Source organism: Rhodococcus sp. SGAir0479 (assembly GCF_005484805.1).
Classification (GTDB): Bacteria; Actinomycetota; Actinomycetes; order Mycobacteriales; family Mycobacteriaceae; genus Prescottella.
This window is the reverse complement of record NZ_CP039432.1, coordinates 2,689,675-2,804,080: the sequence shown is the minus strand read 5'-3', so window position 1 is coordinate 2,804,080 and position 114,406 is coordinate 2,689,675. Positions and strand designations below refer to the sequence as shown.

Annotated in this window: 111 protein-coding genes (2 of these 111 running past the window's edge); 66 read left to right on the top strand and 45 right to left on the bottom strand. The window is 70.5% G+C overall.

Going from position 1 to position 114,406, the window contains the following annotated elements; all coding sequences use genetic code 11:
• Together E7742_RS13125 and E7742_RS13120 are read left to right on the top strand one after the other, a co-directional pair.
• On the top strand, positions 1-54 hold the end of the coding sequence (locus E7742_RS13125) for a M20 family metallopeptidase (protein WP_137799344.1). It extends 1,095 nt beyond the left edge of the window; the window shows 54 of its 1,149 coding nt (coding positions 1,096-1,149); its start codon lies off the left edge, out of view; the stop codon is at positions 52-54.
• Entirely contained in the window at positions 51-1,202 is a 1,152-nt protein-coding gene (locus E7742_RS13120; RefSeq protein ID WP_137799343.1) for a M20 family metallopeptidase, read from the top strand. Before E7742_RS13125 ends, E7742_RS13120 begins: the two co-directional genes overlap by 4 nt.
• A 40-nt stretch (positions 1,203-1,242) precedes the next feature.
• Here E7742_RS13120 and E7742_RS13115 read toward each other — a convergent pair whose 3' ends face one another.
• Complete coding sequence (locus tag E7742_RS13115) at positions 1,243-1,713, bottom strand: gamma-glutamylcyclotransferase (protein ID WP_137799342.1); 471 nt, start codon at positions 1,711-1,713, stop codon at positions 1,243-1,245.
• Positions 1,714-1,858: 145 nt separating this feature from the next.
• On the opposite strand from E7742_RS13115, the gene E7742_RS13110 reads away from it, so the two are divergent.
• The 3 genes from E7742_RS13110 (at position 1,859) to E7742_RS13100 (ending at position 5,382) form a co-directional block, all read left to right on the top strand.
• Positions 1,859-3,265 carry an NAD(P)H-quinone dehydrogenase gene (locus E7742_RS13110; RefSeq protein ID WP_137799341.1) on the top strand — a complete coding sequence of 469 codons (1,407 nt, stop codon included), beginning with the start codon at positions 1,859-1,861 and terminating at the stop codon, positions 3,263-3,265.
• A 191-nt stretch (positions 3,266-3,456) separates the two neighbouring features.
• A complete protein-coding gene (locus E7742_RS13105) occupies positions 3,457-4,665 on the top strand; it encodes an aminotransferase-like domain-containing protein (protein WP_137799340.1) in 1,209 nt (402 codons plus the stop codon).
• A gap of 126 nt (positions 4,666-4,791) precedes the next feature.
• On the top strand, positions 4,792-5,382 hold the full coding sequence (locus E7742_RS13100; RefSeq protein ID WP_137799339.1) for a type II toxin-antitoxin system prevent-host-death family antitoxin: 591 nt from the start codon (positions 4,792-4,794) through the stop codon (positions 5,380-5,382).
• Here E7742_RS13100 and glpK read toward each other — a convergent pair.
• Positions 5,343-6,854, bottom strand: a complete 1,512-nt coding sequence (gene glpK, locus E7742_RS13095; protein ID WP_137799338.1) for a glycerol kinase GlpK — start codon at positions 6,852-6,854, stop codon at positions 5,343-5,345. The genes E7742_RS13100 and glpK overlap by 40 nt on opposite strands.
• Positions 6,855-6,935: 81 nt before the next feature.
• On the opposite strand from glpK, the gene E7742_RS13090 reads away from it, so the two are divergent.
• The gene (locus tag E7742_RS13090; protein ID WP_137799337.1) at positions 6,936-8,690 is read left to right on the top strand and encodes a glycerol-3-phosphate dehydrogenase/oxidase; all 1,755 of its coding nucleotides are present in this window, start codon (positions 6,936-6,938) and stop codon (positions 8,688-8,690) included.
• Here E7742_RS13090 and E7742_RS13085 read toward each other — a convergent pair.
• Positions 8,668-9,207 carry a hypothetical protein gene (locus E7742_RS13085; protein ID WP_137799336.1) on the bottom strand — a complete coding sequence of 180 codons (540 nt, stop codon included), beginning with the start codon at positions 9,205-9,207 and terminating at the stop codon, positions 8,668-8,670. The two genes, E7742_RS13090 and E7742_RS13085, sit on opposite strands and share 23 nt — an antisense overlap.
• A 94-nt stretch (positions 9,208-9,301) precedes the next feature.
• Between E7742_RS13085 and E7742_RS13080 the strand changes: the two genes are divergently transcribed.
• Entirely contained in the window at positions 9,302-9,907 is a 606-nt protein-coding gene (locus tag E7742_RS13080; protein ID WP_137799335.1) for a TetR/AcrR family transcriptional regulator, read from the top strand.
• Here the strand turns inward: E7742_RS13080 and E7742_RS13075 are convergent.
• Positions 9,892-10,677: a DNA-formamidopyrimidine glycosylase family protein gene (locus E7742_RS13075; protein ID WP_137799334.1), complete on the bottom strand. Its 786-nt coding sequence runs from the start codon at positions 10,675-10,677 to the stop codon at positions 9,892-9,894. The genes E7742_RS13080 and E7742_RS13075 overlap by 16 nt on opposite strands.
• A gap of 3 nt (positions 10,678-10,680) precedes the next feature.
• On the bottom strand, positions 10,681-15,252 hold the full coding sequence (locus E7742_RS13070) for an ATP-dependent helicase (protein WP_137799333.1): 4,572 nt from the start codon (positions 15,250-15,252) through the stop codon (positions 10,681-10,683).
• Between the two features lie 193 nt (positions 15,253-15,445).
• On the opposite strand from E7742_RS13070, the gene E7742_RS13065 reads away from it, so the two are divergent.
• Complete coding sequence (locus E7742_RS13065; protein ID WP_254698998.1) at positions 15,446-15,811, top strand: hypothetical protein; 366 nt, start codon at positions 15,446-15,448, stop codon at positions 15,809-15,811.
• Here the strand turns inward: E7742_RS13065 and E7742_RS13060 are convergent.
• Positions 15,805-16,440 (bottom strand): TetR/AcrR family transcriptional regulator, encoded by a 636-nt coding sequence (locus tag E7742_RS13060; RefSeq protein WP_137799332.1) that lies wholly within the window; start codon positions 16,438-16,440, stop codon positions 15,805-15,807. The two genes, E7742_RS13065 and E7742_RS13060, sit on opposite strands and share 7 nt — an antisense overlap.
• 61 nt (positions 16,441-16,501) lie before the next feature.
• Here E7742_RS13060 and E7742_RS13055 point away from each other — a divergent pair, with 61 nt between their 5' ends.
• Genes E7742_RS13055 through E7742_RS13045 form a run of 3 tightly spaced genes read left to right on the top strand, consistent with a single transcriptional unit; the run spans position 16,502 to position 19,739 of the window.
• Positions 16,502-17,452: a patatin-like phospholipase family protein gene (locus E7742_RS13055; RefSeq protein ID WP_137799331.1), complete on the top strand. Its 951-nt coding sequence runs from the start codon at positions 16,502-16,504 to the stop codon at positions 17,450-17,452.
• On the top strand, positions 17,449-18,915 hold the full coding sequence (locus tag E7742_RS13050) for a flavin-containing monooxygenase (RefSeq protein WP_137799330.1): 1,467 nt from the start codon (positions 17,449-17,451) through the stop codon (positions 18,913-18,915). Before E7742_RS13055 ends, E7742_RS13050 begins: the two co-directional genes overlap by 4 nt.
• Entirely contained in the window at positions 18,912-19,739 is an 828-nt protein-coding gene (locus E7742_RS13045; protein ID WP_137799329.1) for an SDR family oxidoreductase, read from the top strand. The genes E7742_RS13050 and E7742_RS13045 overlap by 4 nt, the downstream gene beginning before the upstream one ends.
• 19 nt (positions 19,740-19,758) lie before the next feature.
• Here the strand turns inward: E7742_RS13045 and amaB are convergent, their stop codons facing one another.
• Together amaB and hglS are read right to left on the bottom strand one after the other, a co-directional pair.
• The gene (gene amaB, locus E7742_RS13040) at positions 19,759-21,288 is read right to left on the bottom strand and encodes an L-piperidine-6-carboxylate dehydrogenase (RefSeq protein WP_137799328.1); all 1,530 of its coding nucleotides are present in this window, start codon (positions 21,286-21,288) and stop codon (positions 19,759-19,761) included.
• Positions 21,285-22,535, bottom strand: coding sequence for a 2-oxoadipate dioxygenase/decarboxylase (gene hglS, locus E7742_RS13035; protein ID WP_137799327.1), 1,251 nt, complete (start codon positions 22,533-22,535; stop codon positions 21,285-21,287). The genes amaB and hglS overlap by 4 nt, the downstream gene beginning before the upstream one ends.
• A gap of 65 nt (positions 22,536-22,600) precedes the next feature.
• Here hglS and lat point away from each other — a divergent pair, with 65 nt between their 5' ends.
• The 3 genes from lat to E7742_RS13020 all read left to right on the top strand — a co-directional run bounded on the left by lat (position 22,601) and on the right by E7742_RS13020 (position 26,496).
• Positions 22,601-23,941 (top strand): L-lysine 6-transaminase, encoded by a 1,341-nt coding sequence (gene lat / locus E7742_RS13030; protein ID WP_137799326.1) that lies wholly within the window; start codon positions 22,601-22,603, stop codon positions 23,939-23,941.
• Between the two features lie 109 nt (positions 23,942-24,050).
• Positions 24,051-25,601, top strand: coding sequence for an MBL fold metallo-hydrolase (locus E7742_RS13025; RefSeq protein WP_137799325.1), 1,551 nt, complete (start codon positions 24,051-24,053; stop codon positions 25,599-25,601).
• Between the two features lie 79 nt (positions 25,602-25,680).
• Positions 25,681-26,496 (top strand): tyrosine-protein phosphatase, encoded by an 816-nt coding sequence (locus tag E7742_RS13020; protein ID WP_137799324.1) that lies wholly within the window; start codon positions 25,681-25,683, stop codon positions 26,494-26,496.
• A 10-nt stretch (positions 26,497-26,506) separates the two neighbouring features.
• On the opposite strand, the gene E7742_RS13015 is transcribed toward E7742_RS13020, so the two are convergent.
• The 7 genes from E7742_RS13015 to E7742_RS12985 form a co-directional block, all read right to left on the bottom strand.
• Positions 26,507-26,860, bottom strand: coding sequence for a VanZ family protein (locus E7742_RS13015; protein ID WP_137799323.1), 354 nt, complete (start codon positions 26,858-26,860; stop codon positions 26,507-26,509).
• 5 nt (positions 26,861-26,865) lie between these two features.
• Positions 26,866-27,207 (bottom strand): hypothetical protein, encoded by a 342-nt coding sequence (locus E7742_RS13010; protein WP_137799322.1) that lies wholly within the window; start codon positions 27,205-27,207, stop codon positions 26,866-26,868.
• On the bottom strand, positions 27,207-27,608 hold the full coding sequence (locus E7742_RS13005; protein WP_137799321.1) for a DUF1707 SHOCT-like domain-containing protein: 402 nt from the start codon (positions 27,606-27,608) through the stop codon (positions 27,207-27,209). Before E7742_RS13005 ends, E7742_RS13010 begins: the two co-directional genes overlap by 1 nt.
• 88 nt (positions 27,609-27,696) lie before the next feature.
• On the bottom strand, positions 27,697-29,487 hold the full coding sequence (locus tag E7742_RS13000; protein ID WP_137799320.1) for an acetyl/propionyl/methylcrotonyl-CoA carboxylase subunit alpha: 1,791 nt from the start codon (positions 29,485-29,487) through the stop codon (positions 27,697-27,699).
• A 159-nt stretch (positions 29,488-29,646) separates the two neighbouring features.
• Complete coding sequence (locus E7742_RS12995) at positions 29,647-31,074, bottom strand: condensation domain-containing protein (protein ID WP_137799319.1); 1,428 nt, start codon at positions 31,072-31,074, stop codon at positions 29,647-29,649.
• Positions 31,075-31,186: 112 nt separating this feature from the next.
• The gene (locus tag E7742_RS12990; RefSeq protein ID WP_137799318.1) at positions 31,187-31,600 is read right to left on the bottom strand and encodes a SufE family protein; all 414 of its coding nucleotides are present in this window, start codon (positions 31,598-31,600) and stop codon (positions 31,187-31,189) included.
• Positions 31,597-32,520: a sulfurtransferase gene (locus E7742_RS12985; RefSeq protein ID WP_137799317.1), complete on the bottom strand. Its 924-nt coding sequence runs from the start codon at positions 32,518-32,520 to the stop codon at positions 31,597-31,599. Before E7742_RS12985 ends, E7742_RS12990 begins: the two co-directional genes overlap by 4 nt.
• A gap of 130 nt (positions 32,521-32,650) precedes the next feature.
• On the opposite strand from E7742_RS12985, the gene E7742_RS12980 reads away from it, so the two are divergent.
• A complete protein-coding gene (locus E7742_RS12980) occupies positions 32,651-33,046 on the top strand; it encodes a group III truncated hemoglobin (protein WP_137799316.1) in 396 nt (131 codons plus the stop codon).
• Here the strand turns inward: E7742_RS12980 and E7742_RS12975 are convergent.
• The 3 genes from E7742_RS12975 to E7742_RS12965 are packed head-to-tail and all read right to left on the bottom strand — an operon-like array spanning position 33,043 to position 35,703.
• Entirely contained in the window at positions 33,043-33,687 is a 645-nt protein-coding gene (locus tag E7742_RS12975; protein WP_137799315.1) for a Maf family protein, read from the bottom strand. The genes E7742_RS12980 and E7742_RS12975 overlap by 4 nt on opposite strands.
• Before the next feature lie 16 nt (positions 33,688-33,703).
• On the bottom strand, positions 33,704-34,066 hold the full coding sequence (locus E7742_RS12970) for an acyl-CoA carboxylase subunit epsilon (RefSeq protein ID WP_137799314.1): 363 nt from the start codon (positions 34,064-34,066) through the stop codon (positions 33,704-33,706).
• Positions 34,063-35,703 carry an acyl-CoA carboxylase subunit beta gene (locus E7742_RS12965; RefSeq protein ID WP_137799313.1) on the bottom strand — a complete coding sequence of 547 codons (1,641 nt, stop codon included), beginning with the start codon at positions 35,701-35,703 and terminating at the stop codon, positions 34,063-34,065. Before E7742_RS12965 ends, E7742_RS12970 begins: the two co-directional genes overlap by 4 nt.
• A gap of 116 nt (positions 35,704-35,819) precedes the next feature.
• Here E7742_RS12965 and E7742_RS12960 point away from each other — a divergent pair, with 116 nt between their 5' ends.
• On the top strand, positions 35,820-36,653 hold the full coding sequence (locus E7742_RS12960; protein WP_137799312.1) for a biotin--[acetyl-CoA-carboxylase] ligase: 834 nt from the start codon (positions 35,820-35,822) through the stop codon (positions 36,651-36,653).
• Positions 36,654-36,659: 6 nt separating this feature from the next.
• Here E7742_RS12960 and E7742_RS12955 read toward each other — a convergent pair whose 3' ends face one another.
• Complete coding sequence (locus E7742_RS12955; RefSeq protein ID WP_137799311.1) at positions 36,660-37,091, bottom strand: DUF7144 family membrane protein; 432 nt, start codon at positions 37,089-37,091, stop codon at positions 36,660-36,662.
• A 258-nt stretch (positions 37,092-37,349) separates the two neighbouring features.
• On the opposite strand from E7742_RS12955, the gene E7742_RS12950 reads away from it, so the two are divergent.
• The 4 genes from E7742_RS12950 (at position 37,350) to E7742_RS12935 (ending at position 40,634) form a co-directional block, all read left to right on the top strand.
• Entirely contained in the window at positions 37,350-37,907 is a 558-nt protein-coding gene (locus tag E7742_RS12950) for an HdeD family acid-resistance protein (RefSeq protein WP_175420616.1), read from the top strand.
• A 79-nt stretch (positions 37,908-37,986) separates the two neighbouring features.
• On the top strand, positions 37,987-38,568 hold the full coding sequence (locus tag E7742_RS12945) for a PH domain-containing protein (protein ID WP_137799310.1): 582 nt from the start codon (positions 37,987-37,989) through the stop codon (positions 38,566-38,568).
• 38 nt (positions 38,569-38,606) lie between these two features.
• Entirely contained in the window at positions 38,607-39,287 is a 681-nt protein-coding gene (locus E7742_RS12940; protein ID WP_137799309.1) for a response regulator transcription factor, read from the top strand.
• A 12-nt stretch (positions 39,288-39,299) separates the two neighbouring features.
• Positions 39,300-40,634, top strand: a complete 1,335-nt coding sequence (locus E7742_RS12935) for a sensor histidine kinase (RefSeq protein ID WP_137799308.1) — start codon at positions 39,300-39,302, stop codon at positions 40,632-40,634.
• A 9-nt stretch (positions 40,635-40,643) separates the two neighbouring features.
• Here E7742_RS12935 and E7742_RS12930 read toward each other — a convergent pair whose 3' ends face one another.
• The gene (locus E7742_RS12930) at positions 40,644-41,192 is read right to left on the bottom strand and encodes a GtrA family protein (RefSeq protein ID WP_254698996.1); all 549 of its coding nucleotides are present in this window, start codon (positions 41,190-41,192) and stop codon (positions 40,644-40,646) included.
• A 191-nt stretch (positions 41,193-41,383) separates the two neighbouring features.
• Here E7742_RS12930 and E7742_RS12925 point away from each other — a divergent pair, with 191 nt between their 5' ends.
• The 6 genes from E7742_RS12925 to E7742_RS12900 all read left to right on the top strand — a co-directional run bounded on the left by E7742_RS12925 (position 41,384) and on the right by E7742_RS12900 (position 48,375).
• Complete coding sequence (locus E7742_RS12925; protein WP_441346922.1) at positions 41,384-42,589, top strand: 5-(carboxyamino)imidazole ribonucleotide synthase; 1,206 nt, start codon at positions 41,384-41,386, stop codon at positions 42,587-42,589.
• 84 nt (positions 42,590-42,673) lie between these two features.
• Complete coding sequence (gene purE / locus E7742_RS12920) at positions 42,674-43,147, top strand: 5-(carboxyamino)imidazole ribonucleotide mutase (protein ID WP_137801197.1); 474 nt, start codon at positions 42,674-42,676, stop codon at positions 43,145-43,147.
• Between the two features lie 30 nt (positions 43,148-43,177).
• Complete coding sequence (locus E7742_RS12915; RefSeq protein ID WP_137799306.1) at positions 43,178-44,371, top strand: sensor histidine kinase; 1,194 nt, start codon at positions 43,178-43,180, stop codon at positions 44,369-44,371.
• A gap of 10 nt (positions 44,372-44,381) precedes the next feature.
• Complete coding sequence (locus E7742_RS12910; RefSeq protein ID WP_137799305.1) at positions 44,382-45,050, top strand: response regulator transcription factor; 669 nt, start codon at positions 44,382-44,384, stop codon at positions 45,048-45,050.
• A 128-nt stretch (positions 45,051-45,178) separates the two neighbouring features.
• Entirely contained in the window at positions 45,179-45,934 is a 756-nt protein-coding gene (locus tag E7742_RS12905; protein WP_137799304.1) for an ABC transporter ATP-binding protein, read from the top strand.
• A complete protein-coding gene (locus tag E7742_RS12900; protein WP_137799303.1) occupies positions 45,934-48,375 on the top strand; it encodes an ABC transporter permease in 2,442 nt (813 codons plus the stop codon). Before E7742_RS12905 ends, E7742_RS12900 begins: the two co-directional genes overlap by 1 nt.
• Positions 48,376-48,390: 15 nt before the next feature.
• Here the strand turns inward: E7742_RS12900 and E7742_RS12895 are convergent, their stop codons facing one another.
• Entirely contained in the window at positions 48,391-49,101 is a 711-nt protein-coding gene (locus E7742_RS12895; protein ID WP_137799302.1) for a TIGR03089 family protein, read from the bottom strand.
• A gap of 53 nt (positions 49,102-49,154) precedes the next feature.
• Positions 49,155-50,705 (bottom strand): LCP family protein, encoded by a 1,551-nt coding sequence (locus E7742_RS12890; RefSeq protein WP_137799301.1) that lies wholly within the window; start codon positions 50,703-50,705, stop codon positions 49,155-49,157.
• A gap of 73 nt (positions 50,706-50,778) precedes the next feature.
• Between E7742_RS12890 and rfbD the strand changes: the two genes are divergently transcribed.
• The 4 genes from rfbD to E7742_RS12870 are packed head-to-tail and all read left to right on the top strand — an operon-like array spanning position 50,779 to position 54,466.
• Positions 50,779-51,627: a dTDP-4-dehydrorhamnose reductase gene (rfbD, locus tag E7742_RS12885; RefSeq protein ID WP_137799300.1), complete on the top strand. Its 849-nt coding sequence runs from the start codon at positions 50,779-50,781 to the stop codon at positions 51,625-51,627.
• A gap of 34 nt (positions 51,628-51,661) precedes the next feature.
• Complete coding sequence (locus E7742_RS12880; RefSeq protein WP_137799299.1) at positions 51,662-52,564, top strand: glycosyltransferase family 2 protein; 903 nt, start codon at positions 51,662-51,664, stop codon at positions 52,562-52,564.
• Complete coding sequence (locus tag E7742_RS12875; protein ID WP_137799298.1) at positions 52,561-53,640, top strand: sugar phosphate nucleotidyltransferase; 1,080 nt, start codon at positions 52,561-52,563, stop codon at positions 53,638-53,640. The genes E7742_RS12880 and E7742_RS12875 overlap by 4 nt, the downstream gene beginning before the upstream one ends.
• A gap of 49 nt (positions 53,641-53,689) precedes the next feature.
• Positions 53,690-54,466 carry an SGNH/GDSL hydrolase family protein gene (locus E7742_RS12870; RefSeq protein ID WP_137799297.1) on the top strand — a complete coding sequence of 259 codons (777 nt, stop codon included), beginning with the start codon at positions 53,690-53,692 and terminating at the stop codon, positions 54,464-54,466.
• Positions 54,467-54,553: 87 nt separating this feature from the next.
• Here E7742_RS12870 and E7742_RS12865 read toward each other — a convergent pair whose 3' ends face one another.
• Positions 54,554-55,840 (bottom strand): MFS transporter, encoded by a 1,287-nt coding sequence (locus E7742_RS12865; RefSeq protein ID WP_137799296.1) that lies wholly within the window; start codon positions 55,838-55,840, stop codon positions 54,554-54,556.
• 191 nt (positions 55,841-56,031) lie between these two features.
• Between E7742_RS12865 and E7742_RS12860 the strand changes: the two genes are divergently transcribed.
• From E7742_RS12860 to E7742_RS12850, 3 genes are all read left to right on the top strand, one after another.
• Positions 56,032-56,748, top strand: coding sequence for an IclR family transcriptional regulator (locus E7742_RS12860; RefSeq protein ID WP_137801196.1), 717 nt, complete (start codon positions 56,032-56,034; stop codon positions 56,746-56,748).
• A gap of 116 nt (positions 56,749-56,864) precedes the next feature.
• A complete protein-coding gene (locus E7742_RS12855; RefSeq protein WP_137799295.1) occupies positions 56,865-58,052 on the top strand; it encodes a 4-hydroxybenzoate 3-monooxygenase in 1,188 nt (395 codons plus the stop codon).
• Between the two features lie 203 nt (positions 58,053-58,255).
• Positions 58,256-59,173, top strand: a complete 918-nt coding sequence (locus tag E7742_RS12850; protein WP_137799294.1) for an NAD-dependent epimerase/dehydratase family protein — start codon at positions 58,256-58,258, stop codon at positions 59,171-59,173.
• Between the two features lie 54 nt (positions 59,174-59,227).
• On the opposite strand, the gene E7742_RS12845 is transcribed toward E7742_RS12850, so the two are convergent.
• Genes E7742_RS12845 through pcaH form a run of 6 tightly spaced genes read right to left on the bottom strand, consistent with a single transcriptional unit; the run spans position 59,228 to position 65,171 of the window.
• Complete coding sequence (locus E7742_RS12845) at positions 59,228-60,439, bottom strand: acetyl-CoA C-acetyltransferase (protein ID WP_137799293.1); 1,212 nt, start codon at positions 60,437-60,439, stop codon at positions 59,228-59,230.
• Positions 60,432-61,277, bottom strand: coding sequence for an IclR family transcriptional regulator (locus tag E7742_RS12840; protein WP_137799292.1), 846 nt, complete (start codon positions 61,275-61,277; stop codon positions 60,432-60,434). Before E7742_RS12840 ends, E7742_RS12845 begins: the two co-directional genes overlap by 8 nt.
• A 2-nt stretch (positions 61,278-61,279) precedes the next feature.
• Positions 61,280-62,455, bottom strand: a complete 1,176-nt coding sequence (gene pcaDC / locus E7742_RS12835) for a bifunctional 3-oxoadipate enol-lactonase/4-carboxymuconolactone decarboxylase PcaDC (protein ID WP_137799291.1) — start codon at positions 62,453-62,455, stop codon at positions 61,280-61,282.
• Positions 62,452-63,801: a 3-carboxy-cis,cis-muconate cycloisomerase gene (pcaB, locus tag E7742_RS12830; protein WP_137799290.1), complete on the bottom strand. Its 1,350-nt coding sequence runs from the start codon at positions 63,799-63,801 to the stop codon at positions 62,452-62,454. Before pcaB ends, pcaDC begins: the two co-directional genes overlap by 4 nt.
• Positions 63,802-63,814: 13 nt before the next feature.
• A complete protein-coding gene (gene pcaG / locus E7742_RS12825; RefSeq protein WP_137799289.1) occupies positions 63,815-64,459 on the bottom strand; it encodes a protocatechuate 3,4-dioxygenase subunit alpha in 645 nt (214 codons plus the stop codon).
• Positions 64,452-65,171, bottom strand: a complete 720-nt coding sequence (pcaH, locus tag E7742_RS12820) for a protocatechuate 3,4-dioxygenase subunit beta (RefSeq protein ID WP_137801195.1) — start codon at positions 65,169-65,171, stop codon at positions 64,452-64,454. The genes pcaG and pcaH overlap by 8 nt, the downstream gene beginning before the upstream one ends.
• 202 nt (positions 65,172-65,373) lie before the next feature.
• Here pcaH and E7742_RS12815 point away from each other — a divergent pair, with 202 nt between their 5' ends.
• Together E7742_RS12815 and E7742_RS12810 are read left to right on the top strand one after the other, a co-directional pair.
• Positions 65,374-66,120 (top strand): CoA transferase subunit A, encoded by a 747-nt coding sequence (locus tag E7742_RS12815; protein WP_137801194.1) that lies wholly within the window; start codon positions 65,374-65,376, stop codon positions 66,118-66,120.
• A complete protein-coding gene (locus E7742_RS12810; protein WP_137799288.1) occupies positions 66,117-66,764 on the top strand; it encodes a CoA transferase subunit B in 648 nt (215 codons plus the stop codon). The genes E7742_RS12815 and E7742_RS12810 overlap by 4 nt, the downstream gene beginning before the upstream one ends.
• Positions 66,765-66,802: 38 nt before the next feature.
• Here E7742_RS12810 and E7742_RS12805 read toward each other — a convergent pair whose 3' ends face one another.
• The 3 genes from E7742_RS12805 to cofD are packed head-to-tail and all read right to left on the bottom strand — an operon-like array spanning position 66,803 to position 69,723.
• Positions 66,803-67,366, bottom strand: coding sequence for an NUDIX hydrolase (locus E7742_RS12805; RefSeq protein WP_137799287.1), 564 nt, complete (start codon positions 67,364-67,366; stop codon positions 66,803-66,805).
• The gene (locus E7742_RS12800; protein ID WP_137799286.1) at positions 67,367-68,713 is read right to left on the bottom strand and encodes a coenzyme F420-0:L-glutamate ligase; all 1,347 of its coding nucleotides are present in this window, start codon (positions 68,711-68,713) and stop codon (positions 67,367-67,369) included. It abuts the gene before it with no gap.
• Positions 68,710-69,723: a 2-phospho-L-lactate transferase gene (cofD, locus tag E7742_RS12795; protein WP_137799285.1), complete on the bottom strand. Its 1,014-nt coding sequence runs from the start codon at positions 69,721-69,723 to the stop codon at positions 68,710-68,712. Before cofD ends, E7742_RS12800 begins: the two co-directional genes overlap by 4 nt.
• Before the next feature lie 467 nt (positions 69,724-70,190).
• Here cofD and E7742_RS23235 point away from each other — a divergent pair, with 467 nt between their 5' ends.
• Positions 70,191-70,424 carry a WhiB family transcriptional regulator gene (locus E7742_RS23235; RefSeq protein ID WP_175420615.1) on the top strand — a complete coding sequence of 78 codons (234 nt, stop codon included), beginning with the start codon at positions 70,191-70,193 and terminating at the stop codon, positions 70,422-70,424.
• Positions 70,425-70,512: 88 nt separating this feature from the next.
• Here E7742_RS23235 and E7742_RS12785 read toward each other — a convergent pair whose 3' ends face one another.
• Complete coding sequence (locus E7742_RS12785; RefSeq protein WP_137799283.1) at positions 70,513-71,004, bottom strand: metallopeptidase family protein; 492 nt, start codon at positions 71,002-71,004, stop codon at positions 70,513-70,515.
• Between the two features lie 151 nt (positions 71,005-71,155).
• On the opposite strand from E7742_RS12785, the gene E7742_RS12780 reads away from it, so the two are divergent.
• The 14 genes from E7742_RS12780 to secA all read left to right on the top strand — a co-directional run bounded on the left by E7742_RS12780 (position 71,156) and on the right by secA (position 90,165).
• Positions 71,156-71,551, top strand: coding sequence for a DUF3499 domain-containing protein (locus tag E7742_RS12780; RefSeq protein ID WP_137799282.1), 396 nt, complete (start codon positions 71,156-71,158; stop codon positions 71,549-71,551).
• A gap of 236 nt (positions 71,552-71,787) precedes the next feature.
• The gene (locus E7742_RS12775) at positions 71,788-73,170 is read left to right on the top strand and encodes a phosphomannomutase/phosphoglucomutase (protein ID WP_137799281.1); all 1,383 of its coding nucleotides are present in this window, start codon (positions 71,788-71,790) and stop codon (positions 73,168-73,170) included.
• A gap of 74 nt (positions 73,171-73,244) precedes the next feature.
• Entirely contained in the window at positions 73,245-74,375 is a 1,131-nt protein-coding gene (locus E7742_RS12770; RefSeq protein ID WP_137799280.1) for a tobH protein, read from the top strand.
• Entirely contained in the window at positions 74,375-75,622 is a 1,248-nt protein-coding gene (gene manA / locus E7742_RS12765) for a mannose-6-phosphate isomerase, class I (protein ID WP_137799279.1), read from the top strand. The genes E7742_RS12770 and manA overlap by 1 nt, the downstream gene beginning before the upstream one ends.
• A gap of 147 nt (positions 75,623-75,769) precedes the next feature.
• Complete coding sequence (locus E7742_RS12760; protein WP_137799278.1) at positions 75,770-77,305, top strand: amino acid permease; 1,536 nt, start codon at positions 75,770-75,772, stop codon at positions 77,303-77,305.
• Positions 77,306-77,408: 103 nt separating this feature from the next.
• Entirely contained in the window at positions 77,409-78,887 is a 1,479-nt protein-coding gene (gene ahcY, locus E7742_RS12755) for an adenosylhomocysteinase (protein ID WP_137799277.1), read from the top strand.
• A gap of 110 nt (positions 78,888-78,997) precedes the next feature.
• Positions 78,998-80,278, top strand: a complete 1,281-nt coding sequence (locus E7742_RS12750) for a metal-dependent hydrolase family protein (RefSeq protein ID WP_137799276.1) — start codon at positions 78,998-79,000, stop codon at positions 80,276-80,278.
• A 58-nt stretch (positions 80,279-80,336) separates the two neighbouring features.
• Positions 80,337-81,005 carry a dTMP kinase gene (locus E7742_RS12745; RefSeq protein WP_137799275.1) on the top strand — a complete coding sequence of 223 codons (669 nt, stop codon included), beginning with the start codon at positions 80,337-80,339 and terminating at the stop codon, positions 81,003-81,005.
• 157 nt (positions 81,006-81,162) lie between these two features.
• A complete protein-coding gene (mtrA, locus tag E7742_RS12740; protein WP_005518730.1) occupies positions 81,163-81,840 on the top strand; it encodes an MtrAB system response regulator MtrA in 678 nt (225 codons plus the stop codon).
• Positions 81,837-83,723: an MtrAB system histidine kinase MtrB gene (gene mtrB / locus E7742_RS12735; RefSeq protein ID WP_137799274.1), complete on the top strand. Its 1,887-nt coding sequence runs from the start codon at positions 81,837-81,839 to the stop codon at positions 83,721-83,723. The genes mtrA and mtrB overlap by 4 nt, the downstream gene beginning before the upstream one ends.
• A 26-nt stretch (positions 83,724-83,749) precedes the next feature.
• Positions 83,750-85,513 (top strand): MtrAB system accessory lipoprotein LpqB, encoded by a 1,764-nt coding sequence (lpqB, locus tag E7742_RS12730; protein WP_137801193.1) that lies wholly within the window; start codon positions 83,750-83,752, stop codon positions 85,511-85,513.
• A gap of 26 nt (positions 85,514-85,539) precedes the next feature.
• Positions 85,540-86,226: a ComF family protein gene (locus E7742_RS12725; RefSeq protein ID WP_137799273.1), complete on the top strand. Its 687-nt coding sequence runs from the start codon at positions 85,540-85,542 to the stop codon at positions 86,224-86,226.
• A 261-nt stretch (positions 86,227-86,487) separates the two neighbouring features.
• Entirely contained in the window at positions 86,488-87,177 is a 690-nt protein-coding gene (gene hpf / locus E7742_RS12720) for a ribosome hibernation-promoting factor, HPF/YfiA family (RefSeq protein ID WP_137799272.1), read from the top strand.
• A 189-nt stretch (positions 87,178-87,366) separates the two neighbouring features.
• The gene (secA, locus tag E7742_RS12715) at positions 87,367-90,165 is read left to right on the top strand and encodes a preprotein translocase subunit SecA (RefSeq protein ID WP_254698995.1); all 2,799 of its coding nucleotides are present in this window, start codon (positions 87,367-87,369) and stop codon (positions 90,163-90,165) included.
• Positions 90,166-90,185: 20 nt separating this feature from the next.
• On the opposite strand, the gene E7742_RS12710 is transcribed toward secA, so the two are convergent.
• The gene (locus tag E7742_RS12710; RefSeq protein WP_137799270.1) at positions 90,186-90,677 is read right to left on the bottom strand and encodes an Rv3235 family protein; all 492 of its coding nucleotides are present in this window, start codon (positions 90,675-90,677) and stop codon (positions 90,186-90,188) included.
• Between the two features lie 207 nt (positions 90,678-90,884).
• On the opposite strand from E7742_RS12710, the gene E7742_RS12705 reads away from it, so the two are divergent.
• The 9 genes from E7742_RS12705 to E7742_RS12665 all read left to right on the top strand — a co-directional run bounded on the left by E7742_RS12705 (position 90,885) and on the right by E7742_RS12665 (position 99,733).
• Positions 90,885-91,328, top strand: coding sequence for an HAD-IA family hydrolase (locus E7742_RS12705; protein WP_137799269.1), 444 nt, complete (start codon positions 90,885-90,887; stop codon positions 91,326-91,328).
• Positions 91,328-92,770 (top strand): WS/DGAT/MGAT family O-acyltransferase, encoded by a 1,443-nt coding sequence (locus E7742_RS12700; protein ID WP_137799268.1) that lies wholly within the window; start codon positions 91,328-91,330, stop codon positions 92,768-92,770. Before E7742_RS12705 ends, E7742_RS12700 begins: the two co-directional genes overlap by 1 nt.
• A 45-nt stretch (positions 92,771-92,815) precedes the next feature.
• On the top strand, positions 92,816-93,340 hold the full coding sequence (locus tag E7742_RS12695) for a DUF6912 family protein (RefSeq protein ID WP_137799267.1): 525 nt from the start codon (positions 92,816-92,818) through the stop codon (positions 93,338-93,340).
• Positions 93,341-93,444: 104 nt separating this feature from the next.
• Positions 93,445-94,560: a ferredoxin reductase gene (locus E7742_RS12690; RefSeq protein ID WP_137799266.1), complete on the top strand. Its 1,116-nt coding sequence runs from the start codon at positions 93,445-93,447 to the stop codon at positions 94,558-94,560.
• Between the two features lie 122 nt (positions 94,561-94,682).
• Positions 94,683-95,954, top strand: a complete 1,272-nt coding sequence (locus E7742_RS12685) for a fatty acid desaturase family protein (RefSeq protein ID WP_137799265.1) — start codon at positions 94,683-94,685, stop codon at positions 95,952-95,954.
• A 56-nt stretch (positions 95,955-96,010) separates the two neighbouring features.
• Complete coding sequence (locus E7742_RS12680) at positions 96,011-97,249, top strand: fatty acid desaturase family protein (protein ID WP_137799264.1); 1,239 nt, start codon at positions 96,011-96,013, stop codon at positions 97,247-97,249.
• Between the two features lie 221 nt (positions 97,250-97,470).
• A complete protein-coding gene (locus E7742_RS12675; RefSeq protein WP_137799263.1) occupies positions 97,471-97,839 on the top strand; it encodes a hypothetical protein in 369 nt (122 codons plus the stop codon).
• A gap of 110 nt (positions 97,840-97,949) precedes the next feature.
• Entirely contained in the window at positions 97,950-98,333 is a 384-nt protein-coding gene (locus E7742_RS12670; RefSeq protein WP_137799262.1) for a PLD nuclease N-terminal domain-containing protein, read from the top strand.
• A 113-nt stretch (positions 98,334-98,446) separates the two neighbouring features.
• Positions 98,447-99,733 (top strand): NADH:flavin oxidoreductase, encoded by a 1,287-nt coding sequence (locus E7742_RS12665; RefSeq protein WP_137799261.1) that lies wholly within the window; start codon positions 98,447-98,449, stop codon positions 99,731-99,733.
• A 96-nt stretch (positions 99,734-99,829) separates the two neighbouring features.
• Here the strand turns inward: E7742_RS12665 and E7742_RS12660 are convergent, their stop codons facing one another.
• From E7742_RS12660 to aroA, 3 genes are all read right to left on the bottom strand, one after another.
• Positions 99,830-101,860, bottom strand: a complete 2,031-nt coding sequence (locus E7742_RS12660; RefSeq protein WP_254698994.1) for a CocE/NonD family hydrolase — start codon at positions 101,858-101,860, stop codon at positions 99,830-99,832.
• A 100-nt stretch (positions 101,861-101,960) separates the two neighbouring features.
• On the bottom strand, positions 101,961-103,004 hold the full coding sequence (rsgA, locus tag E7742_RS12655) for a ribosome small subunit-dependent GTPase A (RefSeq protein ID WP_441346921.1): 1,044 nt from the start codon (positions 103,002-103,004) through the stop codon (positions 101,961-101,963).
• A complete protein-coding gene (gene aroA, locus E7742_RS12650) occupies positions 102,950-104,287 on the bottom strand; it encodes a 3-phosphoshikimate 1-carboxyvinyltransferase (RefSeq protein WP_254699319.1) in 1,338 nt (445 codons plus the stop codon). The genes rsgA and aroA overlap by 55 nt, the downstream gene beginning before the upstream one ends.
• A gap of 94 nt (positions 104,288-104,381) precedes the next feature.
• Between aroA and E7742_RS12645 the strand changes: the two genes are divergently transcribed.
• Entirely contained in the window at positions 104,382-105,143 is a 762-nt protein-coding gene (locus tag E7742_RS12645; protein ID WP_137801191.1) for an SOS response-associated peptidase, read from the top strand.
• Here the strand turns inward: E7742_RS12645 and E7742_RS12640 are convergent.
• Both E7742_RS12640 and ybaK read right to left on the bottom strand, forming a co-directional pair.
• Positions 105,130-106,137: an LLM class flavin-dependent oxidoreductase gene (locus E7742_RS12640; protein ID WP_137801190.1), complete on the bottom strand. Its 1,008-nt coding sequence runs from the start codon at positions 106,135-106,137 to the stop codon at positions 105,130-105,132. The genes E7742_RS12645 and E7742_RS12640 overlap by 14 nt on opposite strands.
• Before the next feature lie 100 nt (positions 106,138-106,237).
• Positions 106,238-106,732, bottom strand: coding sequence for a Cys-tRNA(Pro) deacylase (gene ybaK / locus E7742_RS12635; RefSeq protein ID WP_137799259.1), 495 nt, complete (start codon positions 106,730-106,732; stop codon positions 106,238-106,240).
• Between the two features lie 278 nt (positions 106,733-107,010).
• On the opposite strand from ybaK, the gene E7742_RS12630 reads away from it, so the two are divergent.
• Positions 107,011-107,679, top strand: coding sequence for a sigma-70 family RNA polymerase sigma factor (locus E7742_RS12630; RefSeq protein ID WP_175420477.1), 669 nt, complete (start codon positions 107,011-107,013; stop codon positions 107,677-107,679).
• On the top strand, positions 107,676-107,975 hold the full coding sequence (gene rsrA / locus E7742_RS12625; protein ID WP_137799258.1) for a mycothiol system anti-sigma-R factor: 300 nt from the start codon (positions 107,676-107,678) through the stop codon (positions 107,973-107,975). The genes E7742_RS12630 and rsrA overlap by 4 nt, the downstream gene beginning before the upstream one ends.
• A gap of 84 nt (positions 107,976-108,059) precedes the next feature.
• Here rsrA and E7742_RS23880 read toward each other — a convergent pair whose 3' ends face one another.
• The gene (locus E7742_RS23880; RefSeq protein WP_022597109.1) at positions 108,060-108,134 is read right to left on the bottom strand and encodes a 50S ribosomal protein bL37; all 75 of its coding nucleotides are present in this window, start codon (positions 108,132-108,134) and stop codon (positions 108,060-108,062) included.
• 108 nt (positions 108,135-108,242) lie between these two features.
• On the opposite strand from E7742_RS23880, the gene E7742_RS12620 reads away from it, so the two are divergent.
• Together E7742_RS12620 and E7742_RS12615 are read left to right on the top strand one after the other, a co-directional pair.
• Positions 108,243-108,458, top strand: a complete 216-nt coding sequence (locus E7742_RS12620) for a biotin/lipoyl-binding carrier protein (RefSeq protein ID WP_137799257.1) — start codon at positions 108,243-108,245, stop codon at positions 108,456-108,458.
• A 28-nt stretch (positions 108,459-108,486) separates the two neighbouring features.
• A complete protein-coding gene (locus tag E7742_RS12615; protein ID WP_137799256.1) occupies positions 108,487-110,001 on the top strand; it encodes a sensor histidine kinase in 1,515 nt (504 codons plus the stop codon).
• Between the two features lie 109 nt (positions 110,002-110,110).
• Here the strand turns inward: E7742_RS12615 and E7742_RS12610 are convergent, their stop codons facing one another.
• Positions 110,111-110,365 (bottom strand): WhiB family transcriptional regulator, encoded by a 255-nt coding sequence (locus E7742_RS12610; RefSeq protein WP_127914467.1) that lies wholly within the window; start codon positions 110,363-110,365, stop codon positions 110,111-110,113.
• A 321-nt stretch (positions 110,366-110,686) separates the two neighbouring features.
• Complete coding sequence (locus E7742_RS12605) at positions 110,687-111,643, bottom strand: diacylglycerol/lipid kinase family protein (RefSeq protein ID WP_137799255.1); 957 nt, start codon at positions 111,641-111,643, stop codon at positions 110,687-110,689.
• Between the two features lie 45 nt (positions 111,644-111,688).
• Between E7742_RS12605 and E7742_RS12600 the strand changes: the two genes are divergently transcribed.
• Entirely contained in the window at positions 111,689-112,117 is a 429-nt protein-coding gene (locus E7742_RS12600) for a hypothetical protein (RefSeq protein WP_137799254.1), read from the top strand.
• On the opposite strand, the gene E7742_RS12595 is transcribed toward E7742_RS12600, so the two are convergent.
• Together E7742_RS12595 and E7742_RS12590 are read right to left on the bottom strand one after the other, a co-directional pair.
• On the bottom strand, positions 112,081-112,614 hold the full coding sequence (locus E7742_RS12595; RefSeq protein WP_137799253.1) for a GNAT family N-acetyltransferase: 534 nt from the start codon (positions 112,612-112,614) through the stop codon (positions 112,081-112,083). The genes E7742_RS12600 and E7742_RS12595 overlap by 37 nt on opposite strands.
• Positions 112,611-113,213: an acid phosphatase gene (locus E7742_RS12590; RefSeq protein WP_137799252.1), complete on the bottom strand. Its 603-nt coding sequence runs from the start codon at positions 113,211-113,213 to the stop codon at positions 112,611-112,613. The genes E7742_RS12595 and E7742_RS12590 overlap by 4 nt, the downstream gene beginning before the upstream one ends.
• A gap of 66 nt (positions 113,214-113,279) precedes the next feature.
• Here E7742_RS12590 and E7742_RS12585 point away from each other — a divergent pair, with 66 nt between their 5' ends.
• Positions 113,280-114,083: a ParA family protein gene (locus E7742_RS12585; protein ID WP_137799251.1), complete on the top strand. Its 804-nt coding sequence runs from the start codon at positions 113,280-113,282 to the stop codon at positions 114,081-114,083.
• Between the two features lie 12 nt (positions 114,084-114,095).
• Here the strand turns inward: E7742_RS12585 and E7742_RS12580 are convergent, their stop codons facing one another.
• Positions 114,096-114,406, bottom strand: partial view of an amidohydrolase gene (locus E7742_RS12580; RefSeq protein WP_137799250.1) — the 3' end only. 925 nt of this gene lie beyond the right edge of the window; the window shows 311 of its 1,236 coding nt (coding positions 926-1,236); its start codon lies off the right edge, out of view — the gene reads right to left on this strand; the stop codon is at positions 114,096-114,098.

Below are 114,406 nucleotides of genomic sequence, written 5' to 3'. Positions count from 1 at the left end.
GCGCTCGACACCGACCACAGAACCCGGCTACTCGAAGGGGTGGAACGACGGTGAACGAGGGAATCGAGAAGTGGCTGGACGAGCACAGGATCGACCTGTCTCGTTGGCGTCGCCACTTCCACGCCAACCCGGAGTTGGCCCGGCACGAGTTCGGGACCACCACGTTCGTCGCGAGTCACCTGTCGGCCGCCGGGATGTCGCCGTTGCTGCTGCCCGGCGGGACCGGGGTCGTCTGTGACATCGGGCCCGGCGGCATGCGGATCGCGCTGCGCGCCGACATGGACGCGCTGCCGCTGCAGGAGGCGACGGGCGCGCCGTACGCGTCCACGGTGCCCGGCGTCGCGCACGCGTGCGGCCACGACGCGCACACCGCCATCATGCTCGGTACCGCGCTGGCGTTGAACTCGTTGCCGGAGTTGCCGATCGGCGTGCGGTTCATCTTCCAGCCCGCGGAGGAAGTGATGCCGGGAGGTGCGCTGGACGTCGTCGCGGCCGGCGGCATGCAGGGCGTGTCGCGAGTTTTCGCGCTGCACTGCGATCCGCGACTCGAAGCCGGACGCATCGGAGTCCGGGTGGGCGCGATCACGTCCGCCGCGGACACCGTCGAACTCGTGCTGGACTCGCCGGGCGGACATACGTCCCGGCCGCACCTGACCACCGACCTGGTCTACGCGATCGGCACGGTGATCACCGGACTGCCCGGGATGCTCAGCCGCCGGATCGACCCGCGCAGCGGCACCGTCATGGTCTGGGGCGCGGTGAGCGCCGGGCAGGCGCCCAACGCCATCCCGCGCAGCGGCATCCTCACCGGAACGGTCCGCACCGGCGACCACGACACGTGGGCGCTGCTCGAACCGACGGTCCGCGAGATCGTGCACGGACTGCTCGCACCCACCGGCGTGCGATACGAACTCAACTACCGGCGCGGGGTGCCGCCCGTCGTCAACGACGAGGTGTCCGCTCGGATGCTCGAGGACGCCGTCCGCGCGATCGGGCCGGACGCGCTCGCGGACACTCCGCAGTCGGGCGGCGGCGAGGACTTCTCGTGGTACCTCGAGGAGGCTCCGGGTGCGATGGCGCGGCTGGGTGTCTGGTCGGGTCACGGTCCGCAACTGGACATTCACCAGCCGACGTTCGACCTGGACGAGCGGGCGCTCGCGACCGGCGTGCGGGTGCTGACGAATCTGGTGCTGCAGTCCTGACCGGCCGCGGCGCGGGGCCGGTGGCTCCGCGCCGTCGGGGCTAGGACGTGCCGGGTCCGACGTTGCGGCTGTTGCGGGTGCGGAGGTTGCGGACGTAGTCGGCCGGGGCGCCGGCGATCTCCGCCGCCTCGGCCATCACCCCGAGGTAGCGGGCCGAGGGCAGCCCGCCCTCGTACGCGTCGAGGACGTACAACCAGGCCAGCACGGGGCCGTCGGCGGTGTCGACGCGCAGCCGGATCTTGCGGTGGATACCGAGTTCCGAGCCCTCCCAACGGTCGAGTCGTTCCTCGTCCTCGCTCGGGACGTCGTAGAGGACGACGAACACCTTGGCGTCCGGATCGTCCTGATCCTCGACGACGGTCGCGAGTGCGCCCTCCCAGCCGATGTCGCCACCGCTGAACGTCAGCCGCCACCCGTGCAGCCAGCCCGTGCCCGCCATCGGGGAGTGCGGGCAGCGCTCGAGCATCTGATCGGGATGCATGTTGGACCCGTAGGCGGCATAGATCGGCACGGCGGCAAGCCTAATCCGTGTCCGTCGTGCACGGGTAGCCGGAGAGTCACCAGGGGGCCCTAGCCTGCGTGTTCCCGGTCACTGGAATAGCGTTGTACGCGGGTGTGCCGGAGATCCCGGCGGACGCGGTGAGCTTGGAGGACGAATGACCCGGATCGTGATCATCGGTGGCGGACCAGCCGGATACGAGGCAGCTCTGGTTGCTGCCCAGCACGGCGCCTCCGTGTCACTGATCGACTCGGACGGCATCGGTGGAGCATGTGTGCTGTACGACTGCGTGCCGTCCAAGACCTTCATCGCGTCGACCGGCATCCGTACCGACATGCGCCGCGCCACCGACCTCGGGATCGCGCTCGATCCGTCGAGCGCCACCATCTCCCTCCCGCAGATCAACACCCGCGTCAAGAACCTCGCCCAGGCTCAGTCCTCCGACATTCGCGCCCGGCTGCAGAGCGTCGGTGTCCAGCTCCTCTCGGGCAAGGGCGAGGTGATCGATCGGCAGATCGGCATGGCCGCCCACCAGATCCGCGCGACGCTGTCGACGGGCGAGGAGAAGATCCTCGACGCCGACGTCGTCCTCATCGCCACCGGCGCCAGCCCCCGGGAGCTGCCCGGCGCGCTCCCGGACGGCGAACGCATCCTCACCTGGCGCCACCTCTACGACCTCGAGGACCTGCCGGAGCACCTCGTCGTCGTCGGCTCGGGTGTCACGGGCGCCGAGTTCGTGTCGGCGTACACCGAGATGGGCGTCAAGGTGACGATGGTGTCGAGCCGCGACCGCGTCATGCCGCACGAGGACGCCGACGCCGCCCTGGTGCTCGAGGACGTGCTGGCCGAGCGCGGCGTGACGCTCGTCAAGCACGCGCGCGCCGACGCCGTCGAACGCACCGAGGACGGCGGCGTGGTGGTCAAGCTGTCGGACGGGCGCACCGTGTTCGGCAGCCACGCCCTCATGGCCGTCGGTTCCGTCCCGAACACCACCGGGCTGGGGCTCGAGAAGGTCGGTATCGAACTCGACCGGGGCGGTTACCTGCGGGTGGACCGGGTTTCGCGGACGTCGGTGTCCGGCATCTACGCGGCCGGCGACTGCACCGGCCTGCTGCCGCTGGCCTCCGTCGCGGCGATGCAGGGCCGCATCGCGATGTACCACGCGCTCGGCGAGGGTGTCAGCCCGATCAAGCTCAAGACCGTGGCCTCGGCGGTGTTCACGCGTCCCGAGATCGCCAACGTCGGCGTCAGCCAGGCGGCGATCGACAACGGTGACGTGCCGGCGCGCACCGTCATGCTGCCGCTCAACACCAACCCACGCGCCAAGATGTCCGGGCTGCGCCGCGGCTTCGTGAAGATCTTCTGCCGTCCGGCCACCGGTGTGGTCATCGGCGGTGTGGTCGTCGCGGCGACCGCATCCGAGTTGATCCTGCCGATCGCGATCGCGGTGCAGAACAACCTCACGGTGAACGACCTCGCGCAGACCTTCTCGGTGTACCCCTCGCTGTCGGGCTCGATCACCGAGGCCTCACGCCAGCTCATGCGCCACGACGATCTGGACTGACGCGAGAGATTGCCCACGATGTGAGAACCACAGTTCACATCGTGGTGACGTCGTGACATGATGCGAGGGGGCCGAGAACCATCGGCCCCCTCGCATCGCTCTCCGCCCCGTGGATCCGGGACGACCTGGGTGTTCCTGCCTTCGTCCTGTGCCGTCGTGTGTGACGGCCCCTCGACCACGGAAGTCGCCGTATGTCACTCGATTCGACGCCCCTGCAGCTGTCCGCGCGGATGGCCGACCTGCGCAGCTCCGCCATCCGCGACCTGCTCACCCTCACCGCTCGACCTTCGGTGATCAGTCTCGCCGGAGGGCTTCCCGCAACGAAACTCGTTCCCCGCGAACGGATCTCGCAGGCCGCGCTTCGTGCGCTCGACGACCCGCGGACGGTGCAGTACGGCGAGACGTCGGGGTGGGCGCCGCTGCGCGAGACCGTCGCGGTCCGGGAGAGCGGCAAGGTCGGACGCGTGGTCGATCCGGCCGAGGTGGTCGTCACGCACGGCTCGCAGCAGGCGCTGAGCCTGCTCGCGCAGGTGCTGATCGACCCGGGCGACACCGTCGTCGTGGAGGAGCCCGGCTACACCGGTGCGCTGCAGGTGTTCCGGACCGCGCAGGCTGCGCTGGCACCCGTCGCGCTCGACGAGGACGGGATGGACACCGCCGCTCTCGAACATGCGTTGCGGGAAGGTCTGCGGCCCAAGGTGGTTCACACCGTCTCCAATTTCCACAACCCGCGCGGTGTGGTGTTGTCCGCGCGGCGGCGCCGGCATCTGGCGGCTCTCGCCGACCGGTACGGGTTCTGGGTCATCGAGGACGACCCGTACGGCGAACTGTGGTTCGACACTCCGGCGCCCGCGCCGGTCGCCGCCCACTCGGACCGGGTGCTGCGACTGTCGAGCGGCTCCAAGACGCTCGCGCCGGCACTGCGCATCGGCTGGCTGCACGGGGACCGCCGCGTGTGCGAGGCCGTCGAACTGCTCAAGCAGGGCGCCGACCTGTGCGGTTCGTCCCTCACACAGCAGATCGCGACCGAACTGCTGGACGACCACGAGTGGCTCGACGAGCACCTCGCCACCGTGCGCGGGTCCTACGCGGCCCGGGCCGGTGCGCTGGTCCGGGCACTCGAGTCGACCTTCGGCCCCCGCATCTCGCATGCCACCGTGCACGGCGGCATGTTCTGCTGGATCGAGTTCGCCGACGGCGTCGACACCACCGCGTTGCTCGACACCGCCCTCGCGCACGACGTCGCCTACGTGCCGGGCGGCGCGTTCGGGGTGGCGCACGCCCATCCGCACGCGGCCCGGTTGTGCTTCGCGACCTACGAGGAGGCGGTGCTGGTCGAGGGTGTCGCGCGGCTGCGGTCGGCGTACGACGCCCGCGCCGAAAAACTGATTCCCCGGTGAATCGAAAATGTACAGATCACGAGATTCTGTACATTTTCGATTTCGCGGCGGGCACTCTTTTCCGCCGGAGCGCGCGCTGCTGTCGCCGCTGTCGGCGCTGTCGGTGCCCGCGCCTACTCTGCCGCCATGAGGACGACGAGAATTCCGTTCGGCGAGGCGCGGGCCCAGTTGCGCGACCTGGTGTGCCGCGCGGCGTACGCGGGGGAGCGGATCACCATCACGCGCAACGGTTCCCCTGCGGCCGCACTGGTCTCACTCGAGGATCTCCGTGTCCTGGAAGCTCTCGCAGACCCCTCGACGGCCGTGCCCGAGCACCTCGCGACGGTCGACGAGTCCGTCGTGATCCGGGCGTCGCGCGGGATGGTGTGGGGCGTCTTCTCGCAGCACCGCTATCGCGTTCCCTGGTGGGGGGAACTCATGGTCGACACGTACCTGCACGGTGAGGCCATCGCGGAGTGGGACGAGCGGACCGGCCGCGTGGTCGAGTGCGACCCGGGCGAGTCGATCACGATGGTGTGGGGGAGCGGCTCAGCCGCCGATAGTGTCGAGGTGCGCATCGGTTTGTCCGACGCGATCGCTCTGTCCGACGCCGCGCCGGGCACCGTGGTCCGGATCCAGCAGGAGGGTGCCGGGCCCGGCGCGGACTACTGGCTCGAACGGTTGGCGGCGTGGCGCGACTACGCGGAGGCGCTGTCGTCCTCGTCGGTCCAGTCGTAGGTCCGCTCGACGGCGCGGTTCCATCCGGCGTACAGGCGCTCGCGCTCGTCGTCCTCCATCCGCGGTTCCCAGGCCTTGTCCTCGGCCCAGTTGTCGCGAATGTCGTCCTCGCCCTCCCAGAAGCCGACGGCCAGGCCGGCCGCGTAGGCTGCGCCGAGCGCCGTGGTCTCGTTCACGACCGGCCGGGTGACGGGAAGGTTCAGGATGTCGGCCTGGAACTGCATCAGCGTCTCGTTGACCACCATGCCGCCGTCCACCTTGAGCGTGCTCAGTTCCACACCGGAGTCGGCGCGCATCGCCTCGATCACCTCCCGCGTCTGGTAGGCGGTCGCCTCGAGCGCGGCCCGCGCGAGGTGCCCCTTGTTGACGAAACGCGTCAGTCCGGCGATGACCCCCCGGGCATCGGGACGCCAGCGCGGCGCGAACAGTCCCGAGAACGCCGGGACGAAGTACGCGCCGCCGTTGTCGTCGACCGTCTTCGCGAGCGGTTCGATCTCCTTGGCGGACTGTATGATTCCCAGATTGTCGCGCAACCACTGGACGAGAGAGCCGGTGACCGCAACCGAGCCCTCGAGCGCGTACACCGCGGGCTTGTCGCCCAGCTTGTAGCAGACGGTGGTGAGCAGGCCGTGTTCGCTGTGCACCGGTGTGGTTCCGGTGTTGACCAAGAGGAAATTGCCCGTGCCGTACGTGTTCTTGGCATCCCCCTCCGCCAGGCACGCCTGGCCGAACATCGCCGCCTGCTGGTCGCCGAGAATGCCGGCCACCGGGATACCCGCCGAGATGCCGGGCAGTTCCAGTTCGCCGTACACCTCGGACGAACTGCGAATCTCGGGCAGCATCGAGACGGGAATGCCCATCGCGTCGCAGACGTCGCGGTCCCAGTCGAGGGTCTCGAGATTCATCAGTAGTGTGCGCGAGGCGTTGGTGACGTCGGTGACGTGCAGGCCCCCGGCGAGATTCCACAGGATCCACGAGTCGACGGTGCCGAAGCACAGCTCGCCCGCCTCGGCGCGCTCACGGGCGCCGTCGACGTTGTCGAGGATCCACCGGGCTTTGGGGCCGGAGAAGTACGTGGACAGCGGCAGCCCGGTGGCGTCGCGGAACCGGCCGCGGCCCTCGTCGCCGGCCAGTTCGGTGCACAGGCGGTCGGTGCGCGTGTCCTGCCAGACGATCGCGTTGTAGACGGGCTTGCCGGTTTCGCGATCCCACACCACGGTGGTCTCCCGCTGGTTGGTGATCCCGACGGCCGCGATGTCCTTGGCGGTGAGATTCGTCTTCGCGAGCACCGACCCGACCATCTCGCGGGTGTTGCTCCAGAGCTCCTCCGGATCGTGTTCCACCCATCCCGGTTTCGGGAAGATCTGCTCGTGTTCCTTCTGCGCCACACCCACGACCCGCCCGTCGTGGTCGAAGATCATGCATCGGCTCGACGTCGTTCCCTGGTCGATGGCGGCGATGTACTGCGTCACGGTCGTCCTCGTCTCTCGGGCGGTATGCGCACGAAGCTACTAGCCTGGGAGCAGATTCGCCGACAACCACGGGAGACCGAGTTGGACAAGCAGCCTGGTGTGCAATTCCTGGGTCCGCAGCAGCGCGAGCGGGCCTGGGAGCAGTTGGGGACCGAGCAGTTCGACGTGGTGGTGATCGGCGGCGGAGTCGTCGGCGCGGGTGCCGCGCTGGACGCCGCGACGCGCGGTCTCAAGGTCGCACTCGTCGAGGCCCGCGATTTCGCGTCCGGCACCTCGTCGCGGTCGTCGAAGATGTTCCACGGCGGCCTGCGCTACCTCGAGCAGCTCGAGTTCGGGCTGGTGGCCGAGGCCCTGCACGAGCGCGAGCTGTCGATGTCGACGCTCGCCCCGCACCTCGTCAAACCGTTGAAATTCCTCTTCCCCCTCACTCATCGGGTGTGGGAGCGGCCCTACATGGCTGCCGGGATCTTCCTCTACGACCGGATGGGCGGAGCGAAAACTGTTCCGGCGCAGAAACATCTGACCCGCGCCGGAGCGCTGCGGATGGCGCCGGGTCTCAAGCGGGGCGCGCTCGTCGGCGGAATCCGGTACTACGACACCGTCGTCGACGACGCCCGGCACACCATGACGGTGGCGCGCACGGCGGCGCACTACGGGGCCGTGGTCCGCACGTCCACGCAGGTGGTGGGGTTCCTCCGCGAGGCGGACCGGGTCTCGGGGGTCCGGGTGCGCGACTCCGAGTCGGGGGAGACCACCGAGGTCAAGGGGCACGTCGTCATCAACGCGACCGGCGTGTGGACCGACGAGATCCAGGCGCTCTCGCACCAGCGCGGCCGGTTCCGGGTGCGGGCGTCCAAGGGCGTCCACATCGTCGTCCCGCGCGATCGCATCGTGAGCGACTCCGCCATCATCCTCCGTACCGAGAAGTCGGTCCTGTTCGTCATCCCGTGGGGCAACCACTGGATCATCGGCACCACCGACACCGACTGGAACCTCGATCTCGCGCACCCGGCCGCGACCAAGGCCGACATCGACTACATCCTCGGTCACGTCAACAAGGTGCTGGCCACGGCGCTCACCCCCGAGGATATCGACGGCGTCTACGCCGGCCTGCGCCCGCTCCTGGCGGGGGAGAGCGACGAGACGTCGAAGCTCTCGCGTGAGCACGCCGTGGCGCGGGTGGCGCCCGGCCTGGTCGCGATCGCCGGCGGCAAGTACACGACCTACCGGGTGATGGGCAAGGACGCCGTCGACCTCGCGGCCGAGGACATCCCGGCGCGGGTGGCGCCGTCGATCACCGAGAAGGTGCCGTTGGCCGGCGCCGACGGCTACTTCGCACTGGTCAATCAGGCGGTGCATCTGGGACAGGTGCACGGACTGCACCCGTATCGGGTGAAGCACCTGCTGGACCGGTACGGTTCGCTGATCGACGAGGTGCTCGAACTCGCGGACGAGTCACCCGAACTGCTCGAGCCGATCACCGAGGCACCCGACTACCTGCAGGTGGAGGCCGTGTACGCCGCGGCGGCCGAGGGCGCCCTCCACCTCGAGGACATCCTGGCCCGGCGCACCCGCATCTCGATCGAGTACTCGCACCGCGGCGTCGACTGCGCCGAACAGGTGGCCCGACTGGTGGCACCGGTCCTCGGCTGGGACGACGCCGCGATCGAGCGGGAGGTCGAGACCTACCGCGCGCGCGTCGAGGCCGAGATCATGTCGCAGGCCCAACCCGACGACGCCTCCGCCGACGCCCTGCGCGTGGCCGCGCCCGAAGCGCGCGCGGAGATTCTCGAGCCGGTCCCGGGCGCGGCCGCTAGTGGGTCAACACGACTTTGACGACCACCACCGCGGTGGCGACGACGGCGAGCGCCACCGCGGCGATCAGGGTGTTGCCGGTGGGACGTTCGCCGCGCAGTCGGGTGATGACGAACACCATCGACGCGATGCGCACCAGGATCGCGACCTCGGCGATCACCTGCGCGGTGAAGGCCTCCACCCAGCCGAAGTAGGCCGTGGCCAGCACGACGATCGGGACGACGGCGGAACTGAGTACCGGCACCGAATCGCGCAGTTCGGCGAGCCGCTCGGCGGTGGTGAGCTGGCGCCCGGATCGCACCGATCGGCCGACCCCCTCGGCGAAGACGTGCGCGATGAAGGTCGAGATCGCGGTGCCGGCGACGATCGCGATCGTGCGGGAATCGCTGCGCGAGATGGTTTCCGGGATCAGCGCCGCCAGGATCAGGATGTTTCCGTACACGTAGGCGCTGATCCGGCTCGCGGCATTGTCCTTGTCGAGCGGAACCGACCGGCTGAGCAGCGGTCGGTGCATCAACGAACGCAGATCCGATTCCATGCGACAAAGCGTCGCACAGACGACCCGCGGGCGGCGCGTAGTGACGCAGGTCGTCGCTAGGATCGCCGGAGCGGGATCGAGGTCTGGAGGACGAGTGGCGACCGAGCGGCGCACGTCGGCCGGCAGGGGCATCGAGGAGCGTCGTGCCGCGCGGCGTGACGCACTGCTCGCCGCGGGTGTCGACCTCCTCGGAGCCGGGGACGGGGCCGCGGTCGGCGTGCGTGCGGTGTGCCGCGCCGCCGCGCTCACCGAACGGTATTTCTACGAGAGTTTCTCCGACCGAGACGAATTCGTGCGAGCCGTGTACGACCACGTCGGTCGGCAGGCGCAGGAGGCGCTCGTCGGAGCGCTCGGTTCGCCGCGGTCACCAGGGGAGCGGGCCGCGGCGGCCGTGACCGCGTTCGTGGAACTGATGGTGGACCACCCGGCCCGCGGTCGAATTCTGCTGTTGGCACCGCTGACGGAACCGGCCCTCGGCGGGCAGGGCCTCGAACTCGCGCCGGCCTTCGTGCTGTTGGTGCACGAGCAGCTGTCACACATCACGGACCCGGACGAGCGGCAGATGACCGCCGTCGGGCTGGTGGGCGCGTTGACCAGCTTGTTCATCGGACTTCTCGACGGCACCATCACCGCGCCCCGGGACCGCTTCGTCGCGCACTGCGTCACGCTGCTCGCGGCGGCGGGTCAGCGCGGCGGCTGACACCGGGGGCAGTAGAAGATCGACCGTTCGCGCCCGGGCGTCTCCCCGAGCTCGCCGGCCACGATCGTCGTTCCGCATCGCAGGCACGGCTTGCCCCCGCGCCCGTACACCCAGCTGCGCCGGCCGGGCCGACGATCGCCGGTGGTGACCCGCGCGACCCGGGCCCGGTTGGCCTGCAGGAGCCGGTACGCGAGGTCGACCGTGCGAGGCAGGTCCGGGACCCGCGCGGTGGGGGTACGCGGGTCGACGCCGCGCAGGAAACAGATCTCGTTGCGGTACACGTTGCCGATCCCGGCCATGATCCGCTGGTCCAGGAGGGCCTCGCCGATCGGGCGATCGCCCGCGGCCACCAGGTTGGCCGTCGCGGCGTCGGCATCCCAGTCGGGGCCGAGGAGGTCGGGTCCGAGATATCCCACGACGTCCCCCTCGTGGGCACGCTCGATCACCTCGGTGATCCCGAGCGCGAACCCGACGGCCACCGTGTCGTCGGTCCCGAGGATGATCCGGGCCTGATGGGCGGGGCGTTTCCAGCGCGCGCCGCGGGGATACACGTGCCACACCCCCTCCATCTTCAGGTGGGTGTGAATCGTGAACTCACCGACGCGGGTGAGCAGATGCTTGCCCCTGGCCACGGTCTCGTCCACCCGCAGGCCCGTGAGGTCGACGGTGGCGTACCGCGGGACCCGGACGTCGCACTCGGTCAGTGTGTGGCCGGTGAGCGCGGCGTCGAGCCGCTGCGCCGCCTGCCAGACGGTGTCTCCCTCGGGCACGGGTCACGCCCGCAATCGGTAGCCGCGCGGGGTGGCCGAGAACCCGACCTCGGCGAGGAGCTGCCCGAAGTCGTGACCGTGGATGGTCGATCCGTCCACCTTCTCGACGACGACCTTGTCGATGCCGCCCCGCTTGACGGCGGCGGCGAGCGACTCGGCCGCGGTGCGCCGGGCCCCGATGTCGTCGGTGAAGGTGAGCAGGGTGCGGCCACCGCGTTCGACGAACAGCACCAGCTCGCCGTCCACGAGCACGACCAGCCCGCCGGCCTTGCGGCCCGGGCGGTGCTTGGGGGCGTCGTCGGCGGCCATCGACGCCGGCCACGGCAGGGCCGCACCGTACGGATTGGCGGGATCGGACGCGGCGAGCGTGACCGCGGGCGCGGCCTCGTGCCGCCCCTCGATGGACTCGCCGTAGGTGCGCAGCCGGTCGACCACGTCGGGGGTGGAGAACTGCGCGCCGCCGAGGGTGTCGACGAAGTAGCCGCGGCGACAGCGTCCGCTGTCCTCGAAACCGCTGAGCACCTTGTACATCAGGGCGAAACCGCCGGGGACGTCCTCGCCGACCACCGAGCCGCGGGTGACGACTCCGTACCGTTCGAGCAGCAGATCGGCGGTGGCGTGCGCGCGCAGTGTGGGGTCGGGTTCGGGCTCGGGCAGCAGCGACCACCGCCCGCCGGCGGCGGGCGGACCGGATCTGGTGGGCAGCGTGGGGCGCGAGAGCCGCCGGTAGGCGTGGGCACGGGGAGCGCGGCGCGGGGTGCGGTGGCTGGTGGTGGTGCGGGAGGTGTCCGACAGCAGCGCCCGCAGCGGGGCCAGGGTGTCGCCCGCGACGTACCCGGCCCACACCAGATCCCACAACGCCGACATGAGCGCCTTGTCGTCCATGCCGCCGGAGGGGGCCAGTCCGCCGGCGCCGACCGCGTCGGACAGCTGCCGGAAGAAGTACGCGCCGCCACCGGCGAGGGTGTCGAGGATCCCGCGGTGGACGTCGGTGAGCTCGATGTCGGCGGGCGGAGTGAGCGTGAGCGGCGCCGACTCGGCCAGGTGCAGGCGCACCCAACCGTCCTTGCCGGAGATCTGGCCGCCGCCCGACCACAGCACCTCCCCGGTGGAGGTGAGTTCGTCGAGCATCGCGGGGGAGTAGTCGCGCACCCGGGAACCGAGCACCAACGATTCCAGCGCCGACGCCGGAACCGGCACGCCCGCAAGCTGTTCCACGACGGAAACGACGCCGTCGAGGCCGCGCAGCGAACCCCCGACATGCTGCCACCCGGGCAGGAACCGTCCGAGGGTGGCGGTGCTGACCGGTTCGACCTCCTCGCGGGCCGCGGCCAGCGACCGGCGGCGCAACCGGCGCAGGACTTCGGCGTCGCACCACTCGCTGCCGGAGGCGCCGGGCCGGAACTCGCCCTCCACCACCCGTTTCTCGGAGGCCAGCCGGACCAGGACGTCGCGGGCGACGGCGGATCCGAGGCCGAACCGTTCGGCCGCCTCGGACACCGTGAACGGGCCGTGGGTGCGGGCGTACCGGCCGAGCAGGTCACCGAGCGGGTCGTCGACCGGTTCGATGAACGCGGCGGGGGTGCCGATCGGCAGCGGCACACCGAGGCCGTCGCGCAGACGTGCCGCGTCCTCGACGGCCGTCCACCACTGCCGGCCGGCGAACGAGACCCGCAGCGCCCGACGGTGGTCGACGAGCTCCTCGAGCCACGGCCCCGGGTCGGCGGTCGATCGGAGCGCCGCCTCCTCGGTGGTGAGCGGTCCGAGCAGGCGCAACAGGTCGGCCATGCCTTCCATGTCGCGCGCGTGCCGCTCGGGGACGAGGCGCTGCAGTTCGCGTTCGGCCTTCGCGATGACGTCGGCGTCGAGCAGCTCGCGCAATTCGACACGGCCGAGGAGTTCGGCCAGCAGGGTCGAGTCGAGCGACAGCGCCGCCGCGCGCCGCTCGGCGAGTGGGCTGTCGCCCTCGTACATGAACGCACCGACGTAGTCGAACAGCAGCGAGTTGGCGAACGGTGACGGCGTCGCCGTCTCGACCTCCACCATCCGGATCTGGCGCCGCGCGATCCGGCCGAACAGGTCTCGCAACGCGGGCAGGTCGTAGACGTCCTGCAGACACTCGCGGACCGTCTCGAGCAGGATCGGGAACGTCGGATACTTGCGCGCGACGTCGAGCAACTGCGCCGAGCGCTGGCGCTGCTGCCACAGTGGTGCCCGCTTGCCGGGGGTGCGCCGCGGCAACAGCAGTGCGCGCGCGGCACATTCGCGGAAGCGGGACGCGAACAGGGCGGAGCCGCCCACCTCGTCGGTGACGATGTCCTCGATCTCGTCGCGCTCGAAGGCGAACAGATCCGCTCCGGGCGGTGTGTCCTCGGTGTCGGGCAGGCGGACGATGATGCCGTCGTCGGACGCGGTGGGAGCCGCGTCGACGCCGAACCGTTCGCGCAGACGCGCCCCGATCGCCAGCGCCCACGGCGCGTGCACCCGCAGGCCGTACGGAGAGTGCAGGACCAGACGCCAGTCGCCGAGCTCGTCGCGGAAGCGCTCGACGACCAGCGTGCGGTCGGTGGGTACCCGCCCGGTCGCCTGCTGCTGGTCCGCGAGCAGCGCCGCCAGGTTGGTGGTGGCGTTGGTGTCGAGTCCCGCGGCGACGAGGCGCGCGGTCACCTCGTCCGCGGTGGCCGACGACAGCTCGCGCAGGAAACCGCCGAGTGCCTCGCCGAGTTCGGCGGGACGCCCCAGCCCGTCACCGTGCCAGAAGGGAAGCCGCCCCGGCAGACCGTACGCCGGGCTGACGAGGACCCGGTCGAAGGTGATCTCCTCGATCCGCCAACTGGTGGCACCCAGCGCGAACACGTCGCCGACGCGGGACTCGTAGACCATCTCCTCGTCGAGCTCGCCCACGCGCGACTGCCGCTCACCCACCATGTACACCGCGAACAGTCCGCGGTCCGGGATGGCGCCACCCGAGGTGACCGCCAGACGCTGCGAGCCGGGCCGGCCGGTGAGTGTGCCGCCGTCGCGATCCCACACCAGCCGGGGACGCAGTTCGGCGAACTCGTCGGACGGGTAGCGGCCGGCGAGCAGGTCCAGCGTGGACTCGTACGCCGAGCGCGGCAACGTCGCGAACGAGCCGCTGCGGCGGACCACGTCGTACCACTGCTCGACGTCGAGTGGCTCGAGGGCCGTGGCCGCGACGGTCTGCTGCGCCAGGATGTCCAGCGGATTGGCCGGGATCTCGAGCGCCTCGATCTTGCCGGCGGTCATGCGCTCGACGGTGACGGCGCAGTGGATCAGGTCGGTGCGGTGCTTGGGGAATAACACGCCCCGCGAGATCTCACCCACCTGGTGCCCGGCGCGGCCCACCCGCTGCAGGCCGCTGGCGACCGACGGCGGCGCCTCCACCTGGACGACGAGATCGACTGCCCCCATGTCGATTCCGAGCTCGAGGCTGCTGGTGGCGACCACACAGCGCAACCGTCCGGACTTGAGGTCGTCCTCGATGATCGCGCGCTGGTCCTTGCTGACGGAGCCGTGGTGCGCGCGCGCCAGCACCGGGTCGGCACCGTAGTTGACCTCGGTGGGGGCACCGAGCTGCGCCGGCGGCTTGCCCTGCCGCTCCACCGCGCCGCCGAGACGTTCGGCGTAGATCTCGTTGAGCCGGGCGGTGAGCTTCTCGGCGAGGCGGCGCGAGTTGGCGAACACGATCGACGACCGGTGGTCGAGGATGAGGTCGACGATCTGTTCCTCGACGTGCGGCCAGATCGACCCCGCCTGCGGGCTGGGGGACGCCGAGTCGGGATCGGGTTCGGCGATGCCGAGCTCGGTCATGTCCTCGACGGGCACCCGCACCGTGAGGTCGAAGGTCTTGGCCGCGGGCGGTGCCACGACGCGGATGGGAGCGGCACCCGCCAGGAACCGGCCCACCTCCTCGTGCGGACGTACCGTCGCCGACAGCCCGATGCGCTGCACGGGCCTGGCCAGCAGCATGTCGAGACGCTCGAGCGACAACGCCAGATGGGCGCCGCGCTTGGTGCCGGCGACCGCATGAACCTCGTCGACGATCACCGTCTCGACGCCGGTGAGCGTCTCGCGCGCCGACGAGGTCAGCATCAGGAAGAGTGACTCGGGCGTGGTGATGAGGATGTCCGGGGGCGTCTTGACGAGCTGACGGCGCTCCCCGGCGGGGGTGTCGCCGGACCGGACTCCGACGCGGATCTCCGGTGGGGTGAACCCCAGACGCTTGGCGGTCTGGGTGATTCCGACCAGCGGGGCGCGCAGGTTGCGTTCGACGTCGACTCCCAGCGCCTTGAGCGGGGAGATGTAGAGAACCTTGGTGCTGGGCTTCTCGTCGTTCGTAGTGTCGTCGGCGTTCGGGGCGGCGCCGGCCAGCCGATCGAGTGCCCACAGGAACGCCGACAGGGTCTTACCGGAGCCGGTGGGCGCCACCACCAGGGTGTGCGAACCACTCGCGATCGACTCCCACGCACCCAGCTGCGCGGGCGTCGGCGCGTCGAAGGCACCGTCGAACCACTCCCGGGTGGGGGCGGAGAAGCGGTCGAGGACGGCGTCCATGCGATCCATCTTGCATCGACCGTCCGACAGCCGCTGCGCAGTGGCTACCGTGCCGATCAAACGTACGGACGAGACAGATCGGTCCGGGATCTCCGTAAGGCGTACAGACCGTTCCGCACTCATTACTCTGAAGGTGTTCCGGACGGTCTTTGACCAGGTCGGGGCCGTCTTCCTGCAAGGAGGGGAGCTCCCCGTGAAACTCCACAAGACTGCGGCCGTGTCCGTGCTCGCCATCGCGGCGCTGGGAGTCGCCACCGGTACCGCTCACGCCGATCCGGCACCGCCGGACCAGCCGCCGGCGGTGCAGTATGTGGACGCCCGTCAGGACGCCTACGACAACATGGTCCGGCAGATCGAACAGGGCTGGTTCAACGGTGGCGCCATGAACGCCCAGATCGGTGCCGGCGTCGGCGCCGCCGTCGGCTGCGTGCTGTTCCTGTTCGTCGGCTGCCTCCCCGGGGCGGCGATCGGCGGCGCGATCGGTGCGGCGACGGGTATCGGCAACGCCAATCCGGCGGTGCAGCCCGCCATCTTCGATTTCGTCGAGACCCTCTACTGACCCGCCCGGACGCTCGCCCCGGAGTCGGGGAGGGGCGAGCCGGAGCGGAGCAGGACACGCAGGTTGTCGATGACGATGCGGGCGGACACGGTGGGGTCGAGGGCACGTTGGATGCCCAGCCCCACACCGAGACCGAGCACACTGCGCGCGGCGTCCTCGGCGGACAGCGGTAACCGCACTCCCGCCGTGGCGGTGAGCGAGTTCAGCAACGTGACGACCGTGCCGTGCGCCAGACCCAGCGTGGACGTCAGCGCGGCCCGCACGTCCGGGTCGTGCCGCGTGGCCGCGATGAACTCGAACTCGAGCATCGTCCAGCCCACGTCGCCCAGTGTCTTCTCCGCCCAGTCCTGCAGTCGCACCAGGAGCGCCTCCAGGTCGGCACGCTCCTCGGACAGCAGCGTGGCGACCTCCTCGAACTTCGTCGAGTGGATCAGGTCCAGAACCTCGAGGCACAGCTCCTTCTTGCCGCGGAAGTTCGAGTACACGGCGCCCTTGGAGTAGCCGGCGGTCTCGGCGACCTTCTCGAGCGAGGTGGCGGCGTAGCCGTCGGTGAGGAACAGATCCCGTGCGGTGGTGAGCAGCTCGGCGCGGGTTCGGGCCTGACTCTCCGATCGGGTCAAACGTGGCATTCGTTCATTCTCTCCGAAGTTTGGGGTACCGACGGTATCTGAATTCTGTTAGCTTCTGCGTATGACGTCGAGTGACACACATCTCCGTCGGGGTCTGGTCATCGGATGCGGGGGAACGCTCGGAGCGGCCTGGACGGTCGCCGCGCTGGTCGCGGTGCGGGACGCGCTGGGCTGGGACCCGCGCGATGCGGACGTGCTGGTGGGGACCTCCGCCGGTGCCGAATTGGTGACCATGCTCGGCGCCGGCATCGGGGTCGACGAGATCCTCGCGATGCAACTGGGCGAGTCCACCCACCCGACCCTGTCCGGCCATCTCGCCGGAGCCCCGGGACGCTTCCCGCCCCTGCCGCGGCCGCGGCTGGGGTCGCCCGGACTGGTGCGTCGCGGCCTGCCTACGGTCACCGGTCTCAGCGGTCTGCTGCCGGAGGGCGGCGGCGACGCGGGGTGGCTCGACCGGCTCGCGGTCGGCGTCGCCGGCGGCCGCGGGTGGGTGCCGCATCCGCAGACCTGGCTCGTGGCAATGGATTACGCATCCGGTGAGCGGGTCGCCTTCGGTAGTTCCGGCGCCCCCGCGGCCTCGCTGTCGCAGGCGTTGCGGGCCTCGTGGGCGATCCCCGGCTGGATGCCGCCGGTGGAGATTGCGGGCCGACGCTTCGTCGACGGCGGGGCCGCGTCCACCGCCTCCGCCGATCTGCTGGCCGGCCGCGGCCTCGACGAGGTGGTCGTGCTCGCGCCGATGGCGTCCCGCGGCCGGATGCCGGGGCGCGGGCCCGCGGTCCTCGAGCGGCTGGTGCTCCGGAACTGGATGAGCGCCGGCCTGGACACCGAGGTCGCGGCTGTCGAAGCGTCGGGTACCCGGGTGATCAGGCTCGACGCGACCGCCGACGACCTGGCCGTGATGGGGCCGAACTTCATGGACGAGCGCCGGCGGCTCGCAACGCTCGAGCACGCACTGCGCAGCACCCGGGCGGCCGTCGCGCGGGCCGTGACCACGACGGGAGAACAGGCATGAAGCATCATCACGAGGTGATCGTCGTCGGCGCCGGGATCTCCGGCATCGGCGCGGTGATCCGGCTGCAGCGGCTCGGGATCACCGACGTGCTGGTCCTCGAGAAGGGGGACGCGCTGGGCGGGACATGGCGCGACAACACGTATCCGGGGTGCGCGTGCGACGTCCCGTCGGCGCTGTACTCGTACTCGTTCGCGCCCAACGGCCACTGGAGCCGGTTGTTCGCGGGGCAGCGGGAGATCCGCGACTACATCGAACGGACCGCGGCCGCGCACGCCGTCCACGACCGGGTGCTGTTCGGCACCGAACTGCTGCGGGCGCGGTGGGACGAGGCCGAGCACCGGTGGGCGCTGGAGACGAGCGCGGGCGCCCTCACCGCGGACTGCCTGATCACGGCCGCCGGACCGTGGAATCAGCCGCTGATCCCGGACATCCCCGGGCTCGACGGGTTCACCGGGGAGGTGTTCCACTCGTCGCGCTGGAACCACGACTACGACCTCACCGGCAAACGCGTCGCGGTCGTCGGAACGGGCGCGTCGGCGGTGCAGTTCGTGCCCGAGATCGCGCCGCACGTGCGGCAGCTGCACCTGTACCAGCGCACCGCGCAGTGGGTGTTGCCCAAACCCGACACAACGCTGCCCGCCCCGGTCCGTTCCGTGCTGGGCTCGGTGCCCGGCGCACTGAAGGCGTTGCGACGCATCGAGTACGGAATCATGGAGGCGCTCGGCGTCGGGTTCCGCAACCCGTGGATCCTGCGGGTCGTCCAGCAGATCGGGCGGATCCAACTGCGCGCGCAGGTCCGCGACCCGCAGCTGCGGGAGGCCCTGACCCCGGACTACACGCTCGGCTGCAAGCGCCTGCTGATGTCCAACACGTACTACCCGGCGCTGACCCGCCCCGAGGTCGAGGTGCACGCCCATGCCGTGCGGGCGGTGCGCGGGAACGTGGTGATCGGTGCGGACGGGCAGGAGCGGGAGGTGGACGCGATCATCTTCGGCACCGGCTTCCACATCCTCGACATGCCCATCGCGAGCCGGGTGTTCGACGGGCACGGCCGCAGCCTGGGCGACCACTGGAAGGGCAGCCCGCAGGCCTACCTGGGGACGACGATCGCCGGGTTCCCCAACGCCTTCGTGCTGCTCGGACCGGCGCTGGGTACCGGGCACACGTCGGCGTTCATGATCCTCGAGGCGCAACTCGACTACCTGGCCGCGGCGATCTCCGCGGCGCGGGCCGCCGGCTGGACCCGGGTGGAGACGCGGCCCGAGGTGCAGGCCGCGTTCAACGCCGAGGTCCAGCAGGCGCTGGCCACCACGGTCTACAACGCGGGCGGTTGCCGGAGCTACTTCCTGGACGTCAACGGCCGCAACAGTTTCAACTGGCCGTGGTCCACCGGCCGGATGCGCGAGCGGCTGCGGAACTTCGACGATGCCGCGTACCTGACGTCGGCCGGGATGTCGTCGTGACCGGGTACCCCGCGATCGAGATCGCGGGCGCACGCGTGCTGGTCACCGGGGCCGGCCGCGGCATCGGGCGTGCCACCGCCGCGGCGTTCGCGGCCCGCGGGGCCACCGTCGCGCTCGCCGACATCGACCGCGGCGCGGTGACGGACGTCGCCGCGGGGCTGGGCACCGCGCACGTGCTCGACGTGCGGTCGCGAGCGTCGTGGGACGCGTGCGTCGCGGAGGTCGGGCCGATCGACATCCTCGTCGACAACGCCGGCGTCATGCCCGTCGGCGGATTTCTCGACGAGCCGGACGCGACCGGGGAGATGACGATCGACGTCAACGTCTGGGGTCCGATCCACGGGATGCGGGCGGTGGTGCCCGGCATGATCGAACGCGGACGAGGACACGTCGTGAACATCGCGTCGCTGGCCGGCAAGATCGCGATCCCCGGCCTGGCCGTCTACAACGCGAGCAAGTATGCGGCCGTGGGGCTCTCCGCCGCGGCGCGGCTCGAGTTCGCCGACCACGGCGTCAGTGTGTCGACGGTACTGCCGAGCGCCGTGCGCACCACGCTCACGTCGGGCATCCCGCTCGGCAAGGGGTTGCCGACGGTCGACCCGGAGGACGTCGCCGCCGCGGTCGTCCGCACCGTCCGGACCCGGCGCGCCGAGACCCCCGTGCCCGGCTACCTCGCTGCGCTCGACCTCGGGTTGGCCGTGACGCCGGAACGGTTGATGCGCGTGATCCGCCGCGCCGTCGGCGGTGAGCGGGCGCTCACCCGTGTCGACCCCACGGCCCGCGCCGACTACGACGCCCGGTTGCGGCGGGTCGAAGGCGAGTGAGGGGCGGGCGGCGCGTCGTTCACCCGAACTCCACGCCCTGCGCGAGCGGCAGCTCGTCCGAGTAGTTGACGGTGTTGGTGGCGCGGCGCATGTACGACTTCCACGCGTCCGAACCGGACTCGCGGCCCCCACCGGTGTCCTTCTCGCCGCCGAACGCGCCCCCGATCTCCGCACCGGACGTGCCGATGTTGACGTTCGCGATGCCGCAGTCGGAGCCGTCGACGGCGAGGAACCGTTCCGCCTCGCGCTGGTCGGTGGTGAAGACGGCGGACGAAAGACCCTGTGGCACACCGTTGTGGAGGGCTATGGCCTCCTCGAAGGTGTCGTACGTGAGCACATACAGGATCGGCGCGAACGTCTCGGCCCGGACGATCGCGGTCTGGCCCGGCATCCGCACCACCGCGGGAGTCACGTAGAACGACTCGCCGGAGCCCACCCGCTTCCCGCCCGCCACCACCACACCGCCGTCGGCGCGTGCGGTGTCGAGCGCGGCGTGCATCGCGTGGTACGACGCCCCGGAGACCAGGGGCCCCACCAGGACCCCGTCGTCGAACGGATTGCCCACCGCCAGTTGCCCATACGCGTCGGCGATGCGGTTCGTCACCTCGTCCGCCACCGATCGGTGCACGATCAACCGGCGCAGCGTCGTGCACCGCTGGCCCGCGGTGCCGGCGGCGGCGAAGACCACCGCCCGCACCGTGAGATCCAGATCCGCCGACGGAGTCACGACCGCGGCGTTGTTGCCGCCGAGCTCGAGCAGGCAGCGACCGAACCGGGCGGCGACCCGCGGCGCCACCGCCCGGCCCATCCGGACCGAACCGGTGGCGCTCACCAGCGCGACGCGGGGGTCGTCGACCAGCTGCTCACCGACCACCGCGGTGCCGAGCACCACGTGGTGCAGACCTTCCGGGGCGCCGGACTCGGCGGCCGCGCGGCGCAGCAACGCGTCACACGCCATCGCGGTGAGCGGCGTGACCTCCGACGGCTTCCACACCACCGGGTCGCCGCACACCAGCGCGAGCGCGGTGTTCCACGCCCACACCGCCACCGGGAAGTTGAACGCCGAGATCACACCCACCACCCCGAGCGGGTGCCACGTCTCCGACAACCGGTGACCCGGGCGCTCCGACACCATCGTGCGCCCGTACAACTGCCGTGACAGACCGACCGCGAACTCGCACACGTCGATCATCTCCTGCACCTCGCCCAGCGCCTCCGACGGGATCTTGCCCACCTCGAGCGTGACGAGGTCCGCCACGTCGGCCTTGTGCCGGGTGAGCAGTTCGCCCAGACGGCGCACCACCGCCCCGCGCCGCGGCGCCGGCACCAGCCGCCAGGCCGCGAACGTCTCGTGCGCCCGAGCGACGGCCGCGTCGACGTCGGCGGACGTACTCGGGTGCAGGAACGCCAGAACCGAACCGTCGACGGGAGTGCGCGCGGTGAGCGGGGCCGGACCGGCGTCGCCGGCGATCTCGGGAAGCTTTGCGCCGCACCGGCTGAGCGCGGCGATCGCGTGCGCGGCGTACGTGCCGCTTCCGGGACGGGTCATGGCGGACCTCCTGAGCGTTGCTGTTGACGGCGGTACAACTCGTAGGGATCGTGGACCTCGCGGCCCACGATGGCGGCGAGGGCACCCAGGTCGTACACCGTGCCGGCCTCGCCCGGGGCGGCCGCGGTGTCGCGGTCGAGGTTCGACCGGAAGATCCCGGCCGCGGACCGGGGCAGGAAATCCTCGTAGACGATGGGCGCACGGACCCCGTCGTGGTAGGTGAAGTACCCCATCCCGAGCTTCTCCAACTCGTCCTCGGATGCCGGGAACCGGCTGTCCCACAACCCGTGCGCATTCGCCGGATCCGCGTCCAGCAGCTCGTCGTACAGCGCGCAACCGGACGGGGTGAGCGCGATTCCGCGCGCCTCCACCTCACCGAAGCGCACGCGAAGTTCGCCGTCGACGACCGAGCCGTCCGGCAACGCGAAGCGGCGGGCCTCGGCCAGCGCGCGGAACGACGTCTGCCGCAGCAGGACGGCCGGCCCGGCCCACCGCGGTGGGCCCTGGATCCGGTCGATCATCGCGATCCCGCGCGCCGTCATCCGCGCGTACAGGTCGTCGATGTCGAGGACGCGCGGTGTCAGGTGGTTGACGTGCGTGCCGCTCACGCCGCCGATGTCCGCGGCCACCGCCGACACCTGCTCGAGCTCGCGGTACCAGGCCCGGTCCACCGGTTCGCGCGACAGCTCGAACACCGCCGTCGCGAGCGCGGTGAACCGTTGGGCCTGCGGCTCGTCGAGGCCGCCGTCGTCGGCGGCGCGCCGAGCCAGCGCGAGCAGGACGTCCGGGAACAGGTGCCGCCGAGCCAGGAACGCCTCGAGCCGCTGCTGCAGATCGGCGTCGAAGAACCGCCGGTCGGCTGTCGTCAGCATCGACGTGAACACCCGGAACGGGTTCCGGGCCAGCTCGGCGGGGTCGATCGGCCGGAACGCGGTGGAAACCACCGGCACCGGCGGCGTGGCGTCGCACAGGTCGTAGAACCCCACCGGATACATGCCGAAACCGGCGAACAGGTCGGCGACATCGCGCAATTCGGACGCGGTGCCCACGCGGATCGCACCGTGTCGCTCGGCGGTGACGCGCGCGATGCTGCCGAACCGCTCCGCCGAGGCGGGGTGCGCCGCCAGGAAGTCCGCATTGACCTGTTCGGTGACGTCGACGAGCGTCGTGTAGGCGGGCACCTCACGGCCGTACATGCGAGACAGCGCCGCAGCGAATCTCGACCGTAGCTCGTGGATTTCGGCCATCGCCCCTCGATCGTACGAGTCCGGTGACGGGGACGGGGGCGGCAGCGGTGACGTAGCCTGGGGACATGAGCACCGCGGTCCGCCCGGCGGCCGGTGACTCGGACCTCCCGGCCGGGCGCGTGCACGACGTCCTGCGAGCGCACATGCTCACGGACGGATTCGACCTCGTCCTCGACCTCGAGAACTCCCGCGGGGTGCGGCTGGTCGACCTGCGCGACGGCACCAGCTACCTCGACATGTTCGGGTTCTTCGCGTCGTCCGCGCTGGGGATGAACCATCCGGCGCTCGCCGACGACGCGGCGTTCCGCCGGGAACTGGCCACCACGGCGGTCAACAAGCCCAGCAACTCCGACGTCTACACCGTGCCGATGGCGCGGTTCGTCGACACCTTCGCCCGGGTCCTCGGCGACCCGGCGCTGCCGCACCTGTTCTTCGTCGACGGCGGCACCCTCGCGGTGGAGAACGCACTCAAGGTTGCATTCGACTGGAAGAGCCGGCTGAACGAGGCGTACGGCCGCGACCCGGCGCTCGGGACCCGGGTGCTGCACCTGACCGAGGCGTTCCACGGCCGCAGCGGCTACACCCTCTCGCTCACCAACACCGATCCCGCCAAGATCGCGCGGTTCCCCCGATTCGCGTGGCCGCGGATCGACGCGCCGTACCTGGCCGACGGACGCGACGTCGAAGGTGCCGAGGACCAGGCCGTGGCGCAGGCCCGGCGCGCGTTCGCCGAGCACCCGCACGACATCGCGTGCTTCGTCGCCGAACCGATCCAGGGCGAGGGCGGTGACCACCACTTCCGGCCCGAGTTCTTCCGGCGCATGCACGAGTTGTGCCGCGAGCACGACGCGTTGCTGGTCCTCGACGAGGTGCAGACCGGCTGCGGGCTCACTGGAACCGCGTGGGCCTACCAGCAACTGGGGATCAGTCCCGACGTCGTCGCGTTCGGGAAGAAGACCCAGGTGTGCGGGATCATGGCGGGCGGACGCGTCGACGAGATCCCCGACAACGTGTTCGCGGTGAGTTCACGGATCAACTCGACGTGGGGCGGCAACCTCACCGACATGGTCCGGACTCGCCGCCTGCTCGAGGTGATCGAGGAGGACCGACTGGTCGACCGCGCGCGGCTGTGCGGGCGGCATCTCCTCGCCCGGCTCGAGGAACTGGCGGCCACACACCCGGCCGTCACGGAACCGCGCGGGCGCGGGCTGATGTGCGCGATCACGCTGGCCACGCCGGAGCTGCGGGACCGGGTGGTGGTCCAGCTCCGAGAGCGCGAGCACGTGCTGTTCCTCGCGACGGGGGAGCGCGGCATCCGGTTCCGGCCGCCGCTCACGGTGACCGTCGCCGAACTCGAGGCCGCGGTCGATGCGCTGAACCGCGTGCTCACCCGCGTGGCCGGTTAGGGACCGAAGTCCCCGATACCAGGTGTTTCGGCCCACATCGGCGGTGCGCCGGCGAGGGCGGCGGTTTCGTCTCGTTACGATTGTCGAGGTCTATCGAGGAGGCAGACGAGTGCAGATCACCAGCGTCGGACACGCCGGATTCCACATCCAGACCGAAGCGGGGTCGATCCTCTGCGATCCGTGGGTGAACCCCGCGTACTTCGCGTCGTGGTTCCCGTTCCCCGACAACACCGGGCTCGACTGGGACGCGCTCGGCGACGTCGACTACCTGTACGTCTCGCACCTGCACAAGGATCACTTCGACCCCGAGACGCTGACGGCGCACGTCAACAAGGACGCGACCGTGCTGCTACCGGACTACCCGGTGCCGGACCTCGAACGCGAACTGCGCAAGCTGGGCTTCACCAAGTTCTTCGAGACCGAGGACTCGGTCAGGCACACGGTCTCCGGTCCCAAGGGCGACCTGGACATCATGATCATGGCGCTGCGGGCCCCGGCCGACGGCCCCATCGGCGACTCGGGCCTCGTCGTCTCCGACGGCGAGACGGTGTGCTTCAACATGAACGACGCCCGCCCGGTCGACATGGACCCGATGCTCGAGGCGTTCGGCAAGGTCGACATCCATCTGCTGCAGTACTCGGGCGCGATCTGGTACCCGATGGTCTACGACATCCCGGCCGGCACCAAGCGCAACTTCGGCAAGCAGAAGCGCCAGCGCGGCATGGATCGCTGCCGCAGCTACATCGAGCAGGTCGGGGCCACGTGGGTCGTGCCGTCGGCCGGTCCGCCGGTGTTTCTCGACGCCGCGCTGCGGGACCTCAACGACGACCACGGCGACGAGGGCAACATCTTCCCCGACCAGATCGTGTTCCTCGAGCAGATGCGCCTGCACGGCAACGACGGCGGGCTGCTGATGATCCCGGGTTCGACCGTCGACATCCACGGCGAGAAGGCCGCGCTGGCGCACCCGATCCCCGATGCCGACGTCGAGAAGATCTTCTCCGACAAGGCCGCCTACATCGAGGACATGGCGCAACGGATGGCGCCGGTCATCGCCGCGGAGAAGGCCACCTGGGCGCCCGCCGAGGGCGAGCCCCTGCTCGGTCCGCTCAAGGCCAAGTTCGAGCCGATCATGGCGCAGTCGGACCTGATCTGCGACGGCATCGGCTACCCCGTGGGCCTGGTGATGGGCGACGAGACCGTCGTCCTCGACTTCCCGAACCGCACCGTGCGCGAACCGAAGGACGGTGACGGCAAGTACCGCTACGGTTTCCGCATCGCGCCCGAGCTGGTGCGCACCGTGCTGCGCGACGACGAGCCGGACTGGGTCAACACCATCTTCCTGTCCACCCGCTTCGAGGCCTGGCGCGTCGGCGGCTACAACGAGTTCCTGTACACGTTCTTCAAGTGCCTCACCGACGAGCGCATCGCGTACGCCGACGGTTGGTTCGCCGAGGCGCACGACGACAGCGCGTCGATCGAGGTGGGCGGCTTCGAGATCCAGCGCCGCTGCCCGCACCTGAAGGCGGATCTGAGCAAGTTCGGTGTGGTCGACGGCTCGACGCTGACGTGCAACCTGCACGGCTGGCAGTGGGACCTCGAATCCGGTCGCTGCAAGACGTCCAAGGGCCACGAGCTGCGCTCGAAGAAGTTGAGCTGACCCGGCGAACCGCCCGCCACGCGAGCCCGGCGCCGAGACTCTACGAGCCTCGGCGGCCGGGCTCGTCTAGTTTGAGCGCATGACGTCCTTCCCCGGAGCGAAGCCCGGCGCGAGCATCCCGATCGAATCCGTCCCCAACCTGCGCGACATCGGCGGCTACCGCACCCGCGACGGGGCCACGGTCCGGTTCGGGCGCTACTACCGTTCGACGGACCTCAGCAAGATCACCGTCGACGACGCCCCGCGGCTCGCGAACCTCGGCCTGGTCACGGTCTTCGACCTGCGCACCCACTCCGAGCGGGAGGCCGCGCCCGACCGGGTGCCGCCGGCGGCGCGGGAGGTGCCCCTGGACGTGCTGGCCGACAAGGCCCTGCGGTCGGTCCCCGCGCAGATGCAGGCGGTCATGTCCGACCCGTCGATCGCGGTCTCGATGCTCGGCGAGAACCGGGCGGTCGAGTACTTCCTGGGCAGCTACCGGGACTTCGTCACGCTGCCGAGCGCCGTCGCGTCGTACCGCACGCTGTTCACGGATCTGGCCGCCCGCGAGACCCTCCCCGCTCTCGTGCACTGCACCACCGGCAAGGACCGCACCGGCTGGGCGACGGCATCGCTGCTGCTGCTCCTGGGTGTGGACGAGGACGACGTCTTCCACGACTACCTGCTCACCAACAGTCAGCTGCTGCCGTCGTTCGCGTCGGTGTTCGACAAGTTCACCGCCGCCGGCGGCGACCCGGAACTGCTGAAGCAGGTGCTCGGTGTGCGGCCGGAGTACCTGCAGGCGGCGCTGGGCCGGATGCGGGAGAGCTTCGGTTCGATCGAGGGCTACTTCGCCGACGGCCTCGGCATCGACGCCGCCGGGCAGGACGCGCTGCGCGCACACCTGCTCGAGGGCTGATCGGCCGCGGTCAGGCCGAGATCCGCAGCGGCCGGGCGAGCACCCGCGCCACCACCAGGCCGATCGCGATGCCGACGGCGTCAGCGGCGGCGTCCCACACCGAACAGCTGCGCTGGATGGGCAACGCGCCCTGCAGGACCTCGGAGAGCCCCGCGAACACCAGCAGCCACGCGGCCGTCCACGCGGCACCGATGCGGGCGTAGCGGGACGTGACGGCGAGCGCGGCGAACATCAGCGCGTGCGTCACCTTGTCGCTGTTCTCCGGTCCGCTCGGCACGGTGGAGCCGGGGGAGAACATCATCACCAGCACGATGACGGTGGCGATGGCGAGCGGCACGTAGCGCGTGTCGAATCGGTCGAGCATCGGCGTCAGTGTCCCGTGACCGCGAGGCCGAGCGCGCCCTCGGCGAAACGCCGGACGGCGTCGGTGGCCGTCGCGAGGGCGTCGGCGTGGCCGGCGCGTGCCCAGCCGCTCAGGACGCCGTCGCCGCCGTCGGGGGTCAGACCCACTTCGGCGAGCAGTTCACCCGTCGTGGGCTCGCACACCGCCCAGGAAAAGTGCTCCTCGATCTCCCACTGCCGGGTGCGTTCGGCGATGTAGCCGGGATCGGCGACACCGCCGTCGCGCAGCGCGGGGCGGTCGTCGACGCGCTCGTCGGCGCGGAGTGCGCGCAGATACCAGGAGCCGGCATTGATCTCGATCGGTTCCATCAGCAGCCGCCGCGTCCTCTCCTGCCGTCCTTGCCGCCGAAGAGGATCGCCGCGGCCGCGGGGATCAGGAGGAAGAACAGCCAACTGTTGTCGATCGGCACCACGAAGAACAGTGCCAGCGCCACGAACGGGATCACCGCCATGACGGTGTTGCGCCACGTCTTCTCACGGTCGGCGCCCTCGGGCTCCGAAGCGACCTTCGACGGCGTGGACGGTGTGAGCGACGGCAGATCGGCGAACACCGTGTCCAGCTGTCCGCGGGTGGTGGCCGCCGCGATCCGGCCGCTGCGCTCGTCGAACTCGGTGACGGTCAGCCGGCCGTCGGAGAAGTGTTGCGTCAGCGCCTCGAGCGCGTGTTCGCGTTCGGCGGTGCCGATGCGGATCTCCGGAAGGTCGGACATGGCGTAGAGACTACTGCCCGAACAGCACTGTGCGCGCCTCGCGAATCTGCGAGGCGCGCACAGGTGAAGCGCTGTCAGCTGCGGAGCGTCACTTCAGCTCGGCCAGGACCGTGCCCTGCGTGATGGCCGCGCCGGCCTCGACCGACAGACCGGTGACGACACCGGCCTTGTGGGCGGTGACCGGGTTCTCCATCTTCATGGCCTCGAGGACGACGATCAGATCGCCCTCGGCGACCTCCTGGCCCTCCGCGACGGCGACCTTGACGACGGTGCCCTGCATCGGGGCGGTCACGGCGTCACCCGACGCGGCACCGGCACCGGCGCCACCGCGCTTGCGGGCCTTGGGCTTCTTGCGGATGACACCGGCGGGCGCTCCGCCCGTGCCGACCGAGAACGAGCCGGGCAGCGAGACCTCGACGCGACGGCCACCGACCTCGACGACGACCGACTGCCGGGGCAGGGTCTCCTCGTCGTCCGCGGCCACGCCCGAACCGGCGAAGGGCTCGATCGGGTTGTCCCACTCGGTCTCGATCCACTTGGTGTAGACCTCGAAGCCCTCGCCGTCGCCGATGAACGCCGGGTTCTCGACGATGTGGCGGTGGAACGGGATGACCGTGGCGAGGCCGTCGACCTCGAACTCGGCGAGCGCACGAGCGGCACGCTGCAGCGCCTGCTCGCGGTTCTCACCCGTGACGATCAGCTTGGCGAGCATCGAGTCGAACTGGCCGCCGATGACATCGCCGGCGACGACGCCCGAGTCGACGCGCACACCGGGGCCCGTGGGCTCCTTGTAGACGGTGATGGGGCCGGGGGCCGGCATGAAGCCGCGGCCGGCGTCCTCGCCGTTGATGCGGAACTCGAACGAGTGGCCGCGCGGGGTGGGGTCCTCCTTGATGGAGAGCTCCTCACCGTTGGCGATGAGGAACTGCTGACGCACCAGGTCGATGCCGGCGGTCTCCTCGGTGACCGGGTGCTCGACCTGCAGGCGGGTGTTGACCTCGAGGAACGAGACCGTGTCGCCCTGGACCAGGTACTCGACCGTGCCGGCGCCGTAGTAGCCGGCCTCCTTGCAGATGGCCTTGGCGGACGCGTGGATGCGAGCGCGCTGGTCGTCGGTCAGGAACGGCGCGGGGGCCTCCTCGACCAGCTTCTGGAAGCGGCGCTGCAGCGAGCAGTCGCGGGTGCCGGCGACGACGACGTTGCCGTGCTTGTCGGCGATGACCTGGGCCTCCACGTGGCGGGCCTTGTCCAGGTACTGCTCGACGAAGCACTCGCCGCGACCGAACGCCGCGATGGCCTCACGGGTGGCCGACTCGAACAGCTCGGGGATCTCCTCGATGGTCTGCGCGACCTTCATGCCGCGGCCGCCACCACCGAAGGCCGCCTTGATCGCGACCGGGACGCCGTACTGCTTGGCGAACTCGACGACCTCGTCGGCGTTCTTGACCGGATCCTTGGTGCCCGCGGCCATCGGCGCCTTGGCGCGCTCGGCGATGTGGCGGGCGGTGACCTTGTCACCCAGGTCGCGGATCGACTGCGGCGACGGGCCGATCCAGATCAGGCCCGCGTCGATGACGGCCTGAGCGAAGTCGGCGTTCTCGGACAGGAAGCCGTAGCCCGGGTGGATCGCGTCGGCGCCGGACTTCTTCGCGGCGTCGAGGATCTTGTCGAACACGAGGTAGGACTCGGCCGACGTCTGGCCACCGAGCGCGAACGCCTCGTCAGCGAGCTTCACGAACTGTGCGTCCGCATCGGGCTCCGCGTAGACGGCGACGCTGCCGTAGCCGGCGTCCTTCGCAGCTCGGATGACCCGGACAGCGATTTCGCCGCGGTTGGCGACGAGCACCTTCGTGATCTGCGCGCTGGCTGGAGTGGGCACTGAGCCTCCTGTGTTTCGCATGGTCGGTCCCCGCCGTTTGCCTGTGGGCGTCACGGGCAGGTTAGTCGTTGGCATCTCATCGGAGTGTATGCATCAATCCGATAGACGATGTAACCGGATAGCGCTTACACATTAAGTGCTCGATGCGGCGCCGCAACCCTACTGACCAGTAGTGGCGTAGGCGTCCGCGCCGACGGCCGACGCCTGCGGGTCCTCGTCCGGGGTGGACGGGACGACGTCGGCCAGCGCTCGCCGGGTGCGGGCCAGGAAGCGCAGCACGTTCTCGGTGGCCAGCGGGGTCTCCGGGAAGCGTGCGGAGATGTTCACGCCGTGCGGGGTGCGGTTCACCCAGATGTAGACGTCGTGCGTGTAGTGCCGACTGCGCAGGGCGCGCGCCTCGATCTCGGGCCACTGCTGGGCCATGGGGACGAAGCGCACGTCCATGAAGGACACGACGAACCGCGGCCGGATCGGCGTTCCGAGGATCTCCTCGACCCGCGCGAACGGCACCTTCGCGGCCGACTTGGTGGCGGCCACCGCCTCGGCGGCCCGGGTCGCGACGTCCGCGAAGTCGACGGCGCCGGCGATGTCGAACTCGATGGGTGCCAACCCGACGAACCAGCCGAGGGACGTGGCCCAGTGCGGGTCGTTGCGGGTGTGGACCGGGGTGACCGTGCGGAACACCGTGTTCCCGGTGAGCTCGGTGTTGGCCTCCGCGAGGCACGCCAGCACACCGGCGAGGAAGTTCTGGCCGGCCCGGTGGCAGACGGTGTTGAACCGCACGGCCTGCGCGGCGTCCAGCACCCACTCGGACACGGCGCGCTGCGGGACGCGCTCGACGGTGCGCGGGCCGAGGTCGAGCGGGAACTCCGACAGCCGTCCCTTGCTGCGCAGGAACGCCTGCCGCCAGACCTCGACCGCCGGGTGCCGGCGATCCACCGTCGCGGCGGCGGCGCGTTCGTCCGCACCGAAGTCGATGTAGCTGCCGGCGGGCACCAGCAGCGCGGGCGGCCCGGCCATCGCCTCGGTGTAGAGACTCGTGAGCTCGTGCGCCACCAGCACCACCGACAGGCCGTCGATCAGGGAGTGGTCGGCGGCGAAGAAGACCGTGCAGCCCGCCTCCGGGTCGGAGTGCTCGAGCGTCACGAACAGGTACGCCGGCCACCGGTGCGGCGAGGTCAGCTCGTCGAAGAGGTGGTGGACGCGTTCGAGGACCGTGGCGGTGTCGAACTCGTACTCGTGGCGGACCTCGTCGAAGTCGACGCCGCCGGGCCCGAGTGTGTGCCGGCTGATCCGGCCGTCGGCGCCCAGCTCCGCATGACTGCGCAGCGGCTCGTGCCGGTCGATCCAGGTGCGTGCCGCCCGGCGGAACGCGTCGTGGTCGAGGGGCCCGGCGATCCGGAACGCCGCACCGAGCCACGACTCGCGGCCGTCGTCGTGGGTCCCGTCGGCGGTGGGGCGCAGGTGCGCCTCGTGGATGTAGGACGCGGGCCGCTCGTCCTGCGCCCACGTCCCGGTGGCTTCCGGCAGCCATTCGGTGAGCATGCCGGGGGAGATCGCATAGTCCGCGAGCTCGGTGAATTCCATCGTGAAGAATCCAGTCTCTTGTCCCGCCGCGGTAGCGGCGGTGAACATCGTCACAGTGAAGTTGCCGGGGAGGGTCGCTTCCCGGATCAGTCTCGGTGCAGTGGTGCGCGCGTCAGTTGCGGAGGTGCCGCTTGATGCGCGCCAGCATCGCGCTCATGCCGCGCAGCCGCAGCGGGCTGACGGCGTCGGCCAGGCCGAGAGCGGAGTAGAAGTCGTCGGGTACGGCCAGGATGGTGGCCGCACTGTGCCCGTCGAGCCCCTGGTGCAGGATCGACGCGAACCCGCGCGTCGTCGGTGCCTCGGGCGGGGCGCTGAAGTGCAGACGCACCTCGTCCGGGTCGCTGCTGTCCACGTGCAGGAACAGCGGCGACTGGCACTCCGGCACCGGCTCCATCGCGTCCTGCTCGAGCTCGGCCGGCAGCGGGGCCAGCTCGCGGCTGAACTCGAGCAGCAACTGCAGCTTGTCCTGGCCGTCGACCGCGGCGAAGTCGTCGACGATCTCGGACAGACTCTCGGGCAGGCTCACGAGGCGGCTCCCTGAGCGGCGTCGGACGCGGCACCCGGCACCGCACCCGGTTGATCACCCTTGACGATGGGCACGCGCACGACGTTGCCCCACTCGGTCCACGAACCGTCGTAGTTGCGGACGTGGGGGAACCCGAGCAGGTGCGTCAGCACGAACCACGTGTGGCTCGACCGTTCCCCGATGCGGCAGTAGGCGACCACGTCGTCGTCGCGCGAGAAGTCCGCGTAGATCTCCTCGAGCTCGGCGCGGCTGCGGAACCGGCCGTCGGGGGCGGCCGCGCGAGCCCACGGGATCGACACCGCGGTGGGGATGTGGCCGCCGCGCAGCGCGCCCTCCTCCGGGTAGTCCGGCATGTGGGTCCGCTCGCCGGTGTACTCCTGCGGTGAGCGCACGTCCACGAGCGGGCCGTGGCCCAGGTGCGCGAGCACGTCGTCCTTGAACGCGCGGATGGCGCTGTCGTCCCGCTCGACCACCGGGTACTGCGAGGGAGCCGGCGAGGGGACGTCGAGGGTGGTGTCGCGGTTCTCCGACAGCCACGCGTCCCGGCCGCCGTCGAGCAGCCGCACGTCCTCGTGCCCGAACAGCGTGAACACCCACAGCGCGTACGCCGCCCACCAGTTGCTCTTGTCGCCGTAGATGACGACGGTGTCGTCGCGTTCGATGCCCTTGCGGCGCATGAGGTCCGCGAACGCCGCACCGTCGATGTAGTCCCGGGTGACCGGGTCGTTGAGGTCGACGTGCCAGTCGATCTTCACCGCGCCGGGGATGTGGCCGATGTCGTAGAGCAGCACGTCCTCGTCGGACTCGACGACCTTCACGCCGGGGGCGCCCAGGTTGATCGACAACCACTCGGTCGAGACGAGTCGCTCCGGATGGGTGTACGCAGCGAACGCGGGGTTGGGATCGGGCGCGACGGGCACGGGTGGGCTCCTGAGGCAGGCGTGGGTGGAGGGTTGTCCGCCCCCGATTCTATGTGGTGCGCGATACGGAGGAGAGATCGATATCTCCGCCGCGTACCGGCGGGTAGTCGCGCCGGTACTGTCGTGCCCCGTGACGGGCCCCGCAGATCATCGCCGCGACATCGCCGGCCGCGCCGACATCGACCACCTGGTGCGCGCGTTCTACGAACGGGCCCTCGTCGACCCGGTGCTGGCCCCGGCGTTCGAGACGCTCGCGGTGATCGGTTTGGACGCGCACCTACCGGTGGTCGCCGACTTCTGGGAGCAGATCCTGTTCCGCACCGCCCGCTACCAGGGCGCGTTCGCGGGCGTGCACGAGGCGCTGAACCGGCAGCACGGGCTGGCCGGGGCCACGCTCGCGCGGTGGTTGCAGGTGTGGCGTGCGACGGTCGACGAGCTGTTCGCCGGACCCGACGCGGACCGCGCGAAATCGAAGGCCGTCGCGATGGCGGCCGCGCTCGAACGCGGCTGGCGGCGGGGGACCTAGCGCACGAGCGCGTTGGCGGCCCACAGCTGCGCCACCGACGTGCCCACCTCGCCGAGCAGGCGCCGCACCAGCGGCAGGCCGATGCCGATGACGCTGGAGGGGTCGCCCTCGAGTCGTTCGACGAACCAGCCGCCGAGACTGTCGAGCGTGAAGGCACCCGCCACCTCGAGTGGTTCACCCGTCGCGAGGTAGGCCTCGAGATCCTCGTCCGACGGGTCGGCGAAGTGGACGACGGTGCCGCTGTGGTCGGACGCGGCGGCGACGATCGCGCCGTCCCGGATCCGCAGCACGCTGTGCCCGGTGAGCAGCGTGGCGCTGCGGCCGGCCATGGCGCGCCAGCGGCGGCGGGCGACGTCGACGGTGTGTGGCTTGCCCTGCAGGGCGCCGTCGATCAGCAGCATCGAGTCGCAGCCGACGACGACGGCGTCGGCGAGCCCGTCGGCGACGAGGGCGGGAATCACGTCGCGGGCCTTGGCCTCCGCGAGCGTGGTGACGACCGTTGCGGGGGCCGCGGACGGGCCCAGACGGTCGATGACGGCGTCTTCGTCGACGCCGGAGACACGGACGGTGGGTTCGACCCCGGCGCCCCGCAGCACGGCCAGCCGTGCCGGGGACGCCGAGGCGAGAACCAGTGTGGTCACTACGCGGGTCGCTCGATCAGAACGGGCGCGCGGCGACCGGGGTGCCGAACGAGTACGGCGAGAAGGGGGCGTGCCCGCGGTGCATGCGGGTGGGTGCACCCCACGTCTCGGGCGGACGGCCGTCGCCCTCCGGCTCCGACGACGCCGCGGCCGCCGCCGCGGACAGCACCGCGACCAGCGCGGCGATGTCCTCGTCGGTCGGGTTGCCCTTGACGATCGTGATCACGGGCGCCTGGGACCCCGCGGCCGCGGCGTCGGGCTCGAGCCCTGCGACAGCTTCGGCCAAGGCGGCTCCTTCGAGCGTGGCGCCGTCGACCGCTGCGGAGGCTTCCTGCACGTCGGCGTCGGTGAGCACATCTTCCCGGGTGGTGGCTGTCATAGGGGGATGTTCCCATGCTTCTTGGGCGGAAGCGAAACCATCTTGCGCTCGAGCAGACGCAGAGCGGAGACGATCTGTCCGCGGGTGTGCGAGGGCGGGATCACGGCGTCGATGTAACCACGCTCGGCCGCGATGTACGGGTTGACGAGGGTGTCCTCGTACTCCTGCTGCAGCTTCAGGCGCAGCGCGTCGACGTCCTCACCGTTCTTTGCGGCCTCGAGAAGCTGCTTGCGGTAGACGAAGCCGACGGCGCCGGACGCGCCCATGACGGCGATCTGCGCGGTCGGCCACGCCAGGTTGACGTCGGCACCCATGTGCTTGGAGCCCATGACGTCGTATGCGCCGCCGTACGCCTTGCGGGTGATGACGGTGATCTTGCCGACCGTGGCCTCGCCGTACGCGTACAGCAGCTTGGCGCCGCGGCGGATGATGCCGTTGTACTCCTGCTCGGTGCCGGGGAGGAAGCCCGGGACGTCGACGAGCGTGATGATCGGGACGTTGAACGCGTCGCACGTGCGCACGAAGCGGGCGGCCTTCTCGGACGCGTCGATGTCGAGACAGCCGGCGAACTGGGTGGGCTGGTTCGCGACGATGCCGACGCTGCGGCCGTCGACGCGACCGAAGCCGACGATGACGTTCATGGCGCGGCCGGCCTGGACCTCGAGGAACTCGTCGTCGTCGAGGATGCGGCGGATGACCTCGTGCATGTCGTACGGCTGGTTCGCCGAATCCGGGATCAGCGTGTCGAGCTCCCGGTCCTCGTCGGTGAGCGAGTCCTCGATGGCGCCGACGATGGGATCGGACGGTGCCAGGCGCGGGGCCGCGGCCTGGTTGTTGCTGGGCAGGTAGGACAGCAGATCCTTGACGTAGTCGAGGGCGTCCTGCTCACCGGAGGCGACGTAGTGCGCCACACCGGACTTGGCCATGTGGGTCCGGGCGCCGCCCAGGTCCTCCATGGTGACGTCCTCGCCGGTGACGGTCTTGATGACGTCGGGACCGGTGACGAACATCTGGCTCGCCTCGTCGACCATGACGACGAAGTCGGTGAGCGCGGGGGAGTACACGTGACCACCGGCGGCCGGGCCCATGATCAGGGAGATCTGCGGGATGACACCCGAGGCCTGGACGTTGCGGTGGAAGATCTCGCCGTACAGGCCGAGCGAGACGACGCCTTCCTGGATGCGCGCGCCGGCACCCTCGTTGATGCCGATCAGCGGGCGCCCGGTCTTGAGCGCCAGATCCATCACCTTGACGATCTTCTCGCCGTAGATCTCGCCGAGGCTGCCGCCGAACACGGTGGCGTCCTGGCTGAAGACGCAGACGTCGCGGCCGTCGACGGTGCCGTAGCCCGTGACGACGCCGTCGCCGACGGGACGGTTGTCGGCGAGGCCGAAGTTGGTGCTGCGGTGCCGGGCGAGCGCATCGAGCTCGACGAACGAACCCTCGTCGAGGAGGGCGTGGATCCGCTCGCGGGCCGTCAACTTGCCCTTCGCGTGGACCTTTTCGATCGCGGCCTCGCCCATGGGCGAGATTGCCTGCGCCTGGCGGCTGCGCAGGTCAGCGAGCTTTCCCGCCGTCGTGTGGATATCCGGGGTATTCGCCGCCTCCGCCGCGGCTGGCTCCTGCACACTGGTCATGGCAAGTGAGCTTAACCAGGTCTCGGCCGCCCGCGTCGAGGGAGGTCGGGTTGCGTTGAATCATTCAACCTAAGCTACCGACGAGTCACATTCCAGCCGCGCCCTAGGCTGGACGAATGTGGACCGATCTGAACCGCCCCCCGCTCGATTCGGCGACGCTCCGGCGAGCTCTCGTTCGTGATGCGGGCGGTGATCCGGACGCGTTCTGGTCGCGCGTGGACGTCGTCACCGAGACCGGATCCACCAACGCGGACCTGCTGGCGCGCCCGCACGACGCGGACTACGCGCGGTCCGTCCTCATCGCCGAGCATCAGACCGGGGGGCGGGGACGCCACGCCCGGCGGTGGGTGAGCGCCCCGCGGGCACTCGTGACCGTGTCGGCCGTGCTCGACCTGCCCGGGATGGACCTCTCCGACATCGGCTGGTTGCCGTTGCTGGCCGGCATCGCCGTCGTCGACACCCTGCGCGACGTCGCCAGGGTGGACGCGGAACTGAAATGGCCCAACGACGTCCTCGTCGGTGGGCGGAAGGTGGCCGGCATCCTCGCCGAGGTGGCGGCGACCGCGCCGGTGCCGACGGTCGTGGTCGGAATCGGCCTCAACGTGAGTCTGACCGAGGACGAGCTGCCGGTGCCGACGGCGACCTCGCTCGCCCTCGAGAACGCCGACACCACCGACCGCACCGTGCTGGTGCGGGCGATGCTGCGGGCACTCGCCCGGCTGCGGCGGGACTGGGAGGCGGCGGACTGGGGGATCGACGATCTCGCGGCGGCGTACCGCGAACGGTGCGGAACCCTCGGCCGCCGGGTACGCGCCGAGCTCCCGGGGGACCGGGAGCTCGTGGGTGTCGCGACCGACGTGGACGCCGAGGGTCGAGTGGTGATCACGCCGGAGGGTGGGTCACCGGTCGCGGTGTCGGCCGGTGACATCACCCACCTGCGTGCTGTGTGACGCGGATCAGACGTCGCGGACCCGATCCGGGCTCCACGTCGAGACCGCCCAGATCACCACGATGTCGAGCGCGATGATGAGGATGGACCACAGTGGGTACCACGGAATCCACAGGAAGTTCGCGATGATCGACAGCGCCGCGATCACGATCGCGGCCACGCGAGCCCACGTGGCGCCCGTGAGAAGCGCGAGACCGACCAGCACGACCACGATGCCGACGATCAGATGGATCCAACCCCACGCGGTGAGGTCGAACTGGTAGACGTACTCCGGACCCACGACGAACACGTCGTCGTTCGCGAGTGCGGAGATGCCCTGGAAGATCTGCAGGATTCCGACTGTCATGAGAACGATCGCGGCTGCGATCGAAGTGCCTGCCGCGAAACCCTGCCTGGTGCTGTTGCCCGAACTGTGCGTCGTCGGTGGGTTGACCGTCATCGCCACTCCCCTTTCGATCGGTCACGAAGCCACTACATCAGGGGAAGTGTCCGGCGGTTCCAGGCCGGGAACCTCACCCTCGGCGGGTGAAAACGCGGCCCGGACGCGACAATCCGGAGGCCATGTGTCGGCAATCACACCGCCGCCCCGGCCGCCTGCTACTTTGACGCTGATCCGCAACATGTCGTCGGGCAGCGAGCAGGGTGGCAGGGGGCAGGGATGAACGCGCAACAGGGAATGTCGAGCGGTTCCGGCGAGATGTGGGTGAGCCCGGACGCCACCGACCTCGAGACGGCCGGCCGCTTCCTGACCGGACTGACCGTCGTCTTCGGTGTCCTCACGCTCGGGCTGGGGATCGCGATGCTCGTGTGGCCGTCCGCCACGCTGGTGGTGGCCGCGGTGCTCATCGCGATCCAGGTGTTCGCCTTCGGCATCATCCAGATCGTCCGGTCGTTCGCGGAGATCGACGCGCCGACCGCGGCGCGGACCCTCACGGGACTGTCCGGTGCGCTGGCGGTCCTGCTCGGCTTCCTGGTGTTGCGCAGCCCGCTGCAGACCGTGGTGATCATCGCGCTGGTGATCGGCGCGTGGTGGGTCTTCCGCGGCGTGCTCGACATCGTCGCCGGCGCCACCGAGGTCCCGGGCCATCGCGGCGTGAGCATCGTCCTCGGCATCATCAGCGTCGTCGCGGGCGCGATCGTGCTGCTGCAGCCCGACCTGTCGTTGCGCGTGTTCGTGATCGTGGTCGGGGTGTGGATGGTCCTGTACGGGCTGGTCGTCATCGCCGCACCGTTCCTGGCCCGCCGGCTGGCCTGATTCGGCCGGCGCCCCCCGGGGGCCGGGGAGCCGCCCCGGCACTGCGCCCGTCCGGACCCGGCACTGTCACACTCTGTGCATGGGATACCCGCAGGACGCGCTGGCGGCCGACGAGGAACTGGTGGTGCACCGGCATCCGCACTGGAAGCTGCTCGTCGTCCCGTCCGCCATCTTCATTCTCGCCACCGCGCTCGCGGGGTTCGCGATCGGACTCGCGCAGTCGCAGCTCACGGGCGGTGCCGTGTCGATCGTGTCGATCCTCGTCGCCGCGGCCTGGATCGCGCTCGTGGTGTGGAAGGCCGTCGTCCCGGTGCTGCGGTGGAAGTCGACGCACTTCATCGTCACCGACCGCCGGGTGATGATCCGACACGGCATCATGACCCACACCGGCATCGACATCCCGATGAACCGGATCAGCAACGTGCAGTTCCGGCACGGGCTCGTCGACCGGATGTTGCGCACGGGCACGCTCGTGATCGTGGCGTCGTCCGACGATCCACTCGAGTTCGACGACGTGCCCGAGGTGCAGAAGGTCCACACCCTGCTCTATCACCAGGTGCTCGACGCCACCGGCGGTCCGTACGACAGCGGCCCCGACCACCGGTACCGCGGCCCCGCCGATCCGGGCGACGATCGCCGGAATTACGGGAAAGGCTGGTAAACGAACCGCGTCGGCACACGCGACCGTAGGCTGTCGTCGTGACCGCCGTACTGCTAGCCGAAGATGACGAAGCCATCGCTGCTCCGCTGTCGCGTGCACTCGGCCGTGAGGGCTACACCGTCACCATCGAACAGACCGGGCCGTCCGCCCTCGAGCGGGCCCTCACCGGGGAGTTCGAGCTCCTCATCCTCGACCTCGGACTGCCGGGCATGGACGGGCTCGAGGTCTGCCGTCAACTGCGCAACCACGGTCTGGACATCGCGGTCCTCATGCTGACCGCCCGCACCGACGAGGTCGACTTCGTCGTCGGACTCGACGCCGGCGCCGACGACTACGTCGGCAAGCCGTTCCGGCTGGCCGAACTGATGGCCCGCGTCCGTGCGCTGCTGCGCCGCAGCGGCGGCGCCGAGGACGTCGTGGTGGAGGTCGCCGGCATCCGGCTCGAGCCCGCCGCCCGCCGCGTCCTGGTCAACGGCGCCGAGGTGGCCCTCGCGAACAAGGAGTACGAGCTGCTGCGCGTCCTGCTCGAGCACGCCGGCCAGGTCGTCTCGCGCGACACCATCCTGCGTGAGGTGTGGGGCGACGTGGAACTGCGCGGTTCCAAGACCCTCGACATGCACATGTCCTGGTTGCGCCGCAAGATCGGCGACGAGGGCGCCGGGGCGGACCGGCGGATCGCGACCGTCCGCGGCGTCGGCTTCCGGATCAACACCGACTAGGTCCGCCCCGCCGTGCGCCGCAGAATTCTGCAGTCGATCCTTGCCGTCGTCATCTTCACCGGCCTGCTGCTGGGCGTGCCGCTGATCTACACCGCGTGGCTGTGGGTGGAGGACTTCACCCGCAGCGACCTCCAGGGCCGGCTCGACCGGATGGCCGCCGAGATCATCGTGCAGGAGGGCAGCTCCGGAGTGGTCGAGGACGGCCTCGACACGACGTCGCTGCGGCTGGTGGTCCCCGAGGGCGGCAAACTCGTGGTCGTCTATCCGACGCCCGAGGAGGGGGCGGCGCGGCTCGACATCGGGGCGACCTCGGTGCCGTCGCCGATCGTGGAGTCGCTGTCGATGGGGACCTCCGGGTCGCTGCGGCTCGAGGTGCCCTCCGACCGGATGCGGACGCTGCAACGGCAGGCCGTCGGGGCCGTCACGCTCCTGGTCGTCGCGTCGATGGGCGCCGGCGCCGGCGTCGCGGTGGTCACCGCGCGTCGGCTCGCGGACCCGCTGCGCGACGTCGCCGAGCGGGCCGCGCGGCTCGCCGAGGGCGACTTCCGGCCCGACTCCCGGCGGCACGGCATCCCCGAACTGGACCGGGTGTCCGACGTTCTCGACTCGGCGACCGTCGAGATATCCGGGCGGCTGCAACGCGAGCACGCTCTCGTCGGCGACGTCTCGCACCAGCTGCGCAGCCGCCTCACCGCGGTGCGGCTGCGGCTCGACGAGCTGTCCGGACATCCCGATCCGGACGTCGTGCACGAGGCCGAGGAAGCGATGGCGCAGGTGGACCGGCTCACGCTCGCGGTCGACGACCTCGTCCGGTCGTCCCGCGACAGCGACGCGGCCACCCGCGAACCGGTGTCGGTGGTGGGGGAGCTCGCGAGTGTCGTCGCCGACTGGCAGGGCCCCTACAAGGACGCGGGCCGGATCCTGCGCCTGCGCGGCGAGCCGCGGCTGACGTCGTCGGCGACCGGGTCCCGGCTGCGGGAGGCGGTGTCGGTGCTGATCGACAACTCCCTGCAGCACGGCGCGGGCACGTGCACGGTGTCGGTGCGGCTGGTCCCCGGCCCCGCCGGGCGCAGCGGGTCCGCCGAGGCGCGCGACTCCCGCGTCTGCGTGGAGGTGTCCGACGAGGGGGAGGGTGTAAGCGACGAACTGGCGCCGCACATCTTCGACCGCGGCTTCTCCGGGGCCGGGTCGACGGGCGTGGGACTGGCCCTGGCCCGGGCGCTGGTGGAGGCCGACGGCGGGCGGCTCGAGCTGCAGCGCCGACGCCCGGCGCTGTTCGCGGTGTTCCTCGCTCCGGTGCGCGACGACGCACCCACCCGCGTGGCGGGCATCCACGAGCCGCGGTGAGACCGGGCGCTAGAGGAGGCCGGACTCGTCCCCGGTGATCTCGACGGGCGCGGGCCGGTCGATGACCTCGTGGCGGGGCGTCTCCTCGGGGAACACCCAGCGACGGAAGGACCAGAACCGGAACACCATCTGCAGCAGGTTGCCGATGATGTAGTTGAGGACGAAGTCGACGATCATCAGCGTCGTGAAGCTCACCGACGACCGGATGTCGAACACGTTGTTGGCGATCCACAGCGGGGCGGCGGCGATGACGACGCCGATGCCGCTGATCGTGAAGAACAGCAGCGCCTCGTGGTGGCGCTCGCGGCCACCGCGGTGCTTGAACGACCACTCACGGTTGAGGATGTAGCTCAGGATCGTCGCGACCACACCGGAGAAGATCTTCGCGACCACCGGTTTCTGCTCGAGAACCGTGAGGCTGAGGGTGTAGAAGAAGGCGAGGTCGACCACCATCGTCGTCCCGCCGACGATTGCGAACTTGATCAGCTCGTGGTGGCGGAGGACGACGGCCCGGAAGGGCTGGGGAACTCGGCTCATCGCCGCGTCGACGAAAGACACAACGAAGTATTGTACGAAGCTGCGGCGGTCGCGTTTGCAGCGGACCGCGATCTATCAGGTTCTTCACAGGTTGCGACGACGGATGACCTCGGCAGAACCGGGCCCGCACCGACGTGACACCATGGTGTGTCGTGACCGGCAAATCTGAAACCGAAGCTCGCCCCACACCGCCGCGTGATCTGCCCAGCGGGATGCCCGTGGTGACGATGGTCGGCGGCGGCCAGCTCGCCCGCATGACGCATCAGGCGGCCGTCGAGTTGGGACAGACCCTGCGGGTGCTCGCGGGCAGCCTCGACGAACCCGCGGCGCAGGTCAGCCCGGACGTCGTGCTCGGCAGCCACACCGATCTCGCCGCGCTGCGCAAGGCTGCGCTCGGCTCCAACGCCCTCACGTTCGATCACGAACACGTCCCCACCGAGCACCTCGACGTGCTGGTCTCCGAGGGCGTGAACGTGCAGCCGCCGCCGCAGGCGCTCGTGTACGCGCAGGACAAGCTGGCGATGCGCCGCAAGCTCAGCGAGATGGGTGCGCCCGTCCCGCCGTTCGCGGAGGTCACGTGGGCCGAGGACGTCGTCCGATTCGGCGCCGAGCACGGCTGGCCGGTGGTGATCAAGGCGGTGCGCGGCGGTTACGACGGGCGCGGCGTGTGGATCACCGACGACTCCGACGAGGCCGAGGCGATCGTGAGCGAGCAGCTCGACCGGGGCGTGCAGCTCATGGTCGAGCAGGCCGTCGACTTCACCCGGGAGCTGTCGGCGATGGTCGCGCGCTCGCCGTTCGGGCAGGGCGCCTCGTGGCCGGTCGTCGAGACCGTGCAGCGGAGCGGCCAGTGCGCGGTGGTGCTGGCGCCGGCGCCGCAGCTGTCGAAGGAACTGTCCGCCGAGGCCGAGCAGTTGGCGCTGCGCGTGGCGTCGGAGTTGGGTGTCGTCGGCTCGATGGCCGTCGAGCTGTTCGAGACCACCGACGGCGCGCTGGTCGTGAACGAACTCGCGATGCGCCCGCACAACTCCGGTCACTGGACGCAGGACGGGGCGCGAACGTCGCAGTTCGAGCAGCATCTGCGCGCGGTCCTCGACTACCCGCTCGGCGATCCGTCGCCGATCGCGCCCGTCACCGTGATGGCGAACGTGCTGGGCGCGCCCGAGGCACCTGCCATGAGCATGGACGAGCGTCTGCACCACCTGTTCGCACGGATGCCCGACGCGAAGGTGCACCTGTACGGCAAGGGCGAGCGGAAGGACCGCAAGATCGGGCACGTGAACGTGCTCGGCGCGGCCTCCGGTTCGATCGACGACCCGGCGTACGTGGCCGCGGTGCGCGAGCGGGCCGAGCGGGCGGCGCACTGGCTGTCGCACGCCGAATGGACCGACGGGTGGGACGAGCACGGTCGGTCCTGACCGGGCTCGACGGCAATTCCGAAACGATCACACAGGAGCGGACGGCAAGTGACTGAATCGAACGGGCCCCTCGTCGGGCTGATCATGGGCAGCGACTCGGATTGGCCGACGATGGAGGCGGCCGCCGAGGCGCTCGCGGAGTTCGGTGTCCGCTTCGAGGTGGGCGTCGTGTCGGCGCACCGCACCCCGCAGCGCATGCTCGACTACGCGCGGGACGCGGCCGGGCGCGGACTCAAGGTGATCATCGCGGGCGCCGGTGGCGCCGCGCACCTTCCCGGCATGGTGGCGTCGGCGACGCCGCTGCCGGTGATCGGCGTCCCGGTTCCGCTGAAGTACCTCGACGGCATGGACTCGCTGCTGTCGATCGTGCAGATGCCGGCCGGTGTCCCGGTCGCGACCGTGTCGATCGGGGGCGCCCGCAACGCCGGTCTGCTGGCGGCGCGCATCCTGGGCGCGTCCGATCCGGCCCTGCAGCAGCGGATGGCGGACTTCCAGGCCGGCCTGGAGAAGATGGTCCTGGAGAAGGACGAGGCGCTGCGCGCCAAGCTGCTCGGCTGAGCGGGGCCGGGCGGGTTCTAGGCTGACCGCATGCCCGGATTCCCTGCCCGTTACCGGCTGAGCGAGCGCTGGTACCGCTGGAGCGCCGCCCACGCGGTCGGGATCGATCGCGTGGTGGCGGCCTTCCTGACGTTCGCGTGCCTCGTGTCGGCCGTCGGGGGCGGCGCGGCCGCCGCGGTGGTCTCGCTCGGCATGACGGTGCCGCTGGCGTGGCGGCGGTCGCGCACCGTCGTCTCGGGTTTCGTCGTGGCCGCGTTCGCGATCGCGCACCTGGTGCTGATCCCCGACATGCTGCTGCCCAGCGTGATCGCCGTGCCCATCGCGTTGTACGCGTTCGCCGCGTACACGCCGCGGTGGGCCAGCTACACCGCGCTGCTCATCGCGATCGGCGGCGCGGCCGTCGGCGGTCTCGAGTACTTCGCGTACGAGGGCCGCGGCTGGCAGCAGGCGGTCATCACCTCGACGTTCCTGGTCGTGTTCGTGCTGGCGGTGTGGGCGTTCGGTGATCTGCGCCGGGTGCGTATGAAGGAGATCGAGGGGCTCACCGAACGCGCACGCCTGCTCGAACTCGAACGCGCGCAGGAGGCCGAACTGGCGGCGCTGGGCGAACGCACCCGCATCGCGCGGGAGATGCACGACATCGTCGCGCACTCGCTCACGGTCGTCATCGCGCAGGCGGACGGCGGTCGCTACAGCGCCGCGAAGGATCCGCAGGCGGCCGTGACCGCGCTCGAGACGATCGCCGCGACCGGGCGACAGGCGCTCACCGACATGCGCGCGCTGCTGTCGGTGCTGCGCGAGGATCGTCCCCGCGAGTTCGCCGCGGTGCCCGGCGCCACCGACATCCCCGCGCTGGTGGCCGAGCTGCAGCGCGGCGGCCTGGACGTCGTGCTGCGGGTGACCGGCCCGCCCCGGGAGTTGTCCGCCGGTGCCGGGCTCACCGCGTACCGGATCGTGCAGGAGTCGCTGACGAACGTGCTCAAGCACGCCGGCCCCGGTGCCCACGCCTGCGTCGACGTGGACTGGGGCACAAGCGAACTCGAACTCGTCGTCACCGACGACGGCCGGGGCGGCGCGGCGGCCCTCATCGAGGCGTCCCCGGGTGGCCAGGGCGTGATCGGGATGACCGAGCGGGCCAAGCTGCACGGCGGCTCCCTGGTGGCCGCACCCGTCGCGGGCGGCGGATACCGGGTGCGGGGCCGGCTGCCGTACTCCGCGCCCTAGGCTGGACGACATGATCCGCGTGGCCCTCGTCGACGACCAGCAACTCGTGCGCGCCGGGTTCCGCATGGTGATCGACTCGCAGCCGGACCTCGAGGTGGTGCTCGAGGCGTCCGACGGCACCGCCGCCCTCGACGTGCTGTCGCGCACCGCCGTCGACGTCGTGCTGATGGACGTCCAGATGCCGAACATGGACGGCATCGAGGCCACCCGGCGGCTCACCGAACCCGAGCAGTCACCGAAGGTGGTGGTGCTCACCACGTTCGAGAACGACGAGTACGTGATGTCCGCGATCAGTGCGGGCGCCAGCGGCTTCCTGCTCAAGGACGTCCCGCCCGAGGAGCTGCTGGAGGCCATCCGCACCGTCCACCGCGGCGACGCCGTCATCGAGGCCCGGTCCACCCGCAAGCTGCTGCAGCACGTGGGGCCGCTGCTGGGCCACTCGGTGCAGCCGTCGCTTCCGGACGACCTGACACCCCGCGAGATCGAGGTGCTCGCGGCGATGGCCCACGGACTGTCGAACACCGAGATCGCCGCGAAGTTCTGCGTCTCCGAGGCCACCGTCAAAACCCATGTGGGACGGGTGCTCTCGAAGACGGGGTCCCGAGACCGCGTGCAGGCCGTGGTGTACGCCTTCCAGGTGGGTCTGGTCCGGCCGCAGGATCTGCTCGGCGCCGACTGAGCACCGCCCGCCCCGTCGATCGCCGTGGGGTCTGATGCGGCGTCCTACCCGGGGATGACGCCGGCGCGGTTGCAGATCGCTCCGCGCGCCGATGTGGAACACCCGGGCCCGGCCATAGCGTCGAGGGCATGAGAATTGGTGACGAGAAGGTGTGGGCCCGGGGCCTGACCAGGACGTACGGCACCGGCGACACCGCGGTCCAGGCGCTGCGCGGTGTCGACGTCGACTTCGGGTCCGGGGTCTTCACGGCGATCATGGGCCCGTCCGGGTCGGGCAAGTCGACGCTGATGCACTGTCTGGCCGGCCTCGACGTCGCGACGGCCGGGACCGTGCACGTGGGTGGCACCGAGATCACGGCGCTGGGGGACCGGGAGCTGACCGAACTGCGCCGTGAGCGCATCGGATTCGTGTTCCAGGCGTTCAACCTGCTGCCGGTGCTCTCGGCCGAGGAGAACATGCTGCTGCCGTTGCGCCTGGCCGGACGGGTGCCCGAACAGGGCTGGCGCGACGAGGTGGTGCGCCGGCTGGGGCTCGCCGACCGGCTCGGGCACCGTCCGCACGAGCTGTCCGGCGGGCAGCAGCAGCGGGTCGCGGTGGCACGTGCGCTGCTGCCGCAACCAGACGTGATCTTCGCCGACGAGCCCACCGGCAACCTCGACTCCCGCACGGGCGCCGAGGTGCTGGATCTGTTGCGGTCGAGCGTGCGTGAGACCGGTCAGACCGTGGTCATGGTGACGCACGATCCGGTCGCCGCGTCCTACGCCGACCGGGTCGTGCTCCTCGCCGACGGCAGCATCGCCGGCGAGATCGACCGCCCGACAACGGATTCAGTCATCGAGACGATGCGGTCGCTGGGCGCCGACGACCTCAGCGGGGCACGCTGATGCGCGGGCTGGCCTGGGCGCAGATGCGCGCACACGCCGGACGGTACGTCGCCTCGGTGCTCGCGGTCGTCATCGCGGTGGCGTTCATCGTCGCCACCCTGGCGCTCAACTCCACCGTCGAGGACGGGGTGACCGATTCGCTGGCCGGGCAGTACGCCACCACGGACGCCGTCGTCACCGGGCCCGTCGACGCGGCCGCGGTCGCGGCGGTTCCGGGGGTGCGGGCGGTGGCCGACGACATCGCGGCGAGCGCCAAGGTCGGACGCCCCGGGGAGAGCGCGTCGTGGGGTTCGGCGGTCTCGCTGTCCGAGGATCCGGGGCTGCGCTGGCAGCGGCTGTCGGACGGGCGGTTTCCCGCCGCACTCGGCGAGGTCGCGGTCCCCACGTCCGCGGGCATCCCGCTCGGCGGCGAGGTCACGGTGACCGCGCTCGGCGGCGAGCGGACGACGGCCGCCGTCGCGACGGTGGTGGGCCGGATCGACCTCGCCGGGACCGCGCAGCAGCTGGACGGCACCACGGTGTACGCCACCACCGCACAGCTGAACGCGTGGACCGGCGGCGTCGGCAGCCACGAGATCCGCGTCGCCGGCGACGGCAGCCTGTCGCAGACGCAACTGGCGGAGCGGCTGCGCTCGTTCCTTCCCGCGGACGCCACCGTGGAAACTGGTGCCCGACAAGCAGAGTTGGCCTCGCAGCGGTTCCTGGGCGATGCGGACCTGCTGGCGAGCGTGCTGCTCGCGTTCGGGGCGATCGCGGTGGTGGTCGCGGGTCTGGTCATCGCCAACACGTTCGCGGTGCTGCTGGCCGCGCGGACCCGGGAACTGGCGCTGCTGCGCTGTGTGGGTGCGACGGCGACGCAGGTCCGCGGCAGCGTCCGCGTCGAGGCGGCCGGGGTGGGCGTCGTCGCCTCGGTGCTGGGCGTGGGGCTGGGCGTCCTGGCCGCGTGGGCGGTGGCCCGACTCGCGACGGCCGCCGACGTGCCGATTCCGCTGCACGGTGTGAGCGTCACCCCGGTGACGGTGCTCGTCGGCATCGCCGTCGGGGTGGCGATGACGATGGTGGCCGCGTCGGCGCCCGGACGGGCCGCGACCCGGGTGTCGCCGCTGGCGGCACTGCAGCCCCTCGAGTCGGCACCCGAGGCCGTCGCGGTCTCGCGCAGCCGGCGGATCGGGGGCACGGCCGCGCTCCTCGCCGGCGTGGGCATCCTCGCCGCCGGGGTGGCGGGCGCGCAGGTCCTGATCGCGTGTGCTGGCGGGCTCCTGACGTTCGTCGCGATCGTGGTGCTGAGTCAACGGATCGTGCCGGCGGTGGTCGCCGGGGTGGGCGCAGTGGTGGGACGGTTCGGCGGCCCGGTGGGCCTGCTCGCCGCCGGTAACGCCGGCCGCAACCCGCGGCGCACGGCGGCAACCGCGACCGCGCTGCTCATCGGCGTCACGCTCACCAGCACCCTCGTCGTGGGTATCGCGGTCACCAAGGCCAGCGCGCCCGGCGCGGTCGACGACCAGTTCCCGGTGGACGTGACCGTCGCCTCGCACACCGCGCCCGGACTGCCGGCCGAGTTCATCGACACGGTACGGCGCCTCGACGGCGTCGCGGCCGCGGCGCCGCTGGGGACCGCGGAGGTCACGCTGCCGGACGGCACCGCGCTCTCGGCGGTGGGAGTGGACGTCGCGGCGGTGCGGGCGACGCTGCGCACCGACATCGACCTGCCCGCGGCGGGTCAGTTGCTGCTGGGGCCGGACGAGCGCCGCCGCTCCGGCCTCGCCGCCGGCGACCGGGTGGTGCTGAGCGGCAACGCCGGACGCAGCGAGGTGACGGTGGGCACCGGTGTGGACGGTGCCCCGGTCCTGCTGGATCGCCGCACGCTGGCGGCGTTGTCGTCGCAGGTGGTCGACGACCAGCTGTGGATCCGGTTGTCCGACGGGCTCGGCGCCGACGGCCGGGCGGTCCAGGACGAGATCACCTCGCTGGCGGACCGGATGGCGCCGGGCAGCGAGGTGGGCGGCTCGCTCGCGATGCGCGCGACGCTGGACACCGTGCTCGACACCCTGCTGCTGATCGTCGCGGGTCTGCTGTCGGTGGCCGTGGTGATCGCACTGATCGGCGTCGGCAACACGATGGCGCTGTCGGTGCTCGAACGGCGCCGCGAATCGGGTCTGCTGCGGGCGCTCGGGCTGACGCGCTCGGGTCTGCGGTCGCTGCTGCTGTGGGAGGCGCTGCTGATCGCGGGCGTCGCGGCCGCGTTGGGCGTGGTGCTGGGATTGGCGTTCGGGATCACCGGGTCGGCGGCACTGTTCGGGTTCGACGACCTCCAACTGGGCACGCTGCCGTGGTTGACGCTCGCCGCGATCGTCGCGGGCGGCGGACTCGCCGGCGTGATCGCCGCCCTGCTCCCGGCCCGGCGGGCGGCCGGGACGGCGCCGGTGGCGGCGCTGGCGTGAGACCGCGCCGTCGCGTCACCCGGCCAGTTGGGTGGTGACCTTCTCGGACACGACGCGGCGCTCCATCGCCCCCGCATCGGGATTCGAGACCTGCACCAGCGAGGCGCCCACCGCGAGTATCGACAGCAGTCCGGTCACGACGTCGTCCGCGGTGGGCCAACGGCGCGTCGAGAGCACCCGGTCGCCGGCCCCGACGTGCTGCTCGCCGGCGGCGGCGCGGGCCGCGGCCACGACGTCGTCGACACTGCGACCGTCGAGCGCGGCACCGGTTCCGGCCACGGCCCGGAACTGGTCGCCGTGCACGCGCACCGCGGTCGCGTAGTCGGTGACCCCCACCGGCAGATCCGGGGCCGGACGGCCGAAGGCGTCCAGCGACAGCACCGCGACCTCGGCGACGTCGGCGACGTCGCCCAGGCGGTCGGCCGTGACGAGCGCGGCCTCGGCGTCCGGGTCGGCGTCGAGCGTGACCTCGAGCCCGGCCCACCACGCGCCCAGCAGCACCGCGGCGGTCTGCCAGTGCGCCGGCAGCAGCACCGCGACCCGGGCCCCGGGCAGCAGCCCGAACTCGTCGGCCAGCAAGTTCGCGGTCTTGGCCGCCCAGTTGGCGAGCGTGACCGCCGACAGTTCGATGCGCTCACCGGTGGCGTCGTCGTAGTAGGTGATCCGCGGCCCGGCCGGATCGGCGGCGAGGATCGGGTCGAGCAGCGCGGTGGTCAGATTGGGCACGGGTGTCGTCCGTTCGTCGGGCCGGAGCGGGCGGGCGCCCGCTCCGGGTCGGCTCAGTTCACACAGTGTGGGCCCTTGTTCCCGGCGTCGATCGCGGGGCCCGGTTCGACGGGGGTGGGGGAGGTGCCGGCACTCGAGACACCGTCCGACGTGGACGACGATCCGGTGGGGCTCTTGTAGTCGCCGGCGAGCACGACGCGGACCTCACCGGACGCCAGCGACGAGTCCTCCTCGACGGGCAGGCCGCCGAGCGTCACCGAGACCGCCTGCGCGGCTTCGCTGTCCGCCTTCTTCGCGTACACGGCCGTGCGGGTCACCGAGGTGCCGGTGTTGTTGCCGACGTCGCCGAGCGCGAATCCCTCGGCCGCGAGGATGTCGCCGACACTCGCGGCCAGACCGCTGATGCTGCTGTCGTTGGCGACGTCGACGGTGACCGACGAGACGTCGATGTCGGGCATCGTGGTGGGCACCGTGGACGACGTCGTCGAGGCGTCGTCGGCGGAGTCGTCGGGCGCCTCCGCTCCGACGAGCCCGGCGACGTACTTGCGCACGGCCTTCGGGTCGACCTGGACGATCGACTCGCCGTAGTCGGTCATGCCGTTGATGTCGACGACCGGAATGGTCTCGAACTTGACGTTGCCGCCTGCCAGGTCCTGCAGCTGGGTCGCGAAGTCGATGATGTCCCAGTCCGAATCGAGGACCACCGAACGCTGCACGGCGGTGGAGAGCTGGTTCAGCTTGCCCGGGTTGGTCAGCGTCTTGGCGCTGAGGACCTGCCGGACGAGCGAGGCCATGAACACCTGCTGCCGGACGATGCGGTCGAGGTCGCCGCGGGGCAGGTCGTGCCGCTGACGGACGAAGCTGAGCGCATTGGAACCGTTGAGGGTCTGCTCGCCGGCGGTGAACCGGGCACCCGAGAGTGGTTCGTCGACAGCCGCGTTGAGGCACACGTCGACGCCGCCGACCGCGTCGGTGAGCAGGACGAATCCGAGCAGGCCGATCTCCGCGTAGTGGTCGACCGTGATGCCGGTGAGATTCGCGACCGACTTGATGAGCGCCTCGCGGCCGGCCTTCGTGGACTGCTTCTCGGCCTCGGACTCCGACTTGCCGTCCTCGACGAGCTCCTGGCGCTCACTCTCCTTGGTGGCGCCGTACGCGGCGTTGATCTTCGACTTGCCGATGCCGGGCACGTCGACGTACGCATCGCGCGGGATGGAGATCGCGGTGGCCGAGCTGCCGTCGTTGGGGACCCGGACCAGGATGATGGTGTCGGTGTTCGACGCCACCTCCTCGCCGGCACGCAGCGACGCGAGTTCCGACTCGCTCAGCGGGTTTCCGTGCGCGTCGGTGCGGCTGTCGGTGCCCACCAGCAGGATGTCCACCGCGCCGTCCTTGCCGCCGCCGAGCCCGAGGTCCCCGATGGTGGCCAGGCTCGATCGGAGGGAATCGACACTGCGCCAAGCGAACCCGGTGACCACCAACACGAGCACCGCCGCGACCGCGACGGCGATCTGGATGCGGGAAGCGGGGGCCGGTGGACGCGGCACCTGCCGTGCGGTGGGCTCCTGTGGCACGCGTGCGCCTCCCTGGCGGTCGATTCTCATACTGGCGACAAGGCTACTGGGGATTGCGCTTCGACAAGGCATGGCGGCACTCGGCGTGCCAGACTCGGTCGCTGTGCGAAGGATTCTGGTCACGGGTGCGCGGGGACAACTCGGCGCCCGGCTGTTGCAATGTGCCGAGGCCGCGGGCGTGTCGGCGGTCGGTGTCGGGTCGGCCGAGCTCGACATCACCGACCGCGAGGCGGTCGACTCGTGGGTCGAGCCCGGATCCGTCGTGGTGAACTGCGCCGCCTACACGGCCGTCGACGCGGCCGAGTCGGACGAGGCGGCCGCCGCCGCGGTCAACGAGCGCGGCGCGCGCAACGTCGCCGAGGCGTGTGCGCGGGCGGGCGCCGGGCTGATCCACGTCTCCACGGACTACGTGTTCCCCGGGGACGCGCACGCGCCCTACGAGGCCGACGACGCCACCGGTCCGCGGAGCGCGTACGGGCGGACCAAGCTGGCGGGGGAGCAGGCCGTGCGGCGGGCGCTGCCCGACGCGCAGGTCGTGCGGACGGCGTGGGTGTACACCGGCGCCGACAGCGACTTCGTCGCGACCATGCTGCGGCTCGAACGCGAGCGCGAGACCGTGCAGGTGGTCGACGACCAGCTCGGATCGCCCACCTACGCGGTGGATCTCGCGGCGGGCCTGCTCGAGCTCGCCCGCACCGGTGGCCGTGGCGTCCCCACGCTGCACGCGACCAACGCCGGTTCGGCGACCTGGTTCGACCTGGCGCGGGCGGTCTTCGCCGAGGTCGGCGCCGACCCCGAGCGGGTGCGCGCGTGCTCGAGCGCCGAGTTCGTCCGGCCCGCACCGCGGCCTGCGTACTCGGTGCTCTCCCCGCGGTCGTGGGAGGCCGCCGGACTGACCCCGCTGCGGCCGTGGCGGGACGCGCTCGCCGACGCGCTGGCGCGGCTCGGATGAGGACGAGCGGGGCATTCCGGCTAGGCTTGCCCGCGTGAGTTCGAAGCTGGCCGTGGTGACGGTGACCTACTCGCCGGGCGAGCATCTGGAGCATTTCCTGAGCACGCTGGCCGACGCGACGGTCCTGAAACCGCAGGTCATCCTGGCCGACAACGGGTCCACCGACGGTGCACCCGAGGCCGCGGCCGCAGCTCACGATCATGTCCGGCTGCTGCGCACCGGCGGCAACATCGGCTACGGCGGCGCGATCAACCGCGCCGTCGCCGAGATCGACCCCGACATCGAGTTCGTCGTCGTCGTCAACCCCGACGTGCGGTGGTCGCCCGGCGCGATCGACGAGCTGCTCGCCGCCGCCGAGCGGTGGCCGCGGGCCGGTTCCCTGGGTCCGCTGGTCCGGGAGCCGGACGGCAGCGTGTACCCGTCGGCGCGGGCGGTGCCCGACCTGGTCTCCGGGGCCGGGCACGCGGTTCTCGGCACGGTGTGGCCGTCGAATCCGTGGACGCAGCGGTACCGCCAGGAGAACGAGACCGTCGCCGAGCGCCCCGCGGGATGGTTGTCGGGCTCGTGCCTGCTGCTGCGCCGGGCCGCGTTCGACTCGATCGACGGCTTCGATTCGCGCTACTTCATGTACATGGAGGACGTCGACCTCGGGGACCGGCTCGGCAAGGCCGGCTGGCTCAACGTCTTCGTCCCGTCCGCCGAGGTGACCCACGCCAAGGGGCACGCCGCGGGCCGGCATCCGGAGTTGATGCTGCCCGCCCATCATCGAAGTGCCTACCGCTTCCAGGCCGACCGTCACCCCGCGTGGTGGCAGGCGCCGCTGCGGTGGGCGCTGCGGGGCGGTCTCGCCCTGCGATCAAAGCTCGCCGTCGCCGCTGCTGTCCGGCAGCGCGGCGCCGACGAGCGTCGGGAAATCGAGATTGAGGGGAAAGCATGACGAATGCTGCGGCGACCGATGCCGTCGTTCTGGTGGGTGGTCAGGGCACGCGGCTGCGGCCGTTGACGCTGTCAGCGCCCAAGCCGATGCTGCCGACCGCCGGGTTGCCGTTCCTCACGCACCTGCTGGCCCGCATCAAGGCCGCGGGGATCACCCACGTCGTGCTCGGCACGTCGTTCAAGGCCGAGGTCTTCGAGGAGCACTTCGGCGACGGCAGCGACCTGGGACTCGAGCTCGAGTACGTCACCGAGGTCGAGCCGATGGGCACCGGCGGCGGTATCCGCAACGTGCTGCCCAGCCTGCGGGCCGACAACGTCATGGTCTTCAACGGCGACGTGCTCGGCGGCACCGATCTCGGCGCGGTACTCGACACCCACTTCCGGACCAACGCCGACGTCACGCTGCACCTGGTGCGCGTGGGTGACCCCCGCGCGTTCGGTTGCGTGCCCACCGACGAGGACGGCCGTGTGACGGAGTTCCTGGAGAAGACCCAGGATCCGCCGACCGACCAGATCAACGCCGGCTGCTACGTCTTCCGCCGCGAGATCATCGAGAAGATTCCGTCGGACCGCCCGGTCTCCGTGGAGCGCGAGGTGTTCCCGGCGCTGCTGGCCGACGGCGCCCGCGTGTTCGGTCACGTCGACAGTTCGTACTGGCGCGACATGGGCACCCCCGACGACTTCGTGCGCGGCTCGGCGGATCTGGTGCGCGGCATCGCGCCGTCGCCCGCACTCGAGGGGCCGCGCGGCGAGTCCCTGGTCCACCCCGGTGCCGGTGTCGCTCCCGGTGCGCTGCTGATCGGCGGCACCGTCGTCGGCCGCGGCGCGGAGGTCGGCGCCGGGGCGCGACTGGACGGTGCCGTCCTGTTCGACGGCGCGCAGGTGGAGGCCGGCGCGGTCGTCGAACGGTCGATCATCGGCTTCGGTGCCCGGATCGGTCCGCGTGCGCTCGTGCGCGACGCCGTGATCGGGGACGGCGCCGACGTCGGCGCCCGGTGCGAGCTCATCAGCGGCGCCCGGGTGTGGCCCGGCGTCAAGCTTCCCGACGGCGGAGTGCGGTTCAGTACCGACGTGTGATTCCACACGCCACCGGCTTCTTTAGCCTTGCTACTGAAATACTGGGAGCATGATGTCGCACGAACCGGTCTTCCACAGGTATGTCGCCCTCGGTGACTCGTTCACCGAGGGGGTCGGCGATCCCGACGCGACCCGGCCGAACGGCCTGCGCGGCTGGGCCGACCGAGTCGCCGAGGAGTTGGCCACGCGCAGTGCCGATTTCGGGTACGCGAACCTCGCGATCCGCGGCCGGCTGCTCGGCCCCATCATCGACGAGCAGGTGGACGCCGCGATCGCGCTGGAGCCGGACCTTGTCACGATCTACGCGGGCGGCAACGACCTGATGCGCCCGTCGGTCGACCTCGATGCGCTGGTGGCCCGGTACGACGAGGCGATCGGCAAGCTCGCCGCGACCGGTGCGACCGTGCTGATGTGGACGGCATTCGACGCGGGCTGGTCCGCGGTGTTCTCGAAGATCCGCGGTCGGTCGGCGATCTACAACGAACTGGTGCGCGAGGTCGCCGACCGGCACGGCGCGAAGCTCGTCGACTTCTGGCGATTCGACGAGTACGAGGACCTGCGGATGTGGGACTGGGACCGGCTGCACATGTCCACGCCGGGGCACCAGAACATGGCCATCCGGGTGCTCGAGACGCTCGGCGTCGAGCATCACATCGTGGTCGACCCGCTCGGCCCGGACCTGCCGACCGAGCGGGCCGCGCAGCGCCGTGCCGACCTGCTGTGGACCAGGGACTTCCTGGTTCCGTGGATCGGCCGCCGGGTGCGCGGGACGTCCTCCGGGGATGGAATCGCGGCCAAGCGCCCCACCCTCGCACCCATCCGCTGACCCCTACCACGACGACGAACGCCGATCGGATTTGCCGATCGGCGTTCGTCGTCCTGAGGGGGAACTGCGACAGGGGACTCGAGAAGGTCAGGCGGCCTTGACCGCCCGGCTCGCCGAGATGGCGACCAGGCCGATGAGTCCGACCAGGGCGAAGGCGTAGAAGCCCCACGGCACCGCGTAGCCGGCGTCGAGCAGCAGGCCGCCGAGCAGCGGGCCGCAGATGGCGCCCACGCGGCCGACGCCGGCGGACCAGCCCAGGGCGGTGGCGCGGATGTTGGCCGGGTGGCTGGCGCTCGTGAAGGCGTACACGAGCACCTGCGCGCTGAACACGAAGCAGCCGGCCAGGAAGACCATGACGTAGATGCCGCCCGCGATCTTGACGCTGAGCAGGGCCAGGAACAGGGCCGCACCGGCGAACCACACGATGCACGCGGTCCGCGGCCCGATCCGGTCGGCGACACCGCCGGCGATCAGCAGACCCACGACGGCTCCCGCGTTGAGCACCAGCAGCAGCGTCAGCGCGGCGCCCAGCTCGTAGCCGGCCTCCCGCATGATCGTCGGCAGCCACGTGTTGAGGCCGTACACCAGCAGCAGGCCCATGAACGAGGCGACCCAGATGGCGATGCTGTTGCGCAGGAACTTCGGCGCGAACAGCTGGCGCGCGGGCTGGGCGGGTGCAGGGGCGACGCCGTCCGTGGTGGCCACCTCCGGCTCGAGGATCAGACCGTACTGCGCGGCGATCCGCTCGGCCTCGTCGCGACGGCCGCGCGAGAGCAGATAGGACGGCGATTCCGGCAGGTAGCGGATCATCAGCGGGACGAGCACCAGGGCCGGCAGCGCGCCGACGACGAACATCGAGTGCCAGCCGAACGGATCGATGAGCACCAGTGCCAGGGCCGCGGTCGCGACGGCTCCGACGTGGTAGCCGGTCATCAGCATCGTGGAGGCGGAGCCGCCGCCCTGCTTCTTGGAGAACTCGTTGACCAGCGCCAAGGCGGTGGGCAGGGCGCCACCGAGTCCGATCCCGGACAGGAACCGGAAGAGGCCGAACAGGAACGGGTTGGGCGCCACCGCGCAGAGCAGCGTGAGGATCGAGAAGGCGGTGACCGCGAAGATCAGTGCCCGCCGCCGCCCGACCACGTCGGTGAGGGTGCCGATGGTGAGCGCGCCGATCGTCATGCCGACCAGACCGAACGTCGTGATCGTCGTGATGGTGCTGGTGCTCAGGTTCCAGTCGCCGTACTCGCGCAGGGACGGAATGACCGTGCCGAGCACGACCATGTCGAAACCGTCGAGTAGGACCGCGATCCAACAGAGGGGTGCCACCCAGCGCGCGGACGTGCCGCGGCTCACGGGTCGTTCGATGGTGCTCATCACATCTCCGCAAACTCGGGTGTTCGCAATACGAACCACCGTTCAAAATGAGAACCCGGTCATTGTTGGCTGGGTCACAAGCGAATGTCAAACTGCAGACCAGCTGGTTTGTCGTGGTCGGTTGGGCCTCGCGCGCCGGGGACAATCGAGGGGTGGACGACGGGAACGAGGCAGCCGACGCGGCCCGCAGCATGCTCGGCCGGGCCTTCACCGTGCTCGGGTGTTTCTCGGCGGCGCGGCCCCGGATGACGCAGTCCGACCTCAGTCGGCGGACCGGTCTGCCGTTGCCCACGGTCCACCGCCTGTGTGCGCAGCTGGTGGCCAACGGTGCGCTCGAACGCGCCGACGACGGTCGCTACGAGATCGGCGTCCGGCTGTGGGAGCTGGGGGCGCTGGCGCCGCGCGCACACGGCCTGCGGCAGGTCGCGATGCCGTACCTCGAGGACCTCTACGAGGCCACCCACGAGAACGTCCAGTTGATCGTGAGGGAGGGGCTCGAGGCGCTCTACCTGGAACGACTGTCCGCGCGCGGCGCCGTCGCCGTGGTCGGCCGCGCGGGCGGCCGGCTTCCGCTGCACGCGTCGAGCGGTGGGCTGGTGTTGTTGGCCCACGGCGGGGAGAGGCTGCTCGACGAGGTCCTCGCCGCCGGGCTGGAGCGGTTCACGCCCCACACCATCACCTCCGAGCACCGGCTCCGCCAGGTGCTCGACGACATCCGGCGCAGCGGCTTCGTCGTGTGCCGCGAGCACCTCAACATCGGCACCCTTGCGGTGGCCGCGCCGTTGCTGCGCAGGACGGGCGAGGTGGTCGCCTCGATCTCGGTGGTCGTCGGCGCGGAGGCCGATCCGGCGCCGCTGATTCCGGCGTTGCGCGCCGCCGTCCGCGGCATCTCGCGCGGCCTGGCGTGACCGACGTCTCCCACGGTGGACGCAAACCTTTCTTTCACTGAGTGAAAGTGGGGGTTGGGCAACGGGTGTTCACGCTGAACAGTGTTGGCGATCACGTTCTACCGAGGAGTAACCGAATGACGAACACGCGCACCCAGGTCGGCATCGTCGGCGCCGGCCCGGCGGGACTGATGTTGTCCCACCTCCTGCACCTGCGGGGCATCGAGTCCGTCGTCCTGGAGGCGCGCACCCGCGAGGAAGTGGAAGGCACCATCCGCGCGGGCGTCCTCGAGCAGAACACCGTCGACCTCATGGTGGAGACCGGCCTCGGTGACCGCGTCAAGGCCGAGGGCCTCGAGCACCACGGCATCGAGCTGCGCTTCGGCGGCCGCGGACACCGCATCGCGTTCGACGAGCTCACCGACGGCCGCGCCGTCACGGTCTACCCGCAGCACGAGGTTCTCAAGGACCTCGTCGCCAAGCGGCTCGCCGACGGCGGGGACATCCGCTTCGGGGTCTCGGACGTCGAGGTGCACGACCACACCACCGACCAGCCGTACATCAGCTACACCGACACCGACGGCAACCCGCAGAAGCTGCAGTGTGCGCTGGTCGCCGGCTGCGACGGTTCGCGCACCAAGACCCGCAAGCTCATCCCGTCGCCGGCGATCCGGCAGGACCACTTCCGGCAGTACCCCTTCGCGTGGTTCGGCATCCTCGCCGAGGCGCCGCCGTCGTCGGAGGAACTGATCTACGCCAACCACCCGCGCGGATTCGCGCTCATCAGCACCCGCACGCAGGAGGTGCAGCGCCACTACCTGCAGGTCGACCCCGACGACTCGGTGGACAACTGGTCCGACGACCGCATCTGGTCCGAGCTGCACGCGCGCGTCGACGGGGAGGGCGCCGAGATCAAGGACGGCCGGATCTTCGAGAAGTCGATCCTGCAGTTCCGCAGCTTCGTGTGCGAGCCGATGCAGCACGGCAATCTGTTCCTCGCGGGCGATGCCGCGCACACCGTGCCGCCCACCGGCGCGAAGGGTCTCAACCTCGCGGTCGCCGACGTGTACGTGCTGTCGAAGGGCATGGCCGAGTTCTTCGAGACGGGCAACCGGGCCCGGCTGGACGGCTACACCGAGACGGTCCTGCCGCGGATCTGGCGCACCCAGCACTTCTCGTGGTGGATGTCGTCGATGTTGCACCGCCTGCCCGACGCGTCCGGCTTCGACCACAAGCGTCAGGTCGCCGAGCTCGACATGGTCACCCGTTCGGTCGCCGGCCGCACGCTGCTCGCCGAGAACTACGTCGGGACGCCGCTGGGCTGACCCGACGTCGGTGGTGAGTTCGACCGGTCCACGTCGGGGTGGGCCGGTCGAACTCGTATGTCGGCAGGGGAGCGGTGTCGTCGCGTGACGGAGACTCTCCGCCGCGGTTCTCCCGGTCGCCGAGAATCCCCGCGTGCCGGCGGGCGCGGCGTCCGTAGGTTCGGAAAGCGCAGTAAGTGCTCCACCTACAGAAGAGGCATTCCATGAAGATCCTGATCGTCGGCGGCACCGGCATGATCGGCGCCCACACGGCCCTCCACCTGCGCGGACAGGGTAACGACGTCACTGTCGCCGCCCGCAACCCGCTGGCCGACGACTCGCCGGTGAAGGACTTCCCGGTGCTGCTGGGCGACTACACGGAGCAGACGTTCACCGCCGACGATCTGGCGCCGTACGAAGGCATCGTGTTCGCCGCGGGCCAGGACATCCGGCACATGGGCCGGGGTGTCGACGAGGCCGAGTTCTGGGAGAAGACGCAGTCCGGCGGGGTGCCGCGGTTCGCCGCACTCGCCAAGGAGGCCGGCGTGGGCCGCTTCGTCCAGGTGGGCAGCTACTACCACCACCTCCGCCCGGAGTACGCGGAGACGATGCCGTACGTCGCGGCGCGCAAGGCGGCAGACGAGGGCGCGCGTGCGCTGGCGGACGACACCTTCGCGGTGTCCACGCTGAACCCGCCGTCGATCCTCGGTGCCATCAGCGGGGTGTCCGCCAAGCGGTACCGCCGGCTGTTCTCGTGGGCCGCCGGCAACGAACCGCAGATCCCCGACTTCGCCCCCGCCGGCGGCACGAACTACATGTCCGCGCAGTCCCTCGCCGAGGCGATCTGGGGTGCCCTGCAGCACGCGGCGCCCGGCAAGGCGTACCTCATCGGCGACCAGAACCTCACGTTCACCGAGTACTTCCAGCTGCTGGTCGACGCGGCCGGCGGCAACCGCACCATCGAGGAGCGCGACGAGGAGCATCCGCTGCTGCCGGACAGCTTCATCGTCCAGGGCCGCGGCAACGTCATCTCGTACGAGACCGATCCCGAGGAGACCGCGCTGCTGGGCTACACCCAGAACGACTGCGCACGGGCGATCGCCGAGATGTACGAGATCGTCAAGGCGGCCACCGCTCGCTGACCGCGGAACCCACAGGGCCGGTCCTCGCGAGGACCGGCCCTGTGGTGTCGGGGATCAGGCGATGCGCTCGAACACCGCGGCCAGGCCCTGGCCGCCGCCGATGCACATCGTCTCGAGGCCCCAGCGGGCCTCGCGGCGGTCCATCTCGCGCAGCAGCGTCGCGAGGATCCGGGCACCGGTCGCGCCCACCGGGTGGCCGAGCGAGATGCCCGAGCCGTTCGGGTTGAGGCGCGCGTCGTCGGGTTCGAGGCCCCACGAGCGGGTCACGGCGAGGGTCTGCGCGGCGAACGCCTCGTTGAGTTCGATGACATCCATGTCGGCGAGCGTGAGACCCAGTCGGGCCAAAGCCTTCTCGGTGGACGGCACCGGGCCGATGCCCATCGTGCGCGGGGGGACACCGGCGAGTGCCCAACTGGCGAGCCGGGCGAGCGGCCGCAGCCCGAGGGCCTTCGCCTTCTCCGGCGTGGTGACGATCGCCAGGGCGGCGCCGTCGTTCTGGCCGCTGGCGTTGCCGGCGGTGACGGTGGCGTCGGGATCGATCTTGCCGCGGATCGGGCGGAGCTTGGCGAGGGTTTCGACGCTGGTGTCGGCGCGGGGGTGCTCGTCGGTGTCGACCACCAGCGGATCGCCCTTGCGCTGCGGCACCGTCACCGGCACGATCTCCTGCGCGAAGACGCCGCTGTGCTGGGCCGCGACGGCACGCTGGTGGGACTGCACCGCGAGGGCGTCCTGATCGGCGCGACTGATGGAGAACTCGGCGCGTAGGTTCTCGGCCGTCTCGATCATGCCGCCGGGAACGGGGTAGTTGCGGCCGCCGGCGGTGACGCGGGCCCGCGCGAGCCGGTCGCTGAGGGCGACGGACTCACCACGCACGCCGTAACGCATTCCGGTGGCGTAGAACTCGGCCTGGCTCATCGACTCGACGCCGCCCGCGAGGACGAGGTCGCTGCCGCCGGACTGAACCTGCATCACGGCCTGGATGACCGCCTGCAGACCGGAACCGCAGCGCCGGTCGATCTGCATGCCTGGCACGTCCACGCCCAGACCGGCGTCGAGCGCGGCGACGCGTCCGATGGCGGGGGCCTCGCCGTTGGGAGATCCCTGGCCGAGGATCACGTCGTCGACGTCGGCGCCGGAAATCCCGGTGCGGGAGACCAGTTCGGTGATGACGGTGGCCGCCAGCTCCTCGGGCGCGAGGTCCCGGAAGACGCCGCCGAAGCGGCCGACCGGGGTACGGAGGGGTTCGCAGATGACTGCGTCAGGCATGACTTCTTCCTTGGTGCGAAGACGATTGGGACTGGGTGCGGGCGAGGTCGGCCGAGATCGCCGCCGCGGTCGCGACGGCGGCGGGCACGAGGGTCTCGTACACCGCCTCGGTGGTGTACCGCGCCGCCTGCGTCGAGATGTTGACGGCGGCGACGACGGCACCCGACCGGTCCGCGATGGGTGCGGCCAGCGAACGCAGGCCTTCTTCGAGTTCCTGATCGACGACGCAGAAACCCTGAGCGCGGATCTTGTCGAGCTCGGCGCGGAGCGCGTCCGGCGTCGCGAGGGTGCGTCCGGTCAACGGTGTCAGCTCCACCGTGGCCAGGTACGCGTCGAGCTGCTCGGGCGGCAGACCCGCCAGCAGCACGCGCCCCATGGACGTGGCGAACGCGGGGAAGCGGGTGCCGATCGTGATGGAGACGGTCATGATCCGGCGCACCGGCACTCGGGCGACGTACACGACGTCGCCGCCGTCGAGGATCGAGACCGACGTCGACTCGTGGACCCGGTCGGACAGGGCCTCGAGGTGCGGTTCGGCGATATCGGGCAGCGACAGGCTCGACAGGTAGCTGTACCCGAGCTCGAGCACGCGCGGGGTGAGCCAGAACGCCGAGCCGTCGGTGCGGACGTAGCCGAGTTCGGCGAGCGTGAGCAGGAACCGGCGGGCCGTCGCGCGGGTGAGGTCGGTCGCACGGGCGACGTCGCTGAGCGTGCGGCGCGGGTTCTCCGCGTCGAACGCCCGGATGACGGACAGCCCGCGCGCCAGCGACTGCACGTAGTCGGTCGACGCCCCGGTCGGTTCGGTTCCGTTCGGGTTGCTCCCGCTCGATTTCGTCACTGTCAGGTACTCCCCTCGGTGGCGCCCGCCAGGTCGGCGAGGGCCTGCTTCCCGAGCGCGAAGGCCCGGTTGCTGTTCGGCACACCCGCGTAGACCGCGGTATGGAGGAATACTTCCACGAGCAGTTGCGGGTCCATGCCCGCGCGCAGCGCCGCCCGGATGTGCATGTCGAGCTCGTGCTCGTTGCCGACAGCGGTGAGGATCGCCAGCGTCAGCAGCCGCCGGGTGGGATGGTCCAGGCCGTCGCGGGCCCAGATGTCGCCCCACGCGGTGCGGGTGATGAAGTCCTGGAACGGTTCGGTGAACGCGGTGGCCCCCGCCACGGCCCGGTCGACGTGCGCGTCGCCGAGCACCGAGCGGCGCACGGTCATTCCCACGTCGTGGACGGCGCGGCGGGAGACGCCCACCGGCGTGGCCGCGGCGATGTGGCGTTCGATCAGCCGGGTGATCGCCCCGGCCTGCTCGACGTTGGCCAGATGCGCGCCGGGGGAGAGGACGTGCATCTCGGCACCGGCGATGCCGTCGGCGATCGCCTGCAGTGCCGACGGTGGCGTCGGCCCGTCCTGCTCGGCGGCGATCACCAGCGTGGGGGCGACGATCCGGGCCAGATCGGCGCGCCCGTCCCACGCGGCCAGGGCCTCGCAGCATGCCGCGTAGCCCTCGTCGGAGGTGCCGCGCACCATCGCGACGTGCCGGGCCACGAGCTTCGGATCGCGTTGCGCCAGTTCGGGAGTGAACCAACGTCCGACGACGGAGTCGGCGATCGACGCGATGCCCTCGCCGCGCACGGCCGCGGCGCGATCGAGCCACGGTTGCGCGGGCGCGAACTGCGCCGACGTGCACATCACGGTCAGGGTCCGCACCCGCAGCGGGTGGTGCGCGGCCAGCCACTGCCCGACGGCGCCGCCGAGGGAGAGCCCGACGAGGTGCACCGAGTCCAGTTCCAGCCGGTCGAGCAGCGCGATCACGTCGCCGCCCAGGTCGGCGACGGTGTACGGGCCCGCGGGGGCGGGGGAGCCGCCGTGCCCGCGGTGATCGACCGCGATCACGTGGGCCCGCGCGCCGAGCGCGCTGATCTGCGGATCCCACATGTGCAGGTCCGAGCCCAGCGAGCCGAGCAGCAGGACCGGCGGCGCGGCGGGATCGCCGGATGTCGCGTAGTGCAGGTCCACTGTCATGGATGTCCTCCGATGGTTCGGGCGGGCCGTGCCGCCCGGGAAGCAAGGGCACGATCGACGAGGTCGGCGGCGTGGCCGAGGTAGTGCGAGGGATCGAGAAGGTCGCGCAGCTCGGCCGCCGTCAGGTGGGCGGTGATCTCCGGAGCCTGATCGAGGGGAATCCCGGCAGCCGCTGCGGCGGTGACGATGTCGCGTGCCGCGTCGGTGTGCGCGGCGAGCGCGCCGGTGACGCGCTCGGCCAGGATCAGTCCGCCGGTGATGTCCAGGTTGCGGGCCATCGCGTCGGGGTGCACGCGCAGCCCACCGAGGCTCGCGGCGAGGCGTCGCGCGGCGCCGCCGCCGAGGCGCAACAGGTCGGTGACCGTCTCCCACTCGGCGTGCCAGCCGCCGGCGGCGCGGGCGAACTCGTGATCCATCGCCGACAGCACCGTCGAGACCAGGCCCGGCACCCGCCGTGCCGCCGCCCGCGCGGTGATCGCGGCCACCGGATTCTGCTTGTGCGGCATGGCCGACGAGCCGCCCGGGGCATCCTCGGCGACCTCGCCGAATTCCGTCGACGCCATCAGTGTCACGTCCGTGGCGGGCTTCGACACGGCGCCCGCGGCCACGCCGAGCGCGGCGGCCAGCGACGCGACCGGGGTGCGGACGGTGTGCCACGGCACCACCTGCCGGGCCAGTCCCAGCTGGTCCGCCAGCGCGTCGGCCAGGGCGGGCCCGTGCGGGTGGACCGCCGCGAGAGTGCCTGCCGCTCCGCCGTACTGGACCGGCAGCGCGGACAGCGCCCGGGCCAGCTGGTCGGCGGCGTCGTCGAGCCCGGTGCACCACGACGCCGCGAGCGCGCCGAACGTGGTCGGCAGCGCCTGCTGACCCAGGGTGCGCGCCACCACCGGGGTGGTGCGGTGCAGCCGCGCGAGTTCGGCCGCCGCGTTCGCGGCGGCCCGCAAATCCGCGAGCACCCGGTGACCGGCCCTGCGCGAGAGCAACATCAGCGCCGAATCCAGGATGTCCTGGCTGGTGGCGCCGACGTGCACCGCCGCCGCCGGCACCCCGTGCTCGGCCACCGCGGCGCGCAGGGTCTTCACCAGCGGGATCACCGGATTGCCGCCGGCGGCGGACCGGCGGCCGAGGTCGGCGATGTCGACGGCGCCGGGCGCGGCCAGCTGCTCGGCGACCGCGGTCACCGTCGCTGCGTGCGCGGCGTCGGCGAGACCGACGGTGGCGGCCGCGCGGGTGAGCGCGGCCTCCACCTCGAGCAGTGCGAGCACCCACGCCCGATCCGAGAGCTCCTCCGCGACCTCGGACGCGCCGAACACCGGATCGAACAGGGCACCGCGGGTGTGCGTCACGAGAGACTCCTGATCACAACTCGAAGAACGGCGTCTCGACGCCGGCGGGATCGCTGTCCTGAACATAGACGGTGAGGCTGTATCCGTCGTCGGTCCTCGTGGCGATCAGCTTGGCGCGCTGGGACTCGGGCAGCGACGTCAGCACCGGATCGGTGGCGTGCGCGGCGGTGTCCTCCGGGAAGTACAGCCGCGTGTACAGGCGCTCGAGCATGCCGCGCGCGAAGATCCCGACGTTCACGTGCGGGGCCTCGGTGGTGTCGTTCTCGGCGGGCAGCGCTCCCGGCTTGACCGTGTGGATCGCTGCGGTGCCGGTCGCGTCGGCGCCGGCGCGACCGAAGCCGCGGAAGCCCGCCGGGACCGGCTCGCTGACGCCGCGCGGATCGTCGGGGTGCGCGAAGCGGCCTGCGGCGTCGGCCTGCCACGTCTCGACCATCGCGTCGGCGACGGGCGCCCGATCCCCGTCGATCACGGTGATGCGCAGCGTGATCCGGTCCGGAGCGCCTGCGGGTGCGGCGTCGGGGCCGTCCTCCCACGGCAGCCCGATGTGCCAGTACGGGCCCACCGTCTGCGACGGGGTGACGCCGAACGCGGCGGTGGTGAAGTCGCCGGGCGTGACGGGGTAGGTGGGAGCGGTGTCGGCCGGGGTGGTGTCAGTCATCGTGGTCCTCGTCCTCGAACGGAGTGGCGTCGCGTCCACGCAGGACGATGTCGAAACGGAAGCCCAGGGCCCAGTCGGCCACGGTCGCGTCGTAGTCGAAGACGCTGATCATCCGGTGCCGGGCGTCGGCGGGCACCGCGTTGTAGATCGGGTCCTGGAAGAACAGCGGATCGTCGGGGAAGTACATCTGCGTCACCAGGCGCTGCGTGAACGCGGTGCCGAACAGCGAGAAGTGGATGTGCGACGGCCGCCACGCGTTGTCGTGGTTGCGCCACGGGTACGCCCCCGGCTTGATGGTCGTGAACGTGTAGTGGCCGTCGGCGTCGGTGACGCAGCGGCCCACGCCGTCGAAGTGCGGGTCCAGCGGGGCCGGCCAGTTGTCGCCGGTGTGGCGGTAGCGGCCGCCGGCGTTCGCCTGCCACACCTCGAGCAGCGTGTTCGGGACGGGCTTGCCGTTGGAGTCGAGCACGCGGCCGTGCACGACGATGCGCTGGCCCTGGGCCTCGCCGCCGTTCGCCATCGTCAGGTCGGCGTCGCCCGGACGGATGCGGTCCTCGCCGAAGACGGGCCCGGTGAGCTCACCGAGTCGCTGCGGCAGCAGCTTCAACGGCTGCCGCGGGCTGCGCAGGCGGGTGGTCTTGTAGTCGGCGAAGTCCGGCGGCGCGTTCACGCCGGTGCCGATCGGCCGGTACTGCGGGGGTAGATGAAGCATGGGGACCTCGGGCGGGATCGGGGGCAGGGTCGAGCGGGGATCCGAGAGCATTCCCGACACAATGTTCGTTATGCGGACGATCTGACGCTATACGAACAAGGTAGTGCGTGTCCGGGGCGCGATCAACGGCACCCACGGGGTGTGTTCGCAGGGCGGACGAGAGTTCACATTACGTACGGATCGACGTATGCTGGCCGCCATGATGGACAAAGTCATCGCCACAGCGGCCGAGGCCGTCGCCGACATCCCGGACGGCGCGACCATCGCGGTTGGCGGATTCGGCCTGGTCGGGGTGCCCGAGATCCTCATCGATGCGCTCCTGGAACAGGGTGCGACGGACCTCGAAACCGTGAGCAACAACTGCGGCACGGACGGCTTCGGGTTGGGCGTGCTGCTCGAGCAGCACCGCATCCGCCGCACGATCAGCTCGTACGTCGGGGACAACAAGGAGTTCGCGCGCCAGTACCTGTCCGGCGAGCTCGAGGTGGAGCTGACGCCGCAGGGCACGCTCGCCGAGCGGCTGCGCGCCGGCGGTGCGGGCATTCCCGCGTTCTTCACCCCGGCGGGCGTCGGCACGCAGGTCGCCGAGGGCGGGCTGCCGCGCCGCTACGACGGCTCGGGCGGCGTCGCCGTCGCCAGCCCGGTCAAGGAGACCCGCGTGTTCGACGGCACGACGTACGTCATGGAACGCGGCATCGTCGCCGACTTCGCGCTGGTGCACGCGTGGAAGGGCGATCGCCACGGCAACCTCGTCTTCCGCCGCAGCGCCCGCAACTTCAACCCGCCCGCCGCCGCGTCGGGCCGCATCACCATCGCGCAGGTCGAGCACCTCGTCGAGCCGGGCGAGCTGGACCCGGACCAGATCCACACGCCGGGCATCCACGTGCAGCGCGTCGTGCCGGTGGGCAAGGTCACTGTCGGAATCGAGAAGCGAACGGTGCGAGCATGACCGAGGTAGTCACCCAGAAGCTGACCCGCGAGCAGATGGCCGCGCGCGTCGCGCAGGAGCTGTCCGACGGGCAGTACGTCAACCTCGGTATCGGCATGCCGACCCTGGTGCCCAACTACATTCCCGAGGGTGTCACCGTCGTGTTGCACTCGGAGAACGGGGTGCTGGGCGTCGGGCCGTACCCCACCGAGGACGAGCTCGATCCCGAGCTGATCAATGCCGGCAAGGAGACCATCACCACGCTGCCCGGCGCGTCGTTCTTCGACTCGTCGCAGTCGTTCGGCATGATCCGGGGCGGCCAGGTCGACGTCGCCGTGCTCGGCGCGATGCAGGTCAGTGCCGGCGGTGATCTCGCCAACTGGATGATCCCCGGCCACATGGTCAAGGGCATGGGCGGCGCGATGGACCTCGTCCACGGCGCCAAGCGCGTCATCGTGATGATGGAGCACGTCTCGAAGAAGGGCGAGTCCAAGATCCTCGACGAGTGCACCCTGCCGCTCACCGGCAAGGGCTGTGTGCAGCGGATCATCACCGACATGGCGGTCCTGGACGTCACCGACGAGGGTCTGCGGCTGGTCGAGACCGCCCCCGGGGTCAGTGTCGACGAGGTCGTCGCCGCGACCGCGGCGAAGCTGCTGGTGTAGGCGGCTTCGCCGCCCGTGCGCCTTTTCGGTAGTTGCAGCTACCGAAAGTGCGCACGGGCGCGGAGCGCCAGATGATCGATCGTCTCCTTCTCGGCACCCTCCGGCAGGTCGTCGAGCGGGAACCAGCGCAGATCCTGAGACTCGTCGCTGATGGTGATCGGTACCTCCGACGCCGGCCCGGGCGCGGTGACGAGGAAACGCAGATCGAGGTGGCGGGTGGGCACGCCCAGTGAGCACGTGATCGGGTGCGTGTGCGCGGACAGCATTCGCGGCTCGATACGCAGCCCCTCGATGCCGGACTCCTCGCGCGCCTCGCGCAGGGCCGCGTCGACGACGGTGTCGTCCCCCTCCTCGCAGTGCCCGCCGAGCTGGATCCACCGGCCCACCCGCGGGTGGAGTGTCAACAGAACGTGCCGTCCGTCCTCGTCCAGGACGAGCGACGACGCGGTGATGTGCCCGGGTGCGTGCGAGCGCAGGCAGCCGTCGGGAGCGGAGTCGAGAAACGCGAGCATCGTGTGCCGCAACGACTCCGCATGATCGGAGTCGGTGTCCCAGTTCAGGAGAACCTCACGCGCGGACTCGCGCAGTGACCGTGCCGACATCTACATCTCCAGCAGTGCGTCGCCCGGCATTCGCGGCTCGCGCGGCGCCAGGGGTTCGGCGGGGTGCCCGACGGCGATCGCACCGAGTGGCCGCCAGTCGCCGGGCAGGTCCAGTTCGGCGCGCACGGTGTCGGCGGCGAAGATCGTCGACCCGATCCAGCAGCTGCCCAGACCGCGGGTCGCCAGCGCCACCAGCAGGCCCTGCACCGCGGCGCCGGCCGCGACCGTGAACATCGTCGACTCGGCGCGCGTGCGGCGCTCGTCCGGGTAGTCGTGCGCGCCGTCGGGCACACAGAACGGGATCACCACCTCGGGGGCGCGGAAGAGGATGTCCCCGCGCGCGACCCGACGCTCGATGCGCTCGGCGTCCATGCCGTCGGCCGCGAGATCGGCACGCCACCGGTCCTGCATCGCGGCCAGCAGCCGCGAGCGGACCTCGGGACTGCGCAGCCACACGAACCGCACCGGCCGGGTGTGGTGCGGCGCGGGCGCGGTGAGCGCCTCGGCGACGGCGCCGCGCACGGCGTCGGCGTCGACGGGCTCGTCGGTGAAGTCCCGCACCGACCGGCGCAACAGCAGTGCCTCGCGCCGACCCATCTCGATCGACTCTGCGGTGCCGAGCCAGAAGAGGTCCTCGGGTCCTCGGCGGATCAACTGGTCGGCGGCGGACCCGTCGTCACCCAGACCCAGTCCGCGGACGACCGCGACGGGGACGCCGCCGAGCTTGCCCTTGACGAGATCACCGGCCGCGGCGATCTCGTCGGCGACCGCGACCTCGGTGACGAACAGCTCGTTGCCCTGGCTGTCGACCGCACCGGCGTAGGCATGCAGGACGGGGATGCCCGAGGCCCCGATCGCGGCGTCGATCTGGCCGATCCGCCACGCGCGGCCCATCGTGTCGGTCACCACCACCGCGACGTCGACACCCAGCCGGGACGCGATGTCGGCGCGCAGCTTTCGAGCACTGCCGTCCGGATCCTCCGGCAGCAGAGCCAATTCCGCGCCGTCGACGTTCGAGCCGTCGATGCCCGACGCCGCCTGCACGATGCCGAGCTTGTTCTCGGTGATGAGCGTGCGTCCCTTGCGCGCCACCACGCGCACGGCCTCCTGGTCGACCAGTCGCCGCCGCGCCGCGTCGCGCTCGTCGGGGTCGGTGGGGGAGGTGACTATCCGGCCCTCGACCTTGGAGAACACCTTGCTGGTCACGACCAGCACGTCGCCGTTGTCGAGCCACGGCGCCGCGTCGGCGACGGCGGCCGCCAGATCGTCACCCGGCCGGAACTCGGGAAGGCCGGGGACGGGCAGGATCTCGATCGCCCGTCCGGCCCCGTGGTCGCGCACGGTCACAGCGCGACTCCGGCCACGTCGAAGGCCGCGCGGACCATCTCGGCGGTGGCCTCGGGATCGGTCATCAGCAGGGGGACGCTGCGGACCTCCACGCCGGGGACGTCGGCGGTGTCGGTGGAGTGGATCAGCCAGCCGTCGAGGATGCCGGTGGCCGATCGGGCCCCGTAGTGCCGGCCGATCGCCTCCGCCGACGTCTCGACTCCGATCACCTCGAGGCACTCGTCGGCCATGCCGCGCAACGGCTTTCCGCCGACGATGGGGGACAGGCCGACGATCTTCGCCGTGGTGGTGCGCAGCGCACCGCGAATACCCGGAACGGCCAGGATGGCGCCGATGCTGACCACCGGGTTCGACGGCGCCAGCAGCACGACGTCCGCGGACTCGATCGCCTCGAGCACACCGGGAGCCGGCTTCGCCTGCTCGGCGCCCACGTACGCGAAGCTGTGCGTAAGGATCTGGGCGCGGTAGCGAACCCACCACTCCTGGAAGTGAATCGCCTTCTGCCGCTCCCCGGCCGGATCCTCCGGGTCGGTCACGACCACGTGCGTCTCGCTGCGATCGTCGCTGACGGGCAGGAGCGAGACCCCCGGCTGCCACCGCTTGCACAGGGCTTCGGTGACGGCCGACAGCGGGTACCCCGCCCGCAGCATCTGGCTGCGGATCAGGTGGGTGGCGATGTCGCGGTCGCCCAGTCCGAACCAGTCCGGCTGGGCACCGTACGCCGCGAGTTCCTCTTTGGCATTCCAGGTTTCGCCCACGTGCCCCCATCCGCGCTCGGGGTCGATGCCGTCGCCGAGGGTGTACATGCAGGTGTCGAGGTCCGGGCAGATGCGCAGTCCGTGCATCCACACGTCGTCACCGACGTTCACGACGGCGGTGATCCGATGTTCGGTCCCGGCTGCCCCGGGCGCACCGGGTCCGCCGTCCTCCCCGGCGCTGCCGAGCAGACTTCGAACTCCTTGGAGGAAACGGGCCCCTCCGACGCCGCCAACCAATACAGTCACGTTCACGACTCGAAGCCTATGTCGTGGGGTCGAGCACGACTCGACGCCGTCTCACCGGCCGAGTTGTACCACGGCTGCGCGGACGGCGCGCGATAGTAAACGACTTTTCGGTTTCAGCTTGACCCGACACGCCAGGGCATGTCTAATCACATGCATGTCATTCCGAGTTCGAGGGGCCAGTTCACTCGGAATGGCCCTCGACTCGAACCGTCGTTCGGGCACTTGTCGGGATGATCGTCGGGGTGGGGTCAGCAGTACAGGATTCGAGAACGATCCATGTTTTCTGCGCTAGAGACAGGTGAGGAGGCGGAGCGATGCAATTCCGGCAGTACGAGTTCGACACTTCTCTGAGCGTGGTCGGTGACGAACCGCGAACCGATTCCGATGCCGGCGTGGCGGTGGGCATCGGCTTCGACGACTTCGAGCTCGGAGCGGTAGTTCCCCAGCTGAGTGTGATTCCGGGCTTCGACGAGATGTTCGACGGCGACGAGGATCAGTGGCAGGACCGCGCGCTGTGCGCGCAGACCGACCCCGAGGCCTTCTTCCCGGAGAAGGGCGGGTCCACCCGCGAGGCCAAGCGCATCTGCATGGGCTGCGAGGTCCGCGGCGAGTGCCTCGACTACGCGCTCGCGAACGACGAGCGGTTCGGCATCTGGGGTGGCCTGTCCGAGCGGGAACGCCGACGCCTCAAGCGCGGCATCATCTGACAGCGACCGTCTGACAGCGGACCATCTGCCGACGGACCATCTGACGGACCCCGTCCGACGACGGTGTCACCCGCGACGGCGACGACGATCAGTCGTCCTCGCCCGGCAGATCGGGATCGATCACCTCGGGCGCGACCCCGAGGTACGTCGCCACCTGCTCGACGAGTACGTCGTGCACCAGGTCCTCGAGGTCCTGCGGGTCCTTCGCACGCAGCTCGAGCGGTCGCCGGAACAACACGATCCGGGCCCGGGTAGCCGTGCCGTGCCGGTCGATGCCCGCCGGGATCAGCCGCGAGAGCGGCACCGGCCCGTCGGCCACCACCTCGGGCGGCCAGTTCACCGAGTCGGGATCGATCGCCCGAATGCGCGGGACGTCGTCGACCGCGATGTCGAGCTTGGTCAGCCGTTCGTGCCACTGCGCATCGATCGGCTCGAACGCCGCCAGCACCAGATGATCGAACTTCTCCGCGCGAGTCCGCGCCGCCGGCAGGTCCGGCGGGAACAGCGGACCCCGGATCCCGCGACCGCGCCGTGCCACCGAACGAGACGTGGGCGGACGGTGACGACGAGCTCTGGCCATGCCGAGACCTTACAGCGGCCCCGCGCCTCACCCGCCCCGCGCGCCACGCCTCGGCCACCCAGCCGCCGCCCGTGGCCGTGACCGTTCCGGCATCACCCTTACGGTGTGTCCGAGTAGGCCAACCGTGAACTTGGGGTTAGTCTCCTTGCTTGTGAGATCACTGCGTCGTTGCTGCCGGCCTGGGTGCAAGAACCCTGCTGTCGCCACCCTGACGTACGTCTACTCCGATTCCACCGCCGTCGTCGGCCCGCTGGCCACCGTTGCGGAACCTCATTCCTGGGACCTGTGCGAGACCCACGCGTCGCGCATCACCGCCCCGAAGGGCTGGGAGCTGGTCCGGTACGAGGGCGGTTTCTCGTCGAGCACGCCGGACGAGGACGATCTGACCGCGCTCGCCGAGGCCGTCCGCGAGGCGGGCCTGGGGGAGCGCCCGCGGACCGATTCCGCGACCGGCGAGTCCCGGCCGGCCACGACGCAGTCGGCTCCTCCCATCACCCGCACCGGCCGCCGCGGCCACCTGCGGGTCTTACCGGACCCCGCCAACTGACGGTCGTCGTCGACGTCCGCGGCGCGGCCACTCGTACCGCTACCACGGAAACCGACCGTTCGCTCGACAGGCGCATTCGGGGCACCCACCACTAGGCTCTGGGAACGACTCGGCCGAACGCTCGACGGTGAACCGAGTCGATCGCTCGTCGGGTAGCGCCCGCCGGGCGCTCGACGGTGTCGAACAGTGGGACGAACAACGTGTGTCGCATCAAACGAACAGCAGGAGAATCCAGGGTGGCTCGATCCGTCGAATCCGTGAATGCCGTGATCAAGGCTTACGACGTGCGTGGTGTCGTGGGCGAACAGATCGATGCCGACTTCGTCCGGGACGTGGGCGCCGCGTTCGCCCGCCTGGTGCGCGACGAGGGTTCCGCCGGTGACGCCGTCACCCGCGTCGCGATCGGTCACGACATGCGGGAGTCGTCGCCCGAGCTGTCGCGCGCGTTCGCCGAGGGTGTGATCGCGCAGGGCCTCGACGTCGTCCACATCGGACTCGCCTCGACCGATCAGCTGTACTTCGCGTCCGGCATCCTGGACTGCCCCGGCGCGATGTTCACGGCCAGCCACAACCCGGCCCGCTACAACGGCATCAAGCTGTGCCGTGCGGGGGCCAAGCCCGTCGGTCAGGACACCGGTTTGGCCACCATCGCGCGTGAGGTCGCCGAGGGCGTGCCCGCGTACGACGGTGCGGCCGGCTCCATCTCCGAGAACGACGTGCTCGAGCAGTACGCGAGCTTCGTGCGCGGCCTGGTGAACCTGTCGGACCTGCGGCCGCTGACGATCGCGGTCGACGCCGGCAACGGCATGGGTGGCCACACGGTGCCCGCGGTGTTCGCCCCGATGCCGGTCACGATCCTGCCGTTGTACTTCGAGCTGGACGGCTCGTTCCCCAACCACGAGGCGAACCCGCTGGACCCGGCCAACCTCGTCGATCTGCAGAACTTCGTCCGCGAGTCCGGCGCCGACATCGGCCTGGCGTTCGACGGCGACGCCGACCGCTGCTTCGTCGTGGACGAGAAGGGCGACCCGGTCTCGCCCTCGGCCGTGACCGCGCTCGTCGCCGATCGCGAACTCGCGAAGGAGCCGGGCGGCACCATCATCCACAACCTGATCACCTCGCGGTTCGTGCCCGAACTGGTCGAGAAGCTGGGCGGCACCGCGGTCCGCACGCGCGTCGGTCACTCGTTCATCAAGCAGCAGATGGCCGAGACCGGCGCGGTCTTCGGCGGCGAGCACTCCGCGCACTACTACTTCCGCGACTTCTGGGGCGCCGACTCCGGCATGCTCGCCGCGCTGCACGTCCTCGCCGCGCTCGGCGAGCAGGACCGACCGCTCTCGGAACTGATGCGGTCGTACGACGGCTACGCCGCCTCCGGAGAGATCAACTCCACCGTCGCCGACGCCGCCGAGCGCACGGCCGCCGTGGTGGAACTGTTCGCCGACCGAGCGGTCGGCGTGGACCGTCTCGACGGTGTCACGGTCGATCTCGCGGACGGTGCGTGGTTCAACCTGCGCGCCTCCAACACCGAACCGCTGCTGCGCCTGAACGTCGAGGCCCGCACGCCCGCCGAGGTCGACGCCCTGGTCACCGAGATCCTCGGAGCTGTCCGCGCCTAGGCCGCGAATTACTGGGATACTCGAGTCACCGGACCGGTCCGGGCCAGGAGTGGGAGAAAGGGAGGTGGGCCGCCATGACAGCTCCGTCGTCTCTGCTCGATCTCGATGACGTGGACGCGCTGCTCGCCGCCGACGTCGAGGGTTCGCTCCGGTTCGCCGCGCTCGGGGGCGCGCAGATCCGCGCGACCCAGGCCGCCGTCGACGAGGGTGAGCTCGCGCGACTGCACGGGCTCCAGCCCCGCAGCGTCGTACTGGTCACCGGCGTCGGTGCGGCCGCGCGCGCCGCGGACCTGCTGATCGCGACGGTCGGCGGGCGCATCGGCATCCCGCTCGTCGAGACCACCGTGACGCCGCTGTGGGTCGGCCCCCTGGACGTCGTCGTGGTCGCCGGTGACGATGCCGGGGACCCGCGGCTGGTCGAGTCCGTCGACCGGGCGCTGCGGCGCGGAGCCGAGGTCGTGGTGGCCGCCCCCGACGAGGGGCCGCTGCGGGCCGCGGGCGCCGGGCGGGCGCACGCCCTCCCGCCTCGTGTGACCGTCCCCGACCACAACGCGTTGCTGCGTTACCTCGCCGCCTTCCTGGCGGTCCTCGTGGCGATCGAGTCCGGCCGTGCCGGCGCCGCCGCATATCCCGATCTCGGCAGGCTCGCGGACGCCCTCGACGACGAGGCGCTGCGCGACCACCCTCGCAACGAGGTGTTCCACAACCCCGCCAAATCGCTGGCCGCCCGCATGCAGGGCCGCCGCGTGGTGCTCGCCGGCGCCACCCGGGCGACGACGCACCTCGCCCGCCACGCCGGCGACGTGCTGCTGCGCACGGGCGCCGCCGTCGCGGCCGCGGCGGACCTCGCGGAGGTGATCGCCGGAGTGCCCCGGTTCGCGGCCGCGACACCGCTGAGTGCCGACTACGACCCCTTCTTCCACGACGAGCAGCTCGACGGGCCCGCCCCCGGCATGCCGCTGCGGGTGTTCGTGCTCGCGTCCGACGCGGACCGGCCGCTCGCCGAGCGCCGGGCGGCCGTGCTGGCCGACGCCGACGTCGTCGTCGCGGCGTCCGTCCAGGCGGGTCCGCCAGGTCCCGCCGGCCCGGTCGATCCGGCGCAGCCGACCCCCGTCGGCGCCGTCGGAGAGATCGAACAGACAGCAGTTCTCGTCTGCCGCCTCGAAATGAGTGCGGCGTACCTACGTTTGATCGGTGGTAACTAGTGCGCCAACTCGAAGGTGCGCTCCGGTCCTACGCATGGGGATCACGGACCGCCCTCGCGGAGCTGTGCGGACGCCCGAGCCCCAGTGCGCATCCGGAAGCGGAGCTGTGGTTGGGGGCCCATCCCGGGGATCCCGCGCGTGTGATCGAGGGCGGCAGCAGCCGTTCGCTGCGTGACGTCGTCGCCGAGGCGCCCGTCGCCGAACTCGGCGACCGGTGCGTGGCCGCGTTCGGGGATCGGCTGCCGTTCCTGCTCAAGGTGCTGGCGGCCGAGGAGCCGTTGTCGCTGCAGGCCCACCCCAGTGCGGAGCAGGCGCTCGAGGGCTTCGCCCGGGAGGAGGCGTCGGGGTTGCCCGTCGACTCGCCGGAGCGGAACTACCGCGACGCCAGCCACAAACCCGAGCTGGTCGTCGCGCTCACCCGGTTCGAGGCACTGGCCGGCTTCCGCGATCCGCACCGAACGGTCCGTCTGCTCGCGGCGCTGAACGTCCCGGAGCTCGCGCCGTACGTCGGACTGCTTGCCGGACAGCCCGATTCCGGGGGCCTGCGGGCAGTGTTCACCACCTGGATCACGCTGCCGTCACCGGCGTTGGCGACCCTGCTCCCCGCGGTCCTCGACGGCTGCGTGGCCTATCTCGCGAACCCGGACGCGGGCGAGCGCGAGTTCGTGCCCGAGGTCCGGACGGCGCTCGAGCTCAGTGAGGGGTACCCGGGCGACGCCGGGGTGCTGGCCTCGTTGCTGCTCAACCGAATCACGTTGGAGCCCGGCGAGGGCCTGTTCCTGGCGGCCGGCAACCTGCACGCCTACCTGCACGGCACCGCCGTGGAGATCATGGCCAACTCCGACAACGTGCTGCGCGGCGGACTCACCCCCAAACACGTCGACGTGCCGGAGCTGTTGCGGGTGCTGGACTTCGAATCGGTCGACGTGCCGGTGCTGACCGCGGCCCCCACCGCCTGCGTCGGTGAGGCCGCGTACCGGACGCCGGCGCCCGAGTTCCGCCTCTCCCGCATCGATCTCGACGCCTCCGGCGCGGGGGCCGGCGCCGCGACGACCTTCGAGCCGGACGGACCGCAGATCCTGCTGTGCACCTCGGGCGCTGCGAAGGTCGGGTGCGGTTCGCAGTCGCTGATGCTCGAGTGCGGCGGCTCCGCCTGGATCTCGGCTTCCGACAGTGAGGTGCACATCCAGGCGTACGCCGAGGACACCCGGATCTTCCGGGCCGGGGTGGGGGTCGTCCACGACTGACGGCGCCATCGGCCGCGTGAAACCGCGGCCGCGGACCTCACCGGCTCGGCCGGCGGGGGGACGGAGGTTCGGCGTGTCCCCGAACCGTGCTCACGGTTCGCTCCCGGAATAGGCTCTTCACATTTCCACCTCTCCGAGGAGCAATTCATGGCGACATCCGACCGGAAAGCCGCGGGTGCCTGGACCCGATCAGGGCTGTTTCGCACCAAGTCGATCGAGCAGTCGATCCGCGAGACCGACGAACCCGAAACCAAGCTCCGCAAGGATCTGACGTCGTGGGACCTGACCGTCTTCGGTGTCGCGGTCGTGATCGGCGCGGGCATCTTCACGCTCACCGCGCGCACCGCCGGCAACGTCGCCGGTCCGTCGGTGTCGCTGGCCTTCGTGTTCGCGGCGGTCGCATGCGCGCTGGCGGCGCTCTGCTACGCCGAGTTCGCGTCCACGGTGCCGGTCGCCGGCAGCGCGTACACGTTCTCCTACGCCACGTTCGGTGAGTTCGTCGCGTGGATCATCGGCTGGGACCTCATCCTCGAGTTCGCGCTCGCCGCGTCGGTGGTGGCGAAGGGCTGGTCGCTGTACCTCGGCGAGGTGCTGGGCAGTACCCATCCTGTCTTCCACATCGGTTCGCGTGAGGTGGACTGGGGCGCGGTGCTGATCGTCGCGGTCATCACCGCGCTGCTGGCCACCGGCACCAAGCTGTCGTCGCGCGTCTCCGCCGTGATCACGGCGATCAAGGTCGCCGTGGTCCTGTTCGTGGTGATCGTCGGCGCCTTCTTCATCAAGGGCTCCAACTACTCGCCGTACATCCCGCCGTCGGAGTCGGGATCCACCGGCGAGGGCATCCACCAGTCCCTGTTCTCGTACCTCACCGGCGCCGGCGGCAGCAACTTCGGCTGGTACGGCCTGCTCGCGGCCGCCAGCCTGGTGTTCTTCGCGTTCATCGGCTTCGACGTCGTGGCCACCACCGCAGAGGAGACGAAGAACCCGCAGAAGGCCCTGCCCCGCGGCATCCTCGCGTCGCTCGCGATCGTCACGGTGTTGTACGTGGCGGTCTCGCTCGTCCTCACCGGAATGGTGAACTACACCGAGCTGGCGGGTGACGATTCGACACTCGCGACCGCGTTCGCGATCAACGGCATGGACTGGGCCAAGAACCTCATCTCGTTCGGCGCACTCGCCGGTCTCACCACCGTCGTCATGGTGCTCATGCTGGGGCAGACTCGCGTGCTCTTCGCGATGGCGCGGGACGGGCTGATGCCGCGTGCGCTCGCGCCCACCGGTAAGCGCGGAACCCCTGTCCGGATCACGCTCCTGGTCGGCGGCGTGGTCGCCGTCCTCGCCGCGTTCTTCCCGATCGGCACCCTCGAGGAAATGGTCAACATCGGCACGCTGTTCGCGTTCGTGCTGGTCTCGATCGGCGTCGTGGTCCTGCGCCGGATGCGCCCGGATCTCGAGCGTGGCTTCCGGGTGCCGCTGGTGCCGCTGGTGCCGATCCTCGCGGTCCTGGCGTGTCTGTGGCTGATGCTCAACCTGTCGGTGGAGACGTGGATTCGGTTCATCGTGTGGATGGCGATCGGTGTCGTCGTCTACTTCGCGTACAGCCGCCGGCACTCGATGCTGACCGTGCGGGCACGGGAGGCCGCGGGCCGCGGCGACTCGCAGGCCGCCGACACCGGATCTTGACGGCCCGCCCGGGCTCTCGCGTCGAGAGGGTACTGCCCGTCCGCGGAGCGCCCCGGCACCCGATAGCCTGGTCTCATTCCAGACATCGAACAGGAGAGGCAGTATGACGACCTCGGTTTCATCGGATCCGGTGGCAGAGCACCGCAACGGCATCGACTTCAAGGTGGCGGACTTGTCCCTTGCGGAATTCGGCCGCAAGGAGATCCGTCTCGCCGAGCACGAGATGCCCGGTCTGATGGAGCTGCGCCGCGAGTACGCGGACGCGCTGCCCCTGAAGGGCGCTCGCATCTCCGGCTCGCTCCACATGACCATCCAGACGGCGGTGCTGATCGAGACGCTCGTCGCGCTCGGCGCGCAGGTGCGCTGGGCGTCGTGCAACATCTTCTCGACGCAGGACCACGCGGCCGCGGCCGTGGTCGTCGGTCCGCACGGCACGCCGGAGGAGCCCAAAGGTGTCCCCGTCTTCGCGTGGAAGGGCGAGACGCTCGAGGAGTACTGGTGGGCGGCCGAGCAGATGCTCACGTGGCCCGGCACGACGGCCAACATGATCCTCGACGACGGCGGTGACGCCACGATGCTGGTGCTGCGCGGCGCGCAGTACGAGAAGGCCGGCGTCGTTCCGCCCACCGACGACGAGAACGACTCGGACGAGTACAAGGTGTTCCTGGCGCTGCTGCGCAAGTCGCTCGAGGCCGACGGCGGCAAGTGGACCGCCGTCGCGGAGTCCGTCAAGGGCGTGACCGAGGAGACCACCACGGGCGTGCTGCGCCTGTACCAGTTCGCCGCCGCCGGCGAGCTGGCGTTCCCGGCGATCAACGTCAACGACTCGGTCACCAAGAGCAAGTTCGACAACAAGTACGGCACCCGCCACTCGCTGCTCGACGGCATCAACCGCGGCACCGACGTGCTCATCGGCGGCAAGGCGGCGCTGGTGTGCGGCTACGGTGACGTCGGCAAGGGCTGTGCCGAGGCGCTGCGTGGCCAGGGCGCCCGCGTCACGGTCACCGAGATCGATCCGATCAATGCGCTGCAGGCGATGATGGACGGCTTCGACGTCAAGACCGTCGAGGAGTTCATCGGCGAGGCCGACATCGTCATCACGGCCACCGGCAACAAGGACATCATCTCCTTCGAGCACATGAAGCAGATGAAGCACCAGGCGATCCTGGGCAACATCGGCCACTTCGACAACGAGATCGACATGGCCGGCCTCGAGCGGGCCGGTGACGTCACGCGGGTCAACATCAAGCCGCAGGTCGACGAGTTCACCTTCGCCGACGGCCACTCGATCATCGTGCTGTCCGAGGGTCGTCTGCTGAACCTCGGCAACGCCACCGGTCATCCGTCGTTCGTGATGTCCAACTCGTTCGCGAACCAGACGATCGCGCAGATCGAGCTGTGGACCAAGCCGGACGAGTACGACAACGAGGTGTACCGCCTGCCCAAGCACCTCGACGAGAAGGTCGCCAAGATCCACGTCGAGGCGCTCGGTGGCTCCATCACCAAGCTCACCAAGGACCAGGCCGAGTACATCGGTGTCGACGTCGAGGGCCCGTACAAGCCCGAGCATTACCGCTACTGAGGCACCGCCGCCTGTAGCAATCGGCTCGCCGTGGCCGGGGACGGAACCACCGTCCCCGGCCACGGCCGTATCCGGCCGCGGTCGCGGGGACCGCAGTACGCTCTTCGTGTATGACGGCGATCACAGCGACCGGGGAACGCCTGCTCTTTCGCGACGTCCGGGTGTTCGACGGGCAGTCCGGGACGCTCGCGCACGGCGACGTGCTCATCGACGGAGACCGCATCCTCGCGGTCTCGGAATCGCCCATCGGCGACGAGCCGGGGCGGGAGACCACGGTCGTCGACGGCGGCGGACGGGTACTGATGCCGGGCATGAGCGACGCCCACGTCCACCTGGTGGGTAACGCGAATTCGTACCTGGATCTGCTGACCGGTTCGCAGGCGCACATCGCGCTCAACGGTGTCGCCGAGGCCCGCGACATGCTGCTGCGCGGCTTCACCGCCGTGCGGGACATGGCCGGCGACACCGCGAGCATCAAGTCCGCCGTCGACCGTGGACTGTTCCCGGGCCCGCGGATCTATCCGAGTCAGGCCGCGATCTCCCAGACCAGCGGGCACGGCGACTTCGGATTCGTGTACGAGACGCCGACCGAACTGGGTGGGGCCGAGAGCCGGGCGGAGACCATCGGGTTCATGCGGGTGGCGAACGGTGAACCGCAGGTCCTCGCGGCGGTCCGCGAACAACTCAAGCGGGGCGCGTCGCAGATCAAACTGATGGTCGGGGGCGGGGCGGCGTCGGTGTACGACCCGCTGTACACGGTCCAGTTCACGCCGCAGGAGCTGCGGGCGGCGGTCGACGCGGCCACCGACTACGGCACGTACGTGGCGACGCACGTGTACAACGTCGCGGGGATCCGCCGGGCCGTGGACGCGGGCGTCCGCTCGATCGAGCACGGTCATCTCGCGGACGAGGCGACGGTCGCCCTCCTGGCCGAGCGCGAGGTGTGGCTGTCGATGCAGCCGTTCGCGGAGGACGACCACCACTACCCGGACCCCGGCCGCGCCGACAAGAATCGGCGGATCTGCGGCGGCGTCGAGCAGGTGTACCGCTGGGCCCGCGCGCACGGCGTCGACGTCGCGTTCGGCACGGACCTGCTGCTCGAGCCGCAGTCCGCGAGCCGGCAGAGCGAGATGGTCGCGCGCCTCGCCGACCACTACAGCAACCTCGACGCGTTGCGGATGGTGACGTCGGGCAATGCCCGCCTCTTCCGGCTCGCGGGCGAGCGTGACCCGTACCGGGAGGCACCGTTCGGGGTGGTGGCGCCTGGTGCGTGGGCGGACGTGCTGCTGGTCGACGGCAACCCGGTCGAGGACCTGTCGCTGCTCGCCGATCCCGGCAAGCATCTCGTGGTCGTCGTCAAGGGCGGGGTGATCGTCAAGAACGCGCTGTGACGACCCTGCTGCGACCGCTCGCGTCGCCCCCGGACGGGCACCGATAGGCTCGACGCTCGTGGGAACTCTGATCGCCCTGGAGGGGCTCGACGGCGCGGGCAAGCGCACTCTCGTCGGCAAGGTCGTCGCGAGTCTCGAACGCCGGGGCCTGCGCGTGGCGACGCTCGATTTCCCGCGCTACGGCGTCTCCGTGCACGCGGATCTGGCGTCGGAGGCGCTCAAGGGGTCGCACGGTGACCTCAGCGAGTCGGTGCACGCCATGGCGGTGCTGTTCGCGCTCGATCGAGCCGGCGCGGCCGACACGCTGCGCGCCCTGGTGGCCGGTCACGACGTGGTGATCCTGGACCGCTACGTCGCCTCCAACGCCGCCTACGGTGCGGCGCGGCTGCACCAACACGTCGACGGCGAATTCGTCGCATGGATCGCGGATCTCGAGTTCGGGCGGCTCGGCCTGCCGCGTCCGGACGTGCAGCTGTACCTCGACGTGCCGGTCGCGCTCGCCGAGGAGCGGGCCCGACGACGCGAGGCGCAGGACAGTTCCCGCGCGCTGGACGCCTACGAGAAGGACAGTGGGCTGCAGGCCCGGACCGGCCACGTCTACCGCGAGCTCGCGGCCGCCGACTGGAATTCGCCGTGGTGGACGGTCGCGCCGGATACCGATCCGGGCATTCTCGCCGATAAACTGGCACTCTTGCAGCAACGGGAAGGGACGTCGCAGAAACGATGAGCGGCTCGCCGCAGAAACGATGAGCGGCTCGCCGCAGAAACGATGCGCGGCCCGCCGCGGGAACACTGCGCGGCCCGCCGCGGAAACATTGCGGCGCGCCGCAGGAGCGAACGCTCCTTTCCACATTTCGCAGCCTCGAAGATGTAACGATAGGGATATGAAGCCAAGGATTCTGGTTGTCGACGATGACACAGCGCTCGCCGAGATGCTCACCATCGTGCTTCGTGGGGAGGGATTCGAGCCCTACGTGGTGGGGGACGGCAGCCAGGCACTGACGGCCGTTCGCGAGACCCGGCCCGATCTGGTGCTCCTGGACCTGATGCTGCCCGGCATGAACGGCATCGACGTGTGCCGGGTGCTGCGCGCGGAGTCGGGCGTGCCGATCGTCATGCTCACCGCGAAGACCGACACCGTGGACGTCGTCCTGGGTCTCGAGTCCGGCGCGGACGACTACATCATGAAGCCGTTCAAGCCGAAAGAGCTGGTGGCCCGGGTGCGTGCGCGTCTGCGCCGTACCGAGGAGGAGCCGGCCGAGGTTCTGAGCATCGGCGACATCATGATCGACGTGCCGGCGCACAAGGTGACGCGCGACAACGCGCTCATCTCGCTCACGCCGCTCGAGTTCGATCTGCTCGTCGCCCTCGCCCGCAAGCCGCGCCAGGTGTTCACGCGTGAGGTGCTGCTCGAACAGGTGTGGGGTTACCGGCATGCCGCCGACACCCGTCTGGTGAATGTCCATGTGCAGCGTCTGCGGGCGAAGGTCGAGAAGGATCCCGAGAATCCCGAAGTAGTGCTGACGGTCAGGGGGGTCGGCTACAAGGCCGGCCCGCCGTGATCGGTGCCGGTCGGACCCGGCGGCGCCCCAATCGGGTGTTCGCGCCGCTGATTCGCTGGTGTCGGGCGTGGGGCACTTGGCTCGCTCACGTCTGGCGTCGGTCGCTGCAACTCCGGGTCGTCGTCTCGACGTTGTCGCTGTCGCTGATCGTGATCACCGTTCTCGGCGTGGTGCTCATCAGCCAGATCACCGATCGTCTCCTCGAGGCGAAGGTGACCGCGGCCACCGAGGAGATGGACCGCGCCCGGAGCACGGTCGACGCCCAGTTGGCCGGCGCCGACGACAGCGGGTCGCTGCAGGTCCGCCTCGACGCGGCCCGGCTGGCGCTGACCAACCGGGAGTCCGACGGTGGCCAGTCCGCGGGTTCCGCCGGTACCTTCGACCCGGTGCTCATCGTGCCGGGTGACGGACCGCGGGAACCGACGAAGAGCGGGCCGGCGGAGCAGATCCCCGAGAGCCTGCGTGAGTTCGTGCGCGCCAACCAGATCAGCTACCAGTTCGCGACGGTGTCGGAACCGGGCGGCTACTCCGGTCCCGCGCTGATCATCGGCAGCCCCACGTCGTCGGACATCTCGACGCTCGAGCTGTACCTGGTGTTCCCGCTGGCCAGCGAGGACCGCAGCCTGTCGCTCGTGCGCGGCACCATGCTGATCGGTGGCGCGGTGCTGGCGGTGCTGCTGGCGGCGATCTCGATGCTGGTCGCCCGCCAGGTGGTGCTGCCCATCCGGTCCGCGTCGCGCATCGCGGTGCGCTTCGCCGACGGCCGGCTCAAGGAACGCATGCCGGTGCGCGGCGAGGACGACATGGCGCGGCTGGCGATGTCGTTCAACGAGATGGCCGAGAGCCTGTCGAAGCAGATCACCCAGCTCGAGGAGTTCGGCAACCTGCAGAAGCGGTTCACCTCGGACGTCAGCCACGAACTGCGGACGCCGCTCACGACCGTCCGGATGGCGGCCGATCTCATCCACGACAGCAGCGACGAGCTCGATCCGGTGCTCAAGCGCTCGTCCGAGCTGCTGGTGGCCGAGCTGGACCGGTTCGAGAGCCTGCTCGGGGATCTGCTCGAGATCTCTCGCCACGACGCCGGTGTCGCCGAGCTGGCGGCCGAACAGCTGGACCTGCGGATGTGTGCGCGCGCGGCGGTGTCGACGGTGCGGCACCTGGCGAAGGAGACCTCCACCGAGCTGATCGTGGACCTGCCGGAGGAACCGGTGTCGGCCGAGGTCGATCCTCGCCGCGTCGAGCGGATCCTGCGCAACCTGTTGGCGAACGCCATCGACCACGGCGAGGGCAAGCCGGTGTTGCTGCGTCTGCGGGCCGACGACGACGCCGCGGCCTTCATCGTGCGCGATCAGGGAGTCGGCCTGCGCCCGGGGGAGGAGAAGCTGGTGTTCAACCGGTTCTGGCGGTCGGACCCGTCGCGGGTACGCCGGTCCGGGGGCACCGGGCTGGGCCTGGCGATCAGCGTCGAGGACGCGAATCTGCACAACGGCATGCTCGAGGCGTGGGGCGAGCCCGGACACGGCGCGTGCTTCCGGTTGACGCTGCCACGCATCCGCGGTCGCAAGGTCACCCGCAGTCCGCTGCCGCTCGCGCCCGGCACCGGCAAGCTGGTGCAGGGCCAGCCGCTTCCGGGCACCCGCTCGGAGGCCGCCGCGCTGGCCGACGCGGCGGCGGACGGAGAGGGGCCGGGAACCGAGACCCCCGCCGGCGGTACCGCCGAGCCCGCTGCGGGAGCGCCGCAGCCGGCCGACGTGGGCGTCGTCGCGGCCGAGCACACCGAGTCGCCGGTGGTCGAGGCGGCGTCGGCGACGGAGCCACCCGAGCAGCCCGATCCCGACGACGCGCCGACGGAGCCGCGGGTACGGGAGCGCGAGTCGTGACGGGCGTGCGGTCGCGGCGGGCCCGGGTGCGCGTCACAGGTGCGGCGCTGCTCGCGGTGTTCACTCTGTTGGCGACCGGTTGTGCCAATCTGCCCGACGCCTCCGCGCCGCAGGCCATCGGCACCGTGGATCGCGCGCCCGTCAGCACGAGCGTCGAGGCGCCCGCCCCCGGCCGGGAGCCGGACCTGCTGTTGCGCGATTTCGTCAAGGCGAGCACCGACCCGGCCAACCGGCACCTGGCGGCGCGGCAGTACCTCACCAAGGACGCGTCGAGCCGGTGGGACGACGCCGACAGCGCCACGATCGTCGACAAGATCGATCTCATCCTCGAATCCCGCTCCGCCGACCGCGCCGTTTACACCATCCGGGCCAACCGGGTGGGACAGCTCGAGGAGGGCGGCCTGTACCAGGCGCAGGAGGGCACGTACGAGGCGAAGTTCAGTTCGATCAAGGTCGACGGCGAGTGGCGGATCGACAACCTGCCCAACGGCGTGATCATGGATCGTCCGCAGTTCCTCAACTCCTACCAGCGCAAGTCGCTGTACTTCCTCGATCCGACGTCGACCACGGTCGTCCCGGATCCGCGGTGGATCGCGGCGAGTCAGGACCAGATCGTGACGCAACTGATCGGGCTGCTGCTCGACGGGCCCAAGCCGTCGCTCGCCGGGGCGGTGGGCAACGAACTCGGTTCCGGGGTGGCGGTCCTGGGCCCCATCACGAAGGCCGACGGGCAGACGTCGCAGGTCGGCGTCGGGCTCGGTGGGGTCCGCATCGACTTCCAGGGACTGAGCCGGATGAACGCCCAGTCGCGCGAACTGCTCGCCGCGCAGGTGGTGTGGACGCTCGCGAACGCGGACATCTCGGGACCCTACGTGCTGCTCGCGGACGGCCAGCCGCTCGACGAGCGGTACGCCGAGGGGTGGACGACCGCGGACGTCGCGTCGTACAACCCGCTCGCCACGTCCAGTGCCAGTGTCGGGCTGCACGCGCTGCGCGGCGGCGGCCTGGTCAACGTCACCGACGCCGCGGTCAACCCCGTGCCCGGGTACTTCGGGGCCTCGGACAACCTGCGTTCGGCAGCGATCTCCCGGGACGGAACCCTCACCGCGGCGGTCGCCGAGACGAGGCGTCCGGCTCCGGAACCCCAGACCGCCCTGGTGGTGGGTACGTTCGACGGCAATGTGGCGACGGCCCTGGAAGCGCAGACGGTCACCCGGCCCACGTGGGCGCTCGACGGGGCGACGGTGTGGGCCGTGGTCAACGACTCCACGATCGTCCGGGTGGTCCGCGAGACCGGCACCGGCAAGCTCACGACGATGAACGTCGAGAGCGGCGCCATCTCCGCCCTGGGCGGCCCCGTCACCGAGTTGCGCCTGTCCCGCGACGGTGTGCGTGCGGCGTTGATCGTGGACGGCAAGGTGTACGTCGCCACGGTGGTCCGGCAGCCGGACGGCGAGTACTCGGTGACGAATCCGCGCGCGATCGCGCACGGGAGCGGGACCCGCGCGGTGTCCCTGGACTGGAGCACCCCCGACACCGTGGTGGTCGTCCGGGACGGATCCGACGTCCCGGTGGTGCAGCTGGCCGTCGACGGCTCGCGGATGGACTCGCTGCCGAGCCGGAACCTCACGTCGCCGGTCGTGGCGGTGGACGCGACGTCGACCACCGAGTTCGTCGCCGACGCGCGTGCGGTCTTCCAGCTCAACAACAACGATCCGGCCGGCGACCGGTACTGGCGGGAGGTGCCCGGGCTGACCGGCACCAAGGCGATCCCGGTGCTACCCGGCTAGATCGGCCGCGACGGCTGTCGGGGGTGGTGTGCACACTGACCGGCGTGCGCGCCCTCCTCGACCTGATCCTGCCCGCCGAGTGCGGGGGCTGCGGGGCGCCCGGCTCCGGATGGTGTGCCCGGTGCGACGCCACGCTGGCGGACGTGCCTGTCGCCGTCGCTCCCAGGGTGGACCCCGGCGTGCCGGTGTGGGCGCTGGGGCCGTACGCCGGACCGCGGCGCCGCGTGGTGATCGCCGCCAAGGAGCACGGCCGCCGGGACCTGGCAGGTCCGATAGGCCTCGCGCTGGGGCGGGCGATCGAATCCCTGCGGCAGTGGGGTGAGCTCCACCCGCGTCCCGCGCCGCTGTGTCTGGTGCCCGCGCCGACGCGTCCGCGGGCGGCCCGGGGCCGGGGCGGCGATCCGGTGTTGCGGTCCGCCCGGGTGGCCGCCGGTGCGGTGGGCGGGCCCTGCTCGGTGGCGCCGGTGCTGGGGATGCGCCGGGGTGTGCGCGACTCGGTCGGTCTCACGGCGGCCCAGCGTCAGGACAACCTGCGCGGCCGGGTCCGCCTCTCGGGAACGGTCGCCGCGGCGGTGGCCCCGGCCGGTCCCCGGCCCGAGATCGTGGTCGTCGACGACGTGGTCACCACCGGGGCGACGGCCGCCGAGTCGGTCCGCGTCCTCCGGTCCGCGGGCGTGCGGGTGGCGGCCGTGCTCGTCGTCGCGGCCGCGTGAACGGACATTCGGGTCGGGATCGCTCAGACCGTCGCCTGCCTGCAGATTTCGGGCGATCGGGACAGATGGTTTTCGCGACACACCGGTGAAATGGGGCTGAAAACTGGCACACCGCGCGGTTACGTACTAGCGTCGCCTTCACACCCGAAGTCACAGGTGGGAGGTGATATTTCACGTTCTGATACCGGGTGGTTCCCTGCCCGGTAGCGATCGATCCCGCCGGTCTCACGAGGTGAGCCGGCCGTCAATCGGGAGGTACGAGTGACGACATCTGCAAAGGCCTCGGTTTTCGTTGATGAGGACACCGACGAGGCACCTGAGGCACCCGGGGCTGCGGCCCCGTCGGACGCCGACCACGCCGAAATCGTCGTCAAGGGCCGGAACGTCGAGGTCCCGGATCACTTCCGGGTCTACGTCTCCGAAAAGCTCGCACGGCTCGAGCGCTTCGATCCCACCATCTTCCACTTCGACGTGGAACTCCAACACGAACGTAACCGTCGGCAGGCCAAGAGTTGCCAGCGCGTGGAGATCACCGCGCGCGGCAAGGGACCCGTCGTCCGCGCCGAAGCGAGCGCGGACAGTTTCTACGCGGCTTTCGAATCCGTGACTGCCAAACTGGAGAGCCGGTTGCGTCGCACCAAGGACCGCCGCAAGGTCCACTACGGGGAGAAGACGCCGGTATCCGTCGCGGAGGCCACCGCCGAACTGGCACAAGACGATTCGCTGGCGATCGACCAAGGACTGTCCCTGGACGGCGAGGCACCGCCCGGTCCCGGACAGATCGTCCGAACCAAGGTGCACTCGGCCGAACCGATGACCGTCGACGACGCGCTGTACGAGATGGAACTGGTGGGACACGACTTCTACCTGTTCCACGACAAGGAGACCGACCGGCCTTCGGTCGTCTACCGGCGGCACGCGTTCGACTACGGATTGATTCGACTGGCGTGAGGTCGCGGCCGGTCGGTCTACTCGCCGGCCGGTGATTACGCCTACCATGGGATCCGGCTGGGGTCACCCGACCTCGGCCGGATCCCGTTCGTCACCGTGGTGACGAAGAATCCGACACCTGGATCGAGGACGAAGAGGACCGTGCCGTCACTGTCGCTATCCAAGCTGCTCCGTGTAGGTGAAGGTCGCATGGTCAAGCGGCTGAAGAACATCGCCGACGACGTCTCCGCCCTCAGTCCCGAGGTCGAGGCGCTCTCCGACGAGCAGCTGCGGGCCAAGACCGATGAGTTCAAGAAGCGCTACGCCGACGGTGAGCCACTGGACTCGATGCTGCTCGAGGCGTTCGCGGTGGCCCGCGAGGCGTCCAGTCGGGTTCTGAGCCAGCGTCACTTCGACGTCCAGGTGATGGGCGGCGCCGCCCTGCACTTCGGCAACGTCGCCGAGATGAAGACCGGTGAGGGCAAGACCCTCACGTGTGTGCTGCCGGCGTACCTCAACGCGATCTCCGGCGACGGCGTCCACGTCGTGACCGTCAACGACTACCTGGCCAAGCGCGACTCGGAGTGGATGGGCCGTGTCCACCGCTTCCTCGGTCTCGAGGTGGACGTGATCCTGTCCGGGATGACCCCGGCGCAGCGGCGCAAGGCGTACGCCGCAGACATCACGTACGGAACCAACAACGAGTTCGGTTTCGACTACCTGCGCGACAACATGACGCACACCCTCGACGACCTGGTGCAGCGCGGTCACAACTTCGCCGTCGTCGACGAGGTCGACTCCATCCTCATCGACGAGGCCCGCACGCCGCTGATCATCTCCGGCCCGGCCGACGCGTCGAGCAAGTGGTACGGCGAGTTCGCGCGCATCGCGCCGCTGCTGAAGCGGGACGTGCACTACGAGGTCGACATCAAGAAGCGCACGATCGGCGTGCACGAGGCCGGCGTCGAGTTCGTCGAGGACCAGCTCGGCATCGAGAACCTGTACGAGGCCGCGAACTCGCCGCTCGTCAGCTACCTCAACAACGCCATCAAGGCGAAGGAGCTGTACCAGCGCGACAAGGACTACATCGTCCGTGACGGCGAGGTCATCATCGTCGACGAGTTCACCGGCCGCATCCTCGTGGGCCGGCGCTACAACGAGGGCATGCACCAGGCGATCGAGGCCAAGGAGAAGGTCGAGATCAAGGCCGAGAACCAGACTCTCGCCACCATCACGCTGCAGAACTACTTCCGGTTGTACGACAAGCTGTCGGGCATGACCGGTACGGCCGAGACCGAGGCCGCCGAGCTGCACCAGACCTACGGCCTGGGCGTCATCCCGATCCCGACGAACCGTCCGCTCATCCGCGTCGACGCCGGCGATTTGATCTACAAGACCGAGGTCGCCAAGTTCGAGGCGGTCGTCGACGACGTCGTGGAGCGGCACCAGAAGGGCCAGCCGGTCCTCATCGGTACCACGAGCGTCGAGCGCTCGGAGTACCTGTCGAAGCAGTTCACCAAGCGCGGTGTCCCGCACAACGTCCTCAACGCCAAGTTCCACGAGCAGGAGGCGACCATCGTCGCCGAGGCCGGGCGTTCGGGCGCGGTGACGGTTGCGACCAACATGGCCGGTCGTGGCACCGACGTCGTGCTGGGCGGCAACCCCGACATCATCGCCGACATCGCCCTGCGCCGGCAGGGGCTCGACCCGGTCAACGACCCGGAGGCGTACGAGGCCGCCTGGGACGACGTGCTCGAGCAGGTCAAGGCCGAGGTCAAGGCCGACGCCGAGAAGGTCCGCGAGGCCGGCGGGCTGTACGTGCTGGGCACCGAGCGGCACGAGTCCCGCCGCATCGACAATCAGCTGCGCGGTCGTTCCGGTCGCCAGGGTGATCCGGGCGAGTCGCGCTTCTACCTCTCGCTCGGGGACGAGTTGATGCGGCGCTTCAACGGCGCCGCGCTCGAGTCGATCATGACGCGCCTGAACCTGCCCGACGACGTGCCGATCGAGGCCAAGATGGTCTCGAAGGCCATCAAGAGCGCGCAGACGCAGGTCGAGCAGCAGAACTTCGAGATCCGCAAGAATGTCCTCAAGTACGACGAGGTCATGAACCAACAGCGCACCGTCATCTACGACGAGCGCCGCCGCATCCTCGAGGGCGAGAACCTCGAGGGGCAGGTCGAGTCGATGATCACCGACGTCGTCACCGCGTACGTCGACGGTGCGGCCGCCGAGGGCTACGTCGAGGACTGGGATCTCGAGCAGCTGTGGACGGCACTCAAGACGCTGTACCCGGTCGGTATCGACTACAAGGATCTCCTCGGCGCCGCCGAGGCCGGCGAGTCCGATCTGGACCGCGACGGACTGCTCGACGCGTTGCTGAAGGATGCCCGCGAGGCGTACGCCAAGCGTGAGCAGCAGATCAACGAGATCGCCGGCGAGGGCGGCATGCGGGAGCTCGAGCGCCGCGTGCTGCTGTCGGTCCTCGACCGCAAGTGGCGCGAGCACCTCTACGAGATGGACTACCTCAAGGAGGGCATCGGGCTGCGGGCGATGGCGCAGCGCGACCCGCTGGTCGAGTACCAGCGCGAGGGCTACGACATGTTCATCGCGATGCTCGACGGGTTGAAGGAGGAGTCGGTCGGCTTCCTGTTCAACCTGCAGGTCGAGGCCGGCACGCCGCAGGGTGGCGGGTCGGCCGTGAGCGTCACGGCCGCGTCCGCCGCGTCCGCGGCATCGAGTGGTCCGGCGCTGGCCCGGCAGGATGCCTCCGCGCAGTCGTCGGGCGCCGAGCAGCAGCAGGCCCCGGTTGCGCTGCGGGCGAAGGGCCTCGACGACGAACAGCCGCGTGGGCTCACGCTCTCGGGTCCGTCCGAGGACGGCAGCGCCCAGGTGAGCCGGGTCGCGGGGGAGACCGACGCGCCCGAGGGCACGCGCCGCGAGCGGCGGGAGGCCGCACGCGCCGAGTCCAAGTCCAAGCGTGGCCCCAAGTCCAAGCGCAAGCACTGACCTGACGGCCGCCGAGGATCTCAGGCGGTCTGCAGGGACGTGATCGCCCATCCGGCCGGGTGTCTGCCGTTGCCGCGTTCGATACGCGCGGCGACGGCGAACACCCGGCCGCTGCGGTTGTAGGTGCCGAACACCTCGGCGGCGTCGGCGCCCGCCGCGCGCACGTGGACGCCGACCAGGCTCGCGCTGCCGAGTCGGTTGCGCGCCGGCCCCGACCGGACGAGCGCGTGCACCACGTCGATCACCGCGGGCGCGGCCACGGCACGCAGTTGCGCCGGGGTGCGCCGCCGGTCGATCACCTCGAGTGTGAGCCGGAGGGCGTGCTCGGCGAACCGGCGCACGTCGGGTGCGGTGGCGTCGCGTGGGACCGTCGGGCGCGGGGAACGGCCGTCGTGCGGGGTCCGCCGGACGGCCGACTCCGCGAGCGGACGCCGGCGGCGCGGTGTCCGGGTGTCGTGCGCGGGCGGCTCGAATCGTGGTGCGGGGGACAGGAACCGATGTTCCGTGTGCATGCTCTGGCCTCTCCGGTACCGCGGGCAGGACTGGCGGTACGCATCGTCGACGGGGCTGCCGGACGGTGGCAGTGCCCCGGGCGGATCCGTGGAGAGGACGGATTCTGGCGCACAGCATGGCACGCGACGCCCGGAAAAGCGAGGGGTGCGGCGGCGGCGCCGCACGCTGGTCTCGCCAACCACCCCCGCGGGTTCTAGGGTGAGGGCGTGCGCGGACTGGTGCTGGACTTCGGTGGAGTGCTCGGTGGACCCGGTTCGGACGGCGATCTGATGGCGCGGGTCGTCGCGCAGGCACGCGGCCGCGGGGTGCGCACCGCGATCCTGTCGAACGACCCGGGCGGCTCGGGCGCGCAGCGGTTGCGGGACCTCGCGGGACCGTTCGTCGACGCCGTCGTCCTGTCCGGCGACGTCGGCACGGCCAAGCCGGATCCGCGGATCTACGCGCTGGTCGCCGCCGGCCTCGGACTGGCGCCCGACGAGTGCGTCTTCGTCGACGACCTCGTCGGCAACGTGCGCGCGGCGGTCGCCGTGGGCATGGTGGGGGTCCACCACGTCGACCCGTCGGTGGCGGCGGAAGAGATCGCGATCCTGCTCGATCGGGGCCCGGCCCCCGACGCCGCGGGCACCGGTCGCGGGAACAGGGGGAGCTGATGGCCAGGGCGACGAGACTCACGACGCAGGACGCGTCCTTCTACTTTCTCGACGCGACCAACACGCCGATGCACCTCGGCTCGCTGGCAGTCTTCCAACTCCCCGAGACGGGCCTCGACTTCGAGGCGGTGCTCCGGCTCATCGAGAGTCGCTTGCATCTGGTGCCGCGGTACCGGCAGAAGGTGCGCGAGGTCGCATTCGGGCTGGCGCGTCCGGTGTGGGTGGACGACCCCGACTTCGACATCACGTACCACGTGCGGCGGTCGGCGGTGCCGTCTCCCGGCGGGGACGAGCAGTTGCACGACCTGGTGGCGCGGCTGACGTCCCGCCCGCTGGACACGACGCGGCCGCTGTGGGAGATGTACGTCGTCGAGGGGCTGGCGGACAATCGGTGCGCGGTGTACACCAAGTCGCACTCCGCCCTGGTCGACGGCGAACAGGCGCTCGAGATCAGCCAGGTGATCCTGGACGAGGACGACGTGCCGCCGCCGGCGGTCGACGATCTGTGGATGCCGGAGCCCGCCCCGGGGGAGCCCGCGCTGGTCGCGGCGGCGTTGGCGCAGTTGGTGTCCCAGCCGCGCGAGGGCATCGAGACGCTGCGCATGACGTTGCGGGACACGACGGCGGTGATCGACGAGGCCACCGATGCGCTGGGCAAGCTGGCCGCACTGGTCCGCACGGCGGCGCAGCCGGCGTCGCCCAGCCCGCTCAACGCGGCCATCTCGCGCAACCGGCGGTTCGCGGTCGCACGCACCGATCTCGAGCGGTACCGCAAGATTCGGGCACGCTACGGGTGCTCGATCAACGACGCCGTCCTCACGGTGGTCACCGGAGCGATGCGGACGTGGCTGCTGGCGCGCGGCGAGCCGGTGTCCGAGGCGTCCACGCTGCGGGCGCTCGCGCCGATGTCGATCTGTGCGGCACATCCCGGGACCAACGGGGCCAGTGTCGTCGAGGTGCGCGGCGCCGACGACGACGGCGTCCCGCACGGCCGGACGTCGTCGTTCCTGCTGGATCTGCCTGTCGGGGAACCGAATCCGGTGATGCGCCTGTCACACGTCGCGCACGCGACCCAGGCGTTCGCCCGGCAGAGCCGGCAGGTGACGGCGCGGACGATGATCCGGCTGTCGGGATTCGCGCCGGCCTCGCTGCACGCGCGCGGGGCGCGGGTGGCCAGCAGCCTGTCGCAGCGGATGTTCAACGTCATGGTCACCAACGCGCCGGGCCCGCAGATTCCGCTGTACCTCGCGGGCATGCGGATGGTCGAGATGTACCCGGTGTCGCCGCTGCTGAAGAATCAGACGCTGAGCATTGCGCTGACGTCGTACGACGGGCACGTCCACTACGGTTTGAATGCGGACCGTGACGCCCTGCCCGACGTGGACGTCGTGGCCGCATCGTTGCACGAGTCTCTCGAGGAGTTGGTGGATGCCAGTGGGTGAACGGTCGTTGTCCCGGGGCCGGATCGTCGTGGCCGGGGGTCCGGCGTGAGGGTGTACGTTCCCGCAACCATCCCGATGCTCCAGCAGTTGGTCGCCGACGGGGAGTTCTCTCCGGTGAGCCGTACGGCTTTCGCGGTGACCCCGGCACTGCGCGAGTCGTATCACTCCGGCGACGACGAGGAACTCGCCGAGGTCGCGATGGCCGAGGCGGCCCGCGCCTCGCTGCGGCTGATCGCGGCGGCCGCCGCGGACGGTGACGGCGAGAGCGGTGACGGCACGAAGCCGCGCTTCCGACGGGCCGTGATCGCGGCGGACGTCGACGACGTCAAGCTGCGTCCGGATCTCGACGACGCCGTGGTCCGGCTCGGGGACGTCCTGCGGCTCTCGCAGGTCGCGTCGGTGCACGTCGATCTCGCGGAGGCCGAACCCGACATCGAGAAGGCGGTGGCCGTGGTCGACGCCGCCGATCTGGGGGACGAGGACGCGGAGTTCGTGCTGGGCGACGCCGAGGATCACGAGCTCGCGTGGTACGCCCGCCAGGAGCTGCCGTTCCTGCTGGAACTGCTGTGACCGCCCGGTGAAGTCCTTACCCCTGCTCACTACCCGGCCGTAACTTACGGCACCGTAGGCACATGCCCTACGCTGGCGGGGGTACGGAGCGAGATGGAGGTCGGATGGGACTGAAGAGCTGGATCGAGGCGCCGGCGGCGAGGGTCGCGGGCTCGAACCGGTCCGTGGCGAACCTGGTGCGCGGCGCGGTCACCCGGTTGACGACGCCGCTGCTCCCCGACGACTACCTGCATCTGGTCAACCCCCTGTGGTCGGCGCGGGAGTTGCGCGGCCGGATCGTCGAGGTCCGCCCCGAGACGGCCGACTCGGCCACGCTCGTCATCAAGCCGGGATGGGGCTTCGACTTCGATTACCAGCCGGGCCAGTACATCGGCATCGGTATCCCCGTCGAGGGGCGCTGGCACTGGCGGTCGTACTCGCTCACGTCGGCGCCCAACGTCGACCACCGGCTGATCTCGATCACCGTCAAGGCGATGCCCGAGGGTTTCCTGTCCAGTCACCTGGTCACCGGGGTCCCGTCCGGCACGGTCGTGCGGCTGGCGGCGCCCACCGGGAACTTCGCGCTGCCGGAGCCGCCCCCCGAGAAGATCCTGTTCCTCACCGCGGGCAGCGGTATCACCCCGGTCATGTCGATGCTGCGGACGATGGACCGCCGCGGCGACCTGCCCGACGTCGTGCACGTGCACTCGGCCCCCACCGAGGACGCCGTGATGTTCGCCGACGAGCTCGAACGGCTGAGCGCGGCGCACCCGTCGCTGCGGTGCCACGTCCGGCACACGCGTTCGCAGGGCAAGTTCGAGCTCGCCTCGCTCGACGAGGTGTGCCCGGACTGGCGGGAGCGGCAGACGTGGGCCTGTGGTCCGCTCGCGATGCTCGACGAGATCGAACAGACGTGGGAGCGCGAGGGCATCGCGCCGCGCCTGCACCTGGAGCGGTTCGCCGTCTCGCGTGCGGATCTGTCCGGCGCGGGCGGCACCGTCACCTTCGGGCGCGCCGGCAAGGCCGTCGAGGCCGACGGCGCGACCACGTTGCTCGAGGCCGGGGAGAAGGCCGGCGTGCTCATGCCGTTCGGTTGCCGCATGGGGATCTGTCAGACGTGCGTGGTGCCGCTGGCGTCGGGCCACGCGGTGGATCTGCGCAACGGCAAGGAACATTCCGAGGGCGAACGCATCCAGACGTGCATCTCCGCGGCCGCAGGAGACTGCACCCTCGACGTGTGACTCCGGTGTGACCTCGGTATCCGTCCGGCCGCCGGGTGTCCGTTTTCCCGTATCGTTGCGCAGGTAACGCCTCGCGTCGGTGGACGCCGGCGAACTGATCTATCCCGACGGAGGACCACTCGGTGGCCATCACCGACATCAACGAGTTCGCTCACCTCACCGACAACGACATCGAAGCCCTCGGCCGTGAACTGGACGAGATCCGCCGTGACGTCGAGGAGTCGCGGGGGCACCGCGACGCCCGCTACATCCGGCGGGTGATCCGGCTGCAACGCTCCCTCGAACTCGGCGGGCGCGCAGTGCTCTTCGGCAGCCGCCGCCGGCCCGCATGGGTCGCGGGCACGGCGATGCTCTCGCTCGCCAAGATCATCGAGAACATGGAACTCGGGCACAACGTGATGCACGGGCAGTGGGACTGGATGAACGATCCGGAGATCCACTCCACCACCTGGGAGTGGGATCAGACCGGGCCGTCGGAGCACTGGAAACGCGCCCACAACTATTCGCACCACACCTACACCAACATCGTCGGGATGGACGACGACGTGGGATTCGGGATCCTGCGGATGACGCGGGACGAGAAGTGGCGTCCGATCAACCTGCTCCAGCCCGTCGCGAACGTGATCCTCGCGGCCGGGTTCGAGTGGGGCATCGCGCTGCACGACCTCAAGGCGCAGAAGGTGCTCGAGGGCGTCGACCCGATGCAGTGGAATTCGGCTCCCAACAAGGAATTCGCGATCAAGATCGCGCGTCAGGTCGGCAAGGACTTCGTACTGTTCCCGGCGCTGACGGGCCGGGCGTGGAAGCACACGCTGACCGCGAACGCGACGGCCAACCTGGTGCGCAACCTGTGGGCGTACGCGGTGATCTTCTGCGGGCACTTCCCGGACGGCGCCGAGAAGTTCACCGCCGAGCAGTTCGAGACCGAGACCCGCGCGCAGTGGTACCTGCGGCAGATGCTCGGCAGCGCCAACATCGACGCCGGCCCGGTGATGGGTTTCCTGACCGGCAACCTGAGCTACCAGATCGAGCACCACCTGTTCCCCGATCTGCCGTCGAACCGGTACCCGGAGATGGCGGTGCGGGTGCGGGCGCTGTGCGACAAGTACGACCTGCCGTACACCACCGGACCGCTCAGCCGGCAGTACCTGCTCGCGCTGCGCACCATCCACAAGCTCGCCCTGCCGGACCGTCTGCTGAAACGCACCTCCCACGACGCTCCCGAGACCTCGTCCGAGCGCAAGTTCGACGCCACCGGCTCCCGGATCGGGGAGGCGCTGCGGGTCGACCCCGACACCGGACGCCGGCGGGGGCTCCTGTCGGCGCTGCGCGCGCACGCCGACGCACGGGTGCAGCGGCGCCGAGCGGGCCGACGGCCGGCGGAAGTGATCTGACCCACAGTAACGTGGACTTAACCTACGGTGTCGTAACTTACGGTACGGTAGGGCCCGTGGCGATTACAGACATCAAGGAGTACGCGCATCTGACGGATGCCGATGTCGAGGCGCTCGGACGCGAACTCGACGCCATCCGCCGTGATGTCGAGGAGTCCCGGGGTGAGCGCGACGCGCGCTACATCCGCAACACCATCCGACTGCAGCGGGGGCTGGAGATCGGGGGCCGCGCGGTGCTGTTCGGCAGTCGCAAGCGCTCGTTGTGGTGGCTCGGCACCGGCATGCTGGGTGTCGCGAAGATCATCGAGAACATGGAACTCGGGCACAACGTGATGCACGGGCAGTGGGACTGGATGAACGATCCGGAGGTCCACTCGGCCAACTGGGAGTGGGACAACGTCGACCCGTCGGCCCACTGGAAGCAGACCCACAACTACCTGCACCACAAGTACACCAACATCCTGGGCATGGACGACGACGTGGGCTACGGCCTGCTGCGCGTCACCCGCGACCAGCGGTGGCAGCCCTTCAACTACGGCAACCTGGCGTACAACGCGCTGCTGGCGTTGCTGTTCCAGTACGGCGTCGCCATCCAGCACCTCGAGCTCGGCAAGGTGGCCAAGGGTCGCGACGATCGCGCCGAGACCAAGCGCAGGCTGCGCGAGGTCGGCGAGAAGATCGGCAAGCAGGTCGCCAAGGACTACGTGGTGTACCCGGCGCTCACCGGTAAGGCGTGGAAGTCGACGATGACGGCCAACGCGACCGCGAACGTCATCCGAAACCTGTGGACCAACGCGGTGATCTTCTGCGGCCATTTCCCGGACGGTGCCGAGAAGTTCACCAAGGCGGACGTCGAGAAGGAGACGCACGCGGAGTGGTATCTGCGGCAGATGCTCGGTAGCGCCAACATCTCCGGCGGTCCCGTCATGGACTTCATGACCGGCAACCTCAGCTACCAGATCGAGCACCACATCTACCCGGACCTGCCGTCGAACCGGTACGCCGAGATCGCCGTCAAGGTGCGCGCCCTGTGTGAGAAGTACGACCTGCCGTACACGACCGGGCCGTTGCCGGTGCAGTACGCCAAGGCGTGGCGCACCATCGCCAAGTTGTCGCTGCCGAACAAGTACCTCAAGGACACTGCGGACGATGCGCCCGAGACGGCGTCGGAGCGCAAGTTCGGGGGCAACACCACCGCGAGCATCGATCCGGCCACCGGCCGGCGGCGCGGGCTCGGCTCCGCAATCGCGGCGTCGAGGAAGCGACGGGGACTGCGCGCGTTGCTGTCGCGGTAGACGAGGACCTGCGAAGAACTCACGAGGCCGTCGCGGCGCACCGGACCCCGTCCGGCGCCGCGGCGGCCTCGGCCGTTGCTGTCTCGCTGCCCCGCCCGGTGCCGTCCCGGTTCGGGACTCGCCGACACGGACCGGTAACCTCGACCCCACAGCCGAGACCGCGCTGCCGGGACAGCCCGTGCGCGTTTTCGGCCCTCTCGGCAGCAGAATCCGAGAGAACTATGCCTCGCAAGAGAGAACACACCCAGCGGTACGCCGATGCTCTGGCGGCCCTGGCCACCGTCACCCGTCGCGCGACGGCCGTGGTCGATCACGGTGACGACTACGCGATCAGGGTGGACTTCGTGTTCGGCCGGTACCTGCTCGCCACCAACACCGACGCGGGGCTGAGCGACGACCCCGACTCCGAGAGTTGGTGGACCGTCCGCTTCTTCGACACGGGCGGTGACGGCGCGGATCCGAGCAGTGGTGCCACCCCGATCGCCGAGGCGCGGGCCGAGTGGCTCGCGGACGCGTTCGACGCCGTGGTGGCCACCCTTCGCGCCGCCGGCAACTGGACCGACTCCGCCACGGCCGGAGCCGAACCGTAGCCGAATTCGGTGGACGATTCACGGTCGCCGGACCTGTCCGCGGTGAGAGAGTGGACAGGGAATTTCCGGTCCACATCCCGGTCCACATCGTCTGGCGAACGGAGCGCGCGATGGACTCGTTCTGGGACTACTTTTGGCTCGTCTTCGCGTGCTTCGCGTTCGCGGCGTACGTGATGGTTCTGTTCTCGATCCTCGCGGACCTGTTCCGGGACCACCGCACGTCGGGCTGGGTGAAGGCCGTGTGGGTGTTCTTCCTGTTCGTGCTGCCGGTCCTCGGGGAGCTGATCTACCTGATCGTGCGCGGTCGCGGAATGGTCGAGCGATCGGCGCAGGCCGCCCGCGGCTACCGCGAGGCCGAGGACGCGTACATCCGCGACGTCGCCGGGTCCTCGCCGGACCGGGACCTCGCGACGGCGCAGACGCTGCTGGACACCGGTGTGATCAGCGAAGACGAGTACCGCGTTCTCGCCGACCGCGCCCGCGGCGCCGACTGAGGCGCCCGCTCTCGATCCGGGTGGACTGTCCGGTGGGAGGGACATCGTATTGACGCCGCGGTGACCGCGACGAATGGTGGTGCCCGTCACACTGATCGAGAGAAGGGCGCCCCATGACCATCGCAGGCCTGCACACCGACTCGGTGTCGGCGACCCCGGACCCGTTCGCCCCGGCAACCCTGGGGCCGGTTCGACTGCGCAACCGCATCATCAAGGCCGCCACGTCAGAGGGGCGGTCCCCCGAGGGTCTCGTGACCGACGACCTGATCGACTTCCACCTGGGCTTCGTGCGGGGCGGCGTGGGCATGACCACCGTGGCGTACTGCTGCGTCGCGCCGGAAGGGGCGAGCGCCCCGGGCCAGATCCTGATGAGCCACAAGGCGCTTCCGGGTCTGCGCCGGCTGACCGACGCCGTCCACGACGCGGGCGGCGCCATCGCGGCCCAGCTCGGTCACGCCGGCGTGGTGGCGTCGAAGAAGATCACCGGGGTGACGGCGATGTCGCCGAGTCGGGTGATCAACCCCTCGTCCCTCGAATACTGCCGGGAGATCACCCCGGCGGAGATCCGCCGGGTGATCGATCAGTTCGGGGACGCGGCGGCGATCGCCGTGGAGGCCGGCTTCGACGCGGTGGAACTGCACTTCGGCCACCTCTACCTGCCGAGCTCGTTCTTGAGCCCGCTGCTCAATCGCCGCAAGGACGAGTACGGCGGCACCATCGACAACCGGTCCCGGCTGGTGCGGGAGATCGCCCAGCGGGTGCGTGAGGTCGTCGGCGACCGGATCGCGGTGACCGCGAAGATCAGCATGGACGACGGCATCCGCGGCAGCATCTGGCTGTCGGAATCGCTTCGGACGGTGCAGCTCCTCGATCAGGACCGGAACCTGGACGCGATCGAACTGACCCAGGGGTCGTCGTTCTTCAAGCAGATGTACCTGTTCCGCGGCGACGTCCCCGTCGACGAGTTCGCGGCGGTGATGAAGGAGCCGTTCAAGACCGGAGTCCGGCTGTTCGGCAAGCGCGCGCTGGGTACCTACCCGTACGAGGACCTGTACATGCTGGAGTCGGCTCGCCAGTTCGTGCCGGTCGTGACGAACACGCAGCTGATCCTGCTGGGCGGCATCAACGACTACGAGCACATCGCGACCGGCATGCGGGAGGGCTTCGGCTTCGTCGCGATGGGGCGGGCGCTGCTGCGCGAACCCGATCTGATCGACCGCATCCGGGCGGACCACACCGTCACCGGCCGCTGCAACCACAACAACAAGTGCATGTACACCGTCTACGGGCGCACGCACTGCGTCCTCGACCCGGACAGCACGCACGGCGGTGCCGGATCCACCGCGCCCGCCTCGTTCGCCGCGGACCGGTCGAAGGAGCTCCCGATCACCCCTGCCTGAGCGGGTACCGGCGAGACCCCGCAGGTCTCCTCGCGACGGGCGAGCGCCCGCACCGGAAACCGGTGCGGGCGCTTCGTGTCCAGAGGAGGGGACCGGTCACCACCCGGGCGCGCCGACGACCGGGACGTTGACGTAACTCGGCTCGGCGGGGTCGATCAGCAGCCGCTGCGGCTTCAGCCCCGACGCCTGCAGGTCCGGCAGCATCGGCAGGTAGCGCGGGAAGCTCGCCGCCGCGATGTCCACGCGGAGCCGGTGGCCGGGCGCCAGCTTCGCCTCGGTGCCGTTCAACCCGATCTCGAGAACCAGCGGCACCCCCGGGGCGACCGTTCGCTTGCTGTCCGCATGCAGGTCCGCGACCGGGACGGTGTACGCACCGGACGCGTCCTTCTCGCTCCTCGACTCGTCGAGCGCTGCGCGCGACGACAGCAGCGCCCCGTTGGTGAGGACCGTCGAACGGCCGTCGGGGGCCACGTCGTTGACCGTCACCGACCAGAAGCCGTCGGCGCCGTCGGTGGTGGTGAGCAGATGCACGGCGAGCGGTCCCGAGATCTCCGTCGCCTCGGTGACCGGGGCGGTGGTGAAGGTCAACGCCTCGGCCTCGGCGAACCGGGCGTCCTGCGTGCACGCCGATCCGAGGATGGCGCCGAAACCGGCGGTGCCCTGCGCGGTGTCGCGGGAACAGGCTCCCCGCAGACCCGGTGCCACGCTGTGCGTGCTCGCGGCGGCGGGCGCCTGCGTGGTCAGTGAGCCGTCGACGACGGCGTGCGGTGCGGAACCCGACGGTGTCCCGTTCAGATACAGGCGCTGGTGTGCGGCGCCCGCCCGCGGGAACTGCGAGGCGGTGATCCAGCCGTCCCCCTGCCGGTACAGCGTGGCGGGTCCGTACCGGTCGATACCGTTGTCGATCCCCTTGAGCCACTTGTGAAACCACGCCCGCTCGAGGACGTCCAGCCGCGGCGGCGCGCCCTCCCGGCCGTGCCCGAGCCCCGGGTTGAGGTGGTAGCCGTTGCCCATCAGAAGCTGCTTCTGCCCGGCCGGCAGCTGCAGCCGATCGAAGATGCGCGATTCGCCGCGTCCGAAGATGTCGTGCCAGCCGCCGGTGACGAACGTGGGGACCTGGATGCGCTCGATGTCGGCGGCACGGACGTCGTAGAAGGGTCCGTCGTCGGCCGCCTCACCGCCCCCGTTCAGGACGGCGTCGAACATCTGCGGGAACATCACCGCCGGGTCGGCCAGCCGGTCGGCGAGCCACTGCGGATCGAACTCTCCGCGCAGCAGCGAGTCGACCGGTGCGAACTTGAGGCCGTTGACCGCCACCAGCCACGCCGGCATGAACCCGGCGCCGAACGCACCGCCGGTGGCGACGATCTCGCGGGCCAGGTCCTCCGAGGGCTCGACCGGGAAGATGGCCTTCAGCCCCTGCGGCTGCTTGTCGGCCGCGTGCAGGCTGTTGATCGCGGAGTACGAGACGCCGGCCATGCCGAACGTGCCGTCCGACCACGGCTGGGTGCGGGCCCAGTCGAAGACCTCGACGGTGTCTCGCTGCTCGCGCTCGCCCAGCACGTCCCAGGCGCCCTGCGAGTAGCCGGTGCCGCGCACGTCCACCACCACTTGGACGTAACCGTTCCGGACGAGGTCGCGGTTGACGCCGAACGTACGCAGCAGCCCGCCGCCCAGCCCGCCCGTGAGTTCGGTGAGCCCGTCGAGGGGGGTGCCGGACAGGTCGGCCGCGCCCAGCTGGTCCAACGCCTCTCCCAGCACCGGATGCGCGGCAGCGGCGTCGGCGAGCGCCGGGACCAGACGCGTGTACGGGGTGAGGTTGAAGACCGTGGGCAGCGCATCGGCGACGGCCCGCCCGGACGCGTCGGCCGGACGGTAGACGCTCGCGCGGAGCACGACGCCGTCGCTCATCCGGATCGGGACGTCCTCGTCGACGGCGATGTCCGGGTACCGGTCGGGCCCGTCGGTCGTGGCCGTCCACGCCCGCCCGGCGTCGCCCCCGGTGGGGTCCGCGGACGCGACGGCCGGTCCGGCGGTGAGGCCGAGCACCACCGCCGTGCCGGCGGCGAGCGCGACGGTGCCTCGGCGCAGGAGTGCGCCCGGACGCGGGCGCGAAAGAGTTCGCAAGGGTGTGCCTCCCGGTTCGACGACGAACGGATCAGTGATCCGGGGCACACCCTAATGCTTGTTACCGAACGGTAGGTACTGCGGGTACCAGGTACTCGCGCTACGACCAGGATTCGTTCGACATGAGCGCGACCAGCAGCCGCCGCACCGCCTCGACTCGCCCCGCGGACTCACCGGTGAGGGTGTCGAGCGCGCACTCGGGGTCGGCCGGCGGACCCAGATGGGTGCACCCGCGCGGGCAGTCCTCGGCGGCCGCGGCCAGGTCGGTGAACGCGCCGACGACGTCCTCGGGGGAGATGTGCGCGAGCCCGAACGACCGGATGCCGGGGGTGTCCACCACCCAGCCGCCGCCCGGCAGCGGCAGCGCCACCGACTGCGTGGAGGTGTGCCGGCCCTTGCCGACCCCCGACACCACGCCCGTGGCCCGCTCCGCGTCCGGGACCAGCCGATTGACCATCGTCGACTTGCCCACACCCGAGTGGCCGATGAGCGCCGTGAGCCGGCCCGCGAGGATCTCGGTCACGGGTTCGATGGGGTCGTCCCGGCCGGCGACCACCACGGGGACGTCGAGATCGGCGAACGTGGCGGCGAACTCGTCCGGGGTCGCCAGATCGCTCTTCGTCAGGCACAGAATCGGTTTCAGCCCGCCCACGTACGCCGCGACGAGCGCGCGTTCGACGAACCCGGTGCGCGGCGGCGGATCGGCCAGCGCGACGACGATCAGCAGCTGCTCGGCGTTGGCCACGACGATGCGCTCGAACGGATCGGTGTCGTCGGCGGTGCGGCGCAGCACGGTCTCGCGATCCGCGACCCGGACGATGCGCGCCAGCGTGTCCGGCTTCCCCGACAGGTCGCCGACGACGCTCACCTTGTCACCCACCACGATCGGGGTGCGCCCGAGTTCGCGGGCCCGCATGGTGACGACGGGGCGGTCCGGATCGCCGCCCAGCACGACGCCCCAGCGGCCCCGGTCCTTCGAGACCACCATGCCCTCGGCGGCATCGGCGTGCTCGGGCCGATTCTTGGTCCGCGGACGCGATCCCTTGCCCGGACGGATCCGGACGTCGGACTCGTCGTACTGCCGGCGGCTCAGGACAGCGCCTCCTGCTCGGCGGAGGCGGGCCGGCCCAGCATTGCCGCCCAGAGGTTCTCGAAGCCGGGCAGCGTCTTCGCGGTGGTGCCCACGTCCTCGATGTCGACGCCCTCGACCACCAGGCCGAGGATCGCGCCGGCCGTCGCCATGCGGTGATCGGCGTACGAGTGCCACCGGCCGCCGTGCAGCGGACGCGGCTCGATGCGCAGCCCGTCGGCGGTCTCGGTCACCGCGCCGCCCAGCTTGTCGATCTCGGCGGTCAGTGCGGCCAGGCGGTCGGTCTCGTGGCCGCGCAGGTGCGCGATGCCGCGCAGCACCGACGGCCCGTCTGCGAGCGCCGCGAGCGCGGCGACCGTGGGGGTGAGCTCGCCGATGTCGTGCAGGTCGATGTCGATGCCGCGCAACGACTTCGGACCGGTGACCGTGAGGGTGCCGCGCTCCGTGCGGACGTCGGCGCCCATGTCGGTGAGAATGCCGCGGATCGCGTCACCGGGCTGGGTCGTGCGCGACGGCCACAGCGGCACCCGCACGGTACCGCCGGTGACCGCGGCCGCCGCCAGGAACGGCGTCGCGTTCGACAGATCCGGTTCCACGACCCGATCGACGGGCGCGATCTCGCCCGGCAGCACCCGCCACGTGTCGGCGTCGCCGCTCTCCCCGGGCGTCAGCACGACCACCCCGGCCTCGCGCAGCATCTCGACGGTCATGTCGATGTGCGGCATCGACGGGAGGGAGCCGCCCTGGTGACGGACGGTGACGCCCTCGTCGAAACGGGCCGCCGACAGCAGCAGTCCCGATACGAACTGCGACGAGCCGGATGCGTCGATCGTCACGGTGCCGCCGCGCAGTGCGCCGCGGCCACGGACGGTGAAGGGGAGGGCGTCGCCGGTGATGTCGGCACCCAGCCCGCGCAGCGCCTCGAGAATCGTGCCGAGCGGCCGGGTGCGCGCCTGCTCGTCGCCGTCCACCGCGACGGTGCCGTCGGCGAGTGCGGCCACCGGAGGCAGGAAGCGCATCACCGTGCCGGCGAGACCGCAGTCGACGGCGCCCCCGGTCATCGGTGCGGGGACGACGTGCAGGGTCGTGCCGGTGGCGGCGTCGGGTGTCGCGGTGATCGTCACCCCGAGGGCCTGCAGGCCCCGGATCATCAGGTCGGTGTCGCGGCTGCGCAGCGCGCCCGTGATCGTGGAGGGCCCGGACGCGAGCGCCGCGAGGACGAGCGCGCGATTGGTGATCGACTTCGATCCGGGCAGCGTCACTGACGCATCCACGGGGGCTTCGGCTCGGGGCGCTCTCCACAGGCTGTCACGACTCACCCGTCCATCTTCGCCTATGCGTGAGTGCGGTGCGGCAGCCGTGCCAGCATGGGAGGCGAAGGCCATCGGGGCCGAGGCCGGACGGGCGGCCCGGCGGAAGGAGTGCGCAGGCATGTGCGGCAGGTATGCGACGACGGCCGACCCGGCGACGCTCGCGGTCGAACTCGACGCCGTGAACGAGACGGGGGAGCCCGGCGGGCCCGATGCCGCGGCGGACTACAACGTCGCGCCCACCACCCCGGTCCTCACGGTCGTCGCCCGGCACGACGGCGGTGACCCCGAGTCGCCCGTCACCCGTCGCATCCGCCGCATGCGCTGGGGACTGGTGCCGTCGTACGCGAGCGATCCCGGCCGCGGCGCACCGCTGTTCAACGCCCGCTCCGAGACCGTCGCCACCAAGCCGGCGTTCAAATCGTCGCTGCGCTTCCGGCGCTGCCTGGTCCCGATGGACGGCTGGTACGAGTGGCAGACCGAGCCCGGTGCGGACGGCAAGGCGGCCAAGGCGGCGTACTACATGTCGCGCGGCGACGGGCAGCGGCTGTTCATGGCCGGGCTGTGGTCGGTGTGGCACGACCCGAAGGCGCCGACGAACCCGCCGCTGCTGTCCACCACGATCCTGACGACCGACTCGGTGGACCAGCTGGCGAACGTGCACGATCGGATGCCGCTGATCCTGCCGCCCGAGCGGTGGGACGCGTGGCTCGACCCGGACAGCCTCGGCCACCCCGACCTGATCCGACCGAGCCTCGAATCCGTCGCGGCCGTCGATGTCCGGCGCGTCTCACCGCGGGTGAACAGCGTGCGCAACAACGGTCCCGACCTGCTCGCCCCCGACACCGGGGAACGGGTGGGGGAGCAGATCAGCCTGCTGTGACCGCCGTCCGCGACGCCAGCCCGGTCACGTCGGCGACCAGCTCGAGCGACCGCATCCACGCGTCCCGCTCGGGCGCCGACGACACGACCATCAACTCGTCGGCGCCGGTGCGGTCGGCGAAGCCGTCGAGGTAGTCCCGCACGACGGACGGGGTGCCGACGGCGGTGTATCGGACCATCGCCTGGATCTGCCGGCCGGCGGGCGCCTCGAGGATCATGTCGGCCTCCTCGGGGGTGAACGTGCGGCCGCGGCCCACGAACAGCCCGACACGCTTGCGCTTGGTCTCGAGGAACAGTCGCTGGGCCTCGTCTTCAGAGTCGGCGGCGATGACGTTGACGGCCGCGATCACGTACGGCTCGGCGAGTTGCGCCGACGGCCGGAACTCGCGCCGGTAGATCGCGATGGCGTCGTGCAACGCGTCCGGCGCGAAGTGCGACGCGAACGCGTACGGCAGCCCCAGCGCTGCGGCCAGCCGGGCGCCGAAGAGCGAGGACCCGAGGATGTACAGCGGCACGTCGGTGCCGCGGCCCGGCGTCGCCTCGATACCCGGGATGCGCGAGGGCCCGGTGAGGTAGCCCTGCAGTTCCAGGACGTCCTGGGGGAACGACTCCGCCGAAGCGGGATCGCGGCGCAGCGCGCGCATGGTCTGCTGATCGCTGCCGGGCGCGCGTCCCAGGCCCAGGTCGATCCGGCCGGGATGCAGTTCGGCGAGCGTGCCGAACTGCTCGGCGATGGTCAGCGGCGCGTGGTTGGGCAGCATGATGCCGCCCGATCCGAGCCGGATCCGCTCGGTGTGCGCGGCGACGTGCGCGATCAGCACGCTCGTCGCGGACGACGCGATCGACGGCATGTTGTGGTGCTCGGCGTACCAGATCCGGTGGTAGCCCCAGCGTTCCGCGTTCCGGGCCATCGCCACGCTGGCGCGGAAACTGTCGCCGGCGGTCTCGTCGGAGCCGATCTGCGCGAGGTCGAGGATGGAGATGGGCAGGGACAAGCCAGTCACGCCGGACACCGTCTTTCGTTCGTCGAAGAGTCTTCCCCGGGGGCAACAGTCGAAGCCCGCCGCAGATTCCGCCGCGGCCCGCCCAGTCGGCTCAACCGGCAGTGATCTCGGCGACGACGGCGCCGGTGAGCCGCACCAGATCCTGCGGCGCCACCTCGATCTCGAGTCCGCGGCGGCCCGCGCTGCACAGCACCCGGTCCCAGCCGAGGGCTGTGGCGTCGATCACGGTGGGCAGCCGCTTGCGCTGGCCGAGCGGGGAGATCCCGCCGAGCACGTACCCGGTCGAGCGTTCGGCGTCGGCCTGCTCGGCCATGGTGGCCTTGCCCGCACCGATCGCGGCGGCGGCCGCCTTGAGCGAGAGCTTCGACGGCACCGGCAGCACCGCGACCGCGAGCTTGCCCGCGTCGGTCTTGATCACGAGGGTCTTGAGGATCTGCGCCGGCTCCACCCCGAGCTGACCGGCCAACGAATCGACGGCCTCGTCGCCGTACGACGCCGCCCGCGCGTCGTGGTCGTACGCGTGGATCCGGTGCGGCACCTTCTCGTTGTCGAGCAGCTTCGTTGCGGGAGTCGAGGTTCCGGCCATGCCGACGACTCTGCCACGGCGCGACCGGGGGCCGATCGCCCGGTCGGGCCGGGCACCCCACCCCGGCGCCGACGGTCACCGGCACCGGGAACAGACCGCGGACGTCGGCTGTTGAACCGTGCCGAGAGCTGCATCGGCGAAGGGAGTGGTTCGTGCCCGTGTTGTGCCCAGAACGTGTTCGTCCGGTGGGCGAGGTCCGACCGGTGACCGGATCGCACCCGGTCGCGGCGGCCGGCTTGGCGGTAGCCTTGACCCCTACGGCGAGCGAAGGGACCAGCGTGCGAGGCGACCACGAACCCGGGAGCGGTCCCGGGGGTGACGGGCCGGAGCCCGACGACCTGCTGACCGAGCGGTTCGAGCGCGACGCGCTGCCGCTCCTCGATCAGCTGTACGGTGCTGCGTTGCGGATGACGCGCAACCCGGCCGACGCCGAGGACCTGGTGCAGGAGACGTACGTCAAGGCGTACTCGGCGTTCCGCTCCTTCAAGGAGGGAACCAACCTCAAGGCGTGGCTCTACCGGATCCTCACCAACACCTACATCAACTCCTACCGCAAGAAGCAGCGTCAACCGGCGCAGTATCCGACCGACGAGATCACCGACTGGCAGCTCGCCGCGACGGCCGAGCACTCGTCGACCGGCCTGCGGTCGGCGGAGGTCGAGGCGCTCGACGCCCTGCCCGACGACGACATCAAGGCGGCGTTGCAGGAACTTCCCGAGGAGTTCCGGATGGCCGTCTACTACGCCGACGTCGAGGGATTTCCGTACAAGGAGATCGCGGAGATCATGGGTACGCCCATCGGCACCGTGATGTCGCGGCTGCATCGGGGGCGCAAGCAGTTGCGCGGACTCCTGGCCGACGTCGCCCGGGAACGTGGATTCAACCGCAAGGGTGCCGTCGACGCGGCCGAGCGCAGCGGTGCAGCGGAGCAGGAGGTTACCCGGTGAACGGGGAGAACGAATTCGAGCAACTGGACTGCTCGGCGGTGATCGCCGACGTGTGGCTCCTCCTCGACCGCGAGTGCGACGAGCAGTCGCGTGCCCGCATCGAGCAGCACCTCGAGCACTGCGGCGCGTGCTTCGAGGCGTACGGGATCGAGGCGAAGGTCAAGAAGCTCATCGGGCGCAAGTGCGGCGGCGAGCACGCCCCGGCCGGGCTGCGCGAGCGCCTGTCCATCGAGATCCGGCGCACCGTCATCCTCACCGAGACCGACCTGGTGGTCGATCGGGATGCCGACGACTGACCGCCACCCGGCGGATGCTCGCGAACGACATCGGGGGCCGACAAGCGATGTGCTTGTCGGCCCCCGATTCGTACGTCGTGCGCCTCAGGCGTTGGGACGCTTGCCGTGGTTGGCGGCGTTGCCCTTGCGGCTGCGCTTCTTACGACCACGCTTACCCATGAGTAGCTCCTTCTGTGTTCGAACTCGAGTTCGTCCTAGTGTTTCACGTGTGGTTGGCTGTGGTTCCATTGGCTGGTCCGCGACCGTCCGCGAAGAGTGAGGTGCCAGGTGGCAGAAGATGTGCGCGCCGAGATGGTTTCGACCGTCTACCAGGTGGTTGTGAGCGCAGGCGAGGAAGTCGTCGAGGGAGACACCCTCGTGATCCTCGAGTCGATGAAGATGGAAATCCCGGTCCTCGCGGAGGTCGCGGGCAAGGTGACCTCCGTCGACGTGAAGGTGGGCGACGTCATCCAGCAGGGCGACCTGATCGCCACCATCGGCTGACCCCGACCTGCGATTCGGAGCCTGGCACATGTCGACGCTGAGCGACCTGCTCGCCGAGCACACCGACCTCCCGGGAAACGCGGTCGATCACCTGCAGCAGGTGGTGGGCGAATGGCAGTTGCTCGCGGACCTGTCCTTCGCCGACATCCTGCTGTGGGTGGCGACCGAACGCCACGACGACGGTGACGCCGACGCCGAGCCGGGCTCGGTGGTGTGCGTCGCGCAGTGCCGGCCCACCACCGCGTCTACCGCCTTCCCCGAGGACGCCGTCGGATCGGTGGTGTCCGAGTCGGAGCACCCGCAGGTACTCCGGGCCCTGCTCGACGGCGAGATCGTCACCGAGGTGGACCACGAGTGGCGGGGCGGGACCCCGCTGCGCCGCGAGGCCGTGCCCGTGCGCTGTGACGGCGAGGTCATCGCGGTCCTGAGCCGCGACACCAACCTCGCCCAGCAACGGGCGCAGAGTCCCCTCGAGATCGCCTACCTCGACTGCGCGGCCGACCTGTGCCAGATGATCAGCGAGGGCACGTTCCCCAATCCGGAATCGCGGTCGGACACCAATTCGAGTCCCCGTGCGGGCGACGGCTTCATCCGCCTCGATCCGCAGGGGCGGGTCGTGTACGCGAGCCCCAACGCGCTCTCGGCGTACCACCGGATGGGTCTCAACACCGACCTGGTGGGCAAGGATCTGGCGGCCACGACGCACTCGCTCATCACCGATCCGTTCGAGTCCCAGGAAGTCGCCGACTACATCAGTGGCACCGTCGCCGGCCGCCTCGGGCACCGCATGGAAATCGAGGCCCGCGGCGCGATCGTGCTGTTGCGGGCGCTGGTGCTCAAGCCCCACGGCACCGTCGTCGGCGCCGCGGTCGTGATCCGCGACGTCACCGAGGTCAAACGCCGGGACCGCGCCCTGCTCAGCAAGGACGCGACGATCCGCGAGATCCACCACCGGGTGAAGAACAACCTGCAGACGGTGGCGGCGCTGCTGCGGCTGCAGGCCCGCCGCACCGGGAACGAGGAGGCGCGGCAGGCACTGAGCGAATCCGTGCGCCGCGTGACCTCCATCGCGCTGGTCCACGAGACGCTGTCGATGTCGGTGGACGAGGAGGTCGATCTCGACGAGCTCGTCGATCGGCTGGTGCCGATCCTGGCGGACGTCGCGTCGGTCAACATGCCCATCCAGATCCGGCGCGAGGGCAGCCTCGGGGTGTTCGCCGCCGAACGGGCCACGCCTCTGGTGATGGTGCTGACCGAGCTGGTCCAGAACGCGATCGAGCACGCTTTCGATCCGGGCCTGCCCGGAACCGTGTACCTGCGCGCGGACCGGTCCGCGCGCTGGCTCGACGTCGTGATCCACGACGACGGGCGCGGGCTGCCCGAGGGGTTCAGCCTCGAGAAGTCGGACCGCCTGGGCCTGCAGATCGTGCGCACGCTCGTCGACGCCGAACTCGGCGGCTCGCTGGGATTGCACCCGTCCCCGGACGGCGGCACCGACGCGGTGCTCCGGGTGCCGCTGGGCCGGCGCGCCCCGCGCTCCTGATCGGCGCCCGTTCGACCACACCGGTTTTCGACTGCGCCCCCGACGACACCGTCGAACGACGAAGGCCCGGCACCTTGCGGTGCCGGGCCTTCGTGGTCGACCGTGGAGATCAGACAGCGGTGCGCGCGCGGGTGCGAGCGTTACGGCGCTTGAGGGCGCGACGCTCGTCCTCGCTCATGCCGCCCCAGACGCCCGCGTCCTGACCGGACTCGAGAGCCCACGACAGGCACTCCGCGGTCACGGGGCACCGGTTGCACACCACCTTGGCATCAGCGATCTGCGCGAGGGCCGGGCCGCTGTTTCCCACCGGGAAGAACAGTTCGGGGTCCTCGTCGCGACAGATTGCCTTGTGGCGCCAGTCCATCCTTCTACTCCTTAAACGTGGGTGCGAACGTCGGTGCGCGACGCACCGTTATGTATTCACAAGTTCACGGGTGCTTACTCGGAAGTTTCAGCACTGTTACTTGTGAATGCTTTCACGAACCCTGGGGAAGTCAATAGAAACCGGCGACACCGTGGGGAAGCTCACTCGGTTAGGTTGCCCTTCCTGGGCCCCTGTCCTTTGTACACCCACCTGCGGGTATGCGCACGCCATCTGGGCAAACTGGTCAACGGTGCAGCCGAACGGACGGTTGGAAACGCCCAATCGAGCGTTCGATTCGGGATAGAAGCCGGTGGATCCGGCTCAGTGCGCCGGCGGTGCGACCACGGTGAGTGCGTCGGCCACCGCGGTGAATGTCACATCGGATCGGACGCCGATATAGTCGCCGTCCATTTGCAGTCCGATCGGAGCGGTGGCACGGATTCGGATATGGGAAACGTCGTCGAATCGAATCAATGAATGTGATTTGGGCGATAATCCGGCGGCAAGTAGTTGACGAACGACACGCAAACTGGGAAGGACGCGCATCGTCCGCATGGCGAAGAGTCCGAGCCCCGTCTCGAAGCTCGTGCCCGGATTCGTGTGCACCTCACGCCTGTTCAGGTACGTCCACGGCGTGGAGTTCGACACGAAGGCGTAGTGGACGCCGTCCACCGGGTCGTGGCCGGGGACGTGCACGGTCAGCGTCGGGTCTTCGCGGCGGGCCCGGAAGAAGGCGCGCACCGCGTGCCGCACGTACCGTCCCGGGGTGACTGCCTGACCGTTGCTGCGGCCGGTGTCGACGGCCTCGCACACCTGCGCGTCGAGGCCCATGCCCGCGTTGAAGGTGAACCAGCGGTTGTCGCAGTGGCCCAGGCCGATCGTCCGACGACGGCGCAGCGCGAGCAGGTCGATCAGCTGATTCGTGGCGTCCACCGGATCCGGCGCGATTCCGAGCGAGCGCGCGAACACGTTGGCCGACCCGCCCGGCACCACCGCGACGAGCGGGATCGGCCCGGCCGGGACCGTCCGCATCGACTTGGGGTGCGGTTCGCCGAGCAGTCCGTTGACGACCTCGTTCACGGTGCCGTCGCCGCCGTGGACGATGATCAGCGCGATGCTGTCGGCGCGGGCCTGAGCGGCCAGTTCGGCGGCGTGCCCCCGGTGCGTCGTGTGCGCCACCGTCAGTCGCACGCGGCTCGACAACGCGTGCGCGAGCAGGTCACGCCCCGCAGGCGTGGTGGAGGTGGCGTTGGGATTGACGATCAGCAGCGCGCGCACGGGGCATCAGCCTAGCCGGGTCTCGGCGGTGTATAGGCTGGCTGCGTGTCGAACCAGCCTGCGTCCACCCCGATTCCCAGCACGGTCCGCGGGGCCGGTGCCCTCGTCGCGCTCGAGGGTGCGATCGCGGTGGGGTTCACCCTCGTCCTGGTCGTGCGCGGCCTGACGGGCGCCGATCAGAGCGTCGTCAACGGCTACGGGACCGCGGCGTGGTTCGCGATCCTGGGCGGCGCGGTGCTGGCGGCCGGCGTGGCCCTGTTCCTCGGTCACCGCTGGGGCCGGACCATCGCGCTGGTGGCGCAGCTGCTGCTCCTGCCCGTGACCTGGTACATCTTCACGTCGCACCGGGTGATCTACGGCATCCTGCTCGGCATCGTCGTCGTCGGCGCCCTCGTGCTCCTCTTCTCCGGCAGCACGTCGCGGTGGATGGCGGCCGGCTACGGCGCGCCGGACGCCCCGTCCGACGAGGACTGAGAGGCCAGCGCCGCGAGCGCGTCCCCGCTGAGGCGGTAGGTGGTCCACTCGTCCTGCGCGTCGGCACCGAGTGATTCGTAGAACCCGATCGACGGGGTGTTCCAGTTCAGGACCGACCACGCCAGCCGGGTGTAGCCGTGTGCGACGCATTCGGCGGCGAGCGTCGCCAGCAGCGCCGTGCCGTAGCCCGCGCCGCGGTGCGCGGGGGTGACGTAGAGGTCCTCCAGGTAGATGCCGTGGACCCCGTCCCAGGTCGAGAAGTTGCGGAACCAGATCGCCGTCCCCACCACCTGCGGACCCGAATCCGTGACGACCTCCACGACGTGTGCGAACACCGCCGGGTCGGGGCCGAACAGCGCCGCCTCGAGCTGGGCGGGCACCACGGTGCACTCGTGGCGCGCCTTCTCGTACTCCGCGAGTTCGTAGACGAGACCGGTGACGGCCTCGACGTCGGCGGGCGTGGCGCGGCGGATGACGGCGGACTGGGCGGAGCTCACTCCACACCTGCTTTCGGGGTGACGTTGTGGGTGACGATGGTGCGGAAGCCGTGCTCGTAGCTCAACACGGTGTGCGCGGCGGGGGAGAGCAGGACGCGGCGTCCCTCGGAGACGGGCTGCTCGATCCAGCGGGCGATGAGGGCGCGGGAGAAGTGCCCGTGCCCCACCAGGACCACGTCCCGGTCGGCCAGTGCGGCCTCGCACGTGTGGACGACCATGTCGGCGCGGGAGGTCACCATCTCGTGGGTCTCACCGCCCGGACAGGGGTGCGTCCACACGGTCCAGTGCGGAACCAGTTCCCGGATCTGCGGTGTGGTCAGTCCCTCGTACTCGCCGTAGTCCCACTCGCCGAGGGCGTCCCACCGTCGATCGCCGACGAGTCCGGCGAGTGCCGCCGTGACGTGCGCCCGACGACGCGGGCTCGTGACGACCAGCGGGTCGCGTAGTCCCAGGTCGGCCAGCAGCGTCCCGGCCGCGCGGGCCTGCTCGGTGCCGCGCTCGGTGAGGGGCACCTCCGTCGTGCCGGTGTGCCGACCGAGCCTGGCCCACTCCGTTTCTCCGTGCCTCAGCAGGACGAGCCGACGGTCGGGTGTGGTCATGGATTCATCATGCCGGGTGACCCGGAACCCTCGCGTTCGGGCCTCGAGTGCGCAAGGATCGACGCCGTGACGACGGTACTGGCTGTAGCGAATCAAAAGGGTGGGGTAGCCAAGACCACGACGGTCGCCTCGTTGGGGGCCGCCCTCGTCGACCTCGGTCGACGGGTGCTCGTGGTCGACCTCGATCCGCAGGGATGTCTGACGTTCTCGTTGGGGCACAACCCCGATCGTCTCGACGCGTCGGTGCACGACGTGCTCACGGGAGACGTGCCGGCGAAGGACGTGCTGCTCGAGACGAGCGAGGGGGTGACGCTCCTGCCGGCCACGATCGACCTGGCCGGGTCGGAGGCGCTGCTGCTGATGCGCCCGGGGCGGGAGTTCACGTTGAAGCGGGCCCTCGCGCCGCTCCTCGACGACGTCGACGTCGTCCTCGTCGACTGCCCGCCGTCGCTGGGGGTGCTCACGCTTAACGGACTCACCGCGGCGCAGCAGGTGCTGGTACCGCTGCAGTGCGAGACGTTGGCGCACCGCGGGGTGGGGCAGCTGCTGCGCACCGTCTCCGAGGTGCAGCAGATCACCAATCCCGACCTGGTTCTGTTGGGGGCGCTGCCCACGCTGTACGACGCCCGCACGACCCACAGTCGGGACGTGCTCTCGGACGTCTCGGACCGCTACGACCTTCCGGTTCTCGCGCCACCGATTCCGCGCACCGTGCGCTTCGCCGAGGCGTCGGCCTCGGGGGCCACGGTCCTGGCCGGCCGCAAGAACAAGGGTGGCGAGGCGTATCGCATGCTGGCACAGAATCTTTCGGCGTACTGGTCCGGGGAGGCCGAACTGGCCACGTTTTCGCCGTACGAGGGCACGTCCTGACTGCGGTCGCGCTCAGTTCAGCCATTCGCGGGCGGCGGTCACCAGCGCGGTGATCCCGACCGTGACGGTGGGCTCGATCACCGGGGCGTAGTACGGCGAGTGATTGGGCGGCAGGTCCGGTGTGGTGCCGTCCGCGGCCGCCTTCGCGAAGATCTCGGGGTCCGCGCCGCCGAGGATCCAGTAACAGATCGGTGCGCCCGACGCCGTGGCGAACACGCCGACGTCCTCGCTGGCCGCTCCGGGCCCCGGATCGACGACCTTGTCCGCGCCGAACCGGCTGCGCAGCGCCGCGACGGTCCGGGCGACCGTATCGGCGTCGTTGA

Bases quoted from the DNA above. Each gene is read 5' to 3' on its own strand.
- E7742_RS13110 (WP_137799341.1), top strand. From the start codon at position 1,859: ATGACCCGGATCGTGATCATCGGTGGCGGACCAGCCGGATACGAGGCA.
- E7742_RS13105 (WP_137799340.1), top strand. From the start codon at position 3,457: ATGTCACTCGATTCGACGCCCCTGCAGCTGTCCGCGCGGATGGCCGAC.
- E7742_RS13100 (WP_137799339.1), top strand. From the start codon at position 4,792: ATGAGGACGACGAGAATTCCGTTCGGCGAGGCGCGGGCCCAGTTGCGC.
- E7742_RS13085 (WP_137799336.1), bottom strand. From the start codon at position 9,207: ATGGAATCGGATCTGCGTTCGTTGATGCACCGACCGCTGCTCAGCCGG.
- E7742_RS13070 (WP_137799333.1), bottom strand. From the start codon at position 15,252: ATGGACGCCGTCCTCGACCGCTTCTCCGCCCCCACCCGGGAGTGGTTC.
- E7742_RS13060 (WP_137799332.1), bottom strand. From the start codon at position 16,440: ATGCCACGTTTGACCCGATCGGAGAGTCAGGCCCGAACCCGCGCCGAG.
- E7742_RS13055 (WP_137799331.1), top strand. From the start codon at position 16,502: ATGACGTCGAGTGACACACATCTCCGTCGGGGTCTGGTCATCGGATGC.
- E7742_RS13050 (WP_137799330.1), top strand. From the start codon at position 17,449: ATGAAGCATCATCACGAGGTGATCGTCGTCGGCGCCGGGATCTCCGGC.
- amaB (WP_137799328.1), bottom strand. From the start codon at position 21,288: ATGACCCGTCCCGGAAGCGGCACGTACGCCGCGCACGCGATCGCCGCG.
- hglS (WP_137799327.1), bottom strand. From the start codon at position 22,535: ATGGCCGAAATCCACGAGCTACGGTCGAGATTCGCTGCGGCGCTGTCT.
- lat (WP_137799326.1), top strand. From the start codon at position 22,601: ATGAGCACCGCGGTCCGCCCGGCGGCCGGTGACTCGGACCTCCCGGCC.
- E7742_RS13020 (WP_137799324.1), top strand. From the start codon at position 25,681: ATGACGTCCTTCCCCGGAGCGAAGCCCGGCGCGAGCATCCCGATCGAA.
- E7742_RS13015 (WP_137799323.1), bottom strand. From the start codon at position 26,860: ATGCTCGACCGATTCGACACGCGCTACGTGCCGCTCGCCATCGCCACC.
- E7742_RS13010 (WP_137799322.1), bottom strand. From the start codon at position 27,207: ATGGAACCGATCGAGATCAATGCCGGCTCCTGGTATCTGCGCGCACTC.
- E7742_RS13005 (WP_137799321.1), bottom strand. From the start codon at position 27,608: ATGTCCGACCTTCCGGAGATCCGCATCGGCACCGCCGAACGCGAACAC.
- E7742_RS12995 (WP_137799319.1), bottom strand. From the start codon at position 31,074: ATGGAATTCACCGAGCTCGCGGACTATGCGATCTCCCCCGGCATGCTC.
- E7742_RS12970 (WP_137799314.1), bottom strand. From the start codon at position 34,066: ATGACAGCCACCACCCGGGAAGATGTGCTCACCGACGCCGACGTGCAG.
- E7742_RS12965 (WP_137799313.1), bottom strand. From the start codon at position 35,703: ATGACCAGTGTGCAGGAGCCAGCCGCGGCGGAGGCGGCGAATACCCCG.
- E7742_RS12960 (WP_137799312.1), top strand. From the start codon at position 35,820: ATGTGGACCGATCTGAACCGCCCCCCGCTCGATTCGGCGACGCTCCGG.
- E7742_RS12955 (WP_137799311.1), bottom strand. From the start codon at position 37,091: ATGACGGTCAACCCACCGACGACGCACAGTTCGGGCAACAGCACCAGG.
- E7742_RS12950 (WP_175420616.1), top strand. From the start codon at position 37,350: ATGTGGGTGAGCCCGGACGCCACCGACCTCGAGACGGCCGGCCGCTTC.
- E7742_RS12945 (WP_137799310.1), top strand. From the start codon at position 37,987: ATGGGATACCCGCAGGACGCGCTGGCGGCCGACGAGGAACTGGTGGTG.
- E7742_RS12925 (WP_441346922.1), top strand. From the start codon at position 41,384: ATGCCCGTGGTGACGATGGTCGGCGGCGGCCAGCTCGCCCGCATGACG.
- purE (WP_137801197.1), top strand. From the start codon at position 42,674: ATGGGCAGCGACTCGGATTGGCCGACGATGGAGGCGGCCGCCGAGGCG.
- E7742_RS12915 (WP_137799306.1), top strand. From the start codon at position 43,178: ATGCCCGGATTCCCTGCCCGTTACCGGCTGAGCGAGCGCTGGTACCGC.
- E7742_RS12910 (WP_137799305.1), top strand. From the start codon at position 44,382: ATGATCCGCGTGGCCCTCGTCGACGACCAGCAACTCGTGCGCGCCGGG.
- E7742_RS12905 (WP_137799304.1), top strand. From the start codon at position 45,179: ATGAGAATTGGTGACGAGAAGGTGTGGGCCCGGGGCCTGACCAGGACG.
- E7742_RS12900 (WP_137799303.1), top strand. From the start codon at position 45,934: ATGCGCGGGCTGGCCTGGGCGCAGATGCGCGCACACGCCGGACGGTAC.
- E7742_RS12890 (WP_137799301.1), bottom strand. From the start codon at position 50,705: ATGAGAATCGACCGCCAGGGAGGCGCACGCGTGCCACAGGAGCCCACC.
- E7742_RS12875 (WP_137799298.1), top strand. From the start codon at position 52,561: ATGACGAATGCTGCGGCGACCGATGCCGTCGTTCTGGTGGGTGGTCAG.
- E7742_RS12870 (WP_137799297.1), top strand. From the start codon at position 53,690: ATGATGTCGCACGAACCGGTCTTCCACAGGTATGTCGCCCTCGGTGAC.
- E7742_RS12865 (WP_137799296.1), bottom strand. From the start codon at position 55,840: ATGAGCACCATCGAACGACCCGTGAGCCGCGGCACGTCCGCGCGCTGG.
- E7742_RS12860 (WP_137801196.1), top strand. From the start codon at position 56,032: ATGCTCGGCCGGGCCTTCACCGTGCTCGGGTGTTTCTCGGCGGCGCGG.
- E7742_RS12855 (WP_137799295.1), top strand. From the start codon at position 56,865: ATGACGAACACGCGCACCCAGGTCGGCATCGTCGGCGCCGGCCCGGCG.
- E7742_RS12850 (WP_137799294.1), top strand. From the start codon at position 58,256: ATGAAGATCCTGATCGTCGGCGGCACCGGCATGATCGGCGCCCACACG.
- E7742_RS12845 (WP_137799293.1), bottom strand. From the start codon at position 60,439: ATGCCTGACGCAGTCATCTGCGAACCCCTCCGTACCCCGGTCGGCCGC.
- pcaDC (WP_137799291.1), bottom strand. From the start codon at position 62,455: ATGACAGTGGACCTGCACTACGCGACATCCGGCGATCCCGCCGCGCCG.
- pcaG (WP_137799289.1), bottom strand. From the start codon at position 64,459: ATGACTGACACCACCCCGGCCGACACCGCTCCCACCTACCCCGTCACG.
- pcaH (WP_137801195.1), bottom strand. From the start codon at position 65,171: ATGCTTCATCTACCCCCGCAGTACCGGCCGATCGGCACCGGCGTGAAC.
- E7742_RS12815 (WP_137801194.1), top strand. From the start codon at position 65,374: ATGGACAAAGTCATCGCCACAGCGGCCGAGGCCGTCGCCGACATCCCG.
- E7742_RS12810 (WP_137799288.1), top strand. From the start codon at position 66,117: ATGACCGAGGTAGTCACCCAGAAGCTGACCCGCGAGCAGATGGCCGCG.
- E7742_RS12805 (WP_137799287.1), bottom strand. From the start codon at position 67,366: ATGTCGGCACGGTCACTGCGCGAGTCCGCGCGTGAGGTTCTCCTGAAC.
- E7742_RS23235 (WP_175420615.1), top strand. From the start codon at position 70,191: ATGTTCGACGGCGACGAGGATCAGTGGCAGGACCGCGCGCTGTGCGCG.
- E7742_RS12785 (WP_137799283.1), bottom strand. From the start codon at position 71,004: ATGGCCAGAGCTCGTCGTCACCGTCCGCCCACGTCTCGTTCGGTGGCA.
- E7742_RS12770 (WP_137799280.1), top strand. From the start codon at position 73,245: ATGACAGCTCCGTCGTCTCTGCTCGATCTCGATGACGTGGACGCGCTG.
- E7742_RS12760 (WP_137799278.1), top strand. From the start codon at position 75,770: ATGGCGACATCCGACCGGAAAGCCGCGGGTGCCTGGACCCGATCAGGG.
- ahcY (WP_137799277.1), top strand. From the start codon at position 77,409: ATGACGACCTCGGTTTCATCGGATCCGGTGGCAGAGCACCGCAACGGC.
- E7742_RS12750 (WP_137799276.1), top strand. From the start codon at position 78,998: ATGACGGCGATCACAGCGACCGGGGAACGCCTGCTCTTTCGCGACGTC.
- mtrA (WP_005518730.1), top strand. From the start codon at position 81,163: ATGAAGCCAAGGATTCTGGTTGTCGACGATGACACAGCGCTCGCCGAG.
- secA (WP_254698995.1), top strand. From the start codon at position 87,367: ATGGTCAAGCGGCTGAAGAACATCGCCGACGACGTCTCCGCCCTCAGT.
- E7742_RS12710 (WP_137799270.1), bottom strand. From the start codon at position 90,677: ATGCACACGGAACATCGGTTCCTGTCCCCCGCACCACGATTCGAGCCG.
- E7742_RS12700 (WP_137799268.1), top strand. From the start codon at position 91,328: ATGGCCAGGGCGACGAGACTCACGACGCAGGACGCGTCCTTCTACTTT.
- E7742_RS12690 (WP_137799266.1), top strand. From the start codon at position 93,445: ATGGGACTGAAGAGCTGGATCGAGGCGCCGGCGGCGAGGGTCGCGGGC.
- E7742_RS12675 (WP_137799263.1), top strand. From the start codon at position 97,471: ATGCCTCGCAAGAGAGAACACACCCAGCGGTACGCCGATGCTCTGGCG.
- E7742_RS12670 (WP_137799262.1), top strand. From the start codon at position 97,950: ATGGACTCGTTCTGGGACTACTTTTGGCTCGTCTTCGCGTGCTTCGCG.
- E7742_RS12665 (WP_137799261.1), top strand. From the start codon at position 98,447: ATGACCATCGCAGGCCTGCACACCGACTCGGTGTCGGCGACCCCGGAC.
- E7742_RS12645 (WP_137801191.1), top strand. From the start codon at position 104,382: ATGTGCGGCAGGTATGCGACGACGGCCGACCCGGCGACGCTCGCGGTC.
- ybaK (WP_137799259.1), bottom strand. From the start codon at position 106,732: ATGGCCGGAACCTCGACTCCCGCAACGAAGCTGCTCGACAACGAGAAG.
- E7742_RS12615 (WP_137799256.1), top strand. From the start codon at position 108,487: ATGTCGACGCTGAGCGACCTGCTCGCCGAGCACACCGACCTCCCGGGA.
- E7742_RS12610 (WP_127914467.1), bottom strand. From the start codon at position 110,365: ATGGACTGGCGCCACAAGGCAATCTGTCGCGACGAGGACCCCGAACTG.
- E7742_RS12590 (WP_137799252.1), bottom strand. From the start codon at position 113,213: ATGACCACACCCGACCGTCGGCTCGTCCTGCTGAGGCACGGAGAAACG.